105 protein-coding genes and 1 riboswitch (2 of these 106 running past the window's edge) are annotated in these 113,392 nt (G+C 71.6%); of the genes, 37 read left to right on the forward strand and 68 right to left on the reverse strand.

All coding sequences use genetic code 11. The annotated features are described in order from the left end of the window. A protein-coding gene (locus ACLQ23_RS13420) for a DUF2277 family protein (RefSeq protein ID WP_355596961.1) crosses the window boundary here: on the forward strand, nt 1-83 show its 3' portion. 172 nt of this gene lie to the left of the window's left edge; the window shows 83 of its 255 coding nt (coding positions 173-255); its start codon lies beyond the left edge, outside the window; the stop codon is at nt 81-83. Between the two features lie 119 nt (nt 84-202). Here the strand turns inward: ACLQ23_RS13420 and ACLQ23_RS13425 are convergent, their stop codons facing one another. Together ACLQ23_RS13425 and selD are read right to left on the reverse strand one after the other, a co-directional pair. Next, on the reverse strand, nt 203-682 hold the full coding sequence (locus tag ACLQ23_RS13425; protein WP_355596963.1) for a hypothetical protein: 480 nt from the start codon (nt 680-682) through the stop codon (nt 203-205). 244 nt (nt 683-926) lie between these two features. Then, nucleotides 927-1,916, reverse strand: coding sequence for a selenide, water dikinase SelD (gene selD / locus ACLQ23_RS13430; protein ID WP_355596965.1), 990 nt, complete (start codon nt 1,914-1,916; stop codon nt 927-929). A gap of 194 nt (nt 1,917-2,110) precedes the next feature. Between selD and ACLQ23_RS13435 the strand changes: the two genes are divergently transcribed. From ACLQ23_RS13435 to ACLQ23_RS13450, 4 genes are read left to right on the forward strand one after another with little or no spacing between them, the layout of a single operon-like run. Beyond that, nucleotides 2,111-2,866, forward strand: a complete 756-nt coding sequence (locus ACLQ23_RS13435; RefSeq protein ID WP_355596967.1) for an amino acid ABC transporter ATP-binding protein — start codon at nt 2,111-2,113, stop codon at nt 2,864-2,866. A 58-nt stretch (nt 2,867-2,924) separates the two neighbouring features. Next, nucleotides 2,925-3,803, forward strand: a complete 879-nt coding sequence (locus ACLQ23_RS13440) for a glutamate ABC transporter substrate-binding protein (RefSeq protein WP_167945395.1) — start codon at nt 2,925-2,927, stop codon at nt 3,801-3,803. A 37-nt stretch (nt 3,804-3,840) separates the two neighbouring features. Further along, a complete protein-coding gene (locus ACLQ23_RS13445; RefSeq protein WP_355596969.1) occupies nt 3,841-4,548 on the forward strand; it encodes an amino acid ABC transporter permease in 708 nt (235 codons plus the stop codon). Further along, nucleotides 4,545-5,528: an amino acid ABC transporter permease gene (locus tag ACLQ23_RS13450; RefSeq protein ID WP_355596971.1), complete on the forward strand. Its 984-nt coding sequence runs from the start codon at nt 4,545-4,547 to the stop codon at nt 5,526-5,528. Before ACLQ23_RS13445 ends, ACLQ23_RS13450 begins: the two co-directional genes overlap by 4 nt. 89 nt (nt 5,529-5,617) lie before the next feature. On the opposite strand, the gene rny is transcribed toward ACLQ23_RS13450, so the two are convergent. The 7 genes from rny to ACLQ23_RS13485 all read right to left on the reverse strand — a co-directional run bounded on the left by rny (nt 5,618) and on the right by ACLQ23_RS13485 (nt 13,429). After that, a complete protein-coding gene (rny, locus tag ACLQ23_RS13455; protein WP_355596973.1) occupies nt 5,618-7,384 on the reverse strand; it encodes a ribonuclease Y in 1,767 nt (588 codons plus the stop codon). Between the two features lie 568 nt (nt 7,385-7,952). Continuing rightward, entirely contained in the window at nt 7,953-8,675 is a 723-nt protein-coding gene (locus tag ACLQ23_RS13460; protein WP_425880705.1) for a 3-keto-5-aminohexanoate cleavage protein, read from the reverse strand. A gap of 33 nt (nt 8,676-8,708) precedes the next feature. After that, nucleotides 8,709-9,401: a regulatory protein RecX gene (locus tag ACLQ23_RS13465; RefSeq protein ID WP_355596977.1), complete on the reverse strand. Its 693-nt coding sequence runs from the start codon at nt 9,399-9,401 to the stop codon at nt 8,709-8,711. Between the two features lie 14 nt (nt 9,402-9,415). Continuing rightward, a complete protein-coding gene (gene recA, locus ACLQ23_RS13470; RefSeq protein WP_355596979.1) occupies nt 9,416-10,462 on the reverse strand; it encodes a recombinase RecA in 1,047 nt (348 codons plus the stop codon). Between the two features lie 184 nt (nt 10,463-10,646). Then, complete coding sequence (locus tag ACLQ23_RS13475) at nt 10,647-10,847, reverse strand: DUF3046 domain-containing protein (RefSeq protein ID WP_355596981.1); 201 nt, start codon at nt 10,845-10,847, stop codon at nt 10,647-10,649. Between the two features lie 4 nt (nt 10,848-10,851). Then, on the reverse strand, nt 10,852-12,306 hold the full coding sequence (locus tag ACLQ23_RS13480) for an MFS transporter (protein ID WP_355596983.1): 1,455 nt from the start codon (nt 12,304-12,306) through the stop codon (nt 10,852-10,854). Nucleotides 12,307-12,457: 151 nt separating this feature from the next. After that, entirely contained in the window at nt 12,458-13,429 is a 972-nt protein-coding gene (locus ACLQ23_RS13485) for a helix-turn-helix transcriptional regulator (RefSeq protein WP_355597054.1), read from the reverse strand. A gap of 229 nt (nt 13,430-13,658) precedes the next feature. On the opposite strand from ACLQ23_RS13485, the gene ACLQ23_RS13490 reads away from it, so the two are divergent. From ACLQ23_RS13490 to ACLQ23_RS13500, 3 genes are all read left to right on the forward strand, one after another. Beyond that, nucleotides 13,659-13,874, forward strand: coding sequence for a hypothetical protein (locus tag ACLQ23_RS13490; protein ID WP_355596985.1), 216 nt, complete (start codon nt 13,659-13,661; stop codon nt 13,872-13,874). Continuing rightward, nucleotides 13,874-14,134: a hypothetical protein gene (locus ACLQ23_RS13495; protein WP_355596987.1), complete on the forward strand. Its 261-nt coding sequence runs from the start codon at nt 13,874-13,876 to the stop codon at nt 14,132-14,134. Before ACLQ23_RS13490 ends, ACLQ23_RS13495 begins: the two co-directional genes overlap by 1 nt. 106 nt (nt 14,135-14,240) lie before the next feature. Beyond that, nucleotides 14,241-15,653, forward strand: coding sequence for an FG-GAP-like repeat-containing protein (locus ACLQ23_RS13500; RefSeq protein ID WP_425735615.1), 1,413 nt, complete (start codon nt 14,241-14,243; stop codon nt 15,651-15,653). A gap of 188 nt (nt 15,654-15,841) precedes the next feature. On the opposite strand, the gene ACLQ23_RS13505 is transcribed toward ACLQ23_RS13500, so the two are convergent. Together ACLQ23_RS13505 and ACLQ23_RS13510 are read right to left on the reverse strand one after the other, a co-directional pair. Further along, nucleotides 15,842-16,546, reverse strand: a complete 705-nt coding sequence (locus ACLQ23_RS13505; protein ID WP_355596991.1) for a UdgX family uracil-DNA binding protein — start codon at nt 16,544-16,546, stop codon at nt 15,842-15,844. A gap of 432 nt (nt 16,547-16,978) precedes the next feature. Continuing rightward, a complete protein-coding gene (locus ACLQ23_RS13510; RefSeq protein WP_355596993.1) occupies nt 16,979-18,319 on the reverse strand; it encodes an aminotransferase class I/II-fold pyridoxal phosphate-dependent enzyme in 1,341 nt (446 codons plus the stop codon). Between the two features lie 34 nt (nt 18,320-18,353). On the opposite strand from ACLQ23_RS13510, the gene ACLQ23_RS13515 reads away from it, so the two are divergent. Further along, the gene (locus tag ACLQ23_RS13515; RefSeq protein ID WP_355596994.1) at nt 18,354-19,595 is read left to right on the forward strand and encodes a bifunctional pyridoxamine 5'-phosphate oxidase family protein/GNAT family N-acetyltransferase; all 1,242 of its coding nucleotides are present in this window, start codon (nt 18,354-18,356) and stop codon (nt 19,593-19,595) included. Next, the gene (leuE, locus tag ACLQ23_RS13520; RefSeq protein WP_355596996.1) at nt 19,595-20,266 is read left to right on the forward strand and encodes a leucine efflux protein LeuE; all 672 of its coding nucleotides are present in this window, start codon (nt 19,595-19,597) and stop codon (nt 20,264-20,266) included. The genes ACLQ23_RS13515 and leuE overlap by 1 nt, the downstream gene beginning before the upstream one ends. 19 nt (nt 20,267-20,285) lie before the next feature. Here leuE and ACLQ23_RS13525 read toward each other — a convergent pair whose 3' ends face one another. The 10 genes from ACLQ23_RS13525 to ACLQ23_RS13570 all read right to left on the reverse strand — a co-directional run bounded on the left by ACLQ23_RS13525 (nt 20,286) and on the right by ACLQ23_RS13570 (nt 30,599). Then, the gene (locus ACLQ23_RS13525; protein ID WP_425880706.1) at nt 20,286-21,224 is read right to left on the reverse strand and encodes a sporulation protein; all 939 of its coding nucleotides are present in this window, start codon (nt 21,222-21,224) and stop codon (nt 20,286-20,288) included. Between the two features lie 117 nt (nt 21,225-21,341). Continuing rightward, nucleotides 21,342-22,406 (reverse strand): hemolysin family protein, encoded by a 1,065-nt coding sequence (locus ACLQ23_RS13530; protein WP_355597000.1) that lies wholly within the window; start codon nt 22,404-22,406, stop codon nt 21,342-21,344. Beyond that, nucleotides 22,403-23,758 (reverse strand): hemolysin family protein, encoded by a 1,356-nt coding sequence (locus ACLQ23_RS13535; RefSeq protein ID WP_355597002.1) that lies wholly within the window; start codon nt 23,756-23,758, stop codon nt 22,403-22,405. Before ACLQ23_RS13535 ends, ACLQ23_RS13530 begins: the two co-directional genes overlap by 4 nt. Before the next feature lie 172 nt (nt 23,759-23,930). Then, nucleotides 23,931-24,284, reverse strand: a complete 354-nt coding sequence (mnhG, locus tag ACLQ23_RS13540) for a monovalent cation/H(+) antiporter subunit G (RefSeq protein ID WP_355597056.1) — start codon at nt 24,282-24,284, stop codon at nt 23,931-23,933. Then, nucleotides 24,284-24,547: a monovalent cation/H+ antiporter complex subunit F gene (locus ACLQ23_RS13545; RefSeq protein WP_355597004.1), complete on the reverse strand. Its 264-nt coding sequence runs from the start codon at nt 24,545-24,547 to the stop codon at nt 24,284-24,286. The genes mnhG and ACLQ23_RS13545 overlap by 1 nt, the downstream gene beginning before the upstream one ends. Beyond that, nucleotides 24,544-25,149, reverse strand: a complete 606-nt coding sequence (locus ACLQ23_RS13550; RefSeq protein ID WP_355597006.1) for a Na+/H+ antiporter subunit E — start codon at nt 25,147-25,149, stop codon at nt 24,544-24,546. Before ACLQ23_RS13550 ends, ACLQ23_RS13545 begins: the two co-directional genes overlap by 4 nt. Continuing rightward, nucleotides 25,146-26,651, reverse strand: coding sequence for a Na+/H+ antiporter subunit D (locus ACLQ23_RS13555; RefSeq protein WP_355597008.1), 1,506 nt, complete (start codon nt 26,649-26,651; stop codon nt 25,146-25,148). The genes ACLQ23_RS13550 and ACLQ23_RS13555 overlap by 4 nt, the downstream gene beginning before the upstream one ends. Then, nucleotides 26,651-27,130 (reverse strand): Na(+)/H(+) antiporter subunit C, encoded by a 480-nt coding sequence (locus tag ACLQ23_RS13560; protein WP_355597010.1) that lies wholly within the window; start codon nt 27,128-27,130, stop codon nt 26,651-26,653. The genes ACLQ23_RS13555 and ACLQ23_RS13560 overlap by 1 nt, the downstream gene beginning before the upstream one ends. A gap of 55 nt (nt 27,131-27,185) precedes the next feature. Beyond that, entirely contained in the window at nt 27,186-30,020 is a 2,835-nt protein-coding gene (locus tag ACLQ23_RS13565; protein ID WP_355597011.1) for a Na+/H+ antiporter subunit A, read from the reverse strand. A 192-nt stretch (nt 30,021-30,212) separates the two neighbouring features. Continuing rightward, nucleotides 30,213-30,599, reverse strand: a complete 387-nt coding sequence (locus tag ACLQ23_RS13570) for a hypothetical protein (RefSeq protein ID WP_355597012.1) — start codon at nt 30,597-30,599, stop codon at nt 30,213-30,215. Nucleotides 30,600-30,776: 177 nt separating this feature from the next. Between ACLQ23_RS13570 and ACLQ23_RS13575 the strand changes: the two genes are divergently transcribed. Next, nucleotides 30,777-35,336: an ATP-dependent helicase gene (locus ACLQ23_RS13575; RefSeq protein ID WP_355597013.1), complete on the forward strand. Its 4,560-nt coding sequence runs from the start codon at nt 30,777-30,779 to the stop codon at nt 35,334-35,336. 295 nt (nt 35,337-35,631) lie between these two features. Here ACLQ23_RS13575 and ACLQ23_RS13580 read toward each other — a convergent pair whose 3' ends face one another. Further along, entirely contained in the window at nt 35,632-36,219 is a 588-nt protein-coding gene (locus tag ACLQ23_RS13580; protein WP_355597014.1) for a hypothetical protein, read from the reverse strand. Nucleotides 36,220-36,362: 143 nt separating this feature from the next. On the opposite strand from ACLQ23_RS13580, the gene ACLQ23_RS13585 reads away from it, so the two are divergent. Both ACLQ23_RS13585 and ACLQ23_RS13590 read left to right on the forward strand, forming a co-directional pair. After that, on the forward strand, nt 36,363-37,163 hold the full coding sequence (locus ACLQ23_RS13585) for an SAM hydrolase/SAM-dependent halogenase family protein (protein ID WP_355597016.1): 801 nt from the start codon (nt 36,363-36,365) through the stop codon (nt 37,161-37,163). A 25-nt stretch (nt 37,164-37,188) separates the two neighbouring features. Then, nucleotides 37,189-37,431 (forward strand): CPCC family cysteine-rich protein, encoded by a 243-nt coding sequence (locus tag ACLQ23_RS13590; protein WP_053656361.1) that lies wholly within the window; start codon nt 37,189-37,191, stop codon nt 37,429-37,431. 25 nt (nt 37,432-37,456) lie between these two features. Here the strand turns inward: ACLQ23_RS13590 and ACLQ23_RS13595 are convergent, their stop codons facing one another. Beyond that, nucleotides 37,457-38,725: a hypothetical protein gene (locus tag ACLQ23_RS13595; RefSeq protein ID WP_355597018.1), complete on the reverse strand. Its 1,269-nt coding sequence runs from the start codon at nt 38,723-38,725 to the stop codon at nt 37,457-37,459. 110 nt (nt 38,726-38,835) lie between these two features. Between ACLQ23_RS13595 and ACLQ23_RS13600 the strand changes: the two genes are divergently transcribed. Together ACLQ23_RS13600 and ACLQ23_RS13605 are read left to right on the forward strand one after the other, a co-directional pair. After that, on the forward strand, nt 38,836-39,636 hold the full coding sequence (locus ACLQ23_RS13600) for a DNA-formamidopyrimidine glycosylase family protein (RefSeq protein ID WP_355597020.1): 801 nt from the start codon (nt 38,836-38,838) through the stop codon (nt 39,634-39,636). Between the two features lie 163 nt (nt 39,637-39,799). Further along, nucleotides 39,800-43,486, forward strand: coding sequence for a hypothetical protein (locus ACLQ23_RS13605; protein ID WP_425880707.1), 3,687 nt, complete (start codon nt 39,800-39,802; stop codon nt 43,484-43,486). A gap of 18 nt (nt 43,487-43,504) precedes the next feature. Here ACLQ23_RS13605 and pspM read toward each other — a convergent pair whose 3' ends face one another. From pspM to ACLQ23_RS13640, 7 genes are all read right to left on the reverse strand, one after another. Then, nucleotides 43,505-44,290 carry a phage shock envelope stress response protein PspM gene (pspM, locus tag ACLQ23_RS13610; RefSeq protein ID WP_053656412.1) on the reverse strand — a complete coding sequence of 262 codons (786 nt, stop codon included), beginning with the start codon at nt 44,288-44,290 and terminating at the stop codon, nt 43,505-43,507. Nucleotides 44,291-44,313: 23 nt separating this feature from the next. After that, on the reverse strand, nt 44,314-45,195 hold the full coding sequence (locus ACLQ23_RS13615) for a PspA/IM30 family protein (protein ID WP_167945407.1): 882 nt from the start codon (nt 45,193-45,195) through the stop codon (nt 44,314-44,316). Between the two features lie 200 nt (nt 45,196-45,395). Then, nucleotides 45,396-45,854, reverse strand: a complete 459-nt coding sequence (locus tag ACLQ23_RS13620) for a helix-turn-helix domain-containing protein (protein WP_053656370.1) — start codon at nt 45,852-45,854, stop codon at nt 45,396-45,398. Nucleotides 45,855-46,006: 152 nt separating this feature from the next. Beyond that, a complete protein-coding gene (locus ACLQ23_RS13625; protein ID WP_167945408.1) occupies nt 46,007-46,552 on the reverse strand; it encodes a CinA family protein in 546 nt (181 codons plus the stop codon). Between the two features lie 112 nt (nt 46,553-46,664). Beyond that, complete coding sequence (gene pgsA / locus ACLQ23_RS13630; RefSeq protein ID WP_053656374.1) at nt 46,665-47,249, reverse strand: CDP-diacylglycerol--glycerol-3-phosphate 3-phosphatidyltransferase; 585 nt, start codon at nt 47,247-47,249, stop codon at nt 46,665-46,667. 77 nt (nt 47,250-47,326) lie between these two features. Continuing rightward, nucleotides 47,327-48,826, reverse strand: coding sequence for a 30S ribosomal protein S12 methylthiotransferase RimO (gene rimO, locus ACLQ23_RS13635; RefSeq protein WP_053656414.1), 1,500 nt, complete (start codon nt 48,824-48,826; stop codon nt 47,327-47,329). A gap of 91 nt (nt 48,827-48,917) precedes the next feature. Continuing rightward, nucleotides 48,918-49,841 (reverse strand): ornithine cyclodeaminase family protein, encoded by a 924-nt coding sequence (locus tag ACLQ23_RS13640; protein ID WP_082377499.1) that lies wholly within the window; start codon nt 49,839-49,841, stop codon nt 48,918-48,920. A 102-nt stretch (nt 49,842-49,943) separates the two neighbouring features. Next, a riboswitch (guanidine-III (ykkC-III) riboswitch) is annotated at nt 49,944-50,008 on the forward strand. A 59-nt stretch (nt 50,009-50,067) separates the two neighbouring features. Between ACLQ23_RS13640 and ACLQ23_RS13645 the strand changes: the two genes are divergently transcribed. Both ACLQ23_RS13645 and ACLQ23_RS13650 read left to right on the forward strand, forming a co-directional pair. Further along, on the forward strand, nt 50,068-50,382 hold the full coding sequence (locus ACLQ23_RS13645; RefSeq protein ID WP_053656379.1) for a DMT family transporter: 315 nt from the start codon (nt 50,068-50,070) through the stop codon (nt 50,380-50,382). Between the two features lie 105 nt (nt 50,383-50,487). After that, a complete protein-coding gene (locus tag ACLQ23_RS13650) occupies nt 50,488-50,733 on the forward strand; it encodes a hypothetical protein (RefSeq protein ID WP_053656380.1) in 246 nt (81 codons plus the stop codon). 91 nt (nt 50,734-50,824) lie between these two features. Here the strand turns inward: ACLQ23_RS13650 and ACLQ23_RS13655 are convergent, their stop codons facing one another. Then, nucleotides 50,825-53,284 carry an FtsK/SpoIIIE family DNA translocase gene (locus tag ACLQ23_RS13655; RefSeq protein WP_053656382.1) on the reverse strand — a complete coding sequence of 820 codons (2,460 nt, stop codon included), beginning with the start codon at nt 53,282-53,284 and terminating at the stop codon, nt 50,825-50,827. A gap of 113 nt (nt 53,285-53,397) precedes the next feature. On the opposite strand from ACLQ23_RS13655, the gene ACLQ23_RS13660 reads away from it, so the two are divergent. From ACLQ23_RS13660 to ACLQ23_RS13670, 3 genes are all read left to right on the forward strand, one after another. After that, complete coding sequence (locus ACLQ23_RS13660) at nt 53,398-53,868, forward strand: YbjN domain-containing protein (RefSeq protein ID WP_425880708.1); 471 nt, start codon at nt 53,398-53,400, stop codon at nt 53,866-53,868. Beyond that, the gene (locus tag ACLQ23_RS13665; protein ID WP_425880709.1) at nt 53,865-55,553 is read left to right on the forward strand and encodes a YbjN domain-containing protein; all 1,689 of its coding nucleotides are present in this window, start codon (nt 53,865-53,867) and stop codon (nt 55,551-55,553) included. The genes ACLQ23_RS13660 and ACLQ23_RS13665 overlap by 4 nt, the downstream gene beginning before the upstream one ends. 122 nt (nt 55,554-55,675) lie before the next feature. Then, complete coding sequence (locus ACLQ23_RS13670; protein WP_355628529.1) at nt 55,676-56,725, forward strand: LPXTG cell wall anchor domain-containing protein; 1,050 nt, start codon at nt 55,676-55,678, stop codon at nt 56,723-56,725. Between the two features lie 83 nt (nt 56,726-56,808). On the opposite strand, the gene ACLQ23_RS13675 is transcribed toward ACLQ23_RS13670, so the two are convergent. The 6 genes from ACLQ23_RS13675 to ACLQ23_RS13700 all read right to left on the reverse strand — a co-directional run bounded on the left by ACLQ23_RS13675 (nt 56,809) and on the right by ACLQ23_RS13700 (nt 63,202). Beyond that, nucleotides 56,809-58,497: a ribonuclease J gene (locus ACLQ23_RS13675; protein WP_355597050.1), complete on the reverse strand. Its 1,689-nt coding sequence runs from the start codon at nt 58,495-58,497 to the stop codon at nt 56,809-56,811. Nucleotides 58,498-58,549: 52 nt separating this feature from the next. Next, nucleotides 58,550-59,476 (reverse strand): 4-hydroxy-tetrahydrodipicolinate synthase, encoded by a 927-nt coding sequence (dapA, locus tag ACLQ23_RS13680; RefSeq protein WP_355597052.1) that lies wholly within the window; start codon nt 59,474-59,476, stop codon nt 58,550-58,552. Nucleotides 59,477-59,523: 47 nt separating this feature from the next. After that, nucleotides 59,524-60,264, reverse strand: a complete 741-nt coding sequence (gene thyX / locus ACLQ23_RS13685; RefSeq protein WP_053656418.1) for an FAD-dependent thymidylate synthase — start codon at nt 60,262-60,264, stop codon at nt 59,524-59,526. 332 nt (nt 60,265-60,596) lie between these two features. Further along, nucleotides 60,597-60,923, reverse strand: a complete 327-nt coding sequence (locus tag ACLQ23_RS13690) for a hypothetical protein (RefSeq protein ID WP_425735609.1) — start codon at nt 60,921-60,923, stop codon at nt 60,597-60,599. Between the two features lie 439 nt (nt 60,924-61,362). Beyond that, nucleotides 61,363-61,968 (reverse strand): DUF2752 domain-containing protein, encoded by a 606-nt coding sequence (locus ACLQ23_RS13695; RefSeq protein ID WP_425735608.1) that lies wholly within the window; start codon nt 61,966-61,968, stop codon nt 61,363-61,365. A 4-nt stretch (nt 61,969-61,972) separates the two neighbouring features. Next, entirely contained in the window at nt 61,973-63,202 is a 1,230-nt protein-coding gene (locus tag ACLQ23_RS13700; RefSeq protein WP_167945411.1) for a winged helix-turn-helix domain-containing protein, read from the reverse strand. Between the two features lie 78 nt (nt 63,203-63,280). On the opposite strand from ACLQ23_RS13700, the gene ACLQ23_RS13705 reads away from it, so the two are divergent. Beyond that, nucleotides 63,281-63,832: a GNAT family N-acetyltransferase gene (locus ACLQ23_RS13705; protein ID WP_053656397.1), complete on the forward strand. Its 552-nt coding sequence runs from the start codon at nt 63,281-63,283 to the stop codon at nt 63,830-63,832. Here the strand turns inward: ACLQ23_RS13705 and ACLQ23_RS13710 are convergent. Further along, nucleotides 63,731-65,005, reverse strand: coding sequence for a glycosyltransferase family 87 protein (locus ACLQ23_RS13710; protein ID WP_425880710.1), 1,275 nt, complete (start codon nt 65,003-65,005; stop codon nt 63,731-63,733). The genes ACLQ23_RS13705 and ACLQ23_RS13710 overlap by 102 nt on opposite strands. Nucleotides 65,006-65,040: 35 nt before the next feature. On the opposite strand from ACLQ23_RS13710, the gene ACLQ23_RS13715 reads away from it, so the two are divergent. Together ACLQ23_RS13715 and ACLQ23_RS13720 are read left to right on the forward strand one after the other, a co-directional pair. After that, the gene (locus ACLQ23_RS13715; RefSeq protein ID WP_355597822.1) at nt 65,041-65,625 is read left to right on the forward strand and encodes a GNAT family N-acetyltransferase; all 585 of its coding nucleotides are present in this window, start codon (nt 65,041-65,043) and stop codon (nt 65,623-65,625) included. Nucleotides 65,626-65,723: 98 nt separating this feature from the next. After that, entirely contained in the window at nt 65,724-66,101 is a 378-nt protein-coding gene (locus ACLQ23_RS13720; protein WP_355597824.1) for a VOC family protein, read from the forward strand. 22 nt (nt 66,102-66,123) lie between these two features. On the opposite strand, the gene ACLQ23_RS13725 is transcribed toward ACLQ23_RS13720, so the two are convergent. From ACLQ23_RS13725 to ACLQ23_RS13760, 8 genes are all read right to left on the reverse strand, one after another. Continuing rightward, nucleotides 66,124-66,594: a GNAT family N-acetyltransferase gene (locus tag ACLQ23_RS13725; protein ID WP_355597826.1), complete on the reverse strand. Its 471-nt coding sequence runs from the start codon at nt 66,592-66,594 to the stop codon at nt 66,124-66,126. A gap of 81 nt (nt 66,595-66,675) precedes the next feature. Next, complete coding sequence (gene dapB, locus ACLQ23_RS13730; RefSeq protein ID WP_425735607.1) at nt 66,676-67,458, reverse strand: 4-hydroxy-tetrahydrodipicolinate reductase; 783 nt, start codon at nt 67,456-67,458, stop codon at nt 66,676-66,678. 100 nt (nt 67,459-67,558) lie between these two features. Continuing rightward, entirely contained in the window at nt 67,559-68,986 is a 1,428-nt protein-coding gene (locus tag ACLQ23_RS13735; RefSeq protein WP_355597830.1) for a M16 family metallopeptidase, read from the reverse strand. A gap of 47 nt (nt 68,987-69,033) precedes the next feature. Next, nucleotides 69,034-71,430 (reverse strand): polyribonucleotide nucleotidyltransferase, encoded by a 2,397-nt coding sequence (locus tag ACLQ23_RS13740; protein WP_355597832.1) that lies wholly within the window; start codon nt 71,428-71,430, stop codon nt 69,034-69,036. Between the two features lie 226 nt (nt 71,431-71,656). Then, on the reverse strand, nt 71,657-71,926 hold the full coding sequence (gene rpsO, locus ACLQ23_RS13745) for a 30S ribosomal protein S15 (protein WP_030337594.1): 270 nt from the start codon (nt 71,924-71,926) through the stop codon (nt 71,657-71,659). Between the two features lie 202 nt (nt 71,927-72,128). Continuing rightward, nucleotides 72,129-73,058: a bifunctional riboflavin kinase/FAD synthetase gene (locus ACLQ23_RS13750; protein WP_355597834.1), complete on the reverse strand. Its 930-nt coding sequence runs from the start codon at nt 73,056-73,058 to the stop codon at nt 72,129-72,131. A gap of 112 nt (nt 73,059-73,170) precedes the next feature. Continuing rightward, nucleotides 73,171-74,055 carry a tRNA pseudouridine(55) synthase TruB gene (gene truB / locus ACLQ23_RS13755; RefSeq protein ID WP_355597836.1) on the reverse strand — a complete coding sequence of 295 codons (885 nt, stop codon included), beginning with the start codon at nt 74,053-74,055 and terminating at the stop codon, nt 73,171-73,173. A 31-nt stretch (nt 74,056-74,086) separates the two neighbouring features. Then, nucleotides 74,087-75,427, reverse strand: a complete 1,341-nt coding sequence (locus ACLQ23_RS13760) for an MATE family efflux transporter (RefSeq protein ID WP_355597838.1) — start codon at nt 75,425-75,427, stop codon at nt 74,087-74,089. Between the two features lie 193 nt (nt 75,428-75,620). Here ACLQ23_RS13760 and ACLQ23_RS13765 point away from each other — a divergent pair, with 193 nt between their 5' ends. Beyond that, nucleotides 75,621-76,529: a hypothetical protein gene (locus ACLQ23_RS13765; protein ID WP_355597840.1), complete on the forward strand. Its 909-nt coding sequence runs from the start codon at nt 75,621-75,623 to the stop codon at nt 76,527-76,529. A 507-nt stretch (nt 76,530-77,036) separates the two neighbouring features. Here the strand turns inward: ACLQ23_RS13765 and ACLQ23_RS13770 are convergent. From ACLQ23_RS13770 to rimP, 9 genes are all read right to left on the reverse strand, one after another. Further along, nucleotides 77,037-77,246, reverse strand: coding sequence for a DUF6186 family protein (locus ACLQ23_RS13770; RefSeq protein ID WP_197281407.1), 210 nt, complete (start codon nt 77,244-77,246; stop codon nt 77,037-77,039). Next, nucleotides 77,246-77,653, reverse strand: coding sequence for a hypothetical protein (locus ACLQ23_RS13775; protein ID WP_355597842.1), 408 nt, complete (start codon nt 77,651-77,653; stop codon nt 77,246-77,248). Before ACLQ23_RS13775 ends, ACLQ23_RS13770 begins: the two co-directional genes overlap by 1 nt. Before the next feature lie 72 nt (nt 77,654-77,725). Continuing rightward, nucleotides 77,726-78,751: a DHH family phosphoesterase gene (locus ACLQ23_RS13780; protein ID WP_355597905.1), complete on the reverse strand. Its 1,026-nt coding sequence runs from the start codon at nt 78,749-78,751 to the stop codon at nt 77,726-77,728. 29 nt (nt 78,752-78,780) lie between these two features. Continuing rightward, nucleotides 78,781-79,263 carry a 30S ribosome-binding factor RbfA gene (rbfA, locus tag ACLQ23_RS13785; protein ID WP_167945423.1) on the reverse strand — a complete coding sequence of 161 codons (483 nt, stop codon included), beginning with the start codon at nt 79,261-79,263 and terminating at the stop codon, nt 78,781-78,783. Between the two features lie 203 nt (nt 79,264-79,466). After that, a complete protein-coding gene (locus tag ACLQ23_RS13790) occupies nt 79,467-79,763 on the reverse strand; it encodes a DUF503 domain-containing protein (protein ID WP_355628522.1) in 297 nt (98 codons plus the stop codon). Between the two features lie 90 nt (nt 79,764-79,853). After that, a complete protein-coding gene (gene infB / locus ACLQ23_RS13795) occupies nt 79,854-82,868 on the reverse strand; it encodes a translation initiation factor IF-2 (protein WP_355597846.1) in 3,015 nt (1,004 codons plus the stop codon). A 93-nt stretch (nt 82,869-82,961) separates the two neighbouring features. After that, complete coding sequence (locus tag ACLQ23_RS13800; RefSeq protein WP_355597848.1) at nt 82,962-83,294, reverse strand: YlxR family protein; 333 nt, start codon at nt 83,292-83,294, stop codon at nt 82,962-82,964. A 16-nt stretch (nt 83,295-83,310) separates the two neighbouring features. Next, nucleotides 83,311-84,354, reverse strand: a complete 1,044-nt coding sequence (nusA, locus tag ACLQ23_RS13805; RefSeq protein ID WP_355597850.1) for a transcription termination factor NusA — start codon at nt 84,352-84,354, stop codon at nt 83,311-83,313. Beyond that, nucleotides 84,351-85,109, reverse strand: coding sequence for a ribosome maturation factor RimP (gene rimP / locus ACLQ23_RS13810; RefSeq protein ID WP_425735606.1), 759 nt, complete (start codon nt 85,107-85,109; stop codon nt 84,351-84,353). Before rimP ends, nusA begins: the two co-directional genes overlap by 4 nt. 154 nt (nt 85,110-85,263) lie before the next feature. Between rimP and ACLQ23_RS13815 the strand changes: the two genes are divergently transcribed. The 7 genes from ACLQ23_RS13815 (at nt 85,264) to ACLQ23_RS13845 (ending at nt 91,793) form a co-directional block, all read left to right on the forward strand. Beyond that, on the forward strand, nt 85,264-85,791 hold the full coding sequence (locus tag ACLQ23_RS13815) for a hypothetical protein (protein WP_355628513.1): 528 nt from the start codon (nt 85,264-85,266) through the stop codon (nt 85,789-85,791). After that, on the forward strand, nt 85,788-86,225 hold the full coding sequence (locus tag ACLQ23_RS13820; RefSeq protein ID WP_355628511.1) for a ferritin-like domain-containing protein: 438 nt from the start codon (nt 85,788-85,790) through the stop codon (nt 86,223-86,225). The genes ACLQ23_RS13815 and ACLQ23_RS13820 overlap by 4 nt, the downstream gene beginning before the upstream one ends. Before the next feature lie 53 nt (nt 86,226-86,278). Continuing rightward, nucleotides 86,279-86,881 (forward strand): PadR family transcriptional regulator, encoded by a 603-nt coding sequence (locus ACLQ23_RS13825; RefSeq protein WP_355628508.1) that lies wholly within the window; start codon nt 86,279-86,281, stop codon nt 86,879-86,881. Continuing rightward, on the forward strand, nt 86,854-87,612 hold the full coding sequence (locus ACLQ23_RS13830) for an ABC transporter ATP-binding protein (RefSeq protein WP_425735605.1): 759 nt from the start codon (nt 86,854-86,856) through the stop codon (nt 87,610-87,612). Before ACLQ23_RS13825 ends, ACLQ23_RS13830 begins: the two co-directional genes overlap by 28 nt. A gap of 59 nt (nt 87,613-87,671) precedes the next feature. After that, nucleotides 87,672-90,386, forward strand: coding sequence for an FtsX-like permease family protein (locus ACLQ23_RS13835; protein ID WP_425880711.1), 2,715 nt, complete (start codon nt 87,672-87,674; stop codon nt 90,384-90,386). A gap of 85 nt (nt 90,387-90,471) precedes the next feature. Beyond that, nucleotides 90,472-90,972, forward strand: a complete 501-nt coding sequence (locus ACLQ23_RS13840; RefSeq protein ID WP_355597861.1) for a nitroreductase family deazaflavin-dependent oxidoreductase — start codon at nt 90,472-90,474, stop codon at nt 90,970-90,972. 98 nt (nt 90,973-91,070) lie between these two features. Continuing rightward, nucleotides 91,071-91,793 (forward strand): nucleotidyltransferase domain-containing protein, encoded by a 723-nt coding sequence (locus tag ACLQ23_RS13845; protein WP_355628502.1) that lies wholly within the window; start codon nt 91,071-91,073, stop codon nt 91,791-91,793. A gap of 6 nt (nt 91,794-91,799) precedes the next feature. On the opposite strand, the gene ACLQ23_RS13850 is transcribed toward ACLQ23_RS13845, so the two are convergent. Continuing rightward, on the reverse strand, nt 91,800-92,513 hold the full coding sequence (locus ACLQ23_RS13850; protein WP_355597865.1) for a VIT1/CCC1 transporter family protein: 714 nt from the start codon (nt 92,511-92,513) through the stop codon (nt 91,800-91,802). Then, entirely contained in the window at nt 92,510-93,367 is an 858-nt protein-coding gene (gene map, locus ACLQ23_RS13855) for a type I methionyl aminopeptidase (RefSeq protein WP_355628499.1), read from the reverse strand. The genes ACLQ23_RS13850 and map overlap by 4 nt, the downstream gene beginning before the upstream one ends. A gap of 94 nt (nt 93,368-93,461) precedes the next feature. Here map and ACLQ23_RS13860 point away from each other — a divergent pair, with 94 nt between their 5' ends. After that, nucleotides 93,462-93,776 (forward strand): STAS domain-containing protein, encoded by a 315-nt coding sequence (locus ACLQ23_RS13860; RefSeq protein ID WP_355597869.1) that lies wholly within the window; start codon nt 93,462-93,464, stop codon nt 93,774-93,776. A gap of 7 nt (nt 93,777-93,783) precedes the next feature. Here ACLQ23_RS13860 and ACLQ23_RS13865 read toward each other — a convergent pair whose 3' ends face one another. From ACLQ23_RS13865 to ACLQ23_RS13885, 5 genes are all read right to left on the reverse strand, one after another. Continuing rightward, a complete protein-coding gene (locus tag ACLQ23_RS13865; RefSeq protein WP_355628496.1) occupies nt 93,784-97,440 on the reverse strand; it encodes a SpoIIE family protein phosphatase in 3,657 nt (1,218 codons plus the stop codon). A gap of 190 nt (nt 97,441-97,630) precedes the next feature. After that, nucleotides 97,631-98,182 carry a pyridoxamine 5'-phosphate oxidase family protein gene (locus ACLQ23_RS13870; RefSeq protein ID WP_355597873.1) on the reverse strand — a complete coding sequence of 184 codons (552 nt, stop codon included), beginning with the start codon at nt 98,180-98,182 and terminating at the stop codon, nt 97,631-97,633. A gap of 67 nt (nt 98,183-98,249) precedes the next feature. Further along, nucleotides 98,250-99,017, reverse strand: coding sequence for a 3-oxoacyl-ACP reductase (locus ACLQ23_RS13875; protein WP_355597875.1), 768 nt, complete (start codon nt 99,015-99,017; stop codon nt 98,250-98,252). 5 nt (nt 99,018-99,022) lie between these two features. Next, a complete protein-coding gene (locus tag ACLQ23_RS13880) occupies nt 99,023-100,378 on the reverse strand; it encodes an aldehyde dehydrogenase family protein (RefSeq protein WP_355597877.1) in 1,356 nt (451 codons plus the stop codon). A gap of 137 nt (nt 100,379-100,515) precedes the next feature. After that, nucleotides 100,516-101,880, reverse strand: a complete 1,365-nt coding sequence (locus ACLQ23_RS13885; RefSeq protein WP_355597879.1) for a glutamine synthetase family protein — start codon at nt 101,878-101,880, stop codon at nt 100,516-100,518. A gap of 151 nt (nt 101,881-102,031) precedes the next feature. Between ACLQ23_RS13885 and ACLQ23_RS13890 the strand changes: the two genes are divergently transcribed. Continuing rightward, nucleotides 102,032-102,664 carry a hypothetical protein gene (locus ACLQ23_RS13890; RefSeq protein ID WP_355628493.1) on the forward strand — a complete coding sequence of 211 codons (633 nt, stop codon included), beginning with the start codon at nt 102,032-102,034 and terminating at the stop codon, nt 102,662-102,664. On the opposite strand, the gene ACLQ23_RS13895 is transcribed toward ACLQ23_RS13890, so the two are convergent. The 6 genes from ACLQ23_RS13895 to pcaF form a co-directional block, all read right to left on the reverse strand. Beyond that, entirely contained in the window at nt 102,659-103,309 is a 651-nt protein-coding gene (locus ACLQ23_RS13895; protein ID WP_355597883.1) for an alpha/beta fold hydrolase, read from the reverse strand. The two genes, ACLQ23_RS13890 and ACLQ23_RS13895, sit on opposite strands and share 6 nt — an antisense overlap. A 52-nt stretch (nt 103,310-103,361) precedes the next feature. Next, nucleotides 103,362-104,954 (reverse strand): amino acid permease, encoded by a 1,593-nt coding sequence (locus ACLQ23_RS13900; protein ID WP_355597885.1) that lies wholly within the window; start codon nt 104,952-104,954, stop codon nt 103,362-103,364. Between the two features lie 96 nt (nt 104,955-105,050). After that, nucleotides 105,051-105,551 (reverse strand): DUF456 domain-containing protein, encoded by a 501-nt coding sequence (locus tag ACLQ23_RS13905; RefSeq protein WP_355597887.1) that lies wholly within the window; start codon nt 105,549-105,551, stop codon nt 105,051-105,053. Continuing rightward, nucleotides 105,548-107,722 carry a putative bifunctional diguanylate cyclase/phosphodiesterase gene (locus tag ACLQ23_RS13910; protein ID WP_355597889.1) on the reverse strand — a complete coding sequence of 725 codons (2,175 nt, stop codon included), beginning with the start codon at nt 107,720-107,722 and terminating at the stop codon, nt 105,548-105,550. Before ACLQ23_RS13910 ends, ACLQ23_RS13905 begins: the two co-directional genes overlap by 4 nt. Nucleotides 107,723-107,726: 4 nt before the next feature. Next, nucleotides 107,727-108,539 carry an SAM-dependent methyltransferase gene (locus tag ACLQ23_RS13915; protein ID WP_425735601.1) on the reverse strand — a complete coding sequence of 271 codons (813 nt, stop codon included), beginning with the start codon at nt 108,537-108,539 and terminating at the stop codon, nt 107,727-107,729. Nucleotides 108,540-108,689: 150 nt separating this feature from the next. Then, a complete protein-coding gene (gene pcaF / locus ACLQ23_RS13920) occupies nt 108,690-109,895 on the reverse strand; it encodes a 3-oxoadipyl-CoA thiolase (protein WP_355597893.1) in 1,206 nt (401 codons plus the stop codon). Between the two features lie 106 nt (nt 109,896-110,001). On the opposite strand from pcaF, the gene ACLQ23_RS13925 reads away from it, so the two are divergent. The 4 genes from ACLQ23_RS13925 to ACLQ23_RS13940 form a co-directional block, all read left to right on the forward strand. Next, nucleotides 110,002-110,967 (forward strand): glutathione S-transferase family protein, encoded by a 966-nt coding sequence (locus ACLQ23_RS13925; protein WP_355597895.1) that lies wholly within the window; start codon nt 110,002-110,004, stop codon nt 110,965-110,967. Beyond that, nucleotides 110,960-111,643 carry a DUF998 domain-containing protein gene (locus tag ACLQ23_RS13930; protein ID WP_355628484.1) on the forward strand — a complete coding sequence of 228 codons (684 nt, stop codon included), beginning with the start codon at nt 110,960-110,962 and terminating at the stop codon, nt 111,641-111,643. Before ACLQ23_RS13925 ends, ACLQ23_RS13930 begins: the two co-directional genes overlap by 8 nt. A 197-nt stretch (nt 111,644-111,840) precedes the next feature. After that, a complete protein-coding gene (locus ACLQ23_RS13935) occupies nt 111,841-113,139 on the forward strand; it encodes a dicarboxylate/amino acid:cation symporter (RefSeq protein WP_355597909.1) in 1,299 nt (432 codons plus the stop codon). A gap of 68 nt (nt 113,140-113,207) precedes the next feature. Further along, nucleotides 113,208-113,392, forward strand: the start of a protein-coding gene (locus ACLQ23_RS13940) for an NADH:flavin oxidoreductase/NADH oxidase (protein WP_355628481.1). The gene runs 883 nt beyond the window's last position; only the first 185 of its 1,068 coding nucleotides appear in the window; the start codon lies at nt 113,208-113,210; its stop codon lies beyond the right edge, outside the window.

Genomic DNA, 113,392 nt, shown 5'->3' on the forward strand with positions numbered 1-113,392 from the left:
GCACCCTGCTCGACCAGTTGGTGGTCCGGGGCGGCGCGTCGGGGCGCGCAGCCGACGAACCGGCCACCGCCGGTCGCGGCTGACCACCGGCGAAGCGATGCGGTTGGGCACCAGCGCGCGGATGCGGCTGGCGCCCACCGCTTGTCGCGGCGGAACCGCCCCGCTCCCGAGGGCGGCGGATCTGCGCTGCCGTGCGTCTGGGTCAGGCCGCGGCGAGTGCCGGCGCGACAGTGTCGGGCGCCCAGCGCGACCGGTGACACTGCGACCAGCCCCGGCAGCCCGGGTCGCCGAGGGTGCACAGCCGCTGCCGGCTGAGCACCTCGCCGTCGTCGGTGTCCCGCACGTCGAAGTGCACCGGACGGACCGTGCCGTCCGGGGTGACGAGCAGGTGTCGCCCCGCGTCGAGCGTGTCGTCGCGCAGCAGGCAGTTGCGCCCCAGTACTCGAGCGAGTGCGGCGATGCTCGGGTGCTCGGCGAGCTGCTCGGGCACCCCGTAGCAATCCACCACCGTCGCGAACTCGCCCGGCGCCTGCCAGACGTCGCACACCACCGCGTACGCCGGCAGCCGGGCCGGATCGGCCACGGCCAGCGGCATCACTACCCGACCGAGCGCCTCGGCCAGTGCCGGGTAGACCTCCACGGGTCGTGCCCGGTCGATTCTCCAGTTCCACAGCTCGGTCATTCCGCCTCCTCGCTGCGTTCGTCCCACCGGCCTCCGGATCGGGCCTTACTGACGATGGTGGGGGGCATATGACCTCAGCCGGGGGCAAGTTACCGGTCTGTGACCATTCCGGGCAAAATTTCCCTGAGCAGCATTGCTCGGAGTAGCCAGAAGATGACAGTTTATCGGGTATGGTGCCCCGTTGGCACCACCGGAGCAGCGTGTCGACGGCCCGCCGCCGGCTGCGGGAAGCCACCGGTAACCGTCAGCGCAGGACGACCAGGTGCTCACCGCGGGGCAGCAACTCACCCACCACCGGGGCGCCCGGCAGCTCACCGGCGACGAGCAGACCACCGGAGGTCTGGGCGTCGGCAAGCAACAGACGCTCGTCCTCGCCGGCCGCGCCGAAATCGGTCCACGGGGTGACCCAGTCCAGGTTGCGGCGGGTGCCGCCACTGACGTACCCGTCGCGCAGCGCCTCCCGTGCGCCAGCCAGATACGGCACCCGGGCCGTGTCGATGGCCACAGTGAGCCGGCTGGCGCGGGCCATCTTCGAGGCGTGCCCGAGCAGACCGAACCCGGTCACGTCGGTGCCGCAGCGGATGCCGGCGGCGACCGCGGCCCGGGCGGCGTCCCGGTTGAGCGCGCTCATCGTGGCCACCGCCTCCGGGAAGCTCTCGCCGGTGGCCTTGTGCCGGGTGTTTAGCACACCCACGCCCAGCGGCTTGGTCAGCGACAGCGGCACCCCGGCCCGGCCAGCGTCGAGTGTGATCAGCTCCTCAGGACGCACAGTGCCGGTGACCGCGAGGCCGTACTTCGGGCCGTCGTCGTCAACGCTGTGCCCGCCGGCCAGGTGGCAGCCGGCCTCCCGGGCCACGTCCTGACCACCGCGCAGCACCTCCCGGGCCAGCTCCAGCGGCAGCACGTCGCGCGGCCAGCAGAGCAGGTTGAGCGCGACAAGCGGGACGCCGCCCATCGCGTACACGTCGGAGAGCGCGTTGGCGGCGGCGATGCGCCCCCAGTCGTAGGCGTCGTCGACGACCGGGGTGAAGAAGTCGGCGGTGCTGACCAGGCCGGTCCGCTCGTCCAGGCGGACCACCGCCGCGTCGTCGCCGTGGTCGAGGCCGACAAGCAGCTCGGCGGTGCCGGTGGCCGGGCCGAGACCCGCAACCATGATCTCCAGTTCGCCCGGGGGGATCTTGCAGGCGCATCCCCCACCGCGGGCATAGCGGGTCAGCCTCACCGATTCGCTCATCTTCCTATGATCTCGGCTACTCTTTGGTGCTGCCACCACCGCCGCTGCCGCTGACCGAAATTGGACGCCGGGCTGCGAGCGGCAACGGTGTTACCGCTCCGTGACCAACCGAGTTGCATTCCGCCACGTCACGCCGCCTACAGTTGCCCCAACCAGGGGCCATCCGGCCCCCGCTTTGGGAGACGACAGGGACGGTGGACGACGTGACGACGGGCGAACCGCTCATCGTGCTGGACGCGGTCAACAAGTGGTTCGGACCGCTGCACGTGCTGGACGACGTCTCGCTGTCGGTGGGTCGGGGCGAGGTGGTCGTGGTGATCGGCCCGTCCGGCTCCGGCAAGTCGACGCTGTGCCGCACCATCAACCGACTTGAACCGATCAACTCCGGCACCATCACTTTCGACGGCCAGCCGCTGCCTGCCGAGGGCAAGCCGCTTGCGAAGCTCCGCAGCGAAGTGGGCATGGTCTTCCAGTCCTTCAACCTCTTCGCCCACAAGACCATCCTCGAGAACGTCACGCTCGGCCCGGTCAAGGTCCGCAAGGAGAAGCCGGCAGTCGCCCGCGAGCGCGGCCTGGCCCTGCTCGACCGGGTCGGCATCGCCAACCAGGCGGACAAGTTCCCGGCCCAGCTCTCCGGTGGCCAGCAGCAGCGGGTGGCAATCGCCCGGGCCCTGGCCATGCAGCCCAAGGCGATGCTCTTCGACGAGCCGACAAGCGCCCTGGACCCGGAGATGGTCGGTGAGGTGCTCGACGTCATGACCTCACTGGCAAGCGACGGCATGACGATGGTCGTGGTCACCCACGAGATGGGCTTCGCCCGGCACGCCGCGAACCGGGTCATCTTCATGGCCGACGGGCAGCTGGTCGAGGACGCCCCGCCAGCGGAATTCTTCGCCAACCCGCGCAGCGAGCGGGCCAAGGACTTCCTCTCCAAGATCCTCACGCACTAGGCGTCCGTAGTTGGAGCGCGCCGCCCCCCGGTGAGCTCCGTTGATGAAGGAGAAAAATATGCGTATCAAGCGCGTTGCGGCAATCGCCGCTGTCGCCGCTCTGGCGCTCGGCCTCACCGCTTGCGGTGGCGACGACGACGCGGAGGGCACCGGCTCCGGCAGCAAGTCCTTCGCAGCCGGCAGCACCATGGAGAAGCTGAACAAGGCCCAGAAGATCAAGATCGGCACCAAGTTCGACCAGCCCGGCTTCGGCCAGAAGGGCCTGTCGGGCAAGCCGGAGGGCTTCGACGTCGAGATCGCCAAGATCATCGCCAAGGAGCTCGGCATCTCCGACGACAAGATCGAGTGGGTCGAGGCCCCCTCGAAGGTCCGCGAGGACGTGATCGTCAACGGCACCGTCGACCTGGTCGCCGCGACCTACACGATCAACGACAAGCGCAAGGAGCGCATCGCCTTCGCAGGCCCGTACTACGAGGCCGGCCAGAACATCATGGTCAAGAAGGACGACGCCGCGATCACCGGCCCGGACTCCTTCAAGGACGGCACCAAGAAGGTCTGCTCGGTCACCGGCTCCACCCCGGCCGAGGAGATCAAGAAGTACGTCAAGGACGTCGGCTCGCAGCTGGTGCTCTTCGACACCTACGACAAGTGCCGCGACGCCCTCAAGGGCGGCCAGGTCGACGCCGTGACCACTGACAACGTCATCCTGCTCGGCTACATCGCCAAGGACGAGGCGTCCTTCAAGCTGGCCGGCCCCAACTTCACCAAGGAGCCGTACGGCATCGGTGTGAAGAAGGAAGACAACGACTTCCGCAGCTTCATCAACGACACGCTGGACAAGGCTGTCGCCGACGGTAGCTGGAAGAAGGCCTGGGACGACACCGCCGGCAAGTTCGGCGCCGAGCTGGGCTCCGCGCCCACCATCAACCGCTACTGATTCCTTCGATCTGGAGGGTGGGGAGGAACACCGACCCGTGAACGTGCTCATCGACAAGTTCGACGTCTTTGCGGGTGGTTTCTGGCTCACCCTCCAGATCTGCTTACTCGCCGCGATCGGCGCCCTCATCCTGGGCGCCATCGTGGCGGTGCTCCGCATCTCTCCGGTGCCGCCGTTGCGCGCGGTCGGCACCACCTACGTGAACATCTTCCGTAACCTGCCGCTGACCGTGGTGATGTTCTTCGCCGCCTTCGGTCTGCCGGCGCTCGGCTCCAACGCGGACTTCCTCCGCATCCCGGTGATCGACTCGCTGTTCACCCGGCTCGGCACCGACCTGCCGTACTTCCGGTTCGCGTTGATCGCCCTGGTGCTCTACACCGCCGCGTTCGTCTGCGAGGCGCTGCGGTCCGGGGTCAACGCGGTGCCCGCCGGCCAGGCGGAGGCCGCGCGGTCGCTGGGCCTGACCTTCGGGCAGAACCTGCGCTACGTGGTGCTGCCGCAGTCCTGGCAGGCCTCGGTGGTGCCGCTCGGCTCCGTGATCATCGCGATGATCAAGAACTCGGCGCTTGCCGGCTTCTTCGGTGTCGTCGGCGACCTGTCGGCGACCGCCGACCAGCTCACCGGCGCCGAAGGCTACGCCTTCATCCCGGTGGCCATCGGCATCTCGGTCGGTTACCTGATCATGACCGTGCCGCTCGGCACCCTGCTGGACCGGATCGAGAAGCGACAGGCGGTGGCCCGATGAGTCAGCAGACAAGCGTCCTCTACGACGTTCCCGGGCCCCGGCAGCGGCGGGTCACACTCATCAGCAGCGTCGTCGCCGGGCTGGCCCTCCTCGTCGGGGCGTACTTCCTGATCTACCGCCCCCTGGACGAGAAGGGGCAGTTCTCGATGGAGCTGTGGGGTCCACTGATCGACCCCTCCAACGAGAACTTCTCCCTCGTGTGGGAGCGGATCGGCATCGGCTTCAAGAACACCCTGATGGCGGCGGCGCTTGCCATCGTTGCCTCGCTCGTCGTCGGCACGCTGCTGGCGCTGCTGCGGATCCAGCTCAAGAGCCTGACCAGCCGCAAGTTCACCGGGCTCGCCACCCCACTGTCGTACCTGCTGCGCGGCCTGAGCCGGCTGCTGTCGGCGATCACCCGGGTCTGCGTCGAAGTGTTCCGCGGCCTGCCTGTCGTCATCACCATCTTCTTCGTGGCCCGCGGCTTTCCCGAGTTCGGCGTCACCTTCGACAACCTGTGGTATCTGGTCATCGGCCTCACGATCTACAACTCGGTGGTGATCGGCGAGATCCTGCGCTCCGGCATGGAGGGTCTGCCCGGCGGGCAGGGCGAGGCCGCAGCCGCGATCGGTCTCTCCCCGTTCCAGTCGACCCGGATGATCCTCCTGCCGCAGGCGTTCCGGATCATGCTGCCGGCGCTGATCAGCCAGCTCGTGGTCGTCCTCAAGGACACCTCGCTCGGCTTCATCATCAGCTACGAGGAGACCCTGAACATCGGCAAGCAGATCATCGGCGCCCTGGAGAACCCCATCCAGGTGTACGTCGTGATCGCCGTCCTCTTCATCGCTGTCAACTACTCGCTGTCGAAGCTCGCGCAGTACGTCCAGCGCCGGCTCGCCCGGGGACGCAAGACCGCGAACACCCCGGCACAGGCCCCGCCGCCCGCGGCACTGATGTCCCAGGCCGAGGGACACGGCGGCGCCCCCGGCGGAGGCGTCTGACAACCCATTGGCAGTGACGAAGGGCCAGCCCGGTTTCCGGGCTGGCCCTTCTGACGTCTTCTACCAGTACGACGACGAACCTTGCGGAGCTAGCGGGCGATCTCGGTGACCCGCGACTCGCGGACCACTGTCACCCGGATCTGACCCGGATAGGTCAGCTCCTCCTCGATCTGCTTGGCCACATCGCGGGCCAGCACGGCCGCCCCGATGTCGTCCACGTCGTCCGGCTTGACCATCACCCGGATCTCCCGGCCCGCCTGCATGGCGAAGACCTTGTCCACGCCGAGCTTGCCGGCAGCGATCTCCTCGATCCGCTCCAGCCGCTTGACGTACGCCTCCAGGCTCTCCCGCCGGGCACCCGGCCGACCACCGGAGCAGGCGTCGGACGCCTGGGTGAGCACGGCCTCGATGGTCTGCGGCGGCACCTCGTTGTGGTGCGCCTCGATGGCGTGCACCACGTCCTCGTGCTCGCCGTACTTGCGGGCCAGGTCCGCGCCGATGATGGCGTGACTGCCCTCCACCTCGTGGGTAAGCGCCTTGCCTATGTCGTGCAGGAACGCCGACCGCTTGATGGTGGGCACGTCCAGCCGCAGCTCGGCAGCCATGATGCCGGCGATGTGCGCCGTCTCGACAAGGTGCTTGAGCACGTTCTGCCCGTACGACGTGCGGTAGCGCAGCCGGCCCAGCAGGGTCACCAACTCCGAGTGGATCTCGGTGATGCCGACCTCTACCAGCGCGTCCTCTGCGGCCCGGAGACAGAGCGCCTCGACCTCCTGACGCGCCAGGTCGTAGACCTCCTCGATCCGGTGCGGGTGGATCCGCCCGTCCAGCACCAGCTTCTCCAGGGTGAGCCGGCCGACCTCCCGGCGTACCGGGTCGAAGCAGGACAGCAGCACCGCCTCCGGGGTGTCGTCGATGATCAGGTTGACCCCGGTCACCGACTCGAAGGCGCGGATGTTGCGGCCCTCCCGGCCGATGATCCGGCCCTTCATCTCGTCGCCGGGCAGGTGCAGGACACTGACCACGCTCTCGGCGGTCTGCTCGCTGGCCACCCGCTGGATCGCGTCCACGACGATGTGCCGGGCCCGCTGCTCGGCGGTGTTGCGGGCGTCGGCCTCGATGTCGCGCACCAGCAGCGCCGCCTCCCGCTTGGCGGACGTCTCGATCGCCTCGACAAGCTCCAGACGGGCCGCGTCGGCGGTGAGGCCGGCCACCCGCTCCAGCTCCCGTCGACGCAGCTCCTCCGACTCGGCCAGCTCGGCCTCGCGCTGGGTGAGAGCCGACTCCCGGGCCGCGAGCGCGGCGCTCGCCGCGGTGAGCTGCCGTTCCCGCTCGGCGAACCGCTCCACCTCCTCGGTGTGCAGCCGCTCCCGCTCGTCCATGCGGGCTGCCCGGCGCTCCACCTCCGCGGCCTGCTCCCGGGTCGTCGCGGCGAGAACCGCTACCTCCCGTTCGCCACTGCGGCGGGCTGCCGTCCGCAACTGTTCGGCGTCGATCTCGGCCTGCTTGTGCGCCCGTTCCAGCACCGTGTCGGCCTCGGCGCGGGCGTCGTCGAGCATCCGGCGGGCCTCGGCCCGCGCCGCCTTCGCCTCGGCATTCGCCGCCGCCGCCTCGGTACGCGCTGCGGCAGCCGCCGACTTCGCCACGTCGATCGTGCTGTTCGCCTGGTCCGCAGCATTGCGCAGAGCGGCCAGGGACTGCTCCTGACGGTCCTTCTCGGCGATGAACGCGGGATCCTCCGGGGCCGGCGCCGCACTCATCCGGCGCAGCGTCCGGACGCCGAACAGCACCGCCGCGACCACCACCACGGCGAGGATCAGGACGGCCGCGAGGAGCACGACGTCGAGGGCGTTCATGCCGGGACCCCGCTGGGTCTACCGGTGAACCTGTGCCGCCGCCCCGTCATGGCCGCCTCCCCTGAACGTCAAGACCGCAGCGACTGTGCCAAAGGCACACTCCTGCGGCTGTGGACGCCCGACCGGAGCGGCTGGCCGTGGGTAGCTCTCTCCGCCGGCGGTGCCCTCGGGCATCGTCGGCGACCGGGTGCAGTTGTCGCGGTGTGCCGGACCGGCCAGTCCGGTACTGCCGCCAAAGGCCGCGGAGGCGGCCAAAGTGATGCTGTTCTGTTACGCGATCTATGTTGTGCGCTTAGCCTGCGCTGGTCGGGCAATGTGAGCCTGTATGGCGAGGCTAGGTCTCCGGGGGCACTCCGGTCAAGGACTCATGATCAAACCCCCCGAACGGAGAGAAGTTGCAGCGTCACCCAAAGCTGATGTGGTGTCGGATACGCCGGGACAAACTCGGCGAGCCGACGGCTCCCACCGGAGTGTCGTGCCTGTTCAGCGAGGGCGACGCCGTGCGTTGAGCCGACTTTGCGACACCGCCACAGCCCGGTGAGCGCGGAACTGGCCGGCAATCCGGTGGTCAGCGTGCGCCGGCCGCCAGCGCGGCCGTGACGAGCGCGGCGTTGCCCGACGCCGGGGCACCGTCGGGCAACAGGAGCGTGTCCTCCAGCCCGATCCTTGTGTGCAGGCCACGGTTGACAGCCTCGGCGAGCACCGCCCAGGTGGCCAGGCCCTCGGCGTGCAGTAGCACGGGCGGGCCGGCGGCGGAGGTCGCCTCTCCGGCGGCCGTCGCGGTGAGGATCCGCCCCGCGTCGGCCACCGCCGCCGGCACCTCCTCGGCCATGCACTCGACGAGGATCCGCCCGACCGGCACCCGCCAGCCCTGGTACGCCGCCACCGCGTCCAGCGTCCAGAGCCCCACCTCGACGAGCACGCCACGCTCGTGCAGGGCGGCGGCGACCGCCTCGGCACCCGGCTCGTGGGCGTTCACCGAGGCGAAGTCGGGCAGCACCGACCAGGCCCGGACGGCGGCCAGCCGGTCGGCCGGATCGGGTTCGATCCAGGCGCCGGTGCTCACCCCCACAGCCAACCCCGGCCGGGCGGCGCGGATCGCGGTGAGCGCGTCGGCGATCACCTCGGGACGCAGCGACTCGGCGCCGGAGGCGTCACGGGGATGGACGTGCACGGCCCCGACGCCGAGCGCCGCGCAGCGGGCCGCGTCGGCCGCCAACTCCGCCGGGGTGACCGGCACGGCCGGATGGTCGTCGCGGCTGCGTCCGCCGTTCAGACACGCCTTCAACATTCCGCGCCACACCTCCGGACCGTCTCGCGTCGCTCACTCGACCGGCCGGTTGTCGCGGTCCAGTTCACCTTCGGCGTCGGCGAGCGCGTCGGCGTCTATCTGCTCGGCGAACTCGGCAGCCTCGGCGCTCTGCGCGGCCAGCGCGTCCTTCACCGCACGGATCGCCACACCGGGCGGGTAGCCCTTGCGAGCCAACATTCCCACAAGCCGGCGGAAGACAGCGTCGGGCTCACCCCGGGCGGTACGCAGCTTGCGGTCCACCAGAGCACGGGCCGTCGCCGCCTCGGTCTCCTCGTCCAGCTCACCCAACGCCTCGGTGGCCACCTCGCCGTCGACGCCCCGCTGGCGCAGCTCATTGGCGAGTGCCCGCCGGGCCAGGCCACGCCCGGTGTGTCGGCTGGACACCCAGGCGCGGGCGAACGCGGCGTCGTCGATGATGCCGACCTCGTCGTACCGGTCGAGCACCTCGGCCGACACCTGCTCGGAGATGCCGCGCTTGGCCAGTGCCCCGGCCAGCTCGGCACGGGTGCGAGGCCGGACGGCGAGCTGGCGCAGGCAGATCTCCCGGGCCACCTCGGACTCGTCGCGCGGTGTGGTCGCCGGCTCGTCCGCCTGCTGTTCGGCCGCCCGGCGCCCCCGGCGGGGGCGCGGCGGATCGGCGGCGTCGCCCGTACGGGGTGGGCTGGCATCCCAGCCCCGCCCCGTACGGGCGCGTCGTCCTGCCATGGGTCAGCGACCGGTCAGAAGTCGACCGGCGGCAACTCCGGGCCACCGGCGGCGTCACTCGCGCCGACACCGACGCCGAGCTTCTCCAGGATCTTCTTCTCGATCTCGGCCGCGACGTCCGGGTTTTCCTTCATGAACTCCCGGGCCTTCTCCTTGCCCTGGCCGAGCTGATCGCCGTCGTACGTGTACCACGCACCGGACTTGCGGATGATCGCCTGCTCCACGCCGACATCGATCAGCGAGCCCTCGCGCGAGATGCCCTTGCCGTACATGATGTCGAACTCGGCCTGCTTGAACGGGGCCGCCACCTTGTTCTTGACGACCTTGACCCGGGTGCGGTTGCCGACCACGTCGGTGCCGTCCTTGAGGCTCTCGATGCGTCGCACGTCGAGCCGGACCGAGGCGTAGAACTTCAAGGCCCGACCACCGGTGGTGGTCTCCGGGCTGCCGAACATCACGCCGATCTTTTCCCGCAGCTGGTTGATGAAGATGGCAGTGGTGCCGGTGTTGCTGAGCACACCGGTGATCTTGCGCAGTGCCTGGCTCATCAGCCGGGCCTGGAGACCCACGTGGCTGTCGCCCATCTCACCTTCGATCTCGGCGCGCGGCACCAGGGCCGCCACCGAGTCGATCACGATGATGTCCAGGGCGCCGGAGCGGATCAGCATGTCCGCGATTTCGAGCGCCTGCTCGCCGGTGTCCGGCTGGGAGACCAGCATCGCGTCGGTGTCGACGCCGAGTGCCTTCGCGTACTCCGGGTCGAGCGCGTGCTCGGCGTCGATGAAGGCGGCGATGCCACCGGCCCGCTGGGCGTTCGCCACCGCGTGCAGGGCCACCGTGGTCTTACCGCTGGACTCCGGACCGTAGACCTCGACCACCCGACCACGCGGCAGGCCGCCCACCCCGAGCGCGACATCGAGCGCGATGGAGCCGGTCGGGATCACGGCGGTCTGGATGACCGGCCGCTCCCCCAGCCGCATCACCGAGCCCTTGCCGAATTGCTTGTCGATCTGAGCGAGAGCAAGGTCTAGTGCCTTCTCCCGGTCAGGCCCTGCTGCCATGGTTGCCACCCCTGCCTTCGCCGGCGTCTTTGCTGAGCTTCGCGTCACGCGGACACGCTAGGCGCTGGGTCCGACAGAAAACCAGCCGACGGGCCGCGAGCTGTGGACGAGCACCCCGCTGTGGACAATAGCCGAACAGGTGTACGACTCGACAAGCGACACGCGGAAGCGACGAAAAGGCTGCTCAGCGTAGTCGCGCAGGCACTCTGTCGGGGTACGCGGCGCAGACTGCCCGCCACACCACATGCGTCTGCTCCCCCGACGCCAACGCCTGCTCGATGGTCCTTCCATCGAGCTGCGACAGCACCTGGTCGCGGGCGATGCTCGCCGCGTAGCCGGGCCCGAACGCCTCTTCCAAGCGCGTCCAGAAGTCGGTCAGCCGCACGTGATCAACCCTCCTCGTCCGATGCCCCGGTCGGCACCGGGCGCAACGCTAGCGCTACCAGGGGCACTGTCGCGACCGCCGCGAGCAGGGTCAGCACCGGATAACCGGCCACCTGCATGACAAACCCGGCTGCCACGGCGGCACCCGCGCCAGCCAGCCCCATGGTCAGGTCGGACAGCCCCTGCACGCTCGGCCGCACGCCGGCCGGCACCGACTCGGACAGCAACGTCGAGCCGGCCACCATCGTTCCCGACCAGCCCAACCCGAGCAGGACCAGCCCGACCGAGAGCCGTGGCGTGTGGTGCCCGGCGGTGCCGGCGACCGCGCAGGCGGCCAGCAGCAACCCGACCCCGCCGAGGATCACCGCCCGCCTCCCGAGCCGGTCGGTGAGCCAGCCCACGATTGGAGAGAACGCGTACATGCCCGCGATGTGCAGGCTCAGCACGATGCCGACCAGTCGCAGCACGTCGGCGTCGGCATGCGACTCACCGAGCCGGACCGGGGTCATCGCCATCACCGCCACCATCACCAGGTGACCCACCGCCACGGCGGCGATGCCGAGCCGGGCGGCGGGCTGCCCGCGTACCACCGACCAGGCCGCGCGCATCCCGGCACCGCGCGGCAGGCGCGCCCCGACCGGCGCGGCGGCCGGCGTCGCCCCACCGCCGACCTGGCCGCCCGCAGCCGGCGCCTCCGCCACCACGGCGGCTGCCGGCGCAGCGGCGGTCGGCGCAGCGGCGGTCGGCGCAGCGGCGGTCGGCGCAGCGGCGGTCGGCGCGGCGGCGGTCGGTGCGGCGGCGGTCGGTGCGGCGGTCGCGATTCGGCGCGCGGTGAGCAGTGGGTCGGGCCGGAGCAACACGAGGAGTACGCCGCCAGCCAGCACGAACGCCGCCGCGCTGAACGCGAACGGGCCGGCCAGCGGCGGCAGCCCCCAGCCGCTGGTGACCCGGTCGGCAAGCGCCGCGAAGTTCGGGGCGGCCACCGCGCCGATCGTGGTGGCCCAGATGATCACCGACAGCTGCCGGCCCCGCCGGGCCGGCTCGGCGAGGTCCACCGCCGTGTAGCGGGCCTGCAAATTCGCGGCGGTGCCACCACCGAAGAGCAGCATGCCGAGAAAGAGCAACGGCACCCACCGGGTGGCCGCCGCCAGCACCACGAGCACGCCGCCGACGGCACCGACCGCGTACGCCACGACCAGGCCCGGTCGGCGGCCGTGCCGGGCCATGATCCGGGTGACCGGGATGGCGAGCAGCGCCGCACCGACCACGCCGGCGCTCTGCGCGATGCCGGCCACGGCGGTGCCGGCGATCCGGGCGGCGAGCAGCGCGCCGACGGCGATGCCGATGGTCACCCCGACCCCGCCGATGATCTGGGTGCCGAAGAGCAGGCGCAGGGTCCGCCGCTGGATCGACGCGACGTCGGGCCGGGCGGTGCGCGGCGCGGTCAGGTCGGTGGCCATCGACGCTCCTCGGGACGGGTGACCCATCCTCGCGCACCCGTGCCGACCGGCGGCAACCGGTTTCGCCGGCGACCGATCCGGTGCCTGTCTTCTCGGCCACACCGACCCGGCATCCGCCTGCGGATGCCGGGTCGGCTACGCGGGCTCCTCCTCACACCCAACCGTGACTGGCTGCCTGCACGCCGGCCTGGAATCGGCTGGCGGCACCGAGCCGCTCGGTCAGGGACGTCATCATGCGCTGCACACTGCGCAGGGAGATCGCGAGTTTGCGGGCCGCCGACTCGTCGGTGTGCCCGGCGGCGAGCAGCCGCAGCAACTCCCGTTCCTGTTGGGTGAGACCCTGCGCGTCGGCCGTTACCCGGTCGTCGAACGGTGTTGCGGTGTGCCACACCTGCTCGAAGAGGGCGATCAATCCGGCGACGACCCCGTGGCTGTGCAGCTCCAGTGCACCCCGCCGCGGATTTGCGGGATCGATGGGAACGAGCGCTGTGCCCCGGTCGACGATGACCATGCGCATGGGCAGCGTCGGCGTGGTGCGTGACTGCCCGCCGAGGCCCGCCAACCACCGGGCGTGCGCGAGGGTGTCCGGGTCGTTGCGGAAGCTGTCCTGATACACGTTGCGGATCTGGACGCCGCGGCGAAGCGCCTGCTGGTCCAGCGGCGCCTCCGCCGCGAGCGTGTCAGGGGTCTGCGCCCCTCCGGTGTTGAAGGAGAGACATTCGACGCGGGCGGTGTCGGCCAGCTCGGCCAGCCGGTCTCGTACGCTGTCGATCCCTTCGAGCACCCGGCCTTCCGCCCCCTGGTGGTAGTCGTCGTGGGCGGCCGCGATGGCCGCGATGGCTGCCTTGGTCGCCTCGACGTGTCTCTGTCGGACCGCGACCTCCGCCTCCACCTTCGTCAGAAGCGCCGTCAGCCCGGCCTGCGGCCGCACCGGTCGAGCGGAATGACCCTCCGGGTCGAGCCGGATGAGCGCGAGGTCGGCAAGCACGTCCAGAGCCGCACGCACCTCCCCGGGCGACACACCGAGGTGGGCTGAGAGCCCGGTGATATTCAGATCAGGACGCTCCAACATGGCGCGGTAGACAATCTCGTGCTGCGCGGACAACCCCAACAAATCGAACATAGCCCCTCCCCGTGTAGGACCAACGCCCGCCATTCTGCCGGGCACTGAACGTTTCCGTGAGCCCGGTGGCGCAACTGGCGTAGACCCGCCGGGCGGGGTCACGCCAGGCCGTACCCGGTGACAAGGCGGCGCGGACTCGCGATGCTTCATTCACCGAAACAGCATCGACCGAGATGCCCCCGAATCCACAAAACACAGCGAAATTTCATACGGAGAAAGGTCGACCAGAATGCTCCGGACCGCCAATTCCCATTACCGTCTCGCGATATTCGTTCTCCTGGCTGCCGGTCTCGTGGTCATCCTGGGCGCGGGGCCGGACGCGATGGTGTCACTCGCCGACGGGTTCGGCTGGGGCGCTTCCCCACAGGACACTCCGACCGCCCCACTGGTGGGCGACGGGTTCGGTTGGGGCGCACCCGCGCCGGTCGACCCGAGGCGGCTCTGATGGTCGCGACGCATATCCGCATCGCTGCCCTCACGTCGGCGGCGGCCATCGACCCCGCAGACCTGCGAGATCTGCTCAACGTGTACGTCCTGGCCGGCAGCGGCGTGGAGCACCTCCGCGTCCGGGCCGGCCCGGACAGCGCCGACATCCTGGCGTTTGTCGACACCGACAGCCCGGAGGAAGCCGCCGACACCCTGCGCCACCTCGTCGACAAGACGATCGCCAGCACCGCCCTGCTCTGTTCATGGCGGGTCATTTGACCCACGGCACGATCTTTCCCAATTTTCTCGTCGCTCCGGCCACCGTTCACGACTCGGTGGTCGAACCGGCCTGCCCGAAAGCAGGCCGGCAACCGAAAGGAACACCATGCACGGAAGTACGATTCGCCGCCTGACCACCATGGCGCTGGGTGTGGCACTCGCCGCCGGCGCCGGCCTCTCCGGAGGCGTCGCCACAGTGCTGGCGAGCACTCCCGAGGCCGCCTTCGCCGCGTCGAGCGTGGGCGGGGCGATCACCCCCACCGAGGTGCTCAGCCGCGCCAAGTACTGGTACGACAATCGCGGCAGCATCAAGTACAGCCAGCAGGGCTACTACCCCGACGAGAACGGCAAGAACTACCGCCGGGACTGCTCCGGGTTCGTTTCGATGGCCTGGCACCTTTCCACGTCGAAGACGACCCACAACATGTACACGGTGTCGAAGCAGATCAGTAAGAACGACCTCCAGCCGGGCGACATCCTCAACTCCGCCAGCGAGCACGTCATCCTCTTCAAACGCTGGACCAACCAATCGACGGGCACATTCGAGTATTACGCTTTCGGGTCCACCCCGGTGAAGATGGCCACGGAAACTCTCACGGGTGGCGGGGACGGTCTCATCGACTCCCACCCGGCGAGCAATTACGTCGCCCGGCGCTACAACAACATCACCACCAGCGGCCAGACTCCTGAGAAGGACCCCGGAGTCGCCGATGTGACCGGCGACAGTTATCACGATCTGGTGGCCCGCAAGACCGACGGCACTCTGTGGCTGTACTCGAACAACATCGAGCGCGATAACGGCACCCCGTACAGCACTTCCTCCGCACGGCAGATCGGCAGCGGCTGGGGCACCTCCGACCGGATCATCAACGCCGACGCCACCGGTGACGGCTTCACCGACCTGCTCCTTGTGAAGCCGGACGGCAGCATGCTCCTCTACCCGAACAACATCGTCCGCGACGACGGCGTCCCGTACAGCAGCTCCTCCGCACGGCAGATCGGCAGCGGCTGGGGCAACTTCGACCGGATCGTCGGCGCGGACGTGACAGGTGACGGCTACACCGACCTGGTCGCCCGCAAGACCGACGGCACCCTCTGGCTGTACCCGAACAACATCGTCCGCGACAACGGCACCCCGTACAGCAGTTCCTCCGCTCGGCAGATCGGCAGCAACTGGAACGGCTTCGACATGCTGATCGGCGCGGACGTGACAGGTGACGGCTACACCGACCTCGTCGGCCGCACCACCGACGGCACCCTGCTGCTGTACGCGAACAACATCGTCCGCGACAACGGCGTCCCCTACTCCGCCAGCAAGCAGATCGGCAGCAACTGGAACGGCTTCGACACCCTGATCGGCGCGGACGTGACAGGTGACGGCTACACCGACCTCGTCGGCCGCACCACCGACGGCACCCTGCTGCTGTACGCGAACAACATCGTCCGCGACAACGGCGTCCCCTACTCCGCCAGCAAGCAGATCGGCAGCAACTGGAACGGCTTCAACAGCATCGTCTGACACCGACGTTCGACGCGCCCGGCGAGTGCCGGGCGCGTCGCCGTCGTCGGCCCGTCACGGGCGGGGCCGCACGGTCGGTTCGGTGCGGCGTTGGCCCCAGAAACGCAAGTTCAGCTGGCGGATCCGGAGCAGGGTGGATGCAGCGCCGGCTGCTGATGTTGGAGGCTTCGACGACCGTACGGCCCGGGTCAGCCGCGCAGGGCCCGGGCGGCGACGGTCAGGTCGGCGACGAGCCCTTCGTACGCCTTGTCCTGGTCATCGGCCCGCAACACCGCCGACGGGTGGATGGTGGCCAGCAGCCGGGCCGGGGGCGCGTCGGCCCGCTTTCCGGCGTTGTCCACCGGCACGCGCTGGAAGTCCTCCGGGCGCTGGGCCGATTCGGGCCAGGGCAGCAGCTCGCCCCGCTGCCGGGTGACCCGGAAGGACGGGCCGAGCAGCGCCTTGGCGGCGGTCGCGCCGAGCACCACCACGATCTCCGGACGCAGCCGGGCGAACTCGGCGACAAGCCAGGGCCGGCAGGCGGTGATGTGCACCTGGTCGGGGGTCTGGTGGATCCGCCGCTTGCCGCGCAGCTGGAAACGAAAGTGCTTTACGGCATTTGTGAGGTAGAGGTGGGTGGGATCGAGCGCGGCGTCGTCGACCGCGCGTCTCAGCAACCGGCCGGCGGGGCCGACGAACGGCAGACCCTTCTGGTCCTCCATGTCGCCGGGTTGCTCGCCGACAAGCACCACCCGGGCGCTCTCGTCGCCCCGGCCGAAGACCGTCTGCGAGGCGTCCCGGTACAGCTCACAGCCCTGACAGCCGCCGGACGCGGAGCGCAGCTCGTCGATGGTGTCGGCGTCCGGTGGGATGTACCGCTGGGCGCCCGGAGCGCTCCCGGTCTGCTCGGCCATGTCGACTGTTATATACCCCTTGGATGCCGACTGTCGGGTACGCCCCCAGCAGCCACCACCCGGCCCCGCCACGCGCGACACGCGCCGCGAAAGGCCGCGTCAGCATCCGGCCGCGCCGCCGCCTCGGTACCCGGCGGTGCCGCCCGCGTCAGTACCCGCCGCCACCGCCATCCCCACCCGAGGCCATCGCGATCAGCACGATGACGATGATGACGACCACCACCGCCACCGCGATCCAGACTCCCTTACGCGCCCCATTTGAAGCCAAGTCCCCCACCTCCGGCGCCCGCATACCCACGCCGCCCACCTCGAACCCCCGCGATCTTGCACTTCCTGCCCGGACCAACACCCCATAAAGGGCATACCAGTGACACAAACTGCAAGATCGCGGGGAGCAGGGGGCGGGGGGCGGGGAGCAGGGGCGGGGTGGGGTCAGGTGGGGAAGTTTGGGGGTGGGGTGGGGTTTGTGGCTTGGGTAAGGGCTTCGGCCAGGGGGATCAGGTCGTCTGTTGTCAGAGAGCTCACCGTTATGCGCACTCCTGGTGTGGCGGCGATCCGGTAGAGGGCACCGGGGGCCACCACCCAGCCGGCGTCGCGCAGCGCGGTAACCGCACTTGTCTCGTCCGCCACCGGCAGCCAGACGTTGATGCCGCTGCGGCCGTACGCGGTCAGGCCGCGCTCCGCCAGCGCTGCCACCAGCCCGTCGCGCCGCAGCTCGTAGCTCTGCGCCGCCCGGTGCACCAGCTCGGTGACCACCGGGTCCCGCCAGAGGGCCAGGACCAGCCGTTGCAGCACTGTGGACACCCAGCCGGCGCCGACGCGCGTCCGGCCGGTCACCCGGGCCACTGTGGTCTCGTCGCCGGCAAGCACCGCCAGCCGTAGGTCCGGGCCGAAGGGCTTGCTCACCGAGCGCACGAACGCCCAACTCGCTGTCGCACCCGCAAGAGAATGCAGGGGTACGCGCGCCAGCTCCGCGGCGTGGTCGTCCTCGATGAGCAGCAGGTCCCGCCGGCCGGCGAGCAACGTCCGCAGTTCCGCCGACCGGGCGGCAGAGACGGCGGCGCCGGTCGGGTTCTGCGCCCGACTGGTCACCACAAGCGCGCGGGCACCGGCGGCGAGCGCGGCGGCCACCCCGGCCGCCAGTGGCCCCTCGTCGTCGACCGGTACGCCGATCGGACGCATCCCCAGGGCGGCGATCAGGTCGAGCAGGTTGGCCCAACCCGGGTCCTCCACCGCCACCGCGTCACCGGGGCGCAGGTGGGCGCCGAGCAGCCGCTCGATGCCGTCCAACGCGCCGCCGGTGAGGGTGATCTCCGAGGCCGGCACGCCGTCGGCGTTCAGCCGGGCGCGGGCCACCTCGGCCAGTTCGGGGAGCACCCCGGAGTGGGAGTAGCCGACCGGCGGGCCTGCCTCGGCGGCGAGCGCCGCGAGGTGCGGACCGAGGGTGGGCAGCAGTCGGGGGTCGGGTTCGCCTCGGGACAGGTCACGGGCACCGGGTAGCGGCGCGGGGCGCAGCGCGGAGCGGCTGGCGGCAACCGGCGGGCGGGGACGGACCCGGGTGCCGTGCCGCCCTGCGGTGACGAGCAGACCGCGCTGCCGCAGCTCCTGGTAGGCGCGGGCGACGGTGGCGGGGCTGACACCCAGTTCGGCGGCGAGCACCCGGACCGGCGGCAGAGCGGCACCCGGCGGCAGTGCGCCCGTACGGATGCCCGACTCGATGCTGGCCGAAATCGCGACGGCGGTCGCCCCGGTGAGCTGATAGCGTGCTGACACAAATCAGAGATTGTACTAGAACAAAGGGCCGAGCATGTACGCACCCACAGCCCGCACCACCGCCAGCCGTGCGCGCGACCGCATGAGCTACGACAGAGCGGCCGCGCACGCCGTACTCGACGAGGCGTACGACTGCGCGCTCGGGTTCACCGTCGACGGTCAGCCACGCGTGCTGCCCACCCTGCACGTCCGCATCGGCGACACGCTCTACCTGCACGGCTCGACCGGCAGTCGGCCACTGCTCGCCGCCCGGGGCGACGGGCTGCCCGTCTGCGTCGCGGTGACAGTGCTCGACGGGCTGATCTACGGCCGCTCGCAGTTCCACCACAGCGCCAACTACCGCTCCGTGGTGGCGCACGGCACCGCCCGGCTCGTCACCGACGAGCAGGAGAAGGCCGCCATGCTCACCGCCCTTGTCGAGAAGGTCGGCACGGGCCGCAGCAACGACAGCCGCCCGCCCAGCCGCCGCGAGCTGGCCGAGACCGCCGTGCTGGCGCTGCCGCTGCGGGAGGTCTCCGTACGCGCCCGCACCGGCGGGGTCCGCGACGACGAGGCCGACCTGCACCTGCCGCACTGGGCCGGTGTGCTGCCGCTGCGGCTGACCGCCGGCCCGCCCGAGCCGGACGCCGGGGTCACCGCCCCGCTGCCGGCGTACCTGCGCACGGCCCGCACGCCCTGGCACGACCCGGTGCCGCTGCACGGTGAGCACGTCCGGCTGGAGCCCCTGGACCTGGCGCACGCCGAAGAGCTGCACACCGCCACCGCCGACGACGACGTCTGGCGGCACCTCGGCGTGGCCCGACCCACCTCGGTGACCGGTACGGCCGAGGTGGTAACCGCCGCCCTGCTCGCCCAGCAGCGGGGCGAGCGGGTGCCCTGGGTGCAACGCTGCGCCGTGACCGGAGCGGTGGTCGGCACCACGTCGTACTACGAGATCGACCCGGAACGGCGGTCGGTGGCGATCGGGTACACGTTCCTCGGCCTGCCGTGGTGGCGTACCGGGATCAACACCGAGGCGAAGCTGTTGCTGCTGGGCCGGGCCTTCGACGACCTGGGCGCGGTGCGGGTGGCGTGGCACACCGACATCCGCAACGTCCGCTCGCAGGCCGCCATCGAGCGGCTCGGCGCCACCCGCGAGGGAGTGCTGCGCATGCACCGCCAGCGCGCGGACGGCTCCTGGCGGGACACCGTGCAGTACGCGATGACAATCGACGAGTGGCCGAACGCACAGGCCAGGCTGCGAGAAAGACTTCGCCGAACGGCACCGGTGGCGTGATGATGACGGGCGTGCTGGGGATCACCGACATCTGGACGTACGTACTGGGCACCGTGGCCATCGTTCTGCTGCCCGGGCCGAACTCGCTGTTCGTGCTGTCCACCGCCGCCAAGCGGGGCGTCAGCACGGGTTACCGGGCAGCCGCAGGGGTGTTCGTCGGCGACACGGTGCTGATGGTCCTCTCCGCCGCCGGGGTGGCGTCGCTGCTCAAGGCGTACCCACCGGTGTTCCTGGTGATCAAGTACGCCGGCGCCGCGTACCTCGCCTATGTCGGGATGACAATGCTGCGCGGTGCCTGGCGGCGCTGGCGCGACCGCAACGACCCGACCACGCCGCGGCTCATCGACGCCGCCGAGCCGGAGGCGATGCGCAGTCCGTTCCGCAAGGCGCTGGTGATCAGCCTGCTGAACCCGAAGGCGATCCTGTTCTTCGTCTCGTTCTTCATCCAGTTCGTCGACCCGACCTACGCGTGGCCGGCGCTGTCGTTCCTGCTGCTCGGGCTGATCGCCCAGGCGGCGAGCGTGCTCTACCTGACCGCGTTGATCTTCGCGGGCACCTTCCTGGCCACCCAGTTCCGTCAGCGGCGTCGACTGGCCGCCGGCGGCACCACCGCCATCGCCACGCTGTTCCTCGCCTTCAGCCTCAAGCTGGCCACCGCCAGCGCCGGCTGACGTCGCCTCGCACCTGTCGTCAGGTGCCGTCGCCGCCACCGCCACCGCTACCGCCGCCTCCGATGCCGGCGCCACCGGCGGTGCCGCCCAGGCCGTAGCCGGGACGGATCGGCTCGTCGGGGTGGCGGCTGACATGCGGTGACCCGGTGATCCGCGCCGACCAGTCCGCGTGGGCTGCCGCTGCGGCGTGCCTGTTGATGGCCTGGCGCAGCCAGCCGTCCACTGTCGCCACCCAGTCGCGCTGCCCGGCGTCGGCGTGCCAGATCCGGAACCGGCTGATGCTCTGGTGGGTGATCCCCGCCAGGGCCAGCCGGCGGTCCATCCAGAGGATCACCTCCAGACCTGCCGAGTTGGTCACGAAGATCACCTCCATCTCGGTGATCGGGCCTGCGTAGAGCGGAGCCACCCAGAAACCCCACCGCTGGTGCAGCGGCAGTGTGAACTCCACACCGGGCAGCCCGCCCTCCTGCAACCCGGCCTGGCGGATCGAGAAACCAAGCGTGTCCATCGCCGCGAACACGTGCTGCTGCGTGGGCACCGGATGCACGAACACCGGCACCATGGCGCCCTGATCGAGGTCCGGGTCGACGGACACCTCGGTCCGCAGCGCCATCCGCAGGCTCAGCAACGGCACCCCGCCGAAGGTGGTCACCGGCGTCTCCCACGGCAGCGGCAACGCGAAGTCCACAGCCCGCCGCCGACCTGCCGGTACGACGAACCGCCCGGCGATCGGCGCCTGATGGAACTGCACCAGCCGCCGGGCGGGTTCCGGGTCGTTCGGCTCCACCGTGGTGACAAGGCCGAGGCGGATGTGCCGCACCAGCACGTCGTCCGGCCCGGCGGCGAGGGTCACCCGCCCGGGCAGGCGCAGCCCCGGACGGGTGCTCGGATTGGGCAGCGTGGTCTGCACGGACAGCCCGCTCCAGCCGGACTCCCGAGACACCCCCGTCAACCGCACCGCGCCCCCACCAGGCCACGCCCCCGTACGCCCCGCCGACGGCGAGGTCACCTCAAGGGTCGCGGACCCGGAGGGTGGTCACCTCGACTTCGGCGAAGAGGGACCACCCCTCCGGTTTCACCGCAGGCGCCGCCCCCGCGGCACCGTGTCGGTCTCGTCGTCGAACTCCCCGATGACCTCCTCAAGCAGGTCCTCAAGGGCGACGAAACCGATCGGGCGGGACGGCCCACCACCGTTGCGCACCAGCGCGAGCTGGGACTGCCGGGCGCGCATGGCCGCCACCGCCTCGGTGACCGAGGATGTCGCGGGCAGGGTGAACGCGGGCGTCATCAGCTCCCCGGCGGTGGCGACACGGCCGTTCGTCACCACCCGCACCGCCTCCCGGACGTGCACCAGGCCGCAGACGTCGCCGTCCGCGTCCAGCACCGCCATCCGGGACCTGCCGCTGTCGCGGCTGACCTGCTCGATTCGCTCGGCCGGGTCCTCCCGCCCGACGGTGACCATTGTCGAGAACGACTCCATCACCTGCGCCACGGTCGTGCCCTGCAACTCCAGCATGCTGGTGAGCAGCTCGTGCTGCTCGGCGCCGAGCAGCCCGTGTTCGCGGGACTGCTCCAGCAGGATCCGCAGCTCGTCCGGGCCGTGCACCTGAGCCAGCTGATCCTGCTGCTCGACCCCGAACAGGCGCAGGATCGCGTTGGCCATCGCGTTAAGCACCGACAGCACCGGCCGGGACACCCGGGCGAACGCGCGGAACGGCAACGCGAGCAGCGTCGCCGAACGCTCCGCGTCGGTGATGGCCCACGACTTCGGCGCCATCTCCCCCACCACAAGGTGCAGGAAGGTGACCAACCCGAGCGCGAAGACCAGGGCGATCACGTGACTGGCGGCGTCCGGCAGGCCCACCGCGTGCAGCAGCGGGCTGACCAGGTGCTCGATGGCCGGCTCGGCAAGCGCGCCAAGCCCCAGGGTGCACAGGGTGATGCCCAGCTGCGCCCCGGCCAGCATCAACGACAACTCGCGGACACCGTCGAGCGCGGCTCGGGCCGCACGGCCACCGCTGGCCGCCGCCTGCTCCAGGCGGTACCGCTTGCTTGCCACCAGGGCGAACTCGGCGGCCACGAAGAACCCGTTCAACGCCAGCAGCACCCCCGAGGTGAGCAGCGCGATCCCGGGGCTCATGCGGTCACCTCCGGCTCGGTCAGCTGCAACCGCACCGAATCGGCCACGTGCCGGTCCACTGCCAGCACCTCGACCAGAGCCCGCGGCTCCCCGGCGTGATCCTCGCCGTCCGCGCCGTCGGGCACCAGGCTGATCTCCAGCCGGTCACCGACCTCCGGCACCCGGCCCAACTCCCGCATCACCAACCCGGACAGGGTGTCGTACTCCGGTGCCTCGGGCAGCGCGATGCCGGTGCTGTCGGCGACCTCGTCGATCCGCCAGCGGGCCGGCACCACCCAGGACCCGTCGTCCTGCCGGGCAGGTGCCCGATCGGGTGGGTCGTCCTCGTCCCTGATCGGGCCGACAAGCTCCTCGGCGATGTCCTCCAACGTGATCACACCGGCGAAGCCGCCGTACTCGTCGACCACGCAGGCCATCTGCCGGTGCCCGGACCGCAGACGGTCGAGCACCGTCGGCAGCGGCAACGTCTCCGGCACCAGCAGCGGCGGCCCGGCGACCGCGCTCACCGGCGTGGTCGCCCGCTCCCCCGGGGGTACGCCGAGCACATCGGCGATGCCGACGACACCGATCAGGTCGTCGACACCCTCCGCGCCGCGCACCGGGAACCGGGAGTGGCCGGTGTCCAGCAACTCGACGACACGGCTCACCGGCTCGTGCGCGCGTACGGTGTGCACGTCGACCCGCGGCACCATGGCCTCGCCCGCGGTCAGCTCACGGAAGTCGAGCCCCCGGTCGAGCAGCGTGGACATCTCGGCGTCCAGGCTGCCCTCCTGCCGGGACTCGGCGATGATCTGTTCCAGGTCGGCAGGTGTGGCACCGCTGGGCAGCTCCTCGATGGGCTCGATGCCGATCCGACGCAGCAGCCGGATCGAAGCCCTGTCGAAGAGCCGGATCAGCGGCCCGGCGACGGCCAGGTAGATGAGGGTGGACCGGCTCAGCGCCCGGGCCAGTACCTCGGGCCGGGCGATGGCCAGGTTCTTCGGGGCCAGCTCACCGAGGACCATCTGCACGATGGTGGCGATGACCAGGGCCAGGGCCACCGACAGCGGCAGGCTCACCGACCTGCTGACACCGGCCACGCCGAGCAGCTCGGCGAGGCCACCACCGAGGTACGGCTCGGCGACGTACCCGACGAGCAGGGCGGTGACGGTGATGCCGAGCTGCGCGCCGGAGAGCATGAAGGAGAGCCGGCTGGTGACGGTCAGAGCGCGGGCGGCAGCCTGGTCGCCGTCATCGGCGAGCTGGCGCAACTTGCCGCGGTCCACGGCGACGTAGCCGAATTCCTGGGCTACGAAATAGCCTGTCGCGGCGGTGAGCACGATGATCAGAAGAAGACCGACGACGATCAACACGGGTCGCTCAGGGCTCCCGGGGTCGTCGGGTCGGGGATATGCCGGGCACAACCCGGCTGGCTACTACTGCCCTCCTGGGCAGACGAGTCGATCATCTGACTATTTTATCGGCGTTCGCTGGGACTCCGCTGAGGGAGGGCCGAAGGCGTCCGATCGTCCGGTTCGCCGGGCGTCACCCCACCTGGCCGCCGCCCTGCCCCCGCTCGGCCAGCTCATCGGCGTCGAGCAGGCTCCGGTCGAGCCGCCCCGACCGGTAGGCCGCCCGGCCGATCATCTGCGCCGCGACCGGCGCGGTGGCCAGCTGGAAGATCGCCACCAGCAGGACCATCCCGAGGTCCGGCAGGGTCCGCAGCCGCAGCGCGATGCCGAGCAGCAGCAGGAGCACCCCGAGCACCTGGGGTTTGGTGGCGGCGTGCATCCGGGACAGGGCGTCCGGGAAACGCAGCACGCCGATCCCGGCGGCGAGCGCGAGGACCGCACCGGCCACCAGGCAGGCGGCGCCGAGCCAGTCGGCGATCACCCCGATCACGCCCGCTCCCGGACAGCGAAGCGGACCAGCGCCACCGAGCCGACGAAGCCCAGCAGGGACAGCACCACGAGTACGGGCAGCGTGGTGGCGTGCCGGTTGACCGCCGCCTCCGCGCCCACCGCGCCGACCATTGTGGCGAGCAGCATGTCGGCGGCGATCACCCGGTCCAGCAACGTCGGGCCACGGTAGAGCCGAACCAGGGCGAGCAGCGCGGTCACCGACAGCAGGGCGGTGAGGACGGCGGCCAGAAGCAGGATCACTGGGTCGTTCCCTTCTCGGCGGGATCGGACTCGACGAGGCGCAGCTCGGCCGCGCTGCCCACCGCCCGGACGATCCGCTGCTCGACAGCGAGGGTGCGCTCCCGCGCGAGTTCCAGGTCCGCCGGGTCGTGGGTGTCCAGCACGTGCAGGTACAGCGTGGCTTCCGCCCGGTCCACCTCCAGGACCAGAGTGCCGGGCACCAGGGTGACCGCCTCGGCGGTGAGGGCGATGTTGAGGTCCGTCGGCACCCGTAGCTGCACGGCGATGATCGCCCCCCGAGGCCGGTAGCCGGGCTGCACGGCGATCCGTGCGACGTGGATACTCGCGACGACAAGCTCCACGACGAACTTGCCAACGAACACCAGCAACGCCCAGGGCCGCAGCCGGCCGCCGAAGGTGACCGGCGGCAGCGGGAAGAACAGGAGCACCGCGCCGCCCACCAGCAGGCCACCGGCCACGTTGGCCCAGCTGATCTCGCCCCACAGCAGACACCAGACGACCACCAGCCAGCCCAGGGCCACCGCCTGGTCCCGCCAGCGCCCGAACCGCCCACGGGGCTCGGCCGCCGCGGACCCCGAGGACGTCGTGGTCGGTTCGGTCACGGCGCACCTCCTGGGAACACAGCCCGCACGTACGGGGTGCGCGAGAGCAGGTCGGCTGCCGAGGCGGCGGTCACGTCGAAGAGCGGACCGGCCAGCACCGTCAGCGCCAGGCCGAACACGACCAGGCCGACTGTGGCACCGACCATCAGCGTGGGCAGCCGGACGACAGGGTCAGTGGTGTCCAACTGCGGCGCCCGCCAGAACGCGATGTTCCACACCCGCGAAGCGACATAGAGGGTGAGCAGGCTTGTCAGCGTCCCGGCCGCCACAAGCGTCCAGGGCAGCGCCCCACCGGCCGCCGCCCCGGCCTGGAGCAGGCCGAGTTTGCCCAGGAAGCCCGAGAATGGTGGCACCCCGGCCAGGTTCATCGCCGGTACGAAGAACAGCACGCCGAGCAGGGGCGCCATCCGGGCCAGCCCGCCGAGCCGGCGCAGGTCGGTGCTGCCGGCCCGCTCCTCGACCAGCCCGGCGACAAGGAACAGCGTGGTCTGGATCGTGATGTGGTGCACGACGTAGAAGATCGCACCGGAGAGCGCGGCGGTGGTGCTCAACGCCACCCCGAAGATCATGTAGCCGATGTGGCTTACCAGTGTGAACGACAGGAGTCGCTTCATGTCGGACTGCGCCACCGCGCCCAGGATGCCGATCACCATCGTCAACCCGGCGACGATCATGAGCAGGTTGTTGGCCTGCCCGTCCGGGAAGAGCAACGTCTCGGTGCGGATGATCGCGTAGACACCCACCTTGGTGAGCAACCCCGCGAACACCGCTGTCACCGGAGCCGGCGCTGTGGGATAGCTGTCCGGCAGCCAGGCCGACAACGGAAAGACCGCCGCCTTGATCGCGAACGCGAGCAGCAACATCAACTGCAACGTCAGCCGTACGTTGTCGGGCAGATCGTCGAGCCGCTGCGCGAGCTGCGCCAGGTTGAGCGTGCCGGTGGCCGAGTAGACCAGCCCCACAGCGGCCAGGAAGATCATCGAAGAGAGGATGCTCACCACGACGTACGTCGACCCCGTGCGGATCCGGGTCTCGGTGCCGCCCAGCGTGATCAGCACGAAGCTGGCCGCCAGCAGGATCTCGAAGCCGACGAACAGGTTGAACAGGTCGCCCGCGAGGAACGCGTTCGTCACGCCCGCCGTGAGCACCAGGTACGTCGGGTGGAAGATCACCACGGGAGTGGTCTCGGCGGTCTCGCTGCGGCCCTGACCGATCGAGTACAGCAACACGCACAGCGTCACCGCCGACGACACCACCACCATCAGCGCGGCGAGCTGATCGGCGACCAGCACGATGCCGACCGGCGCCGGCCACCCGCCGACCGCCAACACCACCGGCCCGTGCCGGTACGCCTCGACCAGCAGCACCACCGCGACGAGGAACGTCCCGGACAGGCAGAGCACACTTACCGCACGCTGAATCTGGGGTCGCGTCGCCAGCAAGAGGGTCAGCGCCGCACCCAACAACGGCACCACCACCGGCAGCGGCAACAGCCTGCTCATCACGCCTCGTCCCCGTGCCGTAGCCGACGTCGCGCCGGCTCTGGATCGACCTGCTCCGGATCGTCGTCCGGACCCTCCCCGCCGTGATCGATGGCACCCGCCTCGTTGCGCTCGGCCTGGCGGATGATCTGCTGGTCCTCCAGATCGTCGGGCACCTCGTCGTCACCGGTGAGATACCAACTGCGGTACGCCACAGCGAGCAGGAACGCCGTCAGCCCGAACGTGATCACGATCGCCGTCAGCACCATGGCCTGCGACAGTGGATCAGCCATCTCGTCCACCGGCCCCGTGCCCACCACCGGCGCCCCACCGGACCGACCGCCCAGCATGATCAGCAGGTTGACCCCGTTGCCGGTCAGGATCACGCCCAGCAGGATCCGGGTCATGCTGCGCTCCAGCAACAGCACCACACCGCAGCCGACCAGCACCGCAACAGCCAGCACCAAGACCAACGTCGCGCCCGACTGACCCGCCGTCATGAGGCACCTTCAGATCGCGACTGCGGGGCTCGCAAAACCGGCTCACTCCTCGCGCTCACGGCCGGTCTCCCTTGTCGACAGCCAGTCCGCCCGCTTCGGTCCCGGTCGCCTCGATGTGCCGGTCCACCTCGGCACCCAGGCTGCGCAGGATGTCCAACACCAGCCCGATCACGATGAGGTAGACGCCGATGTCGAAGAACAGCGTGGTCACCAGATGGATGTCGCCGATCAGCGGTAGCGAAGCGTCGATCTTGGCGCTCTGCAGCAACGTCCCGCCGGCGAGCATCGACACCATGCCGCTGCCCACCACCACTGCCAGGCCGGCGCCGAGGATCAGGCCCGCGCCCACCGGCGCCGCCTCGGTCAACTCGTACCGGCCGCCGGCCAGATAGCGGACCACAAGCGCGAGGCCCGCCACCAGGCCACCGGCGAAGCCGCCGCCCGGCGCGTTGTGACCGGAGAAGAGCAGGAACAGGGAGAACAACACGACCGTGTGGAAGATCAGCCGGGTGACCACCTCCATCACGATGGAGCGCCGCTCCGCGTACAGGGTGGGGCCGCCGCGCAGCCACACCGGCCGCCCGGGCAGGACCGACCGGCCCGGCGGACCCGGCCGACGCGGGCGCGGCCCGGTCCGGGACTTCTCGAAGATCAGGCTGGCCACCCCGGTCGCGGCCACCACCAGCACCGACACCTCGCCCATCGTGTCCCAGGCCCGGATGTCGACAAGCGTCACGTTCACCACGTTGCGGCCGTACCCCTCGGCCACTGCCAGATCCGGGAAGGCCACGGCGATGTCCGGCGCCCGGCGGGCGCCGGCCGCGACGAGGGCGAGCCCACCCGCCACCAGACCCACTGCCACGCCGATCACCCGGCGGGTCCAGCGGCTGCGGCGCAGCGGACGGGCCGAGAACCGTGGCGGCAGGCGACGCAGCACCAGCACGAAGACAGCGATGGTCGCGGTCTCCACCAGGAACTGCGTGAGAGCCAGATCGGGAGCGCCGTGCAGGATGAAGAGCATCGCGGCGCCGTAGCCGGTCACCCCGACCAGCAGCATCGCGGTCAGCCGCCTGCGGGCGCCGACCGCGAGCAACGCGGCCACCGCGATCACCAACACGACCACCGGTTGCAGCGGGTTGTCCCAGAGGGGGATCCGGGTCTGCCACGGGCCGGCGGCGAGCATCGCACCGCCGGGCAGCACCACAAGTGTGACCAGGATGATGCCCAGGTACTGCGGGAGGGAACCCCGCTGGGTCGCACCTGTCACCTCGATGGCGAGCCTGTCGAACTTGCCCACCACCCACTCGTAGCCCTGGTTGCCGCCGATCGGCGAGCGGAGCCGGGCAAGCACCGGGGCGAGCGGCCCGCGCACGGCGAACAGCAGGCCGCCGCCGACAAGCGCCAGCACGGACAGGCCGAGCGCCGGGGTCAGTCCAGGCCAGAGCACCAGGTGCGCGTCGACCTCACCGAGCAGTTCGGCGTACGGGCTCAGCAGGCCGTCCAGCACGGCGGCGGCCGGGCCGGCGAGCAACCCGAGACCGGCGAGCACTGTCGGCGGGACGAGCATCGCCGCGGCGATCGGGCCCGGCGACACCGGTTCCACACCCGGCCGGTCGGCGAACGCTCCCCACAGGAAACGGGCGCTGTACGCGACGGTGAGCACCGTCCCCACGACGATGCCGGCGAGGAGCAACGGCTGGTCGGTGAACGCCGCGAACACCGCTTCCTTGGCCACGAAGCCGACGAGCGGCGGTACGCCGGCCATCGACGCCGCTGCCAGCACCGACACCACGAACAGCGGCCGGGACCAGCGCCGCAGCCCGGACAGCTGCCGCAGGTCGCGGGTGCCGGCACCGTGGTCGATGATGCCGACGACCAGGAACAGCGTCGCCTTGAACAGCGCATGCGCCAGCAGCATCGCCGTGCCGGCCAACGCGGCGCCCGAGGTGCCCGCGCCGGTCACCGCGATGAGCAGGCCGAGCTGACTGACCGTTCCGTACGCCAACAGCAACTTCAGGTCGGTCTGCCGCAGGGCTGCCCACCCGCTGACGAGCATGGTGACCACACCGGCGATCTGCGCCACGGGCCGCCACGGGCCGACCGTGGCGAGGACCGGCGCGAGCAGCCCGACAAGGTAGACGCCGGCCTTGACCATGGCGGCGGCGTGCAGGTACGCGCTGACCGGTGTGGGTGCCGCCATCGCCGCCGGCAGCCAGGAATTGAACGGCAGCACCGCCGACTTGGACAGTGCGCCGGCCAGGATCAGCAGCACCGCGGTGATCAGGTATGCGCCGCCGGGCAGCGGTTGAGCCGAGATCTCCGACCAGCGGTAGGTGCCTGCGTGCTCGCCAAGCATGATGAAACCGACCAGCATGGCCAGCCCGCCCAGCGTGGTCACGATCAGCGCCTGTGCCGCCGCCCACCGGCTGGACCGCCGTTCGGTGCTGTGCCCGATCATCAGGTACGAGAAGATCGTGGTCAGTTCCCAGCCCACGTAGAGCAGCAGCAGATCGTCGGAGAAGACCAGCAGGAGCATCGCGCCGGCGAAGGCGACAAGGACCCCGGCGAACTGCGCCAGTCCGGTCGAGCCGGGTTTGAAGTAGCGGGCGCAGTAGACCATCACCAGCGCGCCGACGCCGCCGATAAGCAGCGTCATCAGCCACGACAGGGTGGTGACCCGCAGCGCGATGTCGAGCTTCAGCTCCCGGATCCACGGATACGTCTCGACAACCGCGCCACCGTCAGCGACGGCGGGCGTGCGGGCCAGTGCCCAGCAGAACGCGGCGGCCGGTGCCAGCGCCAGCGGATAGAAAGCGCGCGGACCCCACCACTTGACGAGCACCGGCGCGGCCACGGCAGCCACCATGTGGAGGATGAGCAGTAACAGCACTCGCACTCCCGATCGTGGTGGCCGGCGTCCGTACAGCTGTGGCGCCTAGCAGCGATCAGACGCCAATCTGTCGACGCCCGCGCGCCTTTGCCATAATTCGTCCCCTATCGGGCGGCCAGCGGCGACAGCCGCCAGCCAGCGAGGCATGTCAAATGCCCTCGGTGGCCGACAGACCAGCAGGGCCGCCGGAGATCAGCTTATCAGGGCGTTACTGATGGGTTGCGCGTCGTCCAGGTCAGTGCCACCCGGGCGCAACTCGGCCACGAGATCGGCTCGGCCGAGTTGTCGGGCGACCTTGCCGACCACCCGCTCGGCGACGGCCAACGACCGCATCGAGAGCAGTCGACCCCGACTTTCACGGCGCAGCACGAAATAGTGGACGGCGACGCGGACCTGGCCGCGATCGGCAGCGCTGGCCTGGGCGGTGGAGACGACCAACTCCCGCAGGCAACGGGCGAGGCGCTCGGCGAGCGCCAACTCGGGCCCGTGCAGACCGCCGCGCAGCGTGGCGAGGTGACTGTCGACCTTGCGGATCAGCACGTCGGTGCTGGGTTCGACGTGTCGCGGCTCGCCGGCCATCCCATCGCCTCCACCCCGTTCGCGTTGCGGGTGAAGTTACTTTATGTTGCTCCTCAGAAGCAAGCAGTTAAGTGAGACTTAACGTACTAACCACGCAACAGGTGCTTTTACCGCGCACTCAGGAGTGTTGCGCCGCTGCCGGTCGTGGATGTCGTACCGGCGGGGCACGATGGACCGGTGACCGGGGCGGATGTGGATACGGGCGGGGTGCTCAACGGGTTCGGTCCCGCCACCCGCGCGTGGTTCGACGCCGCCTTCGCCGCGCCCACCGCCGCCCAGACCGGCGCCTGGCGGTCGGTCGCCGCCGGCCGCAACGCCCTCGTCGTGGCACCCACCGGCTCCGGTAAGACGCTCGCGGCGTTCCTCTGGTCACTGGACCGGCTGGCCCGCGAGCCCGCGCCGGCCGAGGCACGACAGCGGTGCCGCGTGCTCTATGTCAGCCCGCTCAAGGCCCTCGCCGTCGACGTCGAACGCAACCTGCGCGCCCCGCTCGCAGGCATCCGGCAGGCGGCCACCCGCCTCGGCGTCACCCCGCCCGACATCACCGTCGGCATGCGGACCGGCGACACCCCTGCCGACGAACGACGTGCCTTCGCCCGCACCCCTCCCGACATCCTCATCACCACCCCCGAGTCGCTGTTCCTGCTGCTCACCTCGGCTGCTCGGGATTCGCTGCGCGGCATCCAGACGGTGATCGTCGACGAGGTGCACGCGGTGGCCGGCAGCAAGCGCGGCGCGCACCTGGCCCTGTCACTGGAACGTCTCGACGAGCTACTGCCCGCGCCGGCGCAGCGGATCGGCCTGTCGGCCACCGTCCGGCCGATCGACGCGTGCGCCCGGTTCCTCGGCGGTGCCCGACCTGTCGACGTCGTACAGCCCGCCACACCCAAGACCATCGAGGTCAGCGTGCAGGTCCCGGTGGAGGACATGACCCGCCTCGACGAGCAGGAGCAGCCACCCGAGGACGACCTCGGCGGTCCCGGCCCGCGTCGCGCCTCGATCTGGCCGGCCGTCGAGGAGCGGGTCTTCACGCTGATCGGGCAGCACCGCTCCACAATCGTGTTCACCAACTCCCGGCGCAGCGCCGAGCGCCTCTGCGCACGGCTCAACGAATTGGCCGCCGACGAGCTGGCCACCGAGCCCGCCGGCAACCGCCCGCCGGCCGAGGTGATGGCGCAGTCCGGCGCGGCCACCGGCGCGACACCGGTGATCGCCCGCGCCCACCACGGCAGCGTCTCGCGCGAGGAGCGCAAACACATCGAGGAGGCGCTCAAATCCGGCCAGCTGCCGGCGGTGGTGGCCACCTCCAGCCTGGAGCTGGGCATCGACATGGGCGCTGTCGACCTGGTGGTGCAGATCGAGGCGCCGCCAAGCGTGGCCGCCGGCCTGCAACGGGTCGGTCGGGCCGGGCACCAGGTGGGCGCGGTCTCGCGCGGGGTGGTCTTTCCCAAGCACCGCGGCGACCTGCTCTCCTGCGCGGTCGTCGCCGAGCGGATGACCGACGGTGCGATCGAGGAGCTGCACTACCCGCGCAATCCCCTCGACGTGCTGGCCCAGCAGATCGTCGCGATGGTGGCACTGGAGCCGTGGCGGGTCGGCGACCTGGCCGTGCTGGTCCGCCGCGCCGCGCCGTTCGCCGAGCTACCCGACTCCGCGCTGCACGCCGTGTTGGACATGCTCTCCGGGCGCTACCCGTCGACAGCGTTCGCCGAGCTGCGCCCCCGCCTGGTCTGGGACCGCGCCGCCGACCTGCTCACCGGCCGGCCCGGCGCGCAGCGGCTCGCCGTGACGAGCGGCGGCACAATCCCCGACCGTGGTCTGTTCGGGGTCTTCCTGGCCGGCGCCGAGCGGGCCGCCCGGGTCGGTGAGCTGGACGAGGAGATGGTCTACGAGTCACGCGTCGGCGACGTCTTCCTGCTCGGCTCGTCCTCCTGGCGCATCGAGGAGATCACCCCCGACCGGGTGCTGGTCTCGCCGGCCCCCGGCCAGGCCGCCCGGATGCCGTTCTGGAAGGGCGACCAACTGGGTCGGCCGGTAGAGCTGGGTCGGGCCATCGGCGCTCGGGTGCGCACCCTGCTCAAGCAGAGCGACGAGGCAGGACTGGCCGCGCTGCGTGCCGGCGGGCTGGACGACTGGGCCGCCGGCAACCTGATGGCGTACCTGCGCGAGCAGCGGGACGCCACCCGTTCCCTGCCCGACGACCGCACCATCGTCGTCGAGCGGTTCCGCGACGAGCTTGGCGACTGGCGGCTGGCCGTGCACAGCGTCCTCGGCGCGCGGGTCAACGGGCCGTGGGCCCTCGCCGTGGGCCGGCGGCTCGCCGAGCGGTACGGCGTCGACGCCCAGGTGATGCCCTCCGACGACGGCATCGTGGTGCGCCTGCCGGACACCGCCGACGAGCCACCCGGCGCCGACGTGGTGGTGTTCGAGCCCGACGAGATCACCCAACTGGTGGAGGAGTCGGTGGGCACCTCGGCGCTCTTCGCCGCCCGTTTCCGGGAGTGCGCCGCCCGGTCACTGCTGCTGCCGCGCCGCGACCCACGCCGCCGCCAGCCCCTCTGGCAGCAGCGGCAACGTTCCGCGCAGCTCCTCGACGTCGCCCGCGAGTACGCCGACTTCCCGGTCACCCTGGAGGCGGCCCGGGAGTGCCTCCAGGACGTCTTCGACCAGCCGGCGCTGGCCGGGCTGATGCACGACCTGGCCGCCCGCAAGGTCCGGCTTGTCGAGGTGGAGACCAGCGCGCCGTCCCCGTTCGCCAGGTCGCTGCTCTTCGGCTACGTCGGCGCGTTCCTCTACGAGGGTGATGCGCCGCTGGCCGAGCGCCGCGCCGCCGCGCTCGCCCTCGACTCCACGCTGCTCGGCGAGTTGCTTGGCCGGGTCGACCTGCGTGAGCTGCTGGACCCTGCGGTGCTCGCCGAAACCGACAGACAGCTGCGGTGGCTCACCGAGCAGCGCCGTCCCCGCGACGCGGAGGACGTGGTCGAGCTGCTGCGGGTGCTCGGCGACCTGAGTGACGCCGAGTTGACCGAGCGCGGCGTACCGGAGACCTGGCTGACCGAGTTGGAGGCCGCCCGCCGGGTGCTGCGGGTCCGGATCGCCGGTGAGCAGCGCTGGGTGGGCGTCGAGGACGCCGCCCGTCTGCGCGACGCGCTCGGAGTGGCGCTGCCGGTAGGCGTCGCCGAGGCGTACCTCACACCGGTGGCCGACCCGCTCGGCGATCTGGTGGCCCGCTACGCCCGCACCCACGGGCCGTTCGCCGCGGCGAGCTGCGCGGCCCGCTTCGGGCTCGGGGTGTTCGTCGTCGAGCAGGTCCTGCGCCAGCTCGCCGCCACCGGCCGGGTCGTCTCCGGCGAGTTCACCCCGGATTCGGCAGGCGCCCAGTGGTGCGATGCCGAGGTGCTGCGCATGCTGCGCCGCCGCTCACTCGCGGCGCTGCGCCGGGAGATCGAGCCGGTCCCGCCCCGGGCGCTTGCCACCTTCCTGCCCCGCTGGCAGCAGGTCGGCGCGGCGGCCCGGGGAGTGGAGGCGCTCGCCGCGACAGTGGAGCAGTTGCAGGGCGCGGCGGTGCCGGCGTCCGCGCTGGAACGGCTCGTGCTGCCCGGCCGCGTCGCGGACTACTCCCCCGCCCACCTCGACGAGCTGTGTGCCAGCGGCGAGGTGCTCTGGGCGGGTTCGGGGGCCATCTCCGGCGGCGACGGCTGGGTCACCCTGGCGTACGCGGACGCCGCCCCGCTGCTCCTTGCGCCACCCGACGAGGCGCTCACCCGCACCCCGCTGCACGACGCGGTGCTCGACGCGCTCGGCGACGGGCAGGCACTGTTCTTCCGCCCGCTGGCCGATCGGGTCGGATCGACCGACGACGCCGTGCTGACCGGTGTGATCTGGGATCTGGTCTGGGCTGGCCACCTCACCAACGACACCCTCGCCCCGCTGCGCGCGGTGCTCGGCGCGGGTGGGGCGCACCGAGCCCGGCCGTCCGCGCCACGCACCCGCTACCGGCGACCCGGTCGGGTGGCGCTGCCCACTCGGGGCGGGCCGCCGACGGTCGCCGGCCGCTGGTCACGGCTACCTGAGCGGGATCTCGACCCGACCCGCCGGGCCGCCGCCCTCGCCGACGTCCTGCTGGAACGGCACGGGGTGGTCACCCGTGGCGCGGTGCTGGCGGAGCAGGTGGTCGGTGGGTTCACCGCCGTCTACCCGGTGCTGTCGGCGCTGGAGGAGCGCGGCGCGGCCCGCCGCGGCTACTTCGTCGAGGGTCTGGGTGCGGCACAGTTCGCCGTACCCGGCGCGGTGGACCGGCTGCGCGCGCTCGCGGAGCCGGCCGACGGTGCCCGGGGCCGGAGCGGCCCGACGATGGTCCTCGCCGCCACCGACCCCGCCAACCCGTACGGCGCGGCACTGCCCTGGCCGGAACGCGTTGTCGACGCAGGCGACGGGTCCGCTCCGGCGACCGGGCACCGGGCCGGCCGAAAGGCGGGCGCGCTGGTGGTGACGGTCGGCGGCGACCTGGTGCTGTACGTGGAACGCGGCGGCCGGACACTGCTGTCGTTCACCGACGACGCCGACACTCTCGCCGCTGCCGGCAAGGCGCTCGCCGACGCCGTCCACTCCGGAGCGTTGGGCGCGATATCGGTGGAGCGGGCCGACGGTGAGGCCGTGCACTCCGCACCGCTGCGGGACGCGCTGACCGCTGCCGGCTTCCGGGTCACCCCGCGCGGCCTACGCCTGCGCGGCTGACCTCCACTCCCCGCGACCGCACTCACGCACCCCGCGCCGTGGGTCTCGATCGCGGGCGCCCGACCCGTCGCAGCCAGTGGGAGGTGCGGATGGCACAGCACCGCTACGCACCACCGACCTCACTCAATTGAGCTTGATACCTGTGAGTCATATTGATGACTCACAGGTATCAAGCTCCAAAGGGCTACCGGGTCGCCAAGGCCACCAACCACAGCTCAACGCCCGCTCCAGTTCGAAGCCCACGCCCACGGCAGCAGCCAGCAGCCAGCAGCCAGCAGCCAGCATTGGATCTGGCTCAGCGGAGGTTGTTCAGGGCCTTCTCGTAGCGCGGGCGGTCGGCGGCCGGGGTCTTCGCCTCGAGGTAGTTGAGCACTACGGCGCCGCGCTGGTACGACTGGCCGCTCCAGGTCTCGGCGATGTCGCTGGCGCTTACCTCGTCGGGGAACACGTAGATCGTGACGGCATCGGTGGCGACGATCTCGGAGCATCCCAGGCCGAGGCCGTCCGGCCCGCAGTCGACGGACCGGTCCTTCGGACGGGGCACCTTCAGGCCAGCGGCCCGGAACGCGTCGACGACCTGCTGGGCGGCGGGCGCCCCGGCGGGACGCGGGGGCAGCACCACCGGCGGTGGGCTCGCCGGCCGGCGCTCGGTCGTCCCCTGCTGCGGCGGCGCGGGCTGGGCCGGCGTGGCCGGGGTGGTGGCGCTGCCGCCGGGGCCGGACGGGGGCGGCGAGGCGCTCGGCAGGCCGGTGGCGTCCTCGCTCGGAAGGGAGGAGGCGGGCGGTGCCGCGTTCGGTCGGTCGGCGTCGTCACTGCCGCAGCCGGCGGTGAGAGCGACGGCGAGCAGCAGAACACCGACGGCGGGCATGCTCCGATGTGTCACCAGGGCAGTCTGCCGGTCGGGGCCCGAGGACGGGAGGGCCGGTCGGACACTGCACTCTGTCCCATTTCCGGCAATCGTCGGTCGTCCGCGTGGGCTGGTGCACCGCAGGGTCGCGTACCTGCGCCGGGCGTTAACCTGCGGGGATGGCCGCAACGCCCTGGATCTCGCTGACCACCGACTACGGCCTCACCGACGGCTTCGTGGCCGCCTGCCACGGGGTGATCGCCCGGATCGCGCCGGCCGCCCGGATCATCGACGTGACCCACCTGGTGCCGCCCGCCGACGTCCGGCGCGGTGCCGCCGTGCTTGCGCAGACGGTGCCGTACCTGCCGGTGGGCGTACACGTGGCGGTTGTCGACCCGGGAGTGGGAACCACCCGGCGGGGCATCGCGTTGGCGACCCCGGGCGGGCTGCTTGTCGGCCCGGACAACGGGCTGCTGCCGGACGCCGCCGCCGCGCTCGGCGGCGTGACGGCCGCGGTGGAACTCACCGAGCCCCGCTGGCTGGCAGCCAAGGTGTCCGGCACGTTCCACGGTCGGGACGTCTTCGCACCGGTGGCGGCGCGCCTGGCGCTCGGCGTCCCGCTGGCCGAGGCGGGCCCGGCCGTCGACCCGGCCGGGCTGGTCCGCCTGCCGTCGCCGGTCGTGACCCCCGACCCTGAGGGCTTCACCGCCGAGGTGCTGACCGTCGACCACTTCGGCAACGTCCAGTTGGCCGCGCCGGCCGAACTGCTCGGTCCGTTTCCGGCCACCCTCCGGGTAGGCCCGCCGGGGCCGACGCCGGCCCGGACGGCGGTGCGCGGACGGACCTTCGGCGACGCACCCGACGGTGGCCTCGTGGTGTACGCAGACTCGGCCGATCGGGTGGCGATAGCGGTCAATGGTGGCCGCGCGGTGGACCTCCTCGGGGTGGTCCCGGGTGATCTTTTGCGGGTGGCCGGGTGACATTCAACTGTGGAATGCTGCCTCGGTGGGTGAACACGTAGTTCCCGTGGGCTGTCCCTGTTGCGCCTCTCGAACGGGCGGCGGGACCTGCCCGGTCTGCTTCTGGACCGACGACGGCCAGACCGACGCCGATGCCGATGCGGTGCGCGGTGGCGCCAACGGCGACCTGAGCCTGACGTACGCCCGGCTCAACTACGCCGTCTACGGGGCCAGCCACCCACGCTATCAGGACATGGTGCGCCCGGCCCGCCCCGACGAGCGCCCCTGACGGCGCCCGGCGCGGCGGGATCGGGTCAGCAGACCGGCACGGTGCCGCCGTACACGGCGGAGATGTACGCGTGGCTGACGTACTGCCCGGTGGCCAGCCGGTTCCATCTGGTGGTGGTGCGGTAGGGGCCGGCCACCGACTGTCCGGTGACGTAGCACTGGATCGGCACGTTGGCGAACCGTGCGGCGAGCCCACGGACTGCGTACGACGTGCTGGCCCCGCTGCGGATGTTCAGCGGCCCGTCGCCGACGACACCACGCGGCCCGCCGCCGGTCCACAGGTAGGCGACGTCCACCCAGGCGTTCGTGGTGAGTTTCAGGCCGTCCCAGAAGGTGCCGTCGGCCAGGTCGATGCCGGCCGGGTTGAGCACGGTACGCCCGAACTGGTCCCGCCCGCCGTTGTAGCCCGACTGGTAGGCGGCCTGCGCCTCGGGGCGACCCTGCGGCAGGTTCTTCCAGTTCTCCCGTACGGCCGCGGGGTTCCAGTAGTCGTCGCGGGTGTTCCACGGCCCGACGTCCCAGACCGGGGCGTACTCGCAGCGGGAGCCCGTGGTGGTGCAGACCCGCACCGTGTAGTCGCCGGTGTTGAGCGGGGACAGGCCACGACGTGACGGCAGGGCCACGAAGTGGTCGCGCGGCTGCACTGTGCGGCCGTTTGCGGTCACCTCGCCGACCAGCCCGATGCGGGTCGCGTACACCCGGTAGGTGAGCCCGGGTGTGGCGGCGGAGACGGCTGCTGTCGCGTCGGCGGTGAGCTGGACAGCGCGTACCGTCGCGGTGGCGCCGCCGTTGCGCGCGGTCAGCACCACCCGGGTCTGCACCTGGCTGACCGGCCGGTCGAAGACGGCGCCGCTGGTCGCGGCCCGCCATTCGGTCCAGCCGGTGACCCGCCAGCCGCGGACCAGCACCTCCACTGTCGCGCCGGAGGGGACGTCCGCGGTGATCTCGGCGCGGACCCGGGTGGCCGGGCGGGCCAGGGTGCGCGGGGCGGTCAGCAGCATGCCTTCGGCGACCGCGTTGTGCGGGCTGCGGGGGCCGCGTCCGGGGGTTCGGGCCTCGCGTAGCCGCAACCCCGCTGGGGTACGCCGGACGTTTACGTCGTCGCGGTCGACGACGGAGAGGTCGGTGCTCCAGCGTTCGCCGCCGGGCGCGACGGCGGTGAGCGTGACGGAACCGCTGGCGACGGGGGTGGCGGCGGGAAATCCGCTGGTGAGGGGGACGAGGGCGATCGTGAGCGCGAGGGCGAGGACAGCGGCGAGGGCGGTCGGGCGGATACGACATTGAGGTCGTTTCATGGGCGATCTCCTCAGATATCCCCTGACCCTGTCATGTCGGTAGATCATGAGGAAGCTAGCTACAAATAGCGATACATGCGAGTCTTGCTCGATCGAGGGAGGATGGCAGGGTGCCCGAGGGTGACACCGTCTGGAACACCGCGCGTGTGCTGCACCGCGCCCTGGCCGGCACGCGGCTCACCGGCAGTGACTTCCGGGTGCCGCGACTGGCCACCACAGACCTCACCGGCTGGACCGTCCGCGAATCGGCAAGCCGGGGCAAGCACCTGCTGCTCCGGCTCGACGCCCTCGACGGGACGCACTGGACACTCCACTCTCACCTGCGGATGGACGGCGCGTGGCGGGCGTACGCGCCGGGGGAACGCTGGAGTGGCCGCCCCGCACACCTGATCCGGGTGGTGCTGCGCAGCCCCGGCGCGGTCGCGGTCGGCTACCACCTGCACGACCTCGCGCTGGTGCCGACGTCGGAGGAGGACGACCTGGTCGGTCACCTCGGCCCTGACCTGCTCGGCGCGGACTGGGACGCGGCAGAGGCGGTCCGCCGGCTCGCCGCCCGACCCACCGAGACGATCGGCGAGGCGCTTCTCGACCAGCGCAACCTCGCCGGGGTCGGCAACCTCTACAAGTGCGAGGTGCTCTTCCTGCGGGGCGTGTCACCGTGGACGCCGGTCGGCGCGGTGCCGGACCTGCCCGCCACTGTGGCTCTCGCGCAGCGTCTGCTGGCCGCCAATCGGGGCCGCTGGACACAGAGCACCACCGGCTCGCTTCACCGGGGGCAGACCAGCTACGTGTACGGCCGCCGCGCGCAGCCCTGCCGCCGCTGCGGCACCGCCATCCGCAAGCAGGAGCTGGGCGAGCGGGTGACCTACTGGTGCCCGGTCTGCCAACCGGAGCACACGCCGCCCGGTTGACGGGCCTAATTGATCGAGCTCATCCCAGATACGGACGATTGGGTAATTCCTATCTGGCCGTCGGCGTCGCATGCTGCGATTGAATGCTCACCGATCGTCAGCAGAGTGCCGAGGTCCGCCACGTCGGGGTGGCGCGTCTCGTGCCCCGACCCCGGGGAGAGCCATGGCGATGTTTCGCAGACTCCGCTCCACGTTCTTCGACAGGCCCACACAGGTGGGCGACGGTGCCGTCAACGGCCGCGTGACGCCCGTACCGGCGGCCCGCGCCCCCGAGGAGGCGGCCCCGGCCGCGAGCCTGGACCCGGCCGCCGCGCCCCGGTGCTTCGGCCCGGTGCCCAACTTCGCGTACAGCCCCCGCCCGACGCGCGACCCGGACGGTCAACTGACGCCGGGCACCGGCCTGCGGAAGTTCGTCGACACGCTGCCCACCCCAGGGGAGCTGGGTCGCACCGACCTCGGCGCGTACCTGCCGGTCGCGGTGCCCGACACCATCAGCTACCCGGGCTGCGACTACTACGAGATCGGCCTTCAGGAGTACGCCCAGCGGCTGCACCGGGACCTGCCGGCCACCCGGCTGCGCGGCTACCGGCAGCTCAACCTGGGCACCGACGTGTCCGGCCACAACACCGTTGTGCCTCCGGAGCGGCCCTGGCACCTCGGCCCGATGATCCGTGCCCGGCGTGGGCGGCCGGTGCGGGTGAAGTTCATCAACCAGTTGCCCACCGGCCGGGCCGGCGAGTTGTTCCTGCCTGTCGACGAGACAGTCGAGGGCGCCGGCATCGGCCCGCTTGACGGCCCAGCCCCCTACCCGCAGAACCGGGCGGTGCTGCACCTGGCCGGGGCGCAGACCGGCTGGACCAGCGCCGGCAACCCCGAGCAGTGGATCACCCCGGCCGGGGAGATCACCCCGTACCCGACAGGGACCAACCTGACGCACGTGCCGGACATGCCGCCGCCCGGCGTGGGTGCCACCACGCTCTACTACCCGAACGAGCAGAGCGGCCGGCTGCTGTGGTTCCACGACAACACACTCGGCCTGGCCCGGCTCACCGTCTACGGCGGACAACTCGCCCTCTACCTGCTCACCGACCCGGCCGAGGACCAGCTCGTCGCGGACCGGATGCTGCCTGCCGACCAACTGCCACTGGTGATCGAGGACAAGACGTTCGTGCCCGACGACACCCAGTTGGCCGCCGAGGACCCGACCTGGGACCGGGAACGCTGGGGCGCCCGGGGCAGCCTCTGGCACCCCCACGTCTACCAGCCCCGGCAGAACCCGTACCGCTCCGGCGGACGCAACCCCACGGGCCGGTGGGACTACGGCCCCTGGTCGCGCAACCCGGCACCGGACGGCAGCCGCTCCGACGGCTGGCCCACAGCGGACGGCTGGCCCGTCAAAGGCGGGTCCGCCGGCGGTCCACCGCTGGCCGGGCCGGGCCCGGTGCCGAACCCGCACCACGACCCGGTGGGAGCACCAACCGAACCTCCGCTGCGCCCCGGGGTGCCGCACCCGTCAGCGGTGCCCGAGGCGTACGGCGACACGCCCCTTGTCAACGGCGTCGCCTACCCGTACCTGGAGGTGCGTCCCCGCACGTACCGGTTCCGGATCCTCAACGCGTGCCTGGACCGCAGCCTCAACCTCCAGCTCTACCGGGCCTGCTCGGACGCGCCGATGTGGACCGAGGACGGGAGCCTCGCCGACGGGGACGCCGGGGAGGTGCCGATGGTGCCCGCCGTGCGGGCGGCGGGCCAGCCGGCCGGATGGCCTACCGACGCGCGCGACGGCGGTGTTCCGGACCCGCGTGCGGCCGGGCCGTCGTTCATCCAGATCGGCAACGAGGCCGGGCTGCTGCCCGCCCCTGTGGTGCTGCCGAACCGGCCGATCAGCTACCGCTACGACCGGCTCGACCCGACGGTGCTCAACGTCGACGGGCACACGCTGCTGCTCGCCCCCGGTGAGCGCGCCGACGTGCTCGTCGACTTCTCGGCCGTACCGTCGGACAGCACGCTGATCCTCTACAACGACGCCCCGGCGCCACTGCCCGGCTTCGACAGGCGCTACGACCAGCACACCGACGCGCCGGACCGGACCGCCGAGGGCGGCCCGCCACCCACCGAGCCCGGGTACGGCCCGAACACCCGGACCCTGCTCCAGTTCCGGGTGACCGGAGCACCGGCGGAGCCGTACGACCTGGACCGGCTGCGCGAGCGCCTGCCCGTGGCGTACGCGGCCAGCCAGCGCCCGCCGATCGTGCCGCAGCCGGCGTACGATCCGGCGTTCGGCACCCGGACGGCGGCGGAGACGACGGTGCCGGTGCACGCCACAACTGTGACGTTCACTCCCACCGGCGGTTCCGGCCCGGTGACCCTGCCGATCGAGGTCAAGGCCGCACAGCAGGTCTTCGAGCCGGGGCACGGCAGGCTGACCGGTCGGCTCGGCGTCGGCCACCCGCAGGCCGGGCCGCTCACGTCGGCGACGCTGCCGCTCGGCGCCACCGACCCGGTCACCGAGGTGCTGTTCGCCGCCGACCCGGCCGTACCGGTCGGAGCGCCCACCGACGGGACGCAGGTCTGGCGGATCAGCGGAAACGTCCGGCAGAGCGAGGCGCTGCGGTTCGGCGGCTGCGACGTGCAGGTGGTCAACCGGGCCGGCTGGGACGGCACTCTGCGTCCACCACACGGCGCGGAGCTGGGTTGGAAGGAGATCGTCCGGGTGCATCCCCGGGAGGACGTGGTGGTGGCGTTGCGCCCTGTCGCGCCGGCCCTGCCGTTCAAGCTTGGCGACAGCGTGCGGCTGCTGGACCCGGGTCGGCCCGCCGGCGCGCGTACCGGGTCGACTCCGGTCAGCCCGGCCGACGGGCGACCCGCAGTGGTGGTCAACCAACTTGTCAACATGGGTTGGGAGTACCGCTGGCACAGTCAGCTCGCCGGCCACCGTGACCTCGGCATGACCCGGCCGTTGGTGCTGCGGGTGACGCCGAGGGCGCCCACCGGCCTGACTGCCACACCGGTGCCCGGCTCGGCCACCGCGTTGCCGGCGATCGCGCTGGCCTGGACGGGCAACGGTGGACGCCCGCCCGCGACAAGCCATCTGCTGCAACGGGCCACCGACGTGACGTTCACCGGCGAGGTCACCACGATCACCGTCGCGGCGGCCGCCACCCGGTACACCGACGCGACTGTCACTCCCGGGGTCACCTACCACTACCGGATCCGGGCGGAGAACGAGGTCAGCTACTCGTCCTGGTCGAACAGCGTGCCCGCCTCGGTGCAGTTGACAGCGCCGAACGGTCTGCTCGCGGCGATCCCGCCGGCCGCCCCGCTGCGGGTGGCGCTGCGCTGGACGAACCGGTCGTTCGCCACGGGCATCGACGTGCAGCGCGCCACCAACCCGACCTTCACCAGCGGGCCGGGCACCACGGCGATCGGGGTCGGCGACAACCACCTGGACGCCACCATCGCCCCGGACACCACGTACTACTACCGGGTCCGGACCACGTACCTGGGCGCAGCCTCGGCCTGGTCGACGATGGCGACGGTGAGCACCCCGCCCGCGCCGGCCACCCCGGTCGGGTTGACGGTCACCGCCAGCGCGCCGGGGCCGGACACCGCCACTGTGACCCTGGGCTGGGCGGCGAACACGCCCGCCGGCCCGGGTGCGGGGTTCATCGTCCAACGGGCGCTGGACCCGGCGTTCGGCAGGGAGGTGGCCACCTTCACGGTGACAGGTCGCGGCTTCACAAACACCGGGCTGGCCCGGGGCACGACGTACCACTACCGGATCCGGTCGTTCAACGTCGTCGGCAGCTCGCCGTACACCGGGCCGATCCCGGTCACCACCCCACCGTGACGGCCGGGTGGGCTCGGCTCAGCGGGTGGGCGCGCGCAGCGGACGGTCGACGGCGCGCAACTCGGCCAGGGCCGAGGCCACGCCGTGCAGCAGGTCGGTGGCCTCGGTGAGCCTGTCGGCGGCCGGATGGGTGGGCTCCGGTCGGGCGTCCTCGGCGAGGTAGCCGGCGGCGGCGACCACGAGCCGCTCGTAGGCCGCCACGCCGCTCTCCAGCTGGGCGGTAAGCGTGCGGTGCGCCTCGGTGAGCGACGCGCGGGCGTCGGTCGGGGCGAGGCGCAGCGCGCGTTCGACGCTCGCCGCCCGCTCGGCGAGTTCGCGTAGCGACCGGTCCGCGTCGGCGGCCTCCAGCACGGCGGGTTCGGCCAGCCCGGTGAGCCGCGGCGCCATCCCGGCGAGGGTCAGCGAGGCCCTGTCGAGTCGTGACCAGTGCTGCCCGGCGGTGGTGCCGCGCAGGGCGACCCGGTTGCGGACCCGCCGGGCCTCGGCCAGCAGGCCCGAGCCGACCGGCAGTCGCTCGACGGCGGCCACCAGCCGGGCACGGGACCGGGCCGCGGCCTCGGCCGGGTTCAGGGCAGGGGGCGCGGGCTGGGCGGCGAGCGCACGCAGGTCGAGCCAACGCCAGGCGGCCAGCGCCACCGCACTGCCCGCGGCGCCGGCCCAGGCCGCGTCCGGCAGACCGAGGCCGGCGTACGGCGTCAGCACCGCTGCCGCGCCGCCGAGCCCACCGGCGAATACGCTCCACCGTCGGGCCGATCGGCGCAGCCGACTCAGCCGACGGAAGTACCGCGTCCGCTCGTCTGCCACCGTGACCTCCTCGGGCCGGTCGTTCAACCGGCGGCGGTCGGGTCGCCGGTGCCCCGCTCGCGGGCCATGCTGGCGCGCAGCTCGTCCAGCCGGGCGGCGGCGGCCGGGTCACCGGCCGGGGTCGCCGAACCTGCCGCTTCGCCCTGCGACACGGCCGGGCGCTGCGCGGAGCCACCGAGCTGCTCCCCCGCCATGCTGGAGCGGATCTGCTCCAGCCGGGCCGAGCCCGCCGAGTCGATTGTCGCCTTCTGGATCTCCAACATCCGGCCTTCGACCGAATTGCCGGCCAGCTCCGCGCGGCCCATGGCGTTGGCGTACCGCCGCTCGATGCGGTCGCGCACCTCGTCCAGGGACGGGGTGTTGCCCGGAGCGGTCAGCGACGACATCGACTCCAGCGAGTGGGCGACCGTCTCCTGCATCTTGGCCTGCTCCAGCTGGCTGAGCAGCTTGGTGCGCTCGGCGAGCTTCTGCTGAAGGATCATCGAGTTGTTCTCGACCGCACGGCGGGCCTGCGCTGCCGCGCCGAGGGCCTGGTCGTGCAGGGTCTTCAGGTCTTCGGTGGCCTGCTCGGCGGAGACCAGCTGGCTGGCGAGTGTCTGTGCGGACTGCTCGAACCGCGACGCCTCGGCCTCGTCGCCCTTGGCGCGGGCCTGGTCGGCAAGCACGAGGGCCTGCCGGGCGTTGCCCTGCAGCCGCTCGACCTCGGACATCTGCCGGGACAGCTTCATCTCCAGCTGGCGCTGGTTGCCGATCACGGCGGCAGCCTGCTGGACCAGTGCCTGGTGCTGCCGCTGGGCATCCTCGATGGCCTGCTGGATCTGCACCTTGGGATCGGCGTGCTCGTCGATCTTGGCGCCGAAGAGCGCCATCAGGTAGTTCCAACCCTTGACGAACGGGTTCGCCATCTCCGCGGTATCCCCTCAGTAGCGTCGTTCCGCCACGGTCAGGTCGGATGGACCGACCGACCGCGACCCGGCCGATCTCCATCGTCCCAGTCGGACGCCGACGTGGCATCCGTACCGGACGGTCGACGGGCACCGGCGGCTCCTGCCGGCCACCCTACGCGGCCCGCGCCACCTCGCCCATGGTCAACCGGACTGATGACTCAGGCGGCGCAGACCACATCGCGGTCGCGCTCGGTGGGACGCACCCGCGTGCTGCGCAGTGTGGCCCGCAGCGGCGAGTCCTGCCGTACCGAAACGGCGACCTTGCCATCGGAGCTGACCTGGCGCACGGCCCGGTTGGACCTCTTGCCGACGGCGGCCCCCGCGCCCACGGGCGTGGCATCGGCCGGCTCGTTGGCCATTCCGACGAGCACCTCGGGCATCTGTTCGGCGAGCGCCACGGTGTCGCTCACCTCACGCAGCAGCTCGGACAGGCGGGCACCGAGGGCGTCACAGATGGCGGCGAGCAGCTCGCTGGACGGCTCCTTGTGCCCGCGTTCGATCTCGGAGAGGTAACCAAGGCTGACGTTGGCGGCGGTGGACACCTCGCGCAATGTGCGCTGCTGCCCCTGCCGGCGCGCCCGCAGTGCGTCACCGATGACTCGGCGCAGTAGGACCATCGCACCTCCCCCTGAGGGATACCTCTCGCCCGGCGCTGGGCAGCCGGTCGCGGCGGACCGCACCGACCCCGAGCGTCGGAGCCTTCCCGCAACCGTACCCGGTGCGGGGCCCGGCGACATCCCACCCCGCCTGTCGGTTCGGACGGATCGACTCATCGGCGCGCCGCGTCAGCGGCTTCCAGCCCGTCCCGAGCGGCTTCGTCGGCGGCGTGGATCCGCTCGGCGAGCAGCCGCAGCGCCGCCACCACGGCGGCCGAGCGGACGTGGTCGCGCCCGCCGTCCAGGTCGAGTTCGCGGACCTCGCCGCCGTTCGGCCCGGCGACAGCCACGTAGACCAGGCCGACGGGCTTGCCGTCCTGCGGCTCCGGGCCGGCCACCCCGGTCGTGGCGATACCCCAGTCCGCGCCGCAGCGCCGCCGGCCGCCCTCCGCGAGCGCGGCAGCCACGTCCGGGTCGACCGGGCCGCGCTCGGCCAGCAGATCGTCGGGTACGCCGGCCAGCGTGGCCTTCAGCTCGGTGGCGTAGACCACGAGCCCGCCCTGGTAGACCCCGCTGACCCCGGCGATCTCCACGATCGAGGCGGCGAGCAGGCCACCGGTGAGCGACTCGACGGTGGCGAGGGTCTCGTGCCGCTGCGCCAGACTGTGGACGACACCCGCCGCGGGACTACCCGCCGACTCTTCAGAATCCCGCGCCATGAACTCCGTCCTTCCCTACCAGCCCCAGCCCAACCCTCTGCGACGGCCGCGTCGACCATGAAGGTGTCGCCCGGCCACGCCGAGGTTCCATGATCGACGACGCAGGTCGGTGTCAGCGGCGGAGGCGGAGGGCCTGGGCTATGTAGTCGAAGCCTGTCGCCACCGTCACCACTACCGCTCCGGCCATGATCCAGGGACCGACGTCGGCCAGGCCTGCGGGCATCGGCCAGAGGTACCAGGCGATGGCCAGGGTCTGCAGCGCGGTCTTGAGCTTGCCGCCCCGGCTGGCCGCGATCACGCCGTGCCGGATCACCCAGAACCGCAGCCCTGTGATGCCCACCTCACGGGCGAGGATCAGCGCGGTCACCCACCAGGGCAGCCTGTCGTACCAGGAGAGCAGCACCAGGGCCGCGCCGGTGAGCGCCTTGTCGGCGATCGGGTCGGCCACCTTGCCGACCGAGGTCACCAGCCCGAACCGGCGGGCGATCCAGCCGTCCACCAGGTCGGTCGCCGAGGCCACCGCGAAGATCAGGCACGCCGCCATCTGCCAGCCGGCGTGCGTCATCCCGGACATGATCACCGACGCGGCGAAGACCGGCACCAGCACCAGCCGCAGCGCGGTCAGGGCGTTCGCGGCGTTGAGCACGGGCACCTGCGGCACCACCCGGGGCGGCGTCGACTCCGTCACCCCGGTCACCGCCTCGCCCCGCTCGGGTCGCCGTGGCGTTCCCGGTATCGCGCCACCTGGCTCCCCCGCTCCGCTCGGCCCCGCCGTCACCGTGCCGCGCCGGGCGCCGCCGAGATCATCTCATCCGGCACCGCGAGCAGATCCACCCCTTCGGTGCCGGTCACCGTGGCACGGACCAGGTCACCCGGGCGCAACGCGGCCAGGTCGACCCCTCCGTCGGCCGGGGCGACGAGCGTGGTGGAGCCGTCCACCTCCGGGGCCTGGTGCGCCGCCCGACCCTCCACCACACCGTCGACGATCGAGTCGACGAGCACCTCGACGGTCGAGCCGAGGCGATCCTCGGCCCGCTGCGAGCAGAGCTCGTCGGCAAGCGCGCTGAGCCTGTCGTACCGCCGCTTGATGGTCGCCGCGGACACCTTGCCGGGCAGCCCGGCGGCCTCGGTGCCGTCCTCGTCGCTGTAGTCGAACATGCCGATCGCGTCCAGCCGGGCCTCGGTCAGGAAGCGGACCAGCTCGTCGACGTCGGCGCGCGTCTCGCCGGGGAAGCCGACGATGAAGTTGCTCCGCGCACCCGCCTCCGGGGCCAACGCGCGGGCGCCGGCCAGCAGCTCCAGGAAACGGTCAGTGGAGCCGAAGCGGCGCATCCGGCGCAGCACCGGCTCGCTGGAGTGCTGGAACGACAGGTCGAAGTACGGGGCCACGCCCGGCGTACCCGCGATCGCCTCGACCAGGCCGGGCCGGGTCTCGGCCGGCTGGAGGTAGCTCACCCGCACCCGCACGATGCCGGACACCGCGGCGAGCTGCGGCAGCAGCTTCTCCAGTGCCCGGGGGTCGCCCAGGTCCTTGCCGTACGACGTCGAGTTCTCGCTTACCAGCACCAACTCCCGTACACCGGTCTTGGCAAGCCACTCCGCCTCGGCGAGCAGCTCGTCGGGCGTCCGTGAGACGAACGCCCCACGGAACGCGGGGATGGCGCAGAACGCGCAGCGGCGGTCGCAGCCGCTGGCGAGCTTCAGCGAGGCCACCGGGCCGGTGTCCAGTCGACGGCGCAGCACCTGACGCAGGTGCGCCGGGGTGTGCTCGTCGGTGTCGACGGCCGTACGGGCCACGGTGCCGTGCCCGGGCAGCGACACGGCGGAGTCGCGTCGCTTGACCGGGGTCAGCGGCAGCAGCTCGCGGCGGTCCCGGGGAGTGTGCGAGGTGACCTGCTCGCCGGCGACGACGGCGTTCAGCCGCGCGCCGATCTCCGGGTAGTCGTCGAAGCTCAGCACCGCCTGCGCCTCGGGGAGGCTGTCGGCCAACTCCTTGCCGTACCGCTCGGCCATGCAGCCGGCGGCCACCACCTTGGCGCCCGTGCCGGCGGCGGCCAGCAGGGTCTGGATCGAGTCCTGCTTGGCCTTCTCCACGAAGCCGCAGGTGTTGACGACCACCACGTCAGCGCCCTCGCCGTCGGTGGTGACCTGCCAGCCGTCGGCGTGCAGCCGGGCGGCCAGCTCCTCCGAGTCGACCTCGTTGCGGGCACAGCCCAGGGTGAGCAGGGCTACACGGCGGCCCTCGGCAGCGGAAGGGGAGGTGGCAGACACCATCCGAGGGTACCGGGCCGACCGGGGAAGCCCACGCACGCGGGCCGACCGCCCGTCCGGCGCGGTGCGGTCGCTGCCGGCGCCCACGACCCCGTCAGCGGGTGGCAACCGGGACCCGGGTCAGCGCGTCGAGCAGGAAGACCTCGGTGCCGGCCAACCCTGTGGAGCAGAAGACGGAGACCTGGTCCGCCGAGGTCCGGCCGGCTACCGCGCCGGCAACGATCCCGCCCAGGTCGCGCAACCGCCGGGTGTACGGGGGTTCGGCGGCGAGCATCGGCGGCCGGTAGTCGGCCGCCTGGGCCGGCGAGTCGGTGACCAGCAGCTCGGCGACGTCCAGCAGGTCGGTGCCGAACTCGCTGCGGTCGCGCTGCTTGAAGCCGACAGCGTTGACGTGTGTGCCGGGGCTCAGGTCGGCGGCGCGCAGCACCGGGGTCACGCTCGTGGTGGCGAGCACCACAACGTCGCGCCCACGCACCGCCGCGCCAGGGTCGGCGACCGGGCGGGCCGGCACGCCCAGTTCGGCGCGGACCCGGGCGGCGAAGGCGTCCCGCCGGGCTGCCGAGCGGCTGTGCACCACCACCTCGCGCAGCGGGCGTACGGCGGCGGTCGCCCACACCTGGGTCCACGCCTGCCGGCCGGAGCCGATCACGCCAACTGTCGCCGCGTCCGGTCGGGCCAGGGCGTCGACGGCGACACCACCCAACCCACCGGTACGTCGGGATCCCAGCTCCTCGCCGACCGCCACGGCCCGGACGGCGCCGGTGTGGGCGTCGTGCAGCACCACCAACTGCTCGCCCTCCGGGTGTCCGAAGGTGTCGTACGAGCGGAAGCCGTACCACTCGTCGACCAGGTGCCCCGCGGTGAACATCAGCCGCCCTCCACCGAGCGGGGCGGCGGCCCGTGGTGGGGCGACCAGCCGTCCCTCGTACGCGGCCACCAGGGCGGCGCGCATGGCGTCGACGGTGGTGCTGGCGTCCAGCGCGGCGGCGACCTCGGAGTCGGCGTACAGCAGGGTCATGGTCGCCATCGTGCAAGTTGAAGTGAGGTACAGGTCAACCGGCCGTGGCGGGAGTCACCGACCGGCCGTCGGGGCCGGTGCTAGCGTCGGTGTCGGTGACCCCGGGACGCCCGAGGGTCGCTCCGGACGAGTGGTGGGCGTACCCGGTCAGGCCAAGACGCCCCGCGTGACGTGCACATCCGACTCGTCCGGGCGCGACAGCCCGGCCCCCTCCGTGAGGTGAACGATGGCCTGGCTGGTGCTGGTGATCTCGGGACTGCTGGAAACCGCCTGGGCGATCGCCCTGGACCGAAGCGCCGGGTTCAGCCGGCTCGTCCCGTCAGTGGTGTTCGTGGTGACCCTCGTGCTGAGCATGGGCGGGCTGTCGTACGCGCTGCGGGAGATCCCGGTCGGCACCGGATACGCGGTCTGGGTCGGCATCGGCGCGGTGGGCACCGCTCTGGTCGGGATGCTGGCGCTCGGCGAGTCGGCGAGCCTGCCCCGGCTTCTCTGCCTCCTGCTTGTGGTGTCGGGCGTGGTCGGCCTGAAGTTCTTCCACTGAACTGCCGTCCGAAACATGCGTGATCGACACCCGAAGCGGGTAGTGCTCGATCTGTCCCAACAGGCTCTCAACTGGAGCACAGCAAGCTCTCAACCGGAGGCAGACATGGCCGACATGCCCAGCACCGCCCGCCCGCGCAGCAACGCCGCCCGGATCCTCACCATCGTGGGCTTCGTCTTCGCGGTTCTCGCACTGCTGCTCAATCCGATCATCTTCGGCGTGCTCGGTGTGATCGCGGGCGTCGTCGGCGCTGTGCTCGGCGACAAGCCGCTGGGCTGGTACGCCGCTGTGGCGAGCGTCGTCGCCGCGGTGATCAGCCTGGTGATCATCGGCGCGCTGATCAACAACTGAGCTCAGGTCTTTCGCGGGCCCGCCGACCAGCGGCGGGCCCGTCTTGTTTTTCCCGGCCGGGCGTGCACGTCGTCCGGCCGGCGTGCCCGGATCAGTCCACGTCGCCACGCAGGCCGGACAGGACCTCCTCCAGCTCGTCCGGCTTGACGAGCACGTCGCGCGCCTTCGAGCCCTCGGACGGCCCGACAACGCCCCGGGTCTCCATCAGGTCCATCAGGCGACCCGCCTTCGCGAAGCCCACCCGCAGCTTGCGCTGAAGCATCGACGTCGAGCCGAACTGTGAGGTGACCACCAGCTCCACCGCCTGCACCAGCAGGTCGAGGTCGTCGCCGATGTCCTCGTCGATCTTCTTCTTGTTCTCCTGGGCGGGGGCCAGCACGTCCGGGCGGAACTCGGGCTCGCGCTGGTCCTTGCAGAACTTCACCACGTCGGCGATCTCGCCCTCGGTGACCCAGGCCCCCTGGATCCGTACCGGCTTCGACGCGCCCATCGGCAGGAAGAGCCCATCGCCCCGGCCGAGCAGCTTCTCCGCGCCCGGCTGGTCCAGGATGACCCGCGAGTCCGCGAGCGACGAGGTCGCGAACGCCAGCCGGGACGGCACGTTCGCCTTGATCAGACCGGTCACCACGTCGACCGAGGGCCGCTGCGTGGCGAGCACCAGGTGGATGCCTGCGGCCCGGGCCAACTGGGTGATCCGGACGACCGAGTCCTCCACGTCGCGCGGCGCGACCATCATGAGGTCCGCCAACTCGTCCACGATCACCAGCAGGTACGGGTACGGGCGCATCTCCCGTTCGCTGCCCGGCGGGGCCTTGATCTCGCCGTTGCGGACCTTGCGGTTGAAGTCGTCGATGTGCCGAACCCCGTTGGCCGCGAGGTCGTCGTAGCGCATGTCCATCTCGCGGACGACCCAGTCCAGCGAGTCCGCAGCCTTCTTGGCGTTCGTCACGATCGGGGTGACCAGGTGCGGGATGCCCTCGTAGCCGGTCATCTCGACACGCTTCGGGTCGATCAGCAGCAGCCGCACCTCGTCCGGCGTGGCCCGGGTGAGGATGGACACCAGCAGCGAGTTGAGGCATGACGACTTGCCGGCGCCGGTGGCACCGGCGATGAGGATGTGCGGCATCTTGGCGAGGTTGGCCACCACGTAGCCGCCCTCGATGTCCTTGCCGAGCGCCACCACCATCGGATGGTGGTCACTGGTCGCCGCCCGTGAGCGCAGCACATCGCCGAGCGCGACGTTCTCCGGGTCGGTGTTCGGGATCTCCACACCGACCGCGCTCTTGCCCGGGATCGGGCTGAGGATCCGTACGTCCGGCGACTTCACCGCGTACGCGATGTTGCGGGACAGCTGGGTGATCCGCTCGACCTTGACCCCGTGCCCCAACTCCACCTCGTAGCGGGTGACAGTCGGCCCCCGGGTGAAGCCGGTGACAGCCGCGTCCACGTCGAACTGGTCGAACACGCCGGTCAGCGCGGCGATCACCTCGTCGTTGGCCTTGCTGCGGGTCTTCGCGGCGGCGCCGGCGCTGAGCATGTTCGCCGGCGGCAGTGTGTAGTCGCCGGCCATGCCGGTCAGCGCGAGCTGCTCGGCCCGGGTCGGCGGGGGCGAGTGCTCCGGCGGCTCGGCCGGCTTGCGGCTGGCAGGCACCTTCGCCGGTGCCTTGCGCGGCAGCACCACCGTCTCCTGGAGGTCGACACCCTCCATGTCGTCGAAGTCGTCCGGGTCCAGCGGCGGCGGCATCCGCTTCGCGGGCCGCTTGCGAGCCGGCCGCACGGCTGGCTCGTCGGTCTCCTCACCGACGACCACGTCCGACGGGGTGACCAGGCCACCGGCGAGCAGACCCAACCGCTCGGGAATCTTGTTGATCGGTGTCGCGGTCACCACGAGCAGGCCGAAGAGCAGCAGCAGGACCAGCAGCGGCACCGCCACCCAGGCGGTGACAGCGCGCTCCAGCAGACCACCGACGCCCGCCCCGACCAGGCCCCCGGCGAAGTCGCGCTGCTGCGGGTCGCTCGGGTCCTGGCCGATCTGGAGCAGCGCGGCTGTCGACACCAGCAGCGAGCCCCAGCCGATGAGGCCACGACCCCGGTGCTCCGGGTCGGCCGGCTGACGCATGAGCCGCCACGCGCCGATCATCAGCAGCACCGGCACCACCACGGAGATCGCACCCAGGAACAGCCGGATCGTGTCGGCCAGGCGCGTCCCCACCGGGCCGGCCCCCGACAGCCAGAGCGCCACGGCAGTGAGCAGAGCCAGCCCGAACAGCAGCAGCCCCGCGCCGTCGCGGCGGTGCTCCGGATCAAGGTCGCGGGCAGAGGCGGCCTGCCGGCCAGCGGCCCGCACCGCCCACCCCATCCCGTGGGCAAGCCCCATCCACAGTGCACCGACAGCACGACCCACGTAGACAGCCGGGCCCGGCCGGGCGGCCACAGTGCGCCGCCGGACGGGCGCCCGGGTCTTCTTCGCCGGTTGACGGGCACGACTGTTGGTGCCACCGCGCGGCGACGCGCCGCGTCGGCGACTCGCCTGAGGGGTACGGCCCGCCATAGAGTCACGGTAACGGTGGGGCCGGGCAGAACGCCGCTTTTACGGGTCGTGTCCGCGCGTCGCAACACGAACCCCGCCGCCGGTCGTGATATCCGCCTCAGAAGGGATGCCCGATGGCGTCGCCGGGAATCGAGGACGATCCGTTGGCCGGGCACCCCGGCGCGCTGCGCCCGCTGACCGGCGAACTGGTCGCCGCTGTGCTCGCCGCGCGGGCTCTGTCGGTCGGCGCAACCGTCAACGGCGATCTGGTGGGCCGCTTCGACGACAATCTCATCTGGTTCCTGCGCCTCGGCGCCGACGGCGAGCTGTTACAGGTCCGCACCATGGTCACGCCCACCTTCGACATCGAGCGGGTGCCTTCCCTGCATGCCTTCTGCAACTCGTGGAACCACGACCGGCTCTGGCCCAAGGCGTTCGTGCACGTCGACGACGACGGACGGGCCCAGGTCTACGGCGAGGTCGTCACCGACCTGGAGCGTGGGGTGACGCCGCACCAACTCGACCAACTGCTGAACTGCGGCATCACGGCCGGGTGCCAGCTCGCCGTGGCGGTCGGCCGACTGCCCGGCGCGGTGTCGGCATGACCGGCCGGGACGAGGCCACCGGCAGCCGTACCGACCCGCCCGGCGTGCCGTACGCCGGTGACCGGCTCGCACCCCGCCGGGTCGCAGCGCTGGTGGCAGCACTCGTCGACGCCCGGGACCTGCCTGACGGGCCGGTCCGGCTGGCCGCCCTGGAACGGGTCGCCGAGCAGGCCGACGCCGCGGGCGACGTCCGGTCCGCCGTGGACGCCCGGATCGCGCTGATCGAGGCGTACCTGCTGCACGGCGAGCGGTGGCGGCTTGTCGAGCCGGTACGGCGCTGCCTGGCCGCCACCGACCACCACCCGGGGCTGCTCACCTCCGCGGAGGCTGCGCTGCTGCTGCGCTACCAGCGGTACGCGGTGGAGGCGCTGCTCGGCACCCCCCGGGTCGGGCTGGACCAGACCCGCGCCCTGCTCGACGATCTGGCGCGGCGGGTGGGAGCCGACGGCCCCGACGCGCCGACCGTCGCCGAGCTGCGCTGCCGGATCGCCGACCACCTCGGTGACGAACCCACCGCCCGCCACTTCTTCGAGCGGTGGGCGGGTACGCGTCCCGGCCCGTCCGGTGGCTGCGCGGGCTGTGCCCCGGCCCGCCGTGCCGAACTGCTCGCGGGCTGGGGTGAGTGGCACGCCGCGCTCACCGAGCTGCGCCAGCCTCCCACCGACGCGGACGACTGCACCGACCAGCCCGAACGCTCGCTCGTCGCCGGGCTGCTGCCCGAACTGCGCGCCGGTGATCCGAGCAGGGCCGCAGCGGCACACGTACGGGCGTACCGGAGGCACCGGCGGGAACCCGCGGCGTTCCCGCACCTCGCCACGCACCTGAGGTTCTGCGCGCTCGGCGGCCACCTCGAACGCGGCCTGGCCATCCTCGCCGAGCAACTGCCCCGATTGGACCGACCCAGCGACGATCACGCGGCGATGGAGTTCGCCGCCGCCGGGGCGCTGGTCTGTGCCATGGCCGGGGACGCCGGCCTCGGGGGCCGGAAGATCCACCGCCCGGCGTACGGCGAGCGCTCAGCCGCCGACCTCGACGTCGCCGCCCTCGGCGCGCTGCTGCTCGGCATGGCAAGCGAACTGGCGGGAAGCTTCGACGCCCGCAACGGCACCGGTCACCACTCCGGTCGGATCGCCGCATGGCTCGCCGAGCGGCCCCTCGCCGCACCGGTCCCGCTGCCTTTCGACGACGAGCGTCTCGACGAGCCCGACACCGTCCCGGACGGCGTCGGTCAGGCGGGTGTCCGGCCCACCGACACCGGGCCCACCGGGCCTGTTGACGAAGAGCTGACGACGCTCACCGTTGATCTGATCACCGCGGCCCTGGACCGGCGCGGCGATCAGTACCTGGTGGACGAGGGTGGCGCTGTGGTCGGCCGGTGGGGTGACGCCGAGATCCAGTTCCGCCGGGCCGGCGAGCGCGGCGAGGTGCTGCATGCCCGGGCGATGGCCGCGCGCCGGTTGCCGGCCACGCGCCGCTCCGAGGCGTACGCCTTCTGCAACGCGTGGAACCATGACCGGCTGCTGCCCAAGGCGTACGCGCACGACCTCGGTTCGGAGATCGTGCTGGCCGGGGACGTGGCCACCGACCTGGCTCACGGGGTGGCCCCGGCTCAGCTCAGGGTCCTCGTGGACGCCGCGATCGCCACCGGCGTGGCGTACGCCGGGGCTGTCGCCGCGCTGCCCTGACCCGCGAGGGGCCTCAACGGTTGCGGGGCGAGGCGGGAAATACAGCATCCGACAGTGCGCAACCGGGACCGGAGGGCGGACGTGGTACAGCCGTCACCCACCGCAACCATCTGGGAGCCGTCATGAGGCGTCCACTCGTTCTCGGCGTTCTCGCCGCCGCGCTCTACCTACCCGTCCTCGCCGCCCCGGCCGTCGCCGGGCCTGCGCCTGTGCCGACGTCGACAGCAGAGCCGGCCGTGACCGCCGCCGCCCCACAGGCGACGATCTTGGCCCGAGGGGACCTCGTCTTCCTCAGCGGCGACCCCTGGCGCCCGTCCTCTCCGCTGGAGGTCGACGTCAAGAATGTGGGTCGGACGGCGGCGAAGGGCTTCTTCGTGCTCCGCCTCCCACCGAATGTCCGCCTGACGACGGTCGGGGACTGCCGGACCGTCGACGGCGCGGACAGGACCTGGCTCTGCGGCGGTGTTGAACTGGCACCCGAAGGTAGCCGGAAGTACCGGCTGACGGTCACGTCGTCGGCCGCGAAGCCGGTCTTCGGGGTGAAAGCGTGGGGCTCGGTCGCCGGCCGGGACGCTGCCGGGGTCACCGATCAGTTCTCCGACTTCCGGATCAACTGGCCGGACAAGACCTCACTGCGACTGCGGGCGACCGCCTCGCCGGTCGTCAACGGGTCGACCACGGTGCGGGTACGGGTCACGAACACCGGAGCCTTCGCCATCGGCGGTTACTCGTTGAACATCACCACGCCGGCCGGGGTACGGGTGACCGCGCCAGCGTGCTCCGACAGTGGACGAATGGACGGCGTGGGCTGCGAGATCCTGCGGCTGCGAACGATCGCCGACGGCGCGACCGACAGCTTCGACGTGCGGCTGGCTGTCACCGGGGGCACCAGGACCGTCACGTTGTCGCTCGCCCCCAGCAACCGCTACACCAACAAGGACACCTCAGTGACGCTCCGTCTGAACGGTGCCGGTGGATCCGGTGCCGGCGCCACCACCCCGCCGCCGGCCAGTCCGACCGCCACGCCGACCACGCCGAGCACGTCTCCCACGAACGCCCCGGAACTGGCCCGCACCGGTGCGTCCAGCAGCACGTTCGGCCTGGTCGGCGCGGCGCTGCTGGCCCTCGGGGTTGGACTGGTGGCGCTCCAGCGCCGCCTGTTCCGAGGCTGAGGCGGATCGCGCGCCGCACACGGTCCGGGCCGGTCACCGACATCCACGGGGGACGTCGGTGACCGGCCCGGTCGGACGTTCTGTCAGACCTCGACGACTGTGGGCACGATCATGGGCCGACGCCGGTACGCGTCGTTGACCCACCGCCCCACGGTCCGCCGGACGATCTGCTGGAGCTGGTGCGGGTCGGTGATGCCATCCGCGGCCGCCCGGTTGAGCGCCTCGGTGACCAGCGGGATCACCGGGTTGAACGCCTCCGGGTCCTCCGAGAAGCCCTTCGCCGAAAGCGTCGGACCGGCGACCACCTTGCCGGTGACCGAGTCGACGACCACTGTGGTGGCGATGAAGCCGCCGTCACCGAGGATCCGCCGCTCGGTGAGCAGCGACTCGCTGACGTCGCCCACGGCGAGGCCGTCGACGTAGACGTACCGGCTCTTGACGTGCCCCACCAGGCTGGCGCGGCCCTCGACCAGGTCGACGACGTCGCCGTCCTCGCAGATCACCACCCGGTCCGGGGCGACGCCCGACTCGATACCGAGGCGGGCGTGTGCGCGCAGGTGCCGCCACTCGCCGTGCACCGGCATCAGGTTGCTCGGACGGACGACGTTGAGCAGGTAGAGCAGCTCACCGGCCGGGGCATGCCCGGAGACGTGCACCTTGGCGACGTCCTTGTGCACCACCACGGCGCCGGCCCGGGCCAGCCGGTTGATGACCCGGTAGACCGATGTCTCGTTGCCCGGAACCAGCGACGACGCGAGCACGACGGTGTCGCCGGGCGCGATGGTGATGTGCCGGTGGTCGCCGCTTGCCATCCGGCCCAGCGCGCTCATCGGCTCGCCCTGCGAACCGGTGGACATCAGCACGATCTGGTCGGGGGGCAACGTGGTCGCCTCGTCGATCCCGATGACCAGGCCGGCCGGGATGTTGAGCAGGCCGAGGTCCCGGGCGATGCCCATGTTGCGGACCATGGACCGGCCGATCAGCGCGACCTTGCGGCCGTGCTCGGCTGCGGAGTCGAAGACCTGCTGCACCCGGTGCACGTGCGAGGCGAACGACGCCACGATGATCCGGCCCTTGGCCTTCGCGAAGATCGAGTCGAGTACCGGCCCGATCTCCCGCTCCGGGGTGACGAAGCCGGGGATCTCCGCGTTCGTCGAGTCGGACAGCAGCAGGTCGACGCCCTCGGCGCCGAGCCGCGCGAAGCCGGCCAGGTCGGTGATCCGGCCGTCCAGCGGCAGCTGGTCCATCTTGAAGTCGCCGGTGTGCAGCACCAGACCCGCTGGGGTACGGATGGCCACGGCGAGCGCGTCCGGAATCGAGTGGTTGACGGCGAAGAACTCGCACTCGAACGGGCCGAGCCGCTCCCGGCCGCCCTCCCGCACTGTGAGCGTGTACGGCTGGATGCGCCGCTCGGCCAGCTTCGCCTCGACAAGCGCGAGGGTGAACTGCGAGCCGACAAGCGGGATGTCGGGTTTGTGGGCGAGCAGGTACGGCACCGCGCCGATGTGGTCCTCGTGCCCGTGGGTCAGCACGATCGCCTGTACGTCGGCCAGCCGGTCCAGGATCGGCCCGAAGTCGGGCAGGATCAGGTCCACGCCCGGCTGTTCGACGTCGGGAAAGAGCACCCCGCAGTCGACGATCAGCAGCTTGCCGTCGTACTCGAAGACGGTCATGTTCCGACCGATGGCGCCGAGCCCGCCGAGCGGGATGATTCGCAGGCCCCCTTCCGGCAGCGGCGGGGGCAGTTCCGCCTCGATGTGCGCCTCGGTCACGCGTCCACCTCATTCTGCGACGCCGTTGTGCGGCGCCCGTCGTGTCGTTTCATCATTCAGGCAGCTCCAGGCCCGCTGCCGCGAAGTCCGCGCGCAGCTGGGCGATCTCGTTTTCGGTGGCGTCCACGAGCGGGGGTCGCACCGGGCCGGCAGGCAGGCCGAGCGACGCCAGGCCCGCCTTCACCAGGATGGTGCCCTGGGTACGGAAGACGCCGGTGAACAGCGGCAGCAGCCTCCGGTGCAGGGCAAGCGCGGTCGGCATGTCCCCCGCGTCGTACGCCTCGATCATCTGTACGGTCAGCGCCCCGGTGAAGTGCGTCGAGGTGCCGACCACGCCCACGCTGCCGACGGCGAGCGCCGGCAGGGTGAGGGCGTCCTCGCCGCTGTAGAACGCGAGGGCGGTCCGGCTGGTCACCCAGCTGGTGGCGGTCAGGTCGCCCTTGGCGTCCTTGACCGCGACGATCCGGCCGTGCTCGGCGAGCCGGACCAGCGTCTCGGTTTCGATCGGTACGCCGGAGCGGTGCGGGATGTCGTACAGCATCACCGGCAGACCGGTGGCGTCGGCGACCGCGGTGAAGTGCCGCAGCAGCCCGCTCTGCGGCGGCTTGTTGTAGTACGGCGTGACCACCAGGAGACCGTGCGCGCCGGCCTTCTCGGCGGCGGCGGCGAGTTCGATGGTGTGCCGGGTGTCGTTGGTGCCGACCCCGGCGACCACTTTGGCGCGGTCGCCGACGGCCTCCACGACGGCCCGGATCAGGCGTTCCTTCTCCGCGTCGGTGGTGGTCGGCGACTCGCCGGTGGTGCCGTTGATGACAAGCGCGTCGTTGCCCTGCTCGTCGACCAGGTGAGTCGCCAGCCGGGCGGCGCCGTCGAGGTCGAGCGAGCCGTCGGGGGTGAGCGGGCTCACCATGGCTGTGAGCAACCGCCCGAAGGGGCGGGACACCGCGCGGGCGGCGGTGTCGGGGTGGTCGTGCGTCATAGCTTCCAACCTAGCGGACGACCGACCGGGGCCAGCCGGGGAAGGGCTCAGGACGCCTCGTGCGGGCTGGCCGCGACCTCGGTGCCGTCCGGCAGCGTGGAGATCACGAAGTCGGCGAAGACGTTCGGGGCGACCCCCTGCAACTGGCGCAGGCACTCCACGGCCAGCTCGCGGATCTCCACGTCGGCGTGCTCGGTGGCCCGCATCGCGATGAAGTGCCGCCACGCCCGGTAGTTGCCGGTGACCACGATCCGGGTCTCGGTTGCGTTGGGCAGCACCGCGCGGGCCGCCTGCCGGGCCTGCTTGCGGCGCAGCGTCGGGTTCGGCTCGTCGGAGAACCGCTGCTCCAGGCCCTCCAGCAGCTCGGTGTACGCCCGCACGCTCGCCTCGGCGGCCTCGGTGAAGCGCTTGTGCAGCTCCGGGTCCTCGGCGATCACCGCAGGCTCGACCATTGCCGCGTCCCGCTCGGGGACGTAGCGCTGGGAGAGCTGGGAGTACGAGAAGTGCCGGTGCCGGATCAGCTCGTGGGTGAAGGAGCGGGAGACCCCGGTGAAGTAGAACGTGACCGAGCCGTGCTCCAGCACACTCAGGTGCCCGACCTCGAGGATGTGCGCCAGGTAGCCGGCATTGGTGGCGGTCGCCGGGTTCGGCTTCTTCCACGACTGGTAGCAGGCGCGACCGGCGAACTCGGCGAGCGCCTGGCCGCCCTCGGCGTCGGTCGACCACGGCACGTCGTCCGGGGCCGCGAACTGGGTCCACGCGATCAACTTGACCTGGGGCTGCACCATCTCCGGCATGCCTGGGACTGTAATCGTCGGCGGCCCCGCGCCCAACTCGGGCTCGCGGTGCAGAAACCGCCCAGCCGCAGCCCAATCACCGACGCTTCCCGAACCAGTGGGGCCATACGTGTCAAAGGTCTCGACAAGCCCGCCGTGCCCCGCCGACCCCCGACACCTCCCCGACTCCCTGTAGAGCTGCCCCAGATGTGGGGCAGACGCCGCACGGTCCGCGAGCCCACTGTGCCCCACTGCGCCCACTGTCCCCCGCCGACCCCCGCTATCCCCCCGCCGAACCCCGCTGTCCCCCGCCGGCCCTCGGGCCTCTCTGGGCCCCGGTGGGCTCAGCGCGAACCACTCGGCCCGGACCCGATGAGGTGCTGGGTGAGCGCGCCGTCCCACCTCAACCACCATCGGCGGGCCACCGTGGTGCTGGCCTGCGCCTGCCTGTAGAGCTGCCCCAGATGTGGGGCAGGCGCCCCGCGATCCGCGCCGCGCTGGGCCAGGCCGCGCCGGGCCGCGCCGCGCCGGGCCGGGCCGCGCCGGGCCGCGCCGGGCCGGGCCGCGCCGGGCCGGGCCGGGCCGCGCCGGGCCGGGCCGCGCCGGGCCGGGCCGCGCCGGGCCGCGCCGGGCCGGGCCGCTGCAACGAGATGCCGTGCCCTGCGTCCCACACCACTAGGCAAGCACCCCATGACGCGCGCTGGGGATGTCCGGGTCGATGCCGGGCGATGCCGCCTCACCCCACACGACCACGGCAGCGGCCTGCTCCCCTCTGCCACCAGAGGAGGGCCGCCGCGCCTCATACCCACAGAGGCAGCGGTGCGCGCCCCTCGACCGTTGGAGCAGCGCCGCGTCCCTATAACTACCAGGGCAGGGGTGCCACGCGCTCCACGGCTAAAGCAGCACCGCGCTCCACGCCACCCAGGGCAGCGCCCGTAGCCCCCACCACCAGGACAGCGCCCCGCGTCCTCCATCACCCGAGCAACGCCCCCACGCCCGGCACCGCACCAGGGCAGCGCCCCCATGCCCCACATCTGGGGCAGCTCGACAGGGGCACGGCACGCTCCTACCTCGCCCTCGGGCGGGGAGGTCAGGCTCGCCTGGAGGAGGTCAGACGTAGAACGAGGTGAACGGGGCCCAGGGCAGGTTCCGCAGTACCGAGAAGGCGAGCCACGCGGCCAGGAAGCCGCCGATGACCTTGGAACTGATCCGCAGCTCGGGCAGCCGCCAGCCGAACGCCTGGTTGCCGGCCCAGGCGACGAAGAGGTACGCCAGGAACGGCAGCGCGAAGACGAACAGGAAATGGTGCCGGGCAGCAGCCGGCAGGTCGCCGTGCAGCACGTACCAGAGGGCTCGGGTGCCACCGCAGCCCGGACAGTCCAGCCCGGTCGTCAGCTTGAGCAGGCAGGTCGGCGCGGCGTCCGGGTCCGCGTGGGTCGGGTTGCTCAGCAGCGCATAGCCCATGCCTGCGGCGACGCAACCGACTGCGGCCAACGGCACCGCCCAGCGCGGCGAACGCTCGTATAGCCGCACCACGAACCGGGTGAATCGGTCCGGCTCAGGTGTCGGGTAGCCGTAGCCCGCCGGAGGACCCGCCGGCCAACCAGCCGGGTCAGCGGCGCCCGGGGTGACCGGGCCTGCGGCTTCGGGTGACACCGTGTGGACCGCCCCGGGGGCGGGGTTCGGCTGGTCGACCGGTCCGGGAACGCTCGTCACGCGCTCACGGTACACCGGACACGCCGGCCAACGCGGCGGTGAGCGGGCCCGCCAGATCGCCGGCTGCGGGCGGTGCCACCGCGCTCAGCCCCAGCCAGTCGGCGAGCCGGTACAGCTCGGCCGCCAGGGCTACCGAGGTCTCCCCCGGGTCGGCGCCCGGCTCGACCCACGCGGCCGGCACCAGCAGCACCCCCGCCTTACGGTCGGCCTTCAGGTCGACCCGGGCGGTGAACCGGTCGCCCTGCAGGAACGGCAGCACGTAGTAGCCGTGGACCCGCTGCGGCGCCGGCACGTAGATCTCGATGCGGTAGGTGAAGTCGAAGAGCCGCTCGGTGCGGGCCCGCTCCCAGACCAGGGGATCGAAGGGGCTGACAAGCGTGTTGCCCCGAACCCAGCGAGGCAGTCGGGCCGACGCGTGCAGCCAGGCCGGCTGTCGCCAACCCGCGACGGTGACCGGCACCAGCTCACCGGCCTCGGCCAGCTCCGCGATGGCCTGGCGGGCGCCGGCCAGTGGCAGCCGGAAATAGTCGCGCAACTCCGGCTCGGCCGCCACCCCCAGCGAGCGCGCGGCGAGGGCCACCAGACTCCGGTACGCCTCGGCGTCGGTCGGGGTTGGCGCGGCCAGCACGGCCGACGGGAGGACCCGCTCGGGCAGGTCGTAGCGGCGCGCGAAGGACGTGGTGCGCTCGGCTGCGGTCACCTCGCCGGCCCAGAACAGGAACTCCAGCGCCCGCTTCACTGCCGACCAGTTCCACCCCCAGTTGCCGGTCTCGCGGGGCGCGTCGTGCTCGATCTCGGCGGCGGTCAGCGGGCCACGGGCGGCCACCTCGTCGCGTACCCAGGCGACAAGCTCCGGCTGCTCCTCGGCGATGCGTCGCATGCCTCCCCAGGACTCGCTGTGCGCGCGGGCCATCCGCCAGCGCAACAGCGGGTGCAGCCCGACCGGGACCAGCGAGGCCTCGTGGCCCCAGTACTCGAACAGCTCACGCGGCCGGCGGTAGGCGGCCTGGTCGAGCATCGTCGTCGGGTACGGACCGAGGCGGCTGTAGAGCGGCATGTAGTGCGCGCGTTGCAGCACGTTCACCGAGTCCATCTGGATCAGACCGACCCGGTCGAGGACCCGGCGCAGGTGCCGGCGTGTGGGCACGCCGGCAGGCGCCGGATCGGCGAAGCCCTGGGCTGCGAGCGCCACGCGCCGGGCCTGTGCGAGCGAGAGTGATTCCAGTGCGGCCATCGTCGGCGACCCTAAATCATGGGTACGACGCCGGTGCGGGAAGTGGACTCGGACCGTCACTGGGCATAGAACGGTGCAATGCTGACGATCCGCCGTGAGGAGCCGGACGACGCCGACGCGGTTGCCCGGGTGCACGTGCACGGCTGGCAGGCGGGTTACGCCGGTTTCATGCCGGACGAGGTGCTCGCACGGCTGAACGTGGCGGCCTGGGCGCAGCGCCGCCGTGCCGTCGGCACCGCCGACCCGGAGCATCCGTTCACCACGCTGCTCGGCGAGGCGGACGGACTGGTCGTCGGCTTCACCACGTTCGGGCCGTACCGTCGAAACCAGGACCGCGACGACCTGGACCCGGCCGTCGGCGAGGTGCTGGCGCTCTACGTCGAGCCGGCGTTCTGGGGTGACGGGACGGCCGCTGCGCTGTTCGCCGCCGCGCGGGCCGGGCTCGGTGAGCGGGGCTGGACCGACTATCGACTGTGGGTGCTGGCGGACAACGTGCGGGCACGCCGGTTCTGCGAGCGGGCCGGGTTGTCACCGGACGGTGAGCAGGCGACCTATCAGGTACCGCTCGCCGGCGGGCGTGGGCCGGTCGGGCTGGTCGAGCTGCGGTACGCCGGACGCCTCGACGGCTGACCCGGGTGGGGTCAGCCACCGGCGGATCGGCAGGAAGGCCAGCAGCGCGAGGCTGATCCAGACGTACGCGTTGCTGCCCAGGAAACCGTCGACGCCTGTGAAGTCCTTCTCCCAGAACCACACCGTACGGCTGATCAGCAGCGCGTACCCGATGGTCGCGGCGACAAGCAGGACCCGCCTGCGGCGGCCTGCGGGCGCGGCCATCGCGTTGTCGACGAGCAGGATCAGGGCGGGCAGCAACCAGACCAGGTGGTGCACCCAGGTGACGGGGCTGACCAGGCACATCACCGCGCCGGTGAGCGCCAGGCCGGTCGCCTCGTCACCGGCCGCGACGGCGGCCCGGGACCGCCAGGCCCAGAGCGCCAGGGTCGCGAGCACCAGCAGCAGCCACAACAGGGTGCTCGGGTGCTGCGGGTCGAGTCGGGCCACCACCCCGCGCAGCGACTGGTTGGAGACGAAGGCAAGCTCGCCCACCCGGCCGGTGTTCCACAGCGCTTCGGTCCAGAACTCCCTCGACGCGTTCGGAAAGAGCGCCCCGGCCAGCAGTGTGACACCGGCTGCGGTGCCGCTGGCGGTCAGCGCCGCGCGCCACCGCCCGGTGACCAGCAGGTAGACGATGAAGATGCCCGGGGTCAGTTTGATCGCCGTGGCCAGGCCGATGCCCACGCCCGCCCACCGGTTGCCGGTCGGCAGGAGCCGCAGCAGGTCCACCGCCACCAGGAAGAGCAGCAGTGTGTTGACCTGGCCGAAGTTGACGGTTTCCCGCATCGGCTCGAAGGCGGCGGCCAGGCAGAGTGCCACGGCCAGGGCAAACCAGCGCGTCCAGCCTGCGCGGCGGGCGATCGGGTCTACCAGCCACCAGATCAGCAGCGTGGTGGTGACCACACTTGCCGACACGCTCACGATGATCGCGGCGGTCCACGGCAGGTACGCCATCGGCACCATGACCAGCGCGGCGAACGGCGGGTAGGTGAAGCCGTACTGGGTGCCCGGTTTGAGGAAGTCGTAGATCTCCCCGCCGTCGTGCACCCACCAGGTCAGCGCGCCGTAGTAGACCTTGAGGTCGAAAAAGCCGTGCCGGACGGCCGCCACGGCGAGGAACGCGGTGACCGCCGCGGCGAGCACCACCACGACCGCGACCTGCGCGGCCGTCTTCTTGGCACCCTGCGCCACCGTCGCCTCCCTGGCCCTGCGTAGGCTTCCGTCCCATGGCTCTCGGGTACGTCCGCCCGGCGCGTCCCGAGGACGCCGGCGAAATCGCACGCATCCAGCTCGCGACCTGGCGGGTCGCGTACCGCCGGATCCTTCCTCGGCACGTGCTCGACAACCTGGACGAGGCGTTCCTCGCCCGGCGGTGGAGCGCCGCGGTGCTGGAGCCGCCCTCGGGCGCGCACCGGGTGCTCGTCGCCGTCGAACAGGCCGAGCAATCGTATCTGGTGGGGTTCGCCGCCTCCGGCCCGGCCGACGCCGAGGCGCTGGCGCCGGGCGAGCCGGCCGACGCGCTCGGCCCGGACGTGGCGGCGGTGACCGACCTGCTGGTCGAGCCGCGCTGGGGTCGGCGTGGACACGGCAGCCGGTTGCTCGCCGCGGCGGTCGACCTGTGGCGCGAGGACGGCCTGAGCCGGGCGGTGGCCTGGGCGTTCGAGGGTGACGAGGCGACCCGGAAGTTCCTGACCAGCACCGGCTGGGAGGCCGACGGCGCGGCCCGCGCGCTGGATGTCGACGACATGCTGGTGCCACAGGTACGCCTGCACGTGGGCGTCCCGGCCGAGAAGGTGCCGGCCGACGACTGAGACGGCGCGCCCGCCGGATTACCCCCTGATGTCGGACAGGTCGCCTACGGTCGGGGTCAGGAGGGGCAGCGACAGCGCCCCACAGCGAGGGGGGCACAGTGTTCACAGACACCAGAGCGTTCAGCGGGTTCTCGGTGGATGACGTAGACGAGGCCCAGCGGTTCTACGGCGACACCCTCGGCCTGCGCGTCACGCGCGACGATGCGATGGGCGGGCTGCTGACCCTGCACATTGCAGGGGACCGGCCCATCCTGGTCTACCCGAAGCGTGACCACGCGCCGGCGACCTACACGGTGCTCAACTTTCCGGTCGACGACGTGGACCGGGCGGTCGACGAGTTGACCGCGCGTGGAGTGCGCTTCGCCCGCTACGACGGGATGCCGCAGGACGAGAACGGGATCATGCGCGGGCACGGGCCGACGATCGCCTGGTTCACCGACCCGGCAGGCAACGTCCTCTCCGTCCTGGAGCAGTAACGGAAACCGCGAGGGCTTGGCGTTAACGGCGGAGTTCGGTGATCAACTCTTCGTCATCGGTGTCGCCGGTGGGCTGGAAGCCCAGGGAGCTGTAGAGGGCAGCGGCCCCTGTGTTGTCCGGGTGGTAGGAGAGGCGGACCAGCGGGGTTCCCTCCCGAGCGGACAGCCAGGCGGCCAGGGTACGCACCGTCGCGCGGCCCACGCCGCGGCGCTGCTCGACGGCGTCGATCAGCATTCCGCCGATCCAGTGCGAGCCGTCGTCGTCCACGCCCCACATGACGTGTCCGACGACTATCTCGTCGGCGTATACGGCCAGGGAGTTCCACACCTCGGAACGGGTGCTCAGCAGCAGGTAGCGCGCGCCCAGCGCGGCCACAAACCGGCGTTGGTCGTCACGGGGGGCGACATCGGCCACCGCCCGCCAGTTGTCGTCGTCGACCGGCCTGAGTGTGACCCGTCGTCCGAGCCGATCCACGTGTCCATCATCGATCATCGACGGATGCTACCCAGCCCGGGCAGCGAGATCTTGGACAATTTCCGTTACGCGAGAACGGAAACTGTCCAAGATCTCCGGTCAGTCGAGCAAAGCGTCCAGGCCGACGGTGAGGCCGGGGCGGTTGCGCACCTCGCGGACGGCCAGCAGCACACCGGGCATGAACGACACCCTGTCGTACGAGTCGTGCCGGATCGTCAGCGTCTCACCTGTGGTGCCGAACAGCACCTCCTGGTGGGCGACCAGACCGGTGGCGCGTACCGCGTGCACGCGTACCCCGTCGATGTCGGCGCCCCGCGCGCCCGGCACCTCGTCCGTGGTGGCGTCCGGCACCGGGCCGAGGCCGGCCTCGGCGCGGGCCTGGGCGATCTGCCGTGCGGTGTGCGTGGCGGTGCCGCTCGGCGCGTCCAGCTTGCGCGGGTGGTGCTGCTCGATGATCTCGACGGACTCGAAGTAGCGGGCGGCTCGCGCGGCGAACTGCATCATCAGCACCGCGCCGATGCCGAAGTTGGGTGCGATCACCATGCTGACGTCGGGCTTGCCGGCCAACCAGCCGCGTACCTGCTCCAGCCGCTGCTCGGTGAAGCCGGTGGTGCCGACGACAGCGCTGATGCCGTGCTCGACGCACCAGCGGAGGTTGTCCATGACGGCGTCCGGCGTGGTGAAGTCGACGATCACCTGGGCGCCTGCGTCCGAGACGGCGGAGAGGTCGTCGCCCTGGTCGACAGCTGCCACCAGTTCGAGGTCGTCGGCGCTGTCGACCGCCTTGCAGACCTCGATGCCCATCCGACCCCGGGCGCCGAGCACGCCGACGCGCAGCGGCTCGTTCGGGTTTCTCACCTGCGTGTCCGTCACGGGGCACAACCTACCAATCGGGACGTGAGCGTCCTGCCGGACGGGGTACGCACCCACCATCCGGGAGCACGCCTGGACGACGGCACCCGTTCGGTCGCGCCGAGGTGCGTCAGGCGGCGAAGTCGCCAGTGCCGAACGGGCCGACCACTGCGAGCGACATCGGTCGGGCCAGCAGCTCCGCGGCGAGTGTGTTGACGTCGGCCACAGTGACCTCGTCGACGCGGCGCAGCAGCTCGTCCACGGGCATCAGGTCGCCGTAGAGCAGCTCACCCTTGGCGAGGCGACTCATCCGGGAGCCGGTGTCCTCCAGGCCGAGCACGAACGAGCCCTTGCTCATCCCCTTGCCCCGGGCCACCTCCGCCTCGGTCAGCCCGTCGGCGGCGACCCGGGCCAGCTCGGCGCGGGTCAGGGCCAGTACCTCGTCCACCTTGCCGGGCGCGCAGCCGGCGTAGACGGCGAACAGGCCGCTGTCGGCGTACTGGCTGGCGTAGGAGTAGACCGAGTACGCGAGGCCGCGCTGCTCGCGGATCTCCTGGAACAGGCGGCTGGACATGCCGCCGCCCAGCACGTTGTTGAGCACCCCGAGGGCGAAACGCCGCTCGTCGATGCGGTCGATGCCGGGGCAGCCGAGGATGACGTGCGCCTGCTCGGTCTCCTTCGGCTCGACAACTGTGGTGGCCGGTTTGGTGCGTACCGCAGGGGTGGCCGCGCGGTGCGGTGCCGGCGCGGCCGGGTCGCTGTCCAGTGGTGTGCCGCGCACCGCCTGGCGGACCAGCTTGACCACCGTGCCGTGGTCGAGGTTGCCGGCTGCGGCGATGACGATCTGCGGCGCGGTGTAACGCCCCCGGTAGAAGTTCTGGATCTGCCGGCGGGTCATCGGCGTGACGGTCTCCTCGGTGCCGGAGATCAGCCGGCCCAGCGGGTGGTCGCCGTAGACGGCTCGGGCGAAGAGGTCGTGTACCTCGTCACCGGGCTCGTCGTCGTGCATGGCGATCTCCTCCAGGATCACGCCACGCTCGGTCTCCACGTCGGCCGGCTCGAGCAGGGAGTCGGCGACCAGGTCGCACATCACGTCGATCGCCAGCGGCAGGTCTTCGTCCAGCACGCGGGCGTAGTAGCAGGTGTATTCCTTCGTGGTGAAGGCGTTGGTCTCGCCACCCACCGCCTCGATCTGCGACGAGATCTCAAGGGCGGTGCGCTTGTGGGTGCCCTTGAACAGCAAATGCTCCAGGAAGTGCGCGGCGCCGGCCTGGGGACGGGTCTCGTCCCGCGAGCCCACCGCCACCCAGATCCCGAAGGACACGCTGCGCATCGCCGGAATCGCCTCGGTGAGCACACGCAGACCGCTGGGCAGCACGGTACGTCGTACCGTGCCGCCCAGCGGGTCGTCGCTGATGGTCCGGGTCACCGCGCGGGCGGAGCCGCCGGAGCGGCCCGTCCCGGTGTCCCGGGCTCGGCTCGACTCACTGGCTTGCCAGCCAGTAGAGGCCACCCCCCGTCGATCCGGTGGAAACGGCGCACTGAAGGCCCGACTCACGTGTTGCTCCCGGCTCGACGAGGGGTGGGTTTTGCGATGTGCGGAGGTCAGCTGTGCCGGGTCCGGCGGCGCGGACGCTCGCCGCCCTCGCCACCCTCGCCGCCGCCGTTGCCGCCGCCCTCGCCACGCTCGCCGCGCTCCGGGCCACGGCCGCCCCGGTCGCCGCCACGCTCGCGGTCGCCCCGGTCCCGCGGACCACGGTCGCCCCGGTCGCGGCTGGCCGGCCGGTCGCCACCGGCGGCCTCACCGGCGGCGGGCGCCTCGGCGCCCTCCGGGCGGACCTTGTCCAGGTAGATCTTGCCGCGGGCGTCGATGTCCGCGATCTCGACCTCGACGCGGTCACCGACGTTGAGGAAGTCCTCGACGCGCTCGACCCGCTTGCCGTCGCCGACCTTGGAGATGTGCAGCAGACCGTCACGGCCGGGCAGCAGCGAGATGAACGCCCCGAACGCGGCGGTCTTGACCACCGTGCCGAGGAACCGCTCGCCCTGCTTCGGCAGCGTCGGGTTGGCGATCCCGTTGATCCGGTCGACGGCCGCCTGGGCCGACGGGCCGTTGGTGGCGCCGACGTAGATCGTGCCGTCGTCCTCGATGGAGATCTCGGCGCCGGTCTCGTCCTGGATCGCGTTGATGGTCTGCCCCTTCGGGCCGATCACCATGCCGATCTTGTCGACCGGGATCTTGACGGTGGTGACCCGCGGCGCGTAGTCCGACATCTCGGCCGGAGCCTCGATCGCCGCCTTCATCACGCCGAGGATGACCTGCCGGGCCTCGTTGGCCTGCTGGAGCGCAGCGGCCAGCACGTCCGACGGGATGCCGTTGAGCTTGGTGTCGAGCTGGAGCGCGGTCACGAACTCCGGTGTGCCGGCGACCTTGAAGTCCATGTCACCGAACGCGTCCTCGGCACCGAGGATGTCGGTGAGGGTCACGTACTGGGTCTTGCCGTCCACCTCGTCGGAGATGAGCCCCATCGCGATGCCGGCGACCGGCGCCTTGAGCGGCACACCCGCGGAGAGCAGGCCCAGCGTCGACGCGCAGACCGAACCCATCGAGGTGGAGCCGTTGGAGCCGAGCGCCTCGGAGACCTGCCGGATGGCGTACGGGAACTCCTCGCGCGACGGCAGCACCGGGATCAGCGCGCGCTCGGCGAGAGCGCCGTGGCCGATCTCGCGACGCTTCGGCGAGCCGACCCGGCCGGTCTCACCTGTCGAGTACGGCGGGAAGTTGTAGTTGTGCATGTAGCGCTTGCGGTTCTCCGGGGACAGCGTGTCCACCATCTGCTCCATGCGGAGCATGTTCAGCGTGGTGACGCCAAGGATCTGGGTCTCGCCCCGCTCGAACAGTGCCGAACCGTGCACCCGGGGCAGCACGCCGACCTCGGCGGTCAGAGTACGGATGTCACGCGGGCCACGGCCGTCCATGCGGACCTGCTCGCGCAGCACGCGGTTGCGCACCTCGGACTTGGTAAGCGACCGGAAGGCGGCGCTGAGCTCCTTCTCCCGGCCCTCGAACCGGGCGCCGAGCTCCTCGGCGACGCGCGTCTTGACCCGGTCCAGGGCCTCCTCGCGGTCGGCCTTGCCGGCGATGGTGATCGCCTCGGCCACGTCGGCGCGGGCCACGTCGGCGACGGCGGAGTACACGTCGTCCTGGTAGTCCAGGAACACCGGGAACTCGGATACCGGCTTGGCGGCGACCTCGGCCAGCTCGCTCTGCGCGCGGCACAGCTCACGGATCGCGGGCTTCGCGGCCTCCAGGCCGCTCGCCACGACCTCCTCGGTGGGGGCGGTCGCGCCGGCCGAGATCAGGGCGACGGCGTTCGGGGTGGCCTCCGCCTCGACCATCATGATCGCGACGTCGCCGTCTTCGAGCGTGCGGCCGGCCACGACCATGTCGAAGGTGGCGCGAGCCAGCTCCTCCAGGGTCGGGAAGGCGACCCACTGGCCGTCGATGTGCGCGACCCGGGTCGCACCGATCGGGCCGGAGAACGGCAGGCCGGAGAGCTTCGTCGACATCGAGGCGGCGTTGATCGCCACGACGTCGTACGGGTGCTGCGGGTCGAGCGCGAGGATGGTCTCGACGACCTGGACCTCGTTGCGCAGGCCCTTGACGAACGACGGGCGCAGCGGCCTGTCGATCAGCCGGCAGGTGAGGATCGCGTCCTCGCTGGGCCGACCCTCACGGCGGAAGAACGAGCCGGGGATGCGACCCGCGGCGTACATCCGCTCCTCGACGTCGACGGTCAGCGGGAAGAAGTCGAACTGCTCCTTCGGCTGCTTGCCGGCGGTGGTGGCGGAGAGGACCACCGTCTCGCCCAGCTGGGCGATGACGGAACCGGCGGCCTGGCGGGCCAGCCGACCGGTGGAGAAGGTGATCTCGCGGGTGCCGAAGGACCCGTTGTCGATCACGGCGGTGCGGGATTCGGTGCCGAGTTTGGTCTCGGTCATGTGCTGTAGTGCTCCTTCGCGTCGTGGGCCCACGACATCGGGGAGCTGCTCAGCCGGCCGGTCTTCGATCGAAGCGCCCGGGTGGCCGGCATGATGCCGGGATTCCCGGGGGCCACTACCGGAGACCGGTACGCTGACCGGCTCCCTGTCGGGTGGTCGCGCGGCCCGTGTTCTTCAGGTGGGACGCGGTACGGGGGAGCGGCCGGTCGGCCACTCCCCCGTCACGTCACCGGCGCAGGCCGAGCCGCTCGATGAGCGACCGGTAGCGGGCAATGTCCTTCTTCTGGACGTAGTTGAGCAGCCGACGGCGACGGCCGACCAGCAGCAGCAGCCCACGGCGGCTGTGGTGGTCGTGCTTGTGCACCTTCAGGTGCTCGGTCAGCTCGGCGATCCGCTTGGTGAGGACCGCTACCTGGACCTCCGGCGAACCGGTGTCGCCCTCGGCGGTCGCGTACTCCGCGCGGATGCTGGCCTTGGCTTCCTGGTCGAGCGCCATGTTCTCCCTGTTTCGATGGGTTGATCAAGTGGGTGTCCGTCGTCCAGCTGGACCGGTAACGGACCGGTACCTCGCACCCGCGGCGTCGAGCAGGCACGCGAGGCCCCACGCCGGTCACCCGACGTCCCGGCAAGACTACCAGCCCCCGGCGGAACCGCCCGGTGAAGGGCTCGTCGGGAGCGGCGCGATCCTCCCGCGATGATCAGCTCAACGCGCGTCGGGTGCGTGCGACGTCCTCTTCGATCTGGGCGATCAACGGCTCCACCGAGTCGTACCGGACCTGACCGCGCAGGTGTGCCACGAAGTCCAACGCCAGCCGCTCGCCGTAGAGGTCACCGTCGAAGTCCAGCGCGTACGCCTCCACCCGCCGCTCCCGGCCGGAGAACGTCGGGTTGGTGCCCACCGACACCGCCGACATCAGCGGCTCGCGCTGCCCCCGGCGGATCAGTCGGGCCGCGTACACCCCGTCGGCGGGAACCGCCGCGTACCGGTGGCAGAGCAGGTTGGCGGTGGGGAAGCCCAGCACCCGGCCGCGCTGGTCGCCACGGACCACCACTCCCTCCACCCGGTGCTGACGGCCCAGCGCGGCTGCCGCCGCGCCCACGTCACCCGCGTCGACACAGGAACGGATGTACGTGGAGGAGAAGACGGTGCCGTCCTGCGTGACGAGTGGGGCGTCCTCCACGCCGAAGCCGAAGGTCTGACCCAGCCGCTCCAGCAGCGCCACGTCTCCGGCAGCCCGGTGCCCGAAGCGGAAGTTGCTGCCCACCACCACAAGTGCCGCGTGCAGGTGCTCGACAAGGATGTCGTGCACGAACTGCTCGGGCGGCAGCCGGGAGAACTCCGGGGTGAACGGCACCACGCAGAGCACGTCCACGCCGAGCGCCTCGATCAACTCCGCCTTGCGGGCCGGTTCGGTGAGCACCGCCGGGTGGGAGCCGGGCCGGACCACCTCGGCCGGGTGCGGGTCGAACGTGACCACCACCGACTGCACGCCCAGTTCCCGCGCCCGGGTCACGGCGTGCCCGATGGTCGCCTGGTGCCCCTTGTGCACGCCGTCGAAAACGCCGATGGTGACGACCGAGCGCCCCCAGCCACCGGGCGCCGCGTCGTACCCCCGCCACCGCTGCATGCCATTCCTCCCCTGCAAGGAAGGGCCCCTTCTTAACGCCTGGTGTAGAGGAAGGGCCCCTTATTAACCACTGGCCAGGCGGCCCCGCGCCGCGCCAGCCTGCTTTCCGCCGTCAGGCCGGGGCGAGCACGATCTCCGCGCGGGCCCGACCGTCCCGCTCGCTGACGATAGCGATCAGGCCGCCGGCCGGGCCGAACACGGCGTACGGGCCGGTGAGGCCGGCCGGGTCCAGCGGCCCGCCGTGGGCGAGCACCCGCGCCTCGTCGGGCGTCGCCTCCCGCCGCGCGAAGAACCTGTCGGCAGCCGCGTCCAGTGGCAGGTTCACCACGTCCGGGGCGCGCTGCTCCAGCTCGTCGAGGGTGGCCGCCTCGGCGAGGGTGAAGCCACCCACCGCCGTACGGCGCAGCGCGGTCAGGTGCCCACCGACACCGAGCGCCAGGCCCGCGTCCCGTGCGATCGCCCGGATGTACGTCCCCGAGGAGCACGTCACGGCCACGTCCACGTCCACCACGTCCGGTGTGCCGCAGCGGATCTCCAGCACGTCAAGCCGGGAGATGGTGACCCGCCGGGCCGGAAGTTCGACGCTCTCGCCGTCCCGGACCCGCTTGTACGCCCGCTGCCCGTCGATCTTGATGGCGCTGACGGCGCTGGGGCGCTGGTCGACCTCGCCGCTGAGCGCGTGCAGGGCGGCCCGGATGGCATCGTCGGTGACCTGGCCGGCGGGAGTGGTGGCGATCACGTCGCCCTCGGCGTCGTCGGTGACTGTCGCCTGGCCGAGCCGGATGGTGCCGGTGTAGCTCTTGCCGGCGCCGATCACGTAGGTCAGCAGCCGGGTGGCGCGGCCGACGCCGATGACCAGCACGCCGGTGGCCATCGGATCGAGGGTGCCGCCGTGCCCGACCCGCCGGGTCTTCGCCAGCCGGCGGATCCGCGCCACCACGTCGTGCGACGTCATGCCGCCGGGCTTGTCGACCACGATCAGACCATCGGTGCTCACATCGCCCAAGCCTGCCAGACGCGGGCCCCGGTCAACGGACGGCCCCGACCACCGCCCACCTGCCGTCGCGCAACCGCAGCAGCAGGGCGACCAGGCGGATCACCACGAACAGGGTGAGGCCGGCCCAGATGCCGCCCAGCCCCAGCTCGAGCCAGTAGGCGAGCCAGATGGCCGGCAGGAAACCGCCCACCGCAGCCACGATTGTGAGGTTGCGCAGGTAGACGACGTCGCCTGCGCCGATCAGCACGCCGTCGAGGGCGAACACCACCCCGGCCAGCGGCAGCATGACGACGAACCACGGCCACGCCACCATGGCCTGTTCGCGTACCTGCGGGTCGGAGGTGAACCACGACGGTACGACGCCGGCGCCGGCGGCGATGAGCAGCGCGAAGGCGACGCCGCAGACGCCGCCGAGCAGCCCGATCCGGCGGGCAAGTGCCCGCGCGCCCCCGTCGTCCCCACCGCCGAGGGCGGCGCCCACCAGGGACTGCGCGGCGATGGCCAACGCGTCGAGCACCAGCGCTGTGAAGAACCAGAGTTGCAGGGCGATCTGGTGCGCGCCGACGGCGGCGGCGCCGAAGCGGGCGGCGACGGCTGTCGCGGAGAGGAAGCTGGCCTGGAACGCCACGCCGCGGATCAGCAGGTCCCGGCTGAGCACCAACTGCTGGCGGATCACCCGTGGTCGGGGTCGCAGCGACACCCGCTCGGAGATCAGCGCCGCCGCGAAGAGCACCCCGCAGAGCGTCTGAGCGACGACGTTGGCGATCGCCGATCCGTTGAGGCCCAGCCCGACGGGATAGACAAGCAGCGGGCACAGCAGCGCGGAGAGCAGGTTGGGCCCGAGCACGAAGAGCAGGGGGCGGCGGGTGTCCTGCACGCCCCGCAGCCAGCCGTTGCCGGCGGCGGCGAGCAACAGGCCGGGGGCGCCGAGGGCCGCGATCCGCAGCCAGTGTGCGGCGGCGTCGGCCACCTCGCCGCCACCGCCTGCGAGGGTACGCGCGAGCGCGCCCCCGCCGAACTGCATCCCGACCGCGATCAGCAGTCCGACGCCGAGCGCCAGCCAGGACGACTGGACTCCCTCGGCAACGGCTGCCGCCCGGTCGCCGGCGCCGAAGCGGCGGGCTGAGCGGCCTGTGGTGCCGTAGGCGACAACGGTGCCGACCCAGGCGGTGAGTGTCATCACAGTGCCGCCGATGGCGAGCGCGGCGAGCGGCACCCGGCCGAGGTGCCCGACCACTGCCGTGTCGACGAGCACATAGAGCGGCTCGGCGGCGAGCACGACGAGGGCCGGTAGGGCGAGCGCGGCGATCCGACGCGGCGAGGCTGGCTCGTTGGTGGCCGTCGCGGTGCCGGTGAGGACTGGCTGGTTCATCGCCGCCGATCCTGGCACGCCCCTTGTAAGGAGCACAAGAGCAGTGATCGCTTACGCATTTCTCGCTCGGTGTGAACGGCGAGGTATCGAGGCCGTCGGAGGTGGGACCGAGAGCGTCCCACTTGCGGAGGTCATTACCCTGGTCGGGACTCCCACTCCCGTGGTTCACATTTTGACAGCGATAGGGCCTACATTGAGCAGCAACTATCCCCCGCACGAAGGGCAGCAGCCCGACCCCAACGTCACACCCTGGAGCGGGCCGCCAGCCCCGCAGCAGGGCGGGTATCCGTCCTACGAGCAGCCCCCGGCTCCGCAGTACGGCGCCCCGGCTCCGCAGTACGGCGCCCCGATGCCCCCGCCGCAGTACGGCGTCCCTGTTCCGCCGCCGAAGAAGTCGAACAAGGGCCTGGTCATCGGCCTGGTCGCCGGCGCGGTGGTCCTGATCCTCGCGATCTGCGGCGCCGGAATCGGGCTCCTGGTCGCCTACGGCGGCGACGACGAGCCCTCGACCGTCGCATCTGCCGGCCCTACCCCGGGCACTGATGGCGGCAGCTCGCCGGACCCGGCGGCCACCCCCACGCCCGGCCAGTCGGCTCCGTCGAACGACAACAACTCGATGACAGCCCGGTTCTCCAGCGACCTGTCGAACGTCTGCGAGGGCAGCCAGATCCTCAACGCGGCCCCCTACAACGGCCCGTCCGGCGCCAAGGCGTACACGTTCTCGAACAACCCGGACCGGCCGACGTTCTGGTCGTCGAAGTTCGTCGGCTCGACCAAGCCGTACTACGCCAAGAGCAGTGAGTACGAGAGCGTGTCGGTGGTCGGCTGCCTGAAGTTCGAAGAGGGCAGCCAGGGCACGCCGAAGAAGTGCCAGTACAAGGACAGCTCGCAGAAGCAGGTCACCGTCGACTACGTCTCGTCGCGCTACACACTGACCTTCTACGCGGCCAAGACCGCCGAGAAGATCGGCGACGGCGGCACCGTGACCGCCCCGGCAGCCCGGTGCCCGAGCGTCATCTCCTACGACAAGTCCACGATGAGGGCGTACGCGGCCCCGGACTCCGGAACGATCGAAGCCGCCCTGGACAAGTTCCTGTCCTGAGCGGCTCCTGCGGGTGGCCGGGAAATACGGGGGACCCGGCCGCCCCCGGCAGTCATGTCGGCCGGCGGCAACGAGTGGGATATCAGAAGGGACGGGCGGTGACGCTGTCGATGACTACATCGACGTCGTCACCGCCGGTCATTTCGGGTCACTGACGGGTGTCCATCGAGGTCTGCAGTGCGCGGCGAGCCTGCTCGCGGGCGTCGTCGGTGGTCTCGGGCTTGGGCTTGTTCGGCATGGTGGCGCTCCTTCCAGGGTGCGAGCCGCCGACACGCGGCGACCCTCACGGGCGGTCGTACTGAACGCCCCACGGCAGTCCGGGGTTACCGGAACAGCCGGCTGGGCCGCGTGAGCCCGGGTCGGTCTGACCCTGGAGGAGGGCAGCGCGAGGTGTGGCGCCACCACCCACGACCTGCGCCGCAACGCGCCGCAGGCCGTCTCCCAAGTTATCGTTCAGGTCGACCAACTGCTTAGGGTTCCCGCCATCTGGACGGCGCACGACCCTGCTCAGCGGGCCAGGAAGTGCCACCCCAGCCACCACCAGAAACCGAACAGACCGATCCGGCCCACCGGTACCGGACCCACCTCGTAGCGCATCACGTACGCGCAGACCTCACCCATTGTGGGGATCCTGGAGCCCTCCCGGCGTGCCAGCCACTCGACCACGCCGAAGAGCACGAGCGCCACGAGGAAACCGCCGATAGCCAACGCCCGCATCATCGCCGCACCAGCCCCCAGAACGCGGCCAGCCAGGCAAACCAGGCAGCCGAGCGGGTCAGTTGGTCCTCCAGCAGCGGATCGGCAAGCCGCGAGAAGGTGGGAAAGTCATCGCCGACTGCCAGCACGAAGGTGGCACCCTCGAAGACGCCGAAGATCACCGCCGGCACCGCCCACCAGGCCGCCCCCGCACCCAGCCGACGCGGCGCCGGCCGCCGTGGCACGCGGTTGCTCAGACCGAGCCAGATCAGCACCCCGCCGGTGCCGAGCGTGTAGAGATTGGCCTCGGTCGAGAACGACGGGAACCGGCCACCGACGAGTGACAGGCAGACAAGAACCGGGACGGACACGGCGGGCCGGTCCCAGACTCGGGGGGCCTCCATGGTGAGGTCGTGCGGCTGCTCCATCCCGCAATTCTTCCCGGTCAACCTGAGTGCCGGAAGACCGACACCCCCCGGAGCTGACCCTGATCTTCGAGGTCAGCGGGCCGTATCGATGAGCGCCGCGCCAAGCTCGGCCCGGATCGCCGCGACCACCTGCTCGACGGTGCCCCGACCGGTGAACCCCGCCGCGAGCCGGTGCCCGCCCCCGCCCAGCACCACAGCCACCCGGCTGACGTCGACAGCGCCCTTGCTGCGCATCGACACGGCCCAGGTGTCGGGAGTGGTCTGCTTCAGCACGCAGCTCACGTCCGCCTCGGCGGTGCAGCGCACCGAGTCGATGAGCGCCTCCAGCACGTACGGCCGCTGGTCGTGACGGGCCAGGTCGTCGAGGGTTGCGAAGGTCCACACCAGACCTCGCCCGTCGGCGGCGGCCGGTTCCAGCCGGGCCCTGCCGAGCACCTCACCGAAGAGCCGCACGGCGCCGAAGGGCCGGGTGTCGAAGACCTGGCGGGAGATGTCACCGGGCGAGATGCCGGTGGCCAGCAACCGGGCGGCCAACTGGTGCACCGCCGGGGTGGTCGCCTCGAACCGGAACGAGCCGGTGTCCGTGGTGAGGGCCACGTACAGGCATTCCGCGACGGCCCGGTCCAGCGGTACGCCCAGCCGGGTCAACAACTGCTCGGCCACCACCGACGTCGCCGCGGCGCTCGCGTCGATCAGGTTCACCGTCCCGAAGCCGGGATTTGAGGCGTGGTGGTCGAGCACCAGCGACGCGCCCGCCGCCGACAGTCGCCCGGCCAGCTCGCCGAGGCGCGACTCGCTGGCCGCGTCGAAGCAGATGACCAGATCGGGGGCCGGGTCCGCCGCGCCCGCCGGGACCAGCAGGTCCAGGCCGGGCAGACCCCGGAACGGCTCCGGGACCTCCGGCGGCCCGGGAAAGGTCGCCTGCAACCGGTGTACGCCGAGCTGGCGCAGGCCCAGACCGAAGCCGAGCATGCTGCCCAGCGCGTCGCCGTCCGGGTTGACGTGACAGATCAGCAGCACCCGGCCGGTCGCCGGGAGGTCGCGGATCAGCGCCTCGGCGGCGGCCCAGTCCGCCTCGGCGGGGCCGGTGCCGGTCATTGCGGCGAGCTGGGTGCCGGCGGCGCCGGTCACCGCGCTTCCCCACCCCGGGGGGTGTCTGTGGCCTCGTCGGCCTCGTCGGCGTCGTCCTCGTCCTCGTCGACCCGGTACGGCTGCGGCTCACCCGCGTACTTGGCCTGGGCTGCGAGGCGCTGCACCTCGGCGTCGGCGTTGCGGGCGGCGGCGAGCAGGTCGTCGATGTGCTTGACCTGGTCCTGTACGTCGTCGAGGACGAACGTCAGCGTCGGCGAGTGCCGCAGCCCGAGCGCCTTGCCGACGGTGCTGCGCAGCATCCCCTTGGCGCTCTCCAGCGCCGCAGCGGTGTCCGCCTGGGCCACCGCGTCACCGAGCACCGTGTAGAACACCGTCGCGTCCCGCAGATCCGCTGTGATCCGGGCGTCGGTGATGGTGATCATGCCGAGCCGCGGGTCCTTGATCTGGCTCCGCACCACCGACGCGACCAGCTCACGCACCCGCTCGGCGTGCCGGCGTACCTTGGCCGGATCAGACATCTCGCCACCTCCACGGCGTCCTGCTCCCGGTCGACCGGCGACCGTGGCCGCCGGCCGACCGGCCAACATCTCGAACACTACCTTCGCGGCCCGCACCGGTCGCCCGGCACCGCCGGCACTCCTGTTCACGCCCGGCGCTGCCGTAATTCTGGTCACGCCGGGCGCGGCCGGCGTTCCTGGTTCACGCCAGGCGCCGCACGCAATCAGTCGTCGTCGAGGCCGTACAGCCGGCGTCGAACCGACAGCAACTCGACCTCGGGGCGAGCGGCAACCAGATGCTCGCAAGAGTCGAGCACCTCGCGGACGTGTACCGCCTCGGCGGCCACAACGGCCACCGCTATCTCTGCCCGACCTTGCAGGTCGAGCGCACCCACCTCGGCGGCCGAAACCTCGAAGCGGCGCAGGGCCGCCACGATCGGCCGTACATATGATCTCTTGGCTTTGAGCGACCTGGAGTCGCCTGGCAGCAGCAGGTCGAAGACCGCGGTTCCGGTGAACATCGCCACGGACGATACCGGCAACCCACCCCGCATGATCAAGGGGTTTACGCCGGTCGGCGTAAACCCCTTGATCAGCGTGTCACTGCCGGATCAGGCGCGAACCTTCTCCCGCATCTCGAAGGTCTCGATGACGTCGCCGACCTGGACGTTGTTGTAACCACCCAGGGTCAGACCACACTCGAAGCCCTCGCGGACCTCGGTGGCGTCGTCCTTGAACCGCTTGAGCGAGGTGATCGTGAGGTTGTCCGCCACGACCGTCCCGTCCCGAAGCAGCCGAGCCTTCGCGTTGCGTCGGATGATGCCCGACCGGACGATGCAACCGGAGATGTTGCCGATCTTGGACGAGCGGAAGACGTCGCGGATCTCCGCGCTGCCCAGCTCGACCTCCTCGTACTCCGGCTTGAGCAGGCCCTTGAGCGCTGCCTCGATCTCCTCGATGGCCTGGTAGATGACGGTGTAGTACCGGATCTCCACGCCCTCGCGGTCGGCCATCTCGCGGACCTTGTTCGAGGCCCGCACGTTGAAGCCGATGATCGTGACCGGCTCGGACGAGGCACTCGCGAGCATGACGTTGCTCTCGGTGATCGCGCCGACGCCCCGGTCGAGGACCTTGAGCTGGACCTCCTCGGGAATGTCGAGGTTGAACAGCGCGTCCTCCAGGGCCTCCACCGAACCGGAGACATCGCCCTTGAGGATGAGGTTGAGCGACGTCTTCTCGCCCTCCTTGAGCTGCTCCATGAGCGTCTCGAGGGTGGCCCGACCACGGGAGTTGGCGAAGGACGCCGCCCGCCGCCGTGCCTGCCGCTGCTCGGCGATCTGCCGCACCGTGCGGTCGTCCGCCGCGGCGAGGAACGTGTCTCCCGCGCCGGGCGGCGCGGTCAGACCCAGCACCATGACCGGACGCGCCGGCCCAGCCTCGGAGAGCTGGTTGCCGTTCTCGTCGAGCATGGCCCGGACCCGGCCGTGCGCCCCACCGGCGACGATCGAGTCGCCCGCCCGCAGGGTGCCCTTCTGCACCAGCACCGTCGCCACCGCACCGCGGCCCTTGTCCAGGTGCGCCTCGATGGCCACACCCTGCGCCGGCCCGTCGATCGGAGCGGTCAGCTCCAGCGACGCGTCGGCGGTCAGCAGGACGGCCTCGAGCAGCTCCTCGATGCCGATGCCCGGCTTGGCTGCCACGTTGACGAACATGGTCTCGCCGCCGTACTCCTCGGCGACCAGGCCGTACTCGGTCAGCTGCTGGCGAACCTTGTCCGGGTTGGCCTCCGGCTTGTCGACCTTGTTGACCGCGACCACGATCGGCACGTCGGCCGCCTTGGCGTGGTTCAACGCCTCGATGGTCTGCGGCATCACACCGTCGTCGGCCGCGACGACCAGGATCACGATGTCCGTGACCTGGGCGCCACGAGCACGCATGGCGGTGAACGCCTCGTGACCCGGGGTGTCGATGAAGGTGACCGCCCGGTCCTCGCCCTCGTGCGGGACGTGGACCTGGTAGGCACCGATGTGCTGGGTGATGCCACCCGCCTCACCGGCCACGACGTTCGCCTTACGGATGGCGTCGAGCAGCTTGGTCTTACCGTGGTCGACGTGACCCATGACGGTCACCACCGGCGCACGGCTGACCAGACGCTCCTCGGCCACCTCCGCGTCGAGGTCGATGTTGAACTGCGCGAGCAGCTCGCGGTCCTCGTCCTCCGGGCTGACGATCTGGATGTCGAAGCCCAGGTGCTCACCCAGCAGGTGCAGGGTGTCGTCAGAACAGGACTGGGTCGCGGTCACCATCTCGCCCAGGTTGAACATCTCCTGGACCAGCGAACCCGGGTTGGCGTTGATCTTGTCCGCGAAGTCGGACAGCGAGGCGCCACGGGAGAGCCGGACGACCTGACCCTGACCCCGGGGAGCACCCGAGCTCATGGTCGGAGCCGACAGGTTGTCGAACTCCTGTCTGCGCTGCTTCTTGGACTTGCGACCGCGCGTCGGCCGACCACCCGGACGCCCGAAAGCACCCGCGGCGCCGCCGCCACGGCCACGACCGCCCGCACCCGGACGACCGCCGCCACCGGCCGGACCACCCGGACGGAAACCGCCACCGGGAGCACCCGCACCGCCGCCGGGACCGCCACGGTAGCCACCGCCACCGCCGGCACCCGCGCCGCCACCGGGGCCGCCGCGGTAACCGCCGCCACCGCCACCGCCGCCGGGACCGCCACGGAAACCGCCGCCACCGCCACCGGGACGACCTGCGCCGCCACCGGGACGACCGGCGCCACCGGGACCGGGGCGACCGGCAGCCGGACGCTGGCTCGGCATGGACGCCGGGCTGGGCCGCGGCGGCATGGAGTTCGGGCTCGGCCGCGGCGGCATGCCCGCCGGAGTGTTGGGCCGAGGGCCACCCGCACCGGCGGCCGGGGGCCGCTGCTGCTGGCCACCCTGGATGCCGAACGGGTTGTTACCGGCGCCGCGCGCCGGCGGGCGACCGCCCGGCCGGGCACCCGGACCGGGAGCCGGCGTGCTCGGACGAGCTGCCGGCGAACCGGGACGGGGCGGCATCGCCGCGGGACCCGGCCGAGGACCGGGCCGGTTACCGCCGTCTGCCGGAGGCTCCCGGCGAACGGGGTTGTCCCGCTGCTGCTGGCGGGCTGCCTGCGCGGCCTTGACCGCGGCCTCCTGCTCAGCCTTCAGCGCGGCGGCACGCGCCTCCGCGGCCGCCACCTCGATGTCGTGGGCACTCGCCGGCTTGGCGACCGGGGTCACCGTCTGCGGCGCACCGGGAACCGGCCCCTTGGGCTTCGGACCGGGTGCCGGCGCGGCCGGCCGCCGGGGCGGCATCGGCTTGGCCGAGACCCGGGGCGCGCCCGGGGTCGGGGACGGCGTGGGACTCGGGGTCGAAGCCGGCGCCGACGCGGGCGCCGACGGGGCGGCCGGTGCCGGAGCACCGGTCGACGCGACGAATGCGTTACGCAGTCGTCGGGCGACGGGCGCCTCGACGGTGCTGGACGCGGACTTCACGAACTCGCCCATTTCCTTCAGCTTGGCGAGAACGGTCTTACTCTCGACCCCGAGCTCTTTTGCAAGCTCGTGTACGCGGGCCTTGCCTGCCACTGCACTCCTCACTCCGAGGTCGTGCGGGCAGCACCCGCAGCGACCTCACTCGTGCACTTGAAGCCTGGTCATTTCAGGGACTTCATCGTGTGCTCATGTCGGTCGTCCTACCCTGCTAGCGACCCTCGCCCGGTCGGGCTGACCGGACGTAGTGGTTGGCGCATCGACGTGCTCTGCCAGCACACCGTGGTCGAGGACCTCGGTGATGCGCAGCGCTCGCCCAAAGGCGCGGCGCCGCACCGCCAGCGCGAAGCAGGCCGGATCCGGGTGCATGTTCGCTCCCCGACCCGGCAGCCTGCGGAACGGATCAGGCCGGAGGCTGTAGCCAGCCTCGTCCCCGATCGCGACGACCCGCAGCAATTCGCTGGCCGGCGCGCGCTTCCGGCAACCCACACAGGTGCGCTCCGGCTGCGCGCGTCGTACCACTGGAGGAAGTCTACCCCTAGCTGCCCGAGATCGCGCTGCCCGGCTCCGGTACCTGATCAGCTCCGCCACGCGCGGCAGGCGCGGCCTGCTCAGCGTCGGACCGGATGTCGATACGCCAACCGGTCAAACGGGCAGCGAGGCGGGCGTTCTGCCCCTCCCGGCCGATGGCGAGGGAGAGCTGGAAATCCGGGACGGTCACCCGGGCGGCCCGGCCGGCCAGGTCCACCACCTCGACCCGCAGGGCCTTGGCCGGCGACAACGCGTTGCCGACGAAGGTGGCCGGGTCGTCCGACCAGTCAATGATGTCGATCTTTTCGCCGTGCAGCTCGCTCATCACGGCCCGGACGCGCTGACCCATCGGGCCGATACAGGCGCCCTTGGCGTTCACCCCGGGGACGGTCGAGCGTACGGCGATCTTCGTACGGTGACCTGCCTCACGCGCGATCGCGCCGATCTCCACGGTGCCGTCAGCGATCTCCGGAACCTCCAGCGCGAACAACTTCTTGACAAGCGCCGGATGCGACCGGGACAGGGTGATCTGCGGCCCGCGCATGCCCTTGGCCACGTGCACCACAACGCAGCGGATCCGCTCGCCGTGGGCGTACCGCTCGCCGGGCACCTGCTCGGACTGCGGCAGCACGCCCTCCAGCTTGCCCAGGTCGACGCTGACGATGCCCTTCTCGATCCGCGTCTCGTGGGCCTGCACCACGCCGGTGACCAAGTCACCCTCGCGGCCCACGTACTCGCCGAAGTGCACCTCGTCGGTGGCCTCCCGCAGCCGCTGGAGGATCACCTGCTTCGCGGTCATGGCGGCGATCCGGCCGAAGTCGTGCGGGGTGTCGTCCCACTCCCGCACCAGGCTGCCGTCGGAGTCCATCTCCTGCGCGTACACGAGGGCAGCGCCGGACTTGCGGTCGATCTCCACCCGGGCGTGCGGCTCGGCGCCGTCGGTGTGCCGGTAGGCGGTCAGCAACGCGGTCTCGATCGCCGCGAGAATCGTGTCGAACGGGATCTCCCGCTCGCGCTCGAGTGCGCGTAGCGCCGCGAGGTCGATGTTCACCTCTCCTCGTCCTCCACATCATCTTCGTCGTCGATGTCGTCTGAATCGTCGGTGTCGTCGGTGTCGTCGGCGTCGTCGAACTCGTCGTCGACGTCGGTGTCGTCGGGCTCACCCAGCTCGGCGAGGCGGGTGAACTCGACCTGCACCCGGCCCGGCCCCAGCTCGGCGTACGTAAAGGAGTCGCGACCGGAGTCGGTCTCCAGCTGCACTGTCTCGTCGTCGGCAGCGACCACCCGGCCGGTCAGCTGGCGACCCCCGGAGGGCTCGGCGCGCTGGCCGGGCAACGCGACCGCGCCCCGGACGGTGACCTTGACGAGCCGGCCAACGTTGCGCCGCCAGTGCCGGGGCAGGGTGAGCGGCCGGTCCACGCCCGGCGAGCTGACCTCGAGCTGGTATTCCCCGGCGAGGATGTCGCCGCCGGACTCCTCGGCCGCGTCCAGCGCGGCCGAGACCGCGCGGGAGACGTCGGCGACGGCGTCCAGGTCGATCCCGCCGTCGGCGTCCACGATCACCCGCACCACGTGCCGGCGGCCGGCCCGGGAGACCGACAGGTCCTCCAGGTCGTAGCCCGCGCCGTTGACCACCGGCTCGATCACGGTCCGCAACTGGGTGCGTCGCGCCGCCAGATCACCGCCACCACGGGGAGCCGCGGTGCCGCGCGAGGCGCGGGGAGCACCGTCACGAGAACCGCTGTCGCGGGAACCGCCGTCGCGGGGTCGACCCGTCGACCTGGTGGCACGGCCACGCTGTGTCATCTCCGCACCCTTTCACTGGTCGATCGGGACGCTCGTCCCGCCATGCCGGCACGCCACCGGAGCGGACGCGCCGGCGGCTGCGCAGAGCGTAACGCGCCCGCCGGTCGCCGGACCGGGCGGCGCACCGACGCCGGTGGCCCGCGGACCGGCACGCATGGTGTTGACTTGCCCGGTGGGGATCGGCAGAACGACACAGCGCAACCATTCATCCGGACATTCCCGGCGAAAGCTCTTGCGCGCCGGAGCGCTGTTGGCGCTCGGCGGCGGCGTGGCCCCGCTGACCGGCTGTGATCTTTTCGATCGGGACGACAAGCCGGCACCGCCACCGGACCCGCTGCGGCCGATGGTCGACGAGTCGTTGGGGCTGGCCGCGGCACACCGGGAGGTCGCCGTGGCCCATCCGGACCTGGCCGGCCGCCTCGACCCCATCGCCGCGACGCACACCGCGCACGCCACCGAACTCGCCCGGGTCATCGGCGTCGCGCTCCCCTCGGCGCCCGCCGCAGCGCCGAGCAGCACCCCGGCGGCAGAGCCGGCCGGCGCGCTGGCCGCCCTGCGTGCGCTGGAGAAGACCGCCCAGCAGTCCGCGACAGCCGCCTGCGCGTCAGCACCTGCGGACCGTGCGGCGCTGCTCGGCTCCATCGCCGCCGCGCGGGCCACCCACCAGGAGGCACTGAAGTGAGGCAGCCGACCCCCGGGGAGGCGCTCGCCGCCGCCCTCTCCGCCGAGTACGCGGCCATCTACGCCTACGGGCGCATCGGCGTCCGGCTCACCGGGGCGGCACGCGACGCCGCACGGCAGGCCGAGGCGTCGCATCGGCGTCGGCGCGACGCGCTCGTGGTGCAGCTCAGCACCACCGGCGGCACCGTGCCACCGGATCGGGCCGGGTACGCGCTGCCGTTCGCCGTCACCGACCGGGCCAGCGCGTTGCGGCTTGCCGTCGAGGTGGAGGAGCGGACGGCGGCGCACTGGCGGGCCGCGTTGGCGTCCACCACCGGCGCCGACCGCGACCAGGCGCTGGCCGCCCTCGTCGAGTACGCCGTACGCGCCACCAGGTGGCGCAAGACCGCCGGCGTCGCCCCGCTGACTGTCGCATTTCCCGGTCGCCCGAGCTGAACTGAATCCGCTCCGGTTGCGGTGCGCATACCAGGTATGCATACTCCGTTGCCATGTCCATCCGTCACGGGCTGCTCGCCCTCCTCGAACGCGGCCAGATGTACGGCTACCAGCTGCGCGCCGCATTCGAGGAGTCGACCGGATCGACGTGGCCGCTGAACATCGGGCAGGTCTACACCACGCTGTCCCGGCTGGAACGCGACGGACTGGTGCGCCCGCTGCCGGAGAGCGAGGCGGGGCAGCGCCCGTACGAGATCACCGACGCCGGCCGGGCGGACCTGGCCCTGTGGTTCGCCACCCCGATCAGCCGCAACGACCGCCCCCGCGACGAACTGGCGATCAAGCTGGCGTTGGCGCTGACCACCCCCGGGGTGGACGTCCGCTCGGTGGTGCAGGCCCAGCGCAGCGCCACGATGCGGGCCCTTCAGGAGTTGACCAGGTTGAAGTACGCCAGCGACCGTCCGGAGGACCTGCCCTGGCGGCTGGTGCTGGACTCGATGGTGTTCCAGGCCGAGGCGGAGGTGCGCTGGTTGGACCACTGCGAGAGCAGCCTCGTCCGGCACCGGCCCACCGGCCCGCCGCCCCCGCTGCCCGGCCCGGGCGCCGACGGGGCGCCGGACGCGGCACGATGGGCCGACGAGGGGGCGCGCCGGTGAGCGACCCGGACGACGCGGTGCTGGAGCTGCGCGCCGTCCACCGCACCCACGGGACCGGCGCGGCGGCGGTGCACGCCCTGCGCGGTGTCAGCCTGGTCGTCCGGCCGGGTGAGCTGGTCGCCGTGATGGGTCCGTCCGGCTCCGGCAAGTCGACGCTGCTGGCCCTCGCGGGCGGCCTGGACCGCCCGACCCGCGGCGACGTACGGGTCGAGGGGCAGCAGCTCGGGGCGTTGGACCCGCGCGGGCTGGCCCAGCTGCGCCGCCGCCGGATCGGCTACATCTTCCAGCAACTCAACCTGCTGGGCAGCCTGAGCGCGCTGGAGAACGTCGCGCTTCCGCTGGAACTCGACGGCGTGGGCGGGCGCAAGGCCCGTACTGCCGCCCTGGCCGCGCTGGCCGAGGTGGGGCTGCCGGCCCTTGCCGACCGTTTCCCCGACCAGCTCTCCGGCGGCCAGCAGCAGCGGGTGGCCATCGCCCGCGCGCTTGTGGGCGAGCGGCGGCTGGTGCTCGCCGACGAACCGACGGGGGCGCTGGACTCGCAGACCGGTGAGGCGGTGCTGCACCTGCTGCGCCGCCGGGTCGACGCGGGCGCCGCCGGCATCCTCGTCACCCACGAGGCGCGGCACGCCGGCTGGGCCGACCGGGTGGTGTTCCTGCGCGACGGGGTGCTCGTCGACACGACGGCCCCGCTGGGCAGCGTCGAGCAACTGCTGTCCGGCAGCGACCGTTGACCCTCCGCCGGACGACGCGGGCAGCCGGCCCGGTCACCGACGCTTCGCCCGCTCAGCCGGTGCCGCCGCGCGTACCACGGGGGCGGCGGCGCTTCGCCGAGCTGGCCGGATCCTGGCGGGCGGCGTTGCGGATCGCCCGGCGGGAGTCGCGGCGGGCGCGCCGACGTACCGCCCTGGTGCTCGCGATGATCGCCCTGCCGGTGCTGGTGCTGTCCTTCCTCGCGGTGAGCTACGACATGGCCGAGTTGACCGCGCAGGAAAAGATCGACAGGCGCCTCGGGATCGCCGACGCGGAACTGCGGTGGTTCGCCGACACCCCGATCGATCAGGACGAGTGGGGTGAGAGCTGGTATCCCCGCAACGGCGACGCCGAGGCGTCCAGCCATCCGGCCACGGCCGCCGAGGTGAGCGCGTTGCTCGGTCCGGGCAGCCGGTTCACCGAGGTACGCGGCCGGATGCCGCTGACAGTGCAGGGCCCCGAGGGGGAGGAGACCTTCCAGGCCCGGGTGCTCGACCTCACCGACCCGCTGGCCCGGGGGCTTGTGCGGTTCCGGTCGGGGAGGGCACCTCGGGAGCCCGCCGAGGTGGCGGTGAGCCCGACCGCGCTGCGCCGCCTCGACGTACGCCTGGGCGCGGTGGTGGCCACCGCTGACGGGCTGAGGGCGTACACGGTGGTGGGGGTGGTCGAGTTTCCCGACGACCTCGGCCCGACGGTGGCGCTGCACCCGTCGGCCGTACCTCGCAACGAGCCACTTCTCGACAGCAGTTGGCTTGTGGATGTGCCCGGCGGTGTCGACGCCGCGATGGTGGCCCGGCTCAACGACAACGGCGTGGGGGTGGGGACGCCCGACCCCCACCGCACGGGCGGGGGGACCCCCCCCGGGCGCGGGGCCGGCGGACCCCCCGCTTCCAACGACCTCAGCACCGGGGTGCTGATCGCCGGCCTCGGGTTGCTGGAGGTGGTGCTGCTGGTCGGGCCGGCGTTCGCGGTGGGTGTCCGCCGACGACGCCGGGACCTGGCGCTGGTCGCGGTGGCCGGCGGGGACTCCGCCCAACTGCGTCGGGTCGTGCTCGCCGACGGTGTGGTGCTGGGCGTGCTGGGGGCCGTCGTCGGGCTGCTGCTCGGGGTCGCCGCCGCGTTCGCGGGTCGCCCGCTGATGGAGCAGTACGTCTTCAGCGCCCGGTTCGGCGGGTACCGCTGCTGGCCGGCGGCGCTCCTGGTGCTCGCTGGGGTAGCGGTGCTGGCCGGGGTCCTCGCCGCGGTCGCGCCGGCCTGGACGGCCGCCCGCCAGGATGTCGCGGCCGGGCTCGCCGGGCGGCGTACCCCGCCGACGTCCCGGACCCGGTGGCTGGCCCTGGGGGTGGTGTTGACCTGCGGCGGGGCGGCGCTCGCCGCGTACGGGGCCACCCAGACGTCGGCGGCGGTGATCCTGACCGGCCTGATCCTCGGCGAACTCGGTCTGGTGTGTTGCACACCCACGCTGATCGGCGTGCTGGCGAGGCTCGGCCGGGTGCTGCCACTGGCTCCCCGGATCGCGCTGCGTGACGCCAGCCGCAACCGGGCCGCCGCCGCACCGGCGATCTGCGCGGTGATGGCCGCCGTGGCCAGCAGTGTGGCCCTCGGCGGGTACCTGGCCAGCGACCGCGTCCGGCAAGCGGACACCTACCAGCCGATACTGCCGACGGGCCACCTGCTGGTCAACCCGGAGCACTCGACCCGGCGGCCCACGCTGGCCCAGGTGACCGCCGCGGCACAGGAGACGTTGGGCACCGACGCCGTCGCCTCAGTGCAGACGGTTGCCTGCGCCGAAGCGGGCAGCGGCTACTGCGACGTCACACCGCAACTGCCGCCGACACAGGTCTGCCCCTGGCAGCCCGATGCTGTCCTGTCCGCGTCGCAGCGCCGGCAGGCACGGGCCGACCCGCGTTGCCAGGTCTCCGAGACGACGCGCTTCGTCCCCTGGGTGCAGTCCTGGGTGGATGACGGCACGGCCCTGCCGTTGTTGACCGGCGCCGACCCTGCGGCGACCGCCACCGCAGCCGGGGTGCTGCGGGCCGGTGGCGTGGTGGTGACCGACCCGCGCTACGTGCACGACGGCCGGGTGACAGTACGGATGACGCCGTCGGACGGCGGAACGCCGATAACCGCGGACTTCCCCGGGTACGCGCTGCCCGCGTTCGTGGGCGAGTCCCGCCTGCTGCTGTCCGAGCCCTCGGCCCGCAGCCTCGGCCTGCGCGTGTCGTCCGCCGGTTGGGTGGTCGGCACCGCGACGCCGCCGGACAGACAGCAGCAGGAGCGGTTCACCGCCGTCCTGCGGCCCTTCGGGCCGATTTCGCTGAGCGTCGAGTCCGGCGCCGCCCCCACCGACATCTCACCGGTGCTTCTCCTGCTCGCCGCGGCGGCCGGCTTGATCACAGTGGGCGCCGCCGGGATCGCGACAGCGCTCGCCGCCGCCGAGGGGCGGGCCGAGTTGTCCACCCTCGCGGCGGTCGGCGCGGCCCCGGCGGTACGCCGGATGCTGGCGATCTGCCAGGCCGGGGTCATCGCGGGTCTCGGTTCGGTGCTCGGCATCGTGGCCGGGCTGGGCACCGCGGCGATAGTGCTGTTCTCGGTCAACCGCCAGTACGCGGCGGCCTGGCCGGCACCCGCCCCGTACCCGTACGTGGTGCCGTGGCCGGTGCTCGGCGTCCTGGTGCTGGTGCCTCTGGTGGCGATGCTCGGCGCGGGCCTGTTCACCCGCGCGCGGCTGCCGATCGAGCGGCGGTTGGACTGACCCGAGGTCGGTGGGATTCACCGCTGTGGAAACCTGGGCCGTCCGGAGGTGCCACCGGGGCGCGGCAGCCGGCAGACTGGTCCGCGTGTCTGCGCTTGGAACACTCACCCGTCGGGTCGGCCATCACCGCTGGTTCGGTGCCGCCGCCCGCCTGCTGGTGCCCGCCGACCGGATCGTCGGCCGGCTCACCCGTGGGCGGGTGGTCGCGCTCGGCCTGATCCCGTCCCTCGTCATCACCACCACCGGCCGCCGCTCCGGCAAGCCGCGCAGCAACCCCCTGCTCTACGTGCCCGACGGCGACGCCTACGTGGTGATCGGCTCCAACTGGGGGCAGACGCAGCAGCCCGCCTGGTCGCTGAACCTGCTCGCCGAGCCGACCGCCGAGGTGGACGTGCGGGGCCAGCGGATCCCGGTGCGCGCCGTGCTGGCCACCGGCGTCGAACGGGACCGGCTGTGGCAGCTGCTGGTCACCGAGTGGCCGGCGTACCGCGCGTACGTCGAGCGGGCCGGCGATCGGGAGATCCGGGTCTTCCGGCTGGAGCCGACCGGGCGCGGCGCGCCGGCCGAGCCACGGTCGGCTGGCTAGGCTGACCTCGGGTTCGAGTCGGAGGTGGCGGCGGTGAGGGCGAGCAGTCAGCCGATCCGGCGAGCCGTACGGACACCCACGAGGGCCGCCGGATGAGCGTGAGCGACGATCAGCCCCGGGTGCGCGACGATCAACGGTGGACGGTCGCGGAGCGGGTGGCCGAGGCGATCCGACGGCGCTTCCCCGCCGACGTGCTGGCGATCGCGGTGCACGGTCCCCTGGCGCACGGCGACGACGACGGCGGTGGGGACGGCGAGGTGGGACTGCTGGTGGTCACCTACCGGCCGGGCACCGGTCCACGGCCGGCGACCCGGCGGGTCGACGGGGTGCTTGTCGACCTGACGGTGGCCGCCGCCGACGACTACCTCGGGCAGGCCCGGCAGCTCTCCCCGCTGTGGCCGTTGACCGCCGACCGGTACGTGACCACCCAGGCGCTGCACGACCCGACGGGTTGGCTGCGGACGTTGCGCGACGAGCATCTGGGCCGGCTGGCCCGCGCCCGGCCGGGCGAGTTCAGCACCGCCGCCCGGCAGTCGTGGTACAGGGGCAGTGCGGCGCATTCCCGGGCCGCCCGGCTCGCCGAGTGGTACGAGACCGACCAGGCGCTGCTCATGCTCGGTGAGGCGCGGCTGGCCGCGGCGACGGTGACCGGCCTGCTGAGCCGCACCTACTTCCGTGACCCGGGTGACGCGGTGCGACGCACCGGTCTGGCTGGCGCGGACATGACCGAGGTGGGTGTGGTGCTGACCCGGCAGGCCGACGAGCTGGCTGCCCGTGGCCGACCGGTGGACGGCACCGTCGACGACCTGCTCACCGGCTGACCGGCGTCACAGCCCGCCCTGCACGCCGATCAGCGAACCGATCAGATACGTAGCCCCGGCCGCCGCGGCACCCAGCAGCAGTTGCCGCAGCCCGCTTGTCCACCAGGGCCGGCGGGTGAAGCGCGCCACCACCGCGCCGGCGGCGAACAGCCCGAGCCCGCCCACGGCGAGCGCCAGCCAGAGGGCGCTGGCGCCCAGCAGGTACGGCAGCAGCGGCACCAGCGCGCCCACGGAGAAGAACAGGAACGAGGAGAACGCCGCCGCCCACGGGCTCGGCTGGTCGTCGGGGTCGACGCCCAACTCTTCTCGGACGTGCACCCGCAGCGCCTCTTCCGGGTCACGCCGCACCGCCTCGGCGACCTGGGTGGCCAGGTCCCGGGACAGGCCACGGGCCACCCACGCGTCGGCCAGTTCGCGGGCCTCCGCCTCGGGGTGCCGTTCCAGTTCCCGTCGCTCCTTGGCGACCTCGGCGGCGATCTGCTCGTTTGCCGACCGCACGCTCGTGTACTCGCCCAGCCCCATCGAGATCGCGCCCGCCACCAGGCCGGCGGAGCCGGTGAGCACGATGCTGCGCGGCGACACCCCACCGCCGCCGACGCCGGCGATGAGGGCGATGTTGGTGACCAGCCCGTCCATCGCGCCGAAGACGGCCGGCCGCAGCCAGCCGCCGGACACGTCCGCGTGGTGGGCTTCGCGGAGCGCCGCAGGGGTGTCGGTCACGGCAGGGTCAGGATTTCGTGGCCGTCGTCGGTCACCACGATGGTGTGCTCGAACTGGGCCGTCCACTTGCGGTCCTTGGTCACGACGGTCCACCCGTCGTCCCACATGTCGTACTGGTAGGTGCCGAGCGTGATCATCGGCTCGATGGTGAAGGTCATTCCCGGCTCCATGATGTCCGTGGGGCGGGGACTGTCGTAGTGCGGCACGTAGAGCCCGCTGTGGAAGGACTCCCCGATGCCGTGGCCGGTGAAGTCGCGGACCACTCCGTAGCCGAACCGCTTGGCGTACGACTCGATGACCCGGCCCACCACGTTGATCTGCCGGCCCGGCTTGACCGCCCGGATGCCGCGCATCATCGCCTCGTGGGTCCGCTCGACGAGCAGCCGGGCCTCGTCGCTGACCTCGCCCACGCAGAAGGTGGCGTCGGTGTCACCGTGCACCCCGCCGATGTACGCGGTCACGTCGACGTTGATGATGTCGCCGTCCTGAAGGACCGTGGAGTCCGGGATGCCGTGGCAGATGACCTCGTTGATGCTCGTGCAGCAGGACTTGGGGAAGCCCCGGTAGCCGAGCGTCGACGGGTACGCGTCGTGGTCGCAGAGGAACTCGTGCACCACCCGGTCGATCTCGTCGGTGGTCACGCCGGGTTTGCAGTGCTCGCCGGCGAGCTGTGTCGCCTGGGCGGCGAGCCGGCTGGCCACCCGCATCTTCTCGATGGTCTCGGGTGTCTGCACGTGCGAGCCGCGCCACTCCTGCGGCTGCTTCTTGCCCACGTATTCCGGGCGGGAAATGTGGGCGGGCACCGGTCGCCACGGCGAGAGCGTGCCTGGCGTCAGCGGCGGACGTTCGGTCATGTCCCAAGCCTATCGCCGGGCCACCGGTGACCCGCGCCACGGCGGCGCGGTACCGGTTGTTGCTCCGTCGTGTCGCCTGTGCCATGGTGTCTGCGTGGATCAAGGAGGAGCACCGCCTGTCTTCTCCGCCAGCGGAGAAATCGACGGTGATCACTTCCATGTGGTGGTGACCGGCGAGGTCGACATGGCGACCGCCGACACCATGCTCCAGACCGCGCTGCGCGAGCCCGCCCAGCGGCTCACGCTCGACCTGCGCGCTGTCACCTTCTTCGACTCGGCCGCCATCCACGCCCTGGTCCGGCTCGCCCAGCAGTTCACCGGCACGTTGTCAGTGCTGCCGTCCCGGCAGGTCCGCCGGGTGCTGGAGATCTCCGGCCTGGGCGACCAGGGCTGGCTCGAACAAGCCTGACCCCCGGTCAGGGCTGCAACTGCCGGCGCAGCGTCACCTCGGTGCCCTCGTCGGTACGCCGCACGGTCAGGTCGCCCAGGGCGCCGATCAGCGACAGCCCTCGCCCCCGGAACCCGGAGTCGGTCGACTCGCGCCACTGCCCGCTGTCGCGCACCGTGGCGGTCACCGTCCGGTCCTCGATGGCCACCTCGACGCTGATCACCGACTCGGCAGGGTCGACCGGGTGCTCGATGGCGTTGGCGGCGGCCTCCGAAACAGCCACGGTCAGGTCGAACAGGTCGGTCTCGCCCACGGAGTGCGCGACAAGGAAGTCCTCCAGGCGCTTGCGCAGCACGCTCAACCGGGTCGGGTCGGCCGGCAACCGCAATGCGAACCGGTTCAGCTCGGCCGCCTCCAGTGCGAGCACCGCCACGTCGTCGCGCCGCGCGCGCCCGGAGACCCGGTCGACCACAGTGTCGATCAGATCCGCCACGTGCTCGCCCGGCGTGCCCGCGTCGGCACGCAGTTGGGCGAGCGCGGCGTCGATGCCGACCTGCCGGTCCTCGATCAGCCCGTCGGTGTACAGCAGCAGCCGACCACCGGCGGCCAGCTCCCCCTCGACCGTCTGGTACGTCGCGTTCGGAAGCGCGCCGACAGGTGGGCCGAGTGCACGGTCATGCAGGAACGCCACGTCGTCTCCTCGGATCAGCAGGGGGGACGGGTGACCGGCGCTGGCGTACCGCAGTCGGCCGGTGCGCGGGTTGAACAGCAGGCAGACCACTGTCGCGAAGGAGCGACCCTCGGTGGACCCGACGAGCCGGTTGAGCCGGGACAGCGACTCACCCGGGTCGTAACCCTCCAGCAGGTACGCGCGCAGCGCGTTGCGCAACTGCCCCATCGCCGCCGCGGCCTGCACACCCTTGCCGACCACGTCACCGATGACAAGCACCAACTCGTCGCCCTCAAGCGCGATCGCGTCGTACCAGTCGCCGCCGACCTCGACGTCGGCGGTGCCCGGCAGGTAGCGGCTCGCCAGGACCGCCCCCAGCATCTGGGGCAGCGTCCTGGGCAGCAGGCTGTGCTGCAACGTGGTGGCGATGTGGTGCTCAGCCTCGTAGAGCTGGGCGTTCTCCAGCCGCACCCCGACCAGCCGGGCCAGTTGGCTCAGCGCGGCCTCGTCGGCCTGCGAGTCGTCACCGGCCGCCCGCCAGACGCGCAACTCGCCGAGCTGCTCGCCACCGGTGCCGGTCAGCTCGGCCACGAACGACGGATCGGTGGCCGTGACGCCACCCGCGTCCGACTCGGACCGGGCGTCGGCCGAGGTGACCACCACCCGGGCGGCCTCGGCGAGGCTGAGCGCGTGCCGGGCGGCGACCTGGAGAACGTCGGCGGTGGATCGGGCGGTGTTCACCGCCACCGCCGCGTCGGCCAACGTCCGGAGGCGACGGATGATCTGCCCGCGCAGCTGGCCCAACTCGACGTTCGCCCGTACGCGGGCGATCAGCTCCTGCCCGGAGAACGGCTTGGTCAGGTAGTCGTCGGCACCGACGGAGAGACCCGCCACCGCCTCCGCCGACCCGGCCCGGGCGGACAGCAGCACGATCGGCACGTGACGGGTACGCGCGTCGGCGCGCAGCGCGCCGACCAGCCCGAACCCGTCCAGCCGGGGCATCATCACGTCGGTGAGCACCAGGTCGAACCCACCCTCGCGGGCCAGCTCCAGAGCCGCCAGGCCGTCGTTCGCGGTGACCACCTCCCAGGTCGGGGAGAGCAACCGGGTGACGTGCTCGCGCAGGTCGACGTTGTCGTCGACCACGAGGATCCGGCCGGCAGGGATGCCCGAGGCAGGCTGACTGTCGAACTCCGGACCCGCCTCGGCGCCGGACCACAGCGCGGTCTCCGCCACGTAGAGGCGGGCCTGCTCGGGTTGGCCGGCCGGCAGCGGAGCGAACCCGACCACCCGGTCCGCCTGAAGGTGCGCCGACCCGAACGGAATGGTCACCGTAAAGGTGCTGCCCTCGTCGACCTCGCTGGTCACCCCGACCGTGCCGCCGTGCATCTCGACCAACTCGCGGACCAGCGCGAGGCCGATCCCGGTGCCCTCGTGGGTGCGGGCACGCACTCCGGGCACCCGGTGGAAACGCTCGAAGACGTGCGGCAGCTCGGCCGGCACGATGCCCACACCGGTGTCGGTGACGTCGAGCCGGGCAGCGCCGTCGACAGCGCGGACCCGTACCTGGATCTCGCCGTCGAAGGTGAACTTCAACGCGTTCGACACCAGGTTGAGGACGATCTTCTCCCACATGTCCCGGTCGACGAAGACCGGCGCCGACAGCGGTGGGCAGTCCACCACCAGGCGCAGCCCGGCGCGGTCGGTGGCCGAGCGGAAGGTGCTGGCGAGCCGCGCGGTGTAGCCGGCCAGGTCAGTGGGCTGGTAGCGGGCGGCGAGTCGACCGGATTCCAGCCGGGAGAAATCCAGCACTGTGTTGACAAGCTTGAGCAGGCGCAGCGCGTTGCGGTGCATCACGGTGAGTCGGTCGGTGTAGGTGGCGGGCATGCTCGGGTCGGCAAGCATGTCCTCAAGCGGGCCGAGCACCAGTGTCAGCGGGGTCCGGAACTCGTGGCTGACGTTGGCGAAGAAGTTGCTCTTCGCCCGGTCCAGTGCGGCCAGTTCGGCGGCACGGGCCCGCTCCTGCTCGTACGCCCGCTGGATGCCCACCGCCCGGGAGATCTGCGCGGCCACCAGGTCGAGGAAGTCGCGGTACTCGTCGCTGAGCGGCAGCCGACGGTTCACGCCGACGACAAGCGCGCCGACCGTCTCGTTCGTCGCCGTGACCGGCAGGACGTGGGCGACGTCGGCCACGTCGGCGGGCAGTTGGCCGAGCAGGTCGGCCACCCGGACAGTGGTCGGTCCGTCGGCGACCAGTTGGGCGAACGCGTCAGCGGTGAGGCCCACCGTGGCCGGGTCGGTGCCGGTGGCGCCGCTCAGGACGAACCGGCCGGTGGAGTCGGCCTGGTAGATCAACGCGAACGGCACGTCGGCCCGGTGCCGACCGAGCACGTCGGCGGCGGTCCGGCCCAGCTCGGCCGCGCTGCCGACGTCGGCCAGCTCGGCGCCCAGCTCCGCCAGCGCCCGCAGTCGACGTTCGCCCAGCACCCGCCCGGTGGTCTCGTTGACGATGCAGTAGACGCCGCTGACCGAACCGTCGGCACCTCGGATCGGGTCGTACGCGACGTCGAAGTAGGTCTGCTCGACGTAGCCGTGCCGGTCCAGCAGGAACGGGTGGTTCTCGCCACGGTAGGAGCGTCCGGTACGTCGAACACCGTCCAGCAGCGGGCCGAGCACCTCCCAGGTCTCCGCCCAGTTCTGTCGGGCCGGCTGGCCGAGCACGTCCGGGTGCTTGCTGCCGATCGTCGGCCGGTAGGCGTCGTTGTAGAAGGCGAGCTGGTCCTCACCCCAGAACATGACGATCTGCGCGCTGGAGGCCAGCATCATGCTGATGGCGCTGGAGAGCGCCGTCGGCCAGTCCGATGGCGAGCCCAGCGGCGCCGTGGACCAGTCGAAGGCGCGCAGCCGCTCACCCAACTCGCCGCCGTTGGCGAACGCGGCAGCCAGCAGCAGGGGGATCTCATTGCCGTCCGTGACGGAATGCCCCGTGTCCGCGCCCCCCTGCGCCGAGCTCATGCAGCCCCCTGCTCCGGCCGTGCCCGCAGCCGTTGATCTTCCGCACCGTGCCTCGACTTGTACCCAGCAGGATCAGCAACGTAACGCATGGCGAACCGTGGACGCTGTTTGGCTGCGCTCTGCCCGTCGGACACCCGACAGTGCGGGTCGGGCATGAGCCGGGCCGGCGGCACGGAAGTGGCCCGACGACTCAGAAAACGGGCAATCCGTCGATGCTTGCGGCGTTCTTCGTGGCCCGGTACGTCACCAGGTCGTCGGTCGTACGCCGCGAGTGTGAGGTAAGCAACAGGTCGCGTTCGGCGCGGAAGTCCATCAGCGGCACCGCATAGCCGCAGGAGTCGCTGACGCGCTGCACGTCGACGGTGATCACGGCCCGGACGGCGTGCACGTCCGGTGGGGCGGGAAACTCGGCCAGACGGTCGGCGAAGTCGGCATCGGTGACCGCGACGCTGCTGCCCCGACCGTGCAGCCGGACGATCTTCGGTGGCCCGTCGAACGCGCAGAACATAAGCGTGATGCGGCCGTTGTCCCGCAGGTGGGCGATGGTCTCGGCACCGCTGCCGTGGTAGTCGAGGTAGGCCACCCGGTGCGGGCCGAGGATCACGAAGGTGCCACGCATGCCTTTCGGCGAGACGTTGACGTGCCCCTCCGTACCGGACGGCGCGGTGGCCACGAAGAAGACCGGCTGGGCCGCGATGAAGTCACGCAGGCGACCGTCGATCTCCGAATACACCTTGCCCATTGGCTGATCCTCCCACCGGCCGAGTCGCCGCACGGGGGCGACGTATGTCACACCGGCAGGCGCCGCCTCACAGCGGAGTGACGTACGCGCCGGTGATGCCGCCGTCCACCACGAACTGCGCGGCTGTCATGAACGAGGCGTCGTCGCTGGCCAGGAACGCCACAGCGGCGGCGATCTCCTCCGGCGCCCCGAACCGGCCCATTGGCACGTGCACCAGCCGGCGTGCTGCCCGCTCCGGGTCGGCGGCGAAGAGTTCCAGCAGCAGCGGGGTCGCCACCGGGCCGGGGCAGAGCGCGTTGACCCGGATGCCCTCCCGCGCGAACTGCACGCCCAACTCCCGGGTCATCGCCAGCACGCCGCCCTTGCTCGCGGTGTACGCGATCTGCGACGTCGCCGCGCCCATCAGCGCCACGAACGAGGCGGTGTTGATGATCGAGCCCTTGCCCTGCCGACGCATGTGCGGGATCGCGTACTTGCAGCACAGGTAGACGCTCGTGGTGTTGACTCGCAGCACCCGTTCCCACGCGTCGAGCCCGGTGTCCAGGATCGAGTCGTCCTCCGGCGGGGAGATGCCGGCGTTGTTGAACGCGATGTCGACGCTTCCGTGCCGCTCGGCGACACCGTCGAAGAGGTCACGTACCGCCGTCTCGTCGGCGACGTCGGCGGCCACGAATTCGCCGCCGCACTCCTGCGCGGCCCGCTCGCCGGCCGCCTCGTCGATGTCCACGCAGACGACCCGGGCACCCTCGGCGGCGAACCGCCGCACGGTGGCCAACCCGATCCCGCTGCCCGCTCCGGTGACCACTGCCACCCGGTCCTGCAACCGACCCTGCACTGGCGTCACTCCTCTGTCGCGATGAACACGTTCTTGACGTCGGTGAAGGCGTGCAACGCGTCCGGACCCAACTCGCGGCCCAGCCCGGAGCGCTTCATCCCACCGAACGGAGTCCAGTACCGCACCGAGGAGTGCGAGTTGACGCTGAGGTTGCCCGAGTCGACGGCGCGGGCCATGCGCAACGCCCGACCGACGTCCCGGGTCCAGATCGAGCCGGACAGGCCGTACTCGGTGTCGTTGGCGAGCCGGATCGCGTCAGCCTCGTCGTCGAACGGGAGGACCGAGACCACCGGCCCGAAGATCTCCTCCCGCCAGTGCCGGTCGGCGGGCGAGTCGGCCAGCAGCACTGTCGGCGCGTGCCAGAAGCCGGGGCCGTCCGGGCAGGACCCGGTGAACGCGACTGTCGCCCCGGTCAGGTAGCCGGCCACCCGGTCCCGCTGCGCGGCGGAGATCAGCGGACCCATCTCGGCGGTGTCCCGGGACGGGTCCTCCACCCGCACCGCGCGTACCGCCGGTTCGAGCAGTTCGAGGAAGCGGTCGTACACCTGGCGTTGGACCAGGATCCGCGACCGTGCGCAGCAGTCCTGGCCGGCGTTGTCGAAGACCGCGCCCGGCGCGGTCGCGGCGGCGCGTTCCAGGTCGGCGTCGGCGAACACGATGTTGGCGCTCTTGCCACCCAACTCCAGCGTGAGTCGCTTCACCTGCGCGGCGCAGCCGGCCATGATCCGGGTGCCGACCTCGGTGGAGCCGGTGAAGCAGATCTTGCGGACGGCCGGGTGGGTGACGAACCGCTCCCCCACCACCGAGCCCTCGCCGGGGATGACGGTGAACACGTCGTCGGGCAGGCCGGCCTCGCGGGCCAGTTCGGCAAGCCGCAGCGCGGTGAGCGGGGTCAGCTCGGCGGGCTTGAGCACCACAGTGTTGCCGGCGGCAAGGGCCGGAACGAAACCCCAGGCGGCGATCGGCATCGGGAAGTTCCACGGCACGATCACCCCGACGACGCCGAGAGGTTCGTGGAATGTGACGTCCCACCCGCCCGGCGCCGGGATCTGCCGCCCGGTCAACCGCTCCGGCGCGCCGGCGTAGTAGTCCAGCACGTCGCGGACGTTTCCGGCCTCCCAGCGGGCGTTGCCGATGGTGTGCCCGGAGTTGCGGACCTCCAGCGCGGCCAGCTCGTCGAGGTGCGCGTCGACGACGGAGGCGAACCGCCGCAGCAACCGCCCCCGATCCCCCGCCCCGACAGCCCGCCAGGACTCAAAAGCAGAAGCAGCCCGAGAAACAGCGGAGTCAACCTCGGCGAGTGTCGCCCCGACAACGTCCCGAATCCCCGCCCCAGAAGCCGGATCAACAATCAACGCCATACCCCTACCCCGCCCTTCACCCTGCCGCCCCCACCCACCCTGCCGCGTCGATCATGGAGTTGTGGTGCCTCGCGAAAGCCACATTCGATCGCATTCTGCCCACCACAACTCCATGATCGACGCGGGCGGGGGGCGGGTTAGAGGCGTTCGAAGCCACGGGTTAGCTCCCAGTCTGTTACCGCTGCGTCGTACGCCGCGATCTCCACTCTCGCCTGGTTGGCGTAGTGGGCCACCACCTCTTCGCCGAACGCCTCGCGGGCCACCTGGGAGTTCTCCCAGAGGGTCAGGGCGTCACGGAGAGTGCCCGGAACCCGCTCGGCCTCGGGGTCGTCGTACGCGTTGCCGGTGCACTCCTCGCCCAACTCCAGCTCGCGCTCGATGCCGTGCAGGGCGCCGGCGACAAGGCCGGCGATCGCGAGGTACGGGTTGACGTCGGCGCCGGGTACCCGGTTCTCCACACGCATCCCCTGGCCGTGCCCCACCACCCGCAGCGCGCAGGTGCGGTTGTCCACCCCCCAGCGCAGCGCCGTCGGGGCGAACGACCCAGGCTGGTACCGCTTGTAGGAGTTGATGTTCGGGGCGAAGAGCAGACTGAACTCCCGCATCGTGGCGAGCAGCCCGGCGAGCACCCGCTGACCGGTCTGCGACAGGTGGGCAGGCCCGTCGCCGAGCATCGCCGACGAGCCGCCGGAGTCCCGCAGCGAGAAGTGGATGTGGCAGGAGTTGCCCTCCCGCTCGTTCGGCTTGGCCATGAAGGTGATCGACATGCCCTCCTGGGCGGCGATCTCCTTGGCCCCGTTCTTGTAGATCACGTGGTGGTCGGCGCACGCCACTGCCTCGTCGTACCGGAAGGCGATCTCGTGCTGGCCGAGGTTGCACTCGCCCTTGGCGCTCTCCGGGGTCAGCCCGGCGCCGGCCATCTCGGTGCGGATGCGGCGCAGCAGCGGCTCCACCCGGGCGGTGCCGAGCAGCGAGTAGTCCACGTTGTACTGGTTCGCCGGGGTGAGGTCGCGGTAGCCGCGCCGCCACGCCTCCTCGTACGAGTCGCGGAACAGCACGAACTCCAGCTCGGTGCCGGCGTACGCGGTCAGCCCGTGCTCGGCCAGCCGGGCCAGTTGCCGGCGCAGGATCTGCCGAGGTGAGGCGACCACGTCGCCGGAGCCGTCCAGCCAGGCCAGGTCGGCGAGCAGCAGCGCGGAGCCGGGCTGCCAGGGCGTCCGGCGCAGGGTCGCGAAGTCCGGCACCATTGCGAAGTCGCCGTAACCACGCTCCCAGCTCGACATCGCGTACCCGTCGACGGTGTTCATGTCGACGTCGACTGCGAGCAGATAGTTGCAGCCCTCGCTGCCACCCTCCACCACCTGGTCGAGGAAGTAGGGCGCGTGGAAGCGTTTGCCCTGCAACCGGCCCTGCATGTCGACAAGGGCCAGCACCACGGTGTCGATTTCACCCTCGGCGACGGCGACCCGCAGTTGTTCCAGCGTGAGCGGAGCTTTCCTCATTGGCGGGCCCTCCATCACCAAGGTCTACTGGCAAACCGGACCACCGTCAATGCCCCCGGCCGGCACCCCGGCAAACGCGGTAGTCGCTTCGTTCGAGAGGGACCCGCTTCGCGGGCAACGAAAGGATCTTGGTCGTACTAGCCTGCACGCCATGGCCTTGAGTCCGGATCAGTTTCACGACCATGCGCTGGCCGTTGCCGACGACGAGCGGCGGCTTCCCCTGGCGCGTATGACGGGGTGGGACATCAGCCCGTTCGAAGAGGACACTCTGCGGGTCGCGCCGCTGCGCCCACCGGTCCTGCCCGAGCCCGCTCGGCACGGCGAGGACCCGGCGGACTGCCAGCCGTGCCGGGAACGCGACGAGGGCATCTGGTTCAACGACCACTGGCGGCTGGCCCAGGTCGCGGGCGTGGGCGTGCCGCTGGTGCTGATGCTGTGGCCGCGCGACCATCACGACCTCACCGACCTCCCCGACGAGCTCGCCGCCGAACTGGGCCTGCTGACCACCCGCATCGCCCGCCACGTGCAGGCACTGCCGTACATCTCCCGCGCGCACGTCTACCGCTTCGGCGACGGCGCGGCCCACCTGCACATCTGGTTCTTCGCCCGACCCGAGGGCCAGGCCCAGCTCTTCGGCTCCTGGCTGCCCGTCTGGGACGACCTCCTGCCGGAATACCCCGCCGACGTCGCCGCGGCGGACGCCGCGACCGTGGCCGACGCCCTGATCGCCTCACACGGGGGCCGCCGGTTCGCGACCCCCGCCGCGGCTACTCCAAGCTCATGACCCGCCGGTCAGATAGTCGGTCAGTCGGTCGGCGAGCTGCCGTGGGTGGCTGAGCGCCACGGCGTGACAACCGTCGACCTCGTCCGGGACGACGCCGAGACGATCGGCGGCCACCTTGCGTAGGAAGGCCGCCGGGAAGAACCTGTCCTCGCGGGCGATGAGCACCTTCGTCGGCACGGCCGGCCAGGCGTCCAGCGGCCACGGCTCGTTCCACTCCGCGCTTACCTGCTCGCGGACGTGCGCCGGGGCCGCCGCGACGACCTCGGCCGGCACCCCGCTGTAGAACTGCTCCTCCTCGCTGAGCCCTTGCGGGCTGCGGTAACCGGTGTTGTCCCACCAGTCGCCGGGCCGCTCACCGGGACGCGGGATCATCGGGGTGAGCAGGACCAGCAGTCGCACCGGCAGCCGGGCGGCGATCAGCGGCGCGGTGAACCCCCCGTACGACTGGCCCACGACCACGAGGTCGCCACGGTCACCGACCGCGTCCACGACCGTGTCGACGAACTCGGCGAACCCGGCCGAACTGTCGTCGATCGGAAGCTCCGGCACCACCACGTCGTGCCCCCGATCGACCAACTCGGGGACCACCAGATGCCAGTCCCACGCACTGCCACCGCCGCCGTGGATGAGCACGAAAGTCGCCATGTGCCGCAGACTCGCACACGGGTATGACAACCCCCGCCCGGCCGACGACCCGTCAGCCGCCCTCGGTACCGACAGTGGGCTGCTCCCGCGTCGGCGAGGGCGACGCCTCGACGGTACGCACGGGGCCGGTGAACCACTTCCGGGCCGAGGCGTACCACCAGACGGCGACGAGCAGCAGTACCCCGCCCACGGCCAGCGGCGCGTAGTTCACCGCGGACCAGGCGAAGTCGTCGTTGCCGGGCACCCCGGCGGGCACGATCGGCAGCACGAAGTAGACGGCGATGACAGCGATCTCGATGACAGCGATCCAGCCGAGCACCTTGTACTTCCGCCCCAGCGTCCACGGGCCGGGGGTGAAACGGTCCCCCATCCGCAGGCGCAGCGCGATCGGGATGAGGAAGGACAGGTAGAGCCCGAGCACCGCGACGGACACCACGGCGTAGAAGGCGATCGGAATGCCGGCGGGGCTCTCGTAGAGCGCGGGGAGGGTGAGCACCAGCCCGGCAAGTGTGGCGCCGATGATCGCGTTGGCCGGGGTGCCGTTGCGGTCCACCTTGGACCACAGCCGCCAGCCGGGCACGGCCCGGTCACGGCTGAACGCGTACGTCATGCGGCTCATCGATGTCACGCAGCTCATGCCGCAGAAGAACTGCCCGATCGTGGAGATGATGATGACGATCTTGAAGAACACCGGGGTCAGGGCGGATTCGAAGATGGCGCCGGAGAAGCCGCCGGCCGCGTTCACCGCCTCCACGTCGGTGGCCGCGAAGAGGAACGCCAGCAGCAGGATCCAACCACCGATGGCCGAATAGAAGATCGACTGCCAGAGCCCTCGCGCGGCGGCCTGCGAGGCGCCGCGGGTCTCCTCCGAGACGTGCGCGCAGGCGTCGAAGCCGGTGATCGTGTACTGCGTGAGCAGGAAACCCAACGGCAGCACGTAGAACCAGAACGTCAGCCCGCCGACGTCCCCGTCACCGAAGCCTGAGTTGTTGAACCGCTCGGTGAACACGAACTGGAAGCTCTGGTGGTTGTCCGGAACGAAGACCAGGATGGCCACCACGGCGGCCGCGCCGGCAACGTGCCACCAGACCGAGACATTCTGGAGTACGTCGATGATCCGGTGCCCGAAGACGTTGATCAGCCCGTGCAGCGCCAGGATGATCACGAAGAGGATGAACGCCTGGCGCAGCGTGCCGGCCCAACCGTCGAAGAGCGCCGACAGGGTGAGGTTGAGAAACGTCGCGCAGCCGTAGTCGACCGAGGCGGTGACCGCGACAAGCCCGATGAGGTTCAGCCAGCCGGTGAACCAGCCGTGCACCGGACGACCCATTGTGGCCGCCCACCAGTAGATGCCGCCGGCCGTCGGGTACGCGGACACCAGCTCGGCCATGCAGAAGCCGATGATCAGGATGAACAGGGAGATCAGCGGCCAGCCCCAGGAGATGGCCACCGGCCCGCCGTTGTTCCACGCCTGGCCGAACGTGGTGAAGCAGCCGGCCAGGATCGAGATGATGGAGAACGAGATGGCGAAGTTGGAGAAGCCGCTCCACTTGCGGCGCAACTCCTGTTTGTAGCCGAGTTCGGCGAGCCGGCGGGCATCCTCGTCCATCGGTTGCTCGGCGGTCGGCACGGGCGTCGTGGCCACTGCACACCTCCCTGAGGTGGTTCCGCGTGCGAGTGGGCAAAGTGTCATCCCGCCGATCAACTGTGGTCAATACGATGCCGGCGTTTCCCCCAAGGGTCAGGTCACCAGGAGGCCGGCCAGCCATAGCGCGGCGACGACAGTGCAGGCGGCGAACTCGACGAGCATGGACAGGCCGGCGGCCTTGACCGCCTGTTTCGTGGACGGCCAGGCCAGCCGCGAGTCACCGAGACGCAGCCGCTCGGCGGCCCACACCCCGCCGACGAACCCGAGCACCAGGCCCACGATCGGCACCACGAAGAACCCGATGATCCCGAGCAGCCCGCCCGCGAGCAGCGTCATCGTGGGCACACCGGTGCGTTTGAGGTTCCGCCCCGGCCAGGCGTACTTGACCACGGTGCCAGTGACGGCGACGAGCGTCGCGGCGGCGAACACCGCCCAGCCACCCGGGCCGGCGCCCCCGAAGATCGCCCAGACCAGCACGCCGCCCCAGCACAGCGGCAACGCCGGCAGGCCGGGCACCACAACGCCCGCCAACCCGGCCAGAATGGCCAACCCTGCGAGCACAGTGACCGCTGCGGAGGCGTCCGTCACGCTCACCGCGTCACCTCCCGGGCGCGCAGCCGCGCGGTGATCGAGTCGGCCGGCGCTGGTGCGCCGAAGTATCGCCCCTGACCTGTGTCGCAGCGCAGCGCCCGCAGCCGTTCGGCCTGCACCGCGGTTTCCACCGCCTCGGCGGTCACCCACAGCTCCAGGGCGTGCGCGAGCCGGACGAGCGCGTCGACGATCCGCTCGTCCCGATGGTCGGCCGCGACGTCCGTCCCGTCGGCGCGGATGCCCTCGACGAACGGGCCGGCCAGTTTCAGACAGTGGATCGGCAGCCGGCGCAGGTACGCAAGGTTGGAGTAGCCGGTGCCGAAATCGTCCACGGCCAGCCGGACGCCGAGCGCCGCGAGCTGGTGCAGGCTGCGCAGCGGCTCTCCGGCGCTGCCCATCACCGCGCTCTCGGTCAACTCCAGCTGGAGCAGCTCGGCCGGCAGTCCGCTGGTGGCAAGCGCGTCCGCCACCGTCGAGACGATCGCCGGGTCGTCGGCCTGCCGGGCGGCCAGGTTGACGCTCACCACAAGCTGGGCCTCGGGGAATTCCCGCCGCCACCGCTCGGCGTCGTGGCAGGCCCGCCGCAGCACCCACTCGCCGAGCGAGACGATCAGGCCGGTCTCCTCGGCCAGGCCGATGAACCGGTCCGGGCCGATCAGGCCCAGCTCCGGGTGCTCCCAGCGGACAAGCGCCTCCACCGCGAGCATGGTGCCCTCCAGCAGCGCCACGATCGGCTGGTAGTGCACCACGAACTCGCCCCTGTCGAGTGCCGCCGGCAGCCCTGCGACAAGTGCCGACCGGGCGATGTCGCGGGCGCTGCGCTCGGGGTCGTACACCGCCCAGCGGCCCCGGCCTGCGGCCTTGGCCCAGTAGAGCGTGGTGTCGGCGGCCTTCATCAGCTCCGAGGCGGTGGTCTCCGCGGCCGGGCACTCGACGATGCCCACGCTGGCGGAGACCGCCAACTGCTGGTCGCCGACGTGCACCGGGGCGGCGACGGCGACAAGCGCCGCCTCCGCCACGGCCACCGCGTCGGCGTCGCCGTTGCCGTCCCCGCCGTCGACAAGGATGACGAACTCGTCGCCGCCCATCCGGGCCACGAGGTGACCGCGGTCGGCCACGCACTCGGCCAGCCGCCGGCCGATCACCACAAGCAGCCGGTCACCGAGGTCGTGGCCGAGGCTGTCGTTGATCGCCTTGAAGCCGTCCAGGTCGAGGAAACACACACCGACCCGCTGACGGGGCCGCGCGGTGTCGAGGACCCGACCCAGCGTCTCGAAGAACAACGTCCGGTTGGGCAGGCCGGTCAGCGGGTCGTGCAACGCCTGGAAACGCAGCCGCTGCTGGAGTTCGTACCGCTCGGTGATGTCCTCGACCATGGCGACGGTGAAGCGGGGACGACCGTCGTCGTAGCGGATCAACGAGACGGCAAGGTCCGTCCAGACGACGCTGCCGTCCTTGCGGTAGTAGCGCTTCTCGACCCGCGCCGAGTCGCGCTTTCCCTCGATCAGCTCCTTGTAGATCTCCCACATGCCGGCTGCGTCGTCGGCGTAGGCCAGCGACGCCACGTTGGTCTGGCACAACTCCTCGATGGAGTAGCCGAGCATGTCGGCGAACGCCTGGTTGACGTCGAGGATCTGACCGTCGACCCCGGCGATGCCGATGCCGATGACCGCGCCGGTGAAGACCGCACGGAACCGCGCCTCGCTGTCGCGAAGCGCCTGCTCGACCTCGTCGCGTGCCTGCCACGCCGACCGGGCGATCCGCTCCTGCTGGGTGAACGTGCGGTCGCGCAACGCGCGGGCGAACCCGGCGGCCACCCCGCCCTGCACCGCGGCGATCCTCCGCCTCAGGTCGGCCGGTCGGTCGTCGGCCGCCAACACCCGACGGGGAAAGTCGTCACCGAGGGCGGTGAGTGACCACTCCAGCGCCCGGGGCTCGGTCAGGTGGGCCTCCACCAGCGCCCGCCCGACCTCCTCGGCGGGACGGACCGAGAACGGCTCGGCCTGCACGGCCTGGGCCAGCCGCACTGTGTGTACGAGCAGCAGCCGCTCGGTCTCGGCCGCGCTGAGCGGCACGAAACCGAGGCGGCGTACCGCGCGGGCCCAGTCGGCGGCGTACCCCTGGGCGTCGGCCCGGCCGACGTCGACCCCGGTGGGGTCCGGGACGGCGGCCACGGGATCAGCCGACGGACTGGTCGTACCGGGCCACGCCCCCGAAGGCACCGAACCGCTCCGGGTGCTCGTCCACGTCGGCCGGCGAGTCGGGGCGCCAGAGCGGCATGTGCACCACGCCCGGTTCGAGCACCGTCCAGTCGCCGAAGAAGCCGGTGACCTGAGCGCGGGAGCGCAGGGTGATCTCGGTGTCGGTCCGGGAGGAGAGGCGCTGGGCGTCGAGCATCTCCTGCGGCTGGTCCTCGAATGTGGAGTGCGAGATGACAAGGAAGCTGCCGGGCGCGGCGGCGGCCCGCAGCGTGGCCAGGATGTCCTCGGGGCGGTCGGCGTCCGGGATGAAGTGCACCACCCCGGCCAGCAGGATGCCCATCGGTCGACTGAAGTCGATGAGCCCGAGCCGCCGGGTCTCTTCGAGGATGCGCGCCGGCTCCCGCAGGTCGGCGTGGATCACACCGGTCAGGTCGTTGCCGGCGAGCAGTTCCCGGCTGTGCGCGACGGCCACCGGGTCGATGTCGACGTACACCACCCGGGCCTTCGGGTTCGCGGCCTGGGCCACCTCGTGCACGTTGCCCACGGTGGGAATTCCGGAGCCGATGTCGAGGAACTGGTCGATACCGACGTCGAGCAGCGCCCGGACGGCCCGGCGCAGGAACTCCCGGCCGGAGCGCATGGTGGCGGCGAGATTCGGGGTCATGCTGGCGATCTGCTCGGCCAACTGCCTGTCGATCTCGAAGTTGTGTGCCCCGCCCAGGAAGTAGTCGTACACCCGGGCCGCGCTCGGCCTGGTCAGGTCAATCTCGGTCGGCAGTCCGTCCGGCATCAGCGTGCTCCCCAGTTCAGCGCCGCGGGCGAGGCGGCTCGGCGCCGGCTGCCCCTGCGACCACCGGCCGACCCCGCGTTTTGTGTGGTGTGGACCACTCTAGGCCGCCGACTCCCGCGTTCGGGAGATCCCCTCACGCTCTTTCCGCGCTCAGCCGGCCGACTCCAGCAACAGCGAGATACCTTGACCGACGCCGATGCACATTGTGGCAAGCGCCCACCGGCCGCCGCGACGGCGCAACTCCAGGGCGGCGGTCAACGCCAGCCGGGCACCGCTGGCGCCCAGCGGGTGCCCGAGCGCGATGGCCCCGCCGTTCGGGTTGACGTGTTCGGCGTCCACCGGCAGGCCCAACTCCCGCAGCACCGCCACGGACTGCGCCGCGAACGCCTCGTTCAGCTCGACCACATCCACTGCGCCCAACTCGACGCCGACCCGGTCGAGCAGTTTGCGGGTGGCCGGCACCGGGCCGATCCCCATGATCCGGGGCGGCACGCCGGCCGCCGCCGCGCCGCCGATGCGGGCCAGCGGGGTCAGGCCGTAGCGGGCCACCGCGGCCTCGCTCGCCACCAGCAGCGCGACAGCGCCGTCGTTGACGCCCGACGAGTTGCCGGCGGTCACAGTGCCGCCGTCGCGGAACGGTGTCGGCAGCGCGGCGAGCTTCTCCAGCGACGTCTCCCGCGGGTGCTCGTCGACCTCGACCAGCCGGGTCTCCCGACGACCCGCCGGCACTGTGACCGGCACGATCTCTTCGGCGAACCGGCCGGCGGCCTGCGCCAGTGCCGCGCGCTGCTGCGAGCGGTACGCGAAGGCGTCCTGCTCGGCCCGGCCGACGCCGTACTCGGCGGCCACGTTCTCCGCCGTCTCCGGCATCGAGTCGACCCCCCAGCCGTTACGCATCAGCGGGTTGACGAGCCGCCAGCCAAGTGTGGTGTCGTGCACCTCGGCCGAGCGGGAGTACGCCGACGTGGCCTTGGGCATCACGAACGGCGCCCGGCTCATGCTCTCGACCCCACCGGCGACCACAATCTCCGCGTCACCCGCGACGATGGACCGGGCGGCGGTGGCGAGAGCGTCAAGCCCCGAACCGCAGAGCCGGTTGACCGTGCTGCCCGGCACCTCCTCGGGCAGACCGGCAAGCAGCGCCGCCATCCGGGCCACGTTGCGGTTGTCCTCGCCGGCCTGGTTGGCGCAGCCGAGCACGACGTCGTCGACGCGGGCCCAGTCCACCGACGGGTGGCGGGCCACAAGCTCACGGATCACGTGCGCGGCCAGGTCGTCAGGGCGGACGCCGGCCAGCGCGCCGGCGTACCGGCCGATCGGGGTACGGACACCGGCCACCAGGTATGCCACGGTCATCGCGAGTCCTTCGGGGGTGCAGACGGCGGGGGCGGGGCACACCCACCGGGTCGCGAGGGCTGCCGGCCGCCAGGATATCCGCGCTCGCAGCGGATAGGTTTGCGGCATGGCCCGGCCCCAGTTCAGCGCAGAGACCAGCGGCGGCGGCGCGTTCGTCCGCCAGCCCAACCGGTTCACCGGTCGGGTCACCCCGGAGTCGACATCCCCGCCCGGCGGCGGTCCCGACGACCAGGGCCGCTGGCCACTGGAGGCCGGTCGTTATCGGCTCATCTGGTGCCGTGCCTGTCCGTGGGCGCACCGGGCGAGGATCGTGCGCGGGTTGCTCGGGCTTGACGACGCGATCTCGCTGGGCACCGTCGACCCGATCCGTGACGAGCGGGGTTGGGCGTTCGCCCTCGACCCGGACGGCTTCGACCCGGTCCTCGGCGTGGGTTTCCTCTCCGAGGCGTACCTGGCGACCGACCCGGACTACACCGGCCGGGTGACAGTGCCGGCGCTTGTCGACACGCTCACGGGCCGGGTGGTGACTAACGACTATCCGCAGCTCACGCTCGACTTCTCCACCGAGTGGCGACGACTGCACGCCCCCGACGCACCGGACCTCTACCCGGTCGAACTGCGCCCCGAGATGGACGCGCTGATGGCCGAGATCCACACCGACGTCAACAACGGCGTCTACCGGTGCGGGTTCGCCACCTCCCAGGAGGCGTACGACGAGGCGTTCCGGGCGCTCTTCGCCAGGTTGGACGCGCTGTCGCAGCGGCTCACCGACAGGCGTTACCTGATGGGCGACGCGATCACCGAGGCCGACGTACGGCTGTTCACCACACTGGTCCGCTTCGACGCCGCCTACCACGGGCACTTCAAGTGCAACCGCAACAAGTTGACCGAGATGCCGGTGCTCTGGGCGTACGCCCGCGACCTGTTCCAGACCCCTGGCTTCGGCGAGACTGTGGACTTCGACCACATCAAGCGGCACTACTACGGCACCCACGGGGCGATCAACCCGAGCGGCATCGTGCCGTTGGGGCCTGACGAGTCCGGTTGGACCACCCCGCACGGCCGTGGCTGACCGGGCGCGGGCCAGCGTCGAGGCCGCCCCCGCGCGCTCGGACGTCGCCCGCAGGCTCGCCGCGTCGGCATCTGCCGGAGGCGCGCTTGCCGGTGCGGTAGCGGTGACGGTAGCGGTGGTCGCCGGTCCAGGTCCGGGCCTCGCCGGGTACGTGAGCGAGGCGGGCATCGCCGGCAGCGCGTACGCCTCGACGTACCGGATCGGGATCCTGGCGTTGGCCGGCGCGTTGCTGCTGCTCGCCGTGGCGTTGCCGCCCGGGGTGCGGGTGGCGGCCCCGGCGCTGCTGGCCACCGGCGCGGTGTCCACCGCCGTGTCCGGGGCGGTGACCTGCTCGGAGGGCTGTCCGTTGCCGCCGTTCGAGCGGGCCACGGTGGCCGACCTGGTGCATGGTGGCGCGAGCATCGTGGCGACCGGGGCGGTGGTCCTCACCATGGCGGTGCTTGCCGTGTCCGAGCAGGCGGGGTCGGCGGTGCGCCGGTTGGCGGCTCGCGCGGCGATGCTCGCCTTCCCGCTGTGCGCGGCGATCGGGCTGGCCATGCTTGTCGTCGGCCGGGGAACGCTTGTGGGCGTGCTGGAACGGCTGGTCCTCGCGCTCGCGGTGCTGTGGGCGATGGTCACCGCCACCGTGCTGGCAGTGGGCAGGTTTATTCCGCCGTTCGGGTCTTCACGCCCGTAGGGAGCGTCACGGTCAGCGCTCCTTGCGGCGGCTCGCCATCGGCGTACTGTCAGTCATCGATGACCAATGTCTGGGGCCTCACCGTCCGCCTGTACGTCGATCTCCGACTACAGGCCAGCGGCATCTGTCCGGCGTAGCCGCTTCCCGCGCCTACCCCGACCAGACCCGACAATTGGATCATTCTCATGTCTTTTGGCCTGCGCAAGATTCCCTTCTCCGTGCAGATACTTCTTGGCCTGGCACTCGGCGTCGCATTCGGTTTCGTTGCCCGGAGCAATGACCTGAGCTGGCTCACGAGCACCCTGCACACCGTCGGCAGCCTCTTCGTCCAGCTGCTCAAGCTGGCCGTACCGCCACTCGTCTTCACCGCGATCGTGGTCAGCGTGGTCAGCCTGCGCGGCGTGGCGAACGCCGCCCGGCTCGCCGTGAAGACCCTCATGTGGTTCGGCATCACCGCGCTGATCGCGGTGAGCATCGGCATCGGCCTCGGCCTGCTCGTCAACCCGGGCAGGGGCGTCACCCTCGACGTCGGTGCGGCAGCCCCGCCGAAGAACACCGGCTCCTGGACCGACTTCCTCACCGGCATCGTGCCGACCAACCCGGTCGGCGCGTTCGTCGAGGGCAACGTCCTCCAGATCGTCTTCCTCGCCCTCGTGGTCGGCGCCGCGGCGCTGCTGGTCGGTGACGCCGCCGAGCCGTTCGTGGCACTGAACCGCTCCCTGCTGGAGATCGTCCAGAAGGCGCTCTGGTGGGTCATCCGGCTCGCGCCGATCGGCACCCTCGGCCTGATCGGAAACGCCGTCGCCTCGTACGGCTGGGACCTGCTGGCCCCCCTCGCGAAGTTCACCACAGCCGTCTACGTCGGCTGCGCCCTCGTGCTGTTCGTGGTCTACCCACTGGTGCTGGTCCTCGCCGGCCGCCTCAACCCGCTGCGCTTCTTCGCCGGCGCCTGGCCGGCGATCGAGCTGGCATTCGTATCCCGCTCCTCGGTCGGCACCATGCCGGTGACCCAACGCTCCGTCGAGCGCCTCGGCGTCCCCCGCGAGTACGCCTCGTTCGCGGTGCCCTTCGGCGCCACCACGAAGATGGACGGCTGCGCCGCCATCTACCCGGCACTCGCCGCGATCTTCGTGGCCCAGGTGTTCGGCGTGCACCTCGGCGTCACCGACTACCTGCTCATCGCCTTCGTATCGGTGGTCGGCTCGGCAGCCACCGCCGGCCTTACCGGGGCGATCGTGATGCTCACCCTCACCCTGAGCACGCTGGGTCTGCCGCTTGCCGGCGCCGGCCTGCTGCTGGCCATCGACCCGATCCTGGACATGATCCGGACCGCCACCAACGTGGCCGGGCAGGCGCTCGTGCCGACGGTCGTGGCCGCCCGCGAAGGCACCCTCGACAGGGCCGCGTACGACGCCGCCGGCCGGCGGGACCTGACCGACCCGGAGCCGGTCGCGCAGACGCGCCCCGATCTGAGCCCCGCCCCCGCCCCCGCCTGACCGACACACCCGCACGGCGACAGGCCCTCACCCCGAGGGCTTGTCGTCGTGTCGGAGAGGATGAGTTCATGAGTTCCCTGTTCACTCCCCTGGCCCTGCGCGCGGTCACTCTGGCCAACCGGATCGCCATGGCCCCGATGTGCCAGTACTCCGCCGGTCCCGACGGTCTGCCCACCGACTGGCACCTCATCCACCTCGGCACCCGCGCGGTCGGCGGGGTCGGGCTGGTGCTGAGCGAGGCGACGGCAGTGCT

Origin of the sequence: Micromonospora sp. DT41, from assembly GCF_049841715.1 — a bacterium.
Taxonomy (GTDB): Bacteria; Actinomycetota; Actinomycetes; order Mycobacteriales; family Micromonosporaceae; genus Micromonospora; species Micromonospora profundi.

What these genes read in the sequence shown, in the direction of transcription:
- ACLQ23_RS13425 (WP_355596963.1), bottom strand. Translation starts at nt 682, where the DNA reads ATGACCGAGCTGTGGAACTGGAGAATCGACCGGGCACGACCCGTGGAG.
- ACLQ23_RS13560 (WP_355597010.1), bottom strand. Translation starts at nt 27,130, where the DNA reads ATGACGGCGGGTCAGTCGGGCGCGACGTTGGTCTTGGTGCTGGCTGTT.
- ACLQ23_RS13645 (WP_053656379.1), top strand. Translation starts at nt 50,068, where the DNA reads ATGGCCTGGCTGGTGCTGGTGATCTCGGGACTGCTGGAAACCGCCTGG.
- ACLQ23_RS13890 (WP_355628493.1), top strand. Translation starts at nt 102,032, where the DNA reads ATGGCCTTGAGTCCGGATCAGTTTCACGACCATGCGCTGGCCGTTGCC.
- ACLQ23_RS13595 (WP_355597018.1), bottom strand. Translation starts at nt 38,725, where the DNA reads ATGAAACGACCTCAATGTCGTATCCGCCCGACCGCCCTCGCCGCTGTC.
- ACLQ23_RS13740 (WP_355597832.1), bottom strand. Translation starts at nt 71,430, where the DNA reads ATGACCGAGACCAAACTCGGCACCGAATCCCGCACCGCCGTGATCGAC.
- ACLQ23_RS13700 (WP_167945411.1), bottom strand. Translation starts at nt 63,202, where the DNA reads ATGGCCGCACTGGAATCACTCTCGCTCGCACAGGCCCGGCGCGTGGCG.
- ACLQ23_RS13515 (WP_355596994.1), top strand. Translation starts at nt 18,354, where the DNA reads ATGTACGCACCCACAGCCCGCACCACCGCCAGCCGTGCGCGCGACCGC.
- ACLQ23_RS13555 (WP_355597008.1), bottom strand. Translation starts at nt 26,651, where the DNA reads ATGAGCAGGCTGTTGCCGCTGCCGGTGGTGGTGCCGTTGTTGGGTGCG.
- ACLQ23_RS13715 (WP_355597822.1), top strand. Translation starts at nt 65,041, where the DNA reads ATGGCTCTCGGGTACGTCCGCCCGGCGCGTCCCGAGGACGCCGGCGAA.
- rimP (WP_425735606.1), bottom strand. Translation starts at nt 85,109, where the DNA reads ATGACACAGCGTGGCCGTGCCACCAGGTCGACGGGTCGACCCCGCGAC.
- ACLQ23_RS13705 (WP_053656397.1), top strand. Translation starts at nt 63,281, where the DNA reads ATGCTGACGATCCGCCGTGAGGAGCCGGACGACGCCGACGCGGTTGCC.
- ACLQ23_RS13450 (WP_355596971.1), top strand. Translation starts at nt 4,545, where the DNA reads ATGAGTCAGCAGACAAGCGTCCTCTACGACGTTCCCGGGCCCCGGCAG.
- ACLQ23_RS13760 (WP_355597838.1), bottom strand. Translation starts at nt 75,427, where the DNA reads ATGAACCAGCCAGTCCTCACCGGCACCGCGACGGCCACCAACGAGCCA.
- ACLQ23_RS13465 (WP_355596977.1), bottom strand. Translation starts at nt 9,401, where the DNA reads ATGGCAGGACGACGCGCCCGTACGGGGCGGGGCTGGGATGCCAGCCCA.
- ACLQ23_RS13615 (WP_167945407.1), bottom strand. Translation starts at nt 45,195, where the DNA reads ATGGCGAACCCGTTCGTCAAGGGTTGGAACTACCTGATGGCGCTCTTC.
- ACLQ23_RS13640 (WP_082377499.1), bottom strand. Translation starts at nt 49,841, where the DNA reads ATGACCCTGCTGTACGCCGACTCCGAGGTCGCCGCCGCGCTGGACGCC.
- ACLQ23_RS13925 (WP_355597895.1), top strand. Translation starts at nt 110,002, where the DNA reads ATGGCCCGGCCCCAGTTCAGCGCAGAGACCAGCGGCGGCGGCGCGTTC.
- ACLQ23_RS13505 (WP_355596991.1), bottom strand. Translation starts at nt 16,546, where the DNA reads ATGGCCGAGCAGACCGGGAGCGCTCCGGGCGCCCAGCGGTACATCCCA.
- ACLQ23_RS13655 (WP_053656382.1), bottom strand. Translation starts at nt 53,284, where the DNA reads ATGGCGGGCCGTACCCCTCAGGCGAGTCGCCGACGCGGCGCGTCGCCG.
- ACLQ23_RS13880 (WP_355597877.1), bottom strand. Translation starts at nt 100,378, where the DNA reads ATGGCGTTGATTGTTGATCCGGCTTCTGGGGCGGGGATTCGGGACGTT.
- ACLQ23_RS13495 (WP_355596987.1), top strand. Translation starts at nt 13,874, where the DNA reads ATGGTCGCGACGCATATCCGCATCGCTGCCCTCACGTCGGCGGCGGCC.
- pcaF (WP_355597893.1), bottom strand. Translation starts at nt 109,895, where the DNA reads ATGACCGTGGCATACCTGGTGGCCGGTGTCCGTACCCCGATCGGCCGG.
- ACLQ23_RS13915 (WP_425735601.1), bottom strand. Translation starts at nt 108,539, where the DNA reads ATGCCGGACGGACTGCCGACCGAGATTGACCTGACCAGGCCGAGCGCG.
- ACLQ23_RS13870 (WP_355597873.1), bottom strand. Translation starts at nt 98,182, where the DNA reads ATGGGCAAGGTGTATTCGGAGATCGACGGTCGCCTGCGTGACTTCATC.
- ACLQ23_RS13725 (WP_355597826.1), bottom strand. Translation starts at nt 66,594, where the DNA reads ATGATCGATGATGGACACGTGGATCGGCTCGGACGACGGGTCACACTC.
- rimO (WP_053656414.1), bottom strand. Translation starts at nt 48,826, where the DNA reads ATGGTGTCTGCCACCTCCCCTTCCGCTGCCGAGGGCCGCCGTGTAGCC.
- ACLQ23_RS13770 (WP_197281407.1), bottom strand. Translation starts at nt 77,246, where the DNA reads ATGCGGGCGTTGGCTATCGGCGGTTTCCTCGTGGCGCTCGTGCTCTTC.
- ACLQ23_RS13665 (WP_425880709.1), top strand. Translation starts at nt 53,865, where the DNA reads ATGACCGGCCGGGACGAGGCCACCGGCAGCCGTACCGACCCGCCCGGC.
- ACLQ23_RS13825 (WP_355628508.1), top strand. Translation starts at nt 86,279, where the DNA reads ATGTCCATCCGTCACGGGCTGCTCGCCCTCCTCGAACGCGGCCAGATG.
- ACLQ23_RS13485 (WP_355597054.1), bottom strand. Translation starts at nt 13,429, where the DNA reads ATGTTCGATTTGTTGGGGTTGTCCGCGCAGCACGAGATTGTCTACCGC.
- map (WP_355628499.1), bottom strand. Translation starts at nt 93,367, where the DNA reads ATGACCGAACGTCCGCCGCTGACGCCAGGCACGCTCTCGCCGTGGCGA.
- ACLQ23_RS13605 (WP_425880707.1), top strand. Translation starts at nt 39,800, where the DNA reads ATGGCGATGTTTCGCAGACTCCGCTCCACGTTCTTCGACAGGCCCACA.
- ACLQ23_RS13480 (WP_355596983.1), bottom strand. Translation starts at nt 12,306, where the DNA reads ATGGCCACCGACCTGACCGCGCCGCGCACCGCCCGGCCCGACGTCGCG.
- leuE (WP_355596996.1), top strand. Translation starts at nt 19,595, where the DNA reads ATGATGACGGGCGTGCTGGGGATCACCGACATCTGGACGTACGTACTG.
- ACLQ23_RS13660 (WP_425880708.1), top strand. Translation starts at nt 53,398, where the DNA reads ATGGCGTCGCCGGGAATCGAGGACGATCCGTTGGCCGGGCACCCCGGC.
- recA (WP_355596979.1), bottom strand. Translation starts at nt 10,462, where the DNA reads ATGGCAGCAGGGCCTGACCGGGAGAAGGCACTAGACCTTGCTCTCGCT.
- ACLQ23_RS13750 (WP_355597834.1), bottom strand. Translation starts at nt 73,058, where the DNA reads ATGCAGCGGTGGCGGGGGTACGACGCGGCGCCCGGTGGCTGGGGGCGC.
- dapA (WP_355597052.1), bottom strand. Translation starts at nt 59,476, where the DNA reads ATGACGCACGACCACCCCGACACCGCCGCCCGCGCGGTGTCCCGCCCC.
- rbfA (WP_167945423.1), bottom strand. Translation starts at nt 79,263, where the DNA reads ATGTCTGATCCGGCCAAGGTACGCCGGCACGCCGAGCGGGTGCGTGAG.
- ACLQ23_RS13530 (WP_355597000.1), bottom strand. Translation starts at nt 22,406, where the DNA reads ATGAGCCCCGGGATCGCGCTGCTCACCTCGGGGGTGCTGCTGGCGTTG.
- rny (WP_355596973.1), bottom strand. Translation starts at nt 7,384, where the DNA reads ATGAACGCCCTCGACGTCGTGCTCCTCGCGGCCGTCCTGATCCTCGCC.
- ACLQ23_RS13440 (WP_167945395.1), top strand. Translation starts at nt 2,925, where the DNA reads ATGCGTATCAAGCGCGTTGCGGCAATCGCCGCTGTCGCCGCTCTGGCG.
- ACLQ23_RS13625 (WP_167945408.1), bottom strand. Translation starts at nt 46,552, where the DNA reads ATGGCGCGGGATTCTGAAGAGTCGGCGGGTAGTCCCGCGGCGGGTGTC.
- ACLQ23_RS13830 (WP_425735605.1), top strand. Translation starts at nt 86,854, where the DNA reads ATGGGCCGACGAGGGGGCGCGCCGGTGAGCGACCCGGACGACGCGGTG.
- ACLQ23_RS13780 (WP_355597905.1), bottom strand. Translation starts at nt 78,751, where the DNA reads ATGACCGGCACCGGCCCCGCCGAGGCGGACTGGGCCGCCGCCGAGGCG.
- ACLQ23_RS13570 (WP_355597012.1), bottom strand. Translation starts at nt 30,599, where the DNA reads ATGGCCGGCGAGCCGCGACACGTCGAACCCAGCACCGACGTGCTGATC.
- thyX (WP_053656418.1), bottom strand. Translation starts at nt 60,264, where the DNA reads ATGGTGCAGCCCCAGGTCAAGTTGATCGCGTGGACCCAGTTCGCGGCC.
- ACLQ23_RS13865 (WP_355628496.1), bottom strand. Translation starts at nt 97,440, where the DNA reads ATGAGCTCGGCGCAGGGGGGCGCGGACACGGGGCATTCCGTCACGGAC.
- ACLQ23_RS13620 (WP_053656370.1), bottom strand. Translation starts at nt 45,854, where the DNA reads ATGGTCCTACTGCGCCGAGTCATCGGTGACGCACTGCGGGCGCGCCGG.
- ACLQ23_RS13585 (WP_355597016.1), top strand. Translation starts at nt 36,363, where the DNA reads ATGGCCGCAACGCCCTGGATCTCGCTGACCACCGACTACGGCCTCACC.
- selD (WP_355596965.1), bottom strand. Translation starts at nt 1,916, where the DNA reads ATGAGCGAATCGGTGAGGCTGACCCGCTATGCCCGCGGTGGGGGATGC.
- ACLQ23_RS13790 (WP_355628522.1), bottom strand. Translation starts at nt 79,763, where the DNA reads ATGTTCACCGGAACCGCGGTCTTCGACCTGCTGCTGCCAGGCGACTCC.
- ACLQ23_RS13490 (WP_355596985.1), top strand. Translation starts at nt 13,659, where the DNA reads ATGCTCCGGACCGCCAATTCCCATTACCGTCTCGCGATATTCGTTCTC.
- ACLQ23_RS13460 (WP_425880705.1), bottom strand. Translation starts at nt 8,675, where the DNA reads ATGTTGAAGGCGTGTCTGAACGGCGGACGCAGCCGCGACGACCATCCG.
- ACLQ23_RS13885 (WP_355597879.1), bottom strand. Translation starts at nt 101,880, where the DNA reads ATGAGGAAAGCTCCGCTCACGCTGGAACAACTGCGGGTCGCCGTCGCC.
- ACLQ23_RS13775 (WP_355597842.1), bottom strand. Translation starts at nt 77,653, where the DNA reads ATGGAGCAGCCGCACGACCTCACCATGGAGGCCCCCCGAGTCTGGGAC.
- ACLQ23_RS13815 (WP_355628513.1), top strand. Translation starts at nt 85,264, where the DNA reads ATGGTGTTGACTTGCCCGGTGGGGATCGGCAGAACGACACAGCGCAAC.
- ACLQ23_RS13895 (WP_355597883.1), bottom strand. Translation starts at nt 103,309, where the DNA reads ATGGCGACTTTCGTGCTCATCCACGGCGGCGGTGGCAGTGCGTGGGAC.
- ACLQ23_RS13500 (WP_425735615.1), top strand. Translation starts at nt 14,241, where the DNA reads ATGCACGGAAGTACGATTCGCCGCCTGACCACCATGGCGCTGGGTGTG.
- rpsO (WP_030337594.1), bottom strand. Translation starts at nt 71,926, where the DNA reads ATGGCGCTCGACCAGGAAGCCAAGGCCAGCATCCGCGCGGAGTACGCG.
- ACLQ23_RS13670 (WP_355628529.1), top strand. Translation starts at nt 55,676, where the DNA reads ATGAGGCGTCCACTCGTTCTCGGCGTTCTCGCCGCCGCGCTCTACCTA.
- ACLQ23_RS13650 (WP_053656380.1), top strand. Translation starts at nt 50,488, where the DNA reads ATGGCCGACATGCCCAGCACCGCCCGCCCGCGCAGCAACGCCGCCCGG.